Annotated in this window: 114 protein-coding genes, 1 pseudogene and 1 riboswitch (1 of these 116 cut by a window edge); of the genes and pseudogenes, 63 read left to right on the top strand and 52 right to left on the bottom strand. The window is 64.1% G+C overall.

The features are described from left to right. A protein-coding gene (locus ACZXDY_RS11985; RefSeq protein ID WP_464345632.1) for an alpha-hydroxy acid oxidase crosses the window boundary here: on the top strand, positions 1 to 991 show its 3' portion. 164 nt of this gene lie to the left of the window's left edge; the window shows 991 of its 1,155 coding nt (coding positions 165-1,155); the start codon falls outside the window, past its left edge; the stop codon is at positions 989 to 991. Positions 992 to 1,168: 177 nt separating this feature from the next. Here the strand turns inward: ACZXDY_RS11985 and ACZXDY_RS11980 are convergent, their stop codons facing one another. Then, a complete protein-coding gene (locus ACZXDY_RS11980) occupies positions 1,169 to 1,570 on the bottom strand; it encodes a DUF1330 domain-containing protein (RefSeq protein ID WP_464345615.1) in 402 nt (133 codons plus the stop codon). 137 nt (positions 1,571 to 1,707) lie between these two features. On the opposite strand from ACZXDY_RS11980, the gene ACZXDY_RS11975 reads away from it, so the two are divergent. Continuing rightward, on the top strand, positions 1,708 to 2,658 hold the full coding sequence (locus ACZXDY_RS11975; protein ID WP_464345614.1) for a DMT family transporter: 951 nt from the start codon (positions 1,708 to 1,710) through the stop codon (positions 2,656 to 2,658). Between the two features lie 91 nt (positions 2,659 to 2,749). Next, on the top strand, positions 2,750 to 3,733 hold the full coding sequence (locus tag ACZXDY_RS11970) for a Bug family tripartite tricarboxylate transporter substrate binding protein (protein ID WP_464345613.1): 984 nt from the start codon (positions 2,750 to 2,752) through the stop codon (positions 3,731 to 3,733). Between the two features lie 122 nt (positions 3,734 to 3,855). Here ACZXDY_RS11970 and ACZXDY_RS11965 read toward each other — a convergent pair whose 3' ends face one another. Further along, on the bottom strand, positions 3,856 to 5,541 hold the full coding sequence (locus ACZXDY_RS11965) for a methyl-accepting chemotaxis protein (RefSeq protein ID WP_028163832.1): 1,686 nt from the start codon (positions 5,539 to 5,541) through the stop codon (positions 3,856 to 3,858). Positions 5,542 to 5,780: 239 nt separating this feature from the next. Between ACZXDY_RS11965 and ACZXDY_RS11960 the strand changes: the two genes are divergently transcribed. The 4 genes from ACZXDY_RS11960 (at position 5,781) to ACZXDY_RS11945 (ending at position 10,372) form a co-directional block, all read left to right on the top strand. After that, positions 5,781 to 6,824 (top strand): C-terminal binding protein, encoded by a 1,044-nt coding sequence (locus tag ACZXDY_RS11960; RefSeq protein WP_464345612.1) that lies wholly within the window; start codon positions 5,781 to 5,783, stop codon positions 6,822 to 6,824. Between the two features lie 199 nt (positions 6,825 to 7,023). Next, positions 7,024 to 8,364, top strand: a complete 1,341-nt coding sequence (locus ACZXDY_RS11955; protein WP_464345611.1) for an ABC transporter substrate-binding protein — start codon at positions 7,024 to 7,026, stop codon at positions 8,362 to 8,364. 162 nt (positions 8,365 to 8,526) lie between these two features. Next, positions 8,527 to 9,483, top strand: a complete 957-nt coding sequence (locus ACZXDY_RS11950) for a carbohydrate ABC transporter permease (RefSeq protein ID WP_464345610.1) — start codon at positions 8,527 to 8,529, stop codon at positions 9,481 to 9,483. Then, the gene (locus ACZXDY_RS11945) at positions 9,476 to 10,372 is read left to right on the top strand and encodes a carbohydrate ABC transporter permease (protein WP_027581077.1); all 897 of its coding nucleotides are present in this window, start codon (positions 9,476 to 9,478) and stop codon (positions 10,370 to 10,372) included. The genes ACZXDY_RS11950 and ACZXDY_RS11945 overlap by 8 nt, the downstream gene beginning before the upstream one ends. A 164-nt stretch (positions 10,373 to 10,536) precedes the next feature. Here the strand turns inward: ACZXDY_RS11945 and ACZXDY_RS11940 are convergent, their stop codons facing one another. From ACZXDY_RS11940 to ACZXDY_RS11915, 6 genes are all read right to left on the bottom strand, one after another. Then, positions 10,537 to 11,367, bottom strand: a complete 831-nt coding sequence (locus ACZXDY_RS11940) for a TonB family protein (RefSeq protein WP_464345609.1) — start codon at positions 11,365 to 11,367, stop codon at positions 10,537 to 10,539. Positions 11,368 to 11,374: 7 nt separating this feature from the next. Further along, positions 11,375 to 11,821: a TonB system transport protein ExbD gene (gene exbD / locus ACZXDY_RS11935; protein WP_028163837.1), complete on the bottom strand. Its 447-nt coding sequence runs from the start codon at positions 11,819 to 11,821 to the stop codon at positions 11,375 to 11,377. Between the two features lie 3 nt (positions 11,822 to 11,824). Continuing rightward, positions 11,825 to 12,580 (bottom strand): tonB-system energizer ExbB, encoded by a 756-nt coding sequence (gene exbB, locus ACZXDY_RS11930; protein WP_464345631.1) that lies wholly within the window; start codon positions 12,578 to 12,580, stop codon positions 11,825 to 11,827. Between the two features lie 65 nt (positions 12,581 to 12,645). Continuing rightward, complete coding sequence (hutX, locus tag ACZXDY_RS11925) at positions 12,646 to 13,161, bottom strand: heme utilization cystosolic carrier protein HutX (protein ID WP_028163839.1); 516 nt, start codon at positions 13,159 to 13,161, stop codon at positions 12,646 to 12,648. 10 nt (positions 13,162 to 13,171) lie between these two features. Beyond that, a complete protein-coding gene (locus ACZXDY_RS11920; protein WP_130227408.1) occupies positions 13,172 to 13,507 on the bottom strand; it encodes an antibiotic biosynthesis monooxygenase family protein in 336 nt (111 codons plus the stop codon). A 168-nt stretch (positions 13,508 to 13,675) separates the two neighbouring features. Next, complete coding sequence (locus tag ACZXDY_RS11915) at positions 13,676 to 16,069, bottom strand: TonB-dependent hemoglobin/transferrin/lactoferrin family receptor (protein ID WP_464345608.1); 2,394 nt, start codon at positions 16,067 to 16,069, stop codon at positions 13,676 to 13,678. A gap of 262 nt (positions 16,070 to 16,331) precedes the next feature. Between ACZXDY_RS11915 and hemP the strand changes: the two genes are divergently transcribed. From hemP to ACZXDY_RS11890, 5 genes and pseudogenes are all read left to right on the top strand, one after another. Next, the gene (gene hemP, locus ACZXDY_RS11910; RefSeq protein ID WP_464345630.1) at positions 16,332 to 16,538 is read left to right on the top strand and encodes a hemin uptake protein HemP; all 207 of its coding nucleotides are present in this window, start codon (positions 16,332 to 16,334) and stop codon (positions 16,536 to 16,538) included. A 7-nt stretch (positions 16,539 to 16,545) separates the two neighbouring features. Further along, complete coding sequence (locus ACZXDY_RS11905) at positions 16,546 to 17,496, top strand: heme/hemin ABC transporter substrate-binding protein (protein ID WP_464345607.1); 951 nt, start codon at positions 16,546 to 16,548, stop codon at positions 17,494 to 17,496. Continuing rightward, positions 17,493 to 18,590, top strand: coding sequence for a FecCD family ABC transporter permease (locus ACZXDY_RS11900; protein WP_464345606.1), 1,098 nt, complete (start codon positions 17,493 to 17,495; stop codon positions 18,588 to 18,590). Before ACZXDY_RS11905 ends, ACZXDY_RS11900 begins: the two co-directional genes overlap by 4 nt. Beyond that, positions 18,587 to 19,381: a heme ABC transporter ATP-binding protein gene (locus ACZXDY_RS11895; RefSeq protein WP_464345605.1), complete on the top strand. Its 795-nt coding sequence runs from the start codon at positions 18,587 to 18,589 to the stop codon at positions 19,379 to 19,381. The genes ACZXDY_RS11900 and ACZXDY_RS11895 overlap by 4 nt, the downstream gene beginning before the upstream one ends. Before the next feature lie 119 nt (positions 19,382 to 19,500). Continuing rightward, positions 19,501 to 20,857: pseudogene (locus tag ACZXDY_RS11890) on the top strand (esterase-like activity of phytase family protein). A 155-nt stretch (positions 20,858 to 21,012) separates the two neighbouring features. Here the strand turns inward: ACZXDY_RS11890 and ACZXDY_RS11885 are convergent. The 12 genes from ACZXDY_RS11885 to ACZXDY_RS11830 form a co-directional block, all read right to left on the bottom strand. Then, positions 21,013 to 22,686, bottom strand: a complete 1,674-nt coding sequence (locus tag ACZXDY_RS11885) for a mucoidy inhibitor MuiA family protein (RefSeq protein WP_464345604.1) — start codon at positions 22,684 to 22,686, stop codon at positions 21,013 to 21,015. A 204-nt stretch (positions 22,687 to 22,890) separates the two neighbouring features. Then, positions 22,891 to 24,063 (bottom strand): thiolase family protein, encoded by a 1,173-nt coding sequence (locus tag ACZXDY_RS11880; RefSeq protein WP_464345603.1) that lies wholly within the window; start codon positions 24,061 to 24,063, stop codon positions 22,891 to 22,893. Between the two features lie 261 nt (positions 24,064 to 24,324). Further along, a complete protein-coding gene (serA, locus tag ACZXDY_RS11875; protein ID WP_464345602.1) occupies positions 24,325 to 25,914 on the bottom strand; it encodes a phosphoglycerate dehydrogenase in 1,590 nt (529 codons plus the stop codon). Positions 25,915 to 26,041: 127 nt separating this feature from the next. Beyond that, positions 26,042 to 27,214, bottom strand: coding sequence for a phosphoserine transaminase (locus ACZXDY_RS11870; protein ID WP_130227922.1), 1,173 nt, complete (start codon positions 27,212 to 27,214; stop codon positions 26,042 to 26,044). 78 nt (positions 27,215 to 27,292) lie between these two features. After that, positions 27,293 to 27,481: a hypothetical protein gene (locus tag ACZXDY_RS11865; RefSeq protein WP_028163851.1), complete on the bottom strand. Its 189-nt coding sequence runs from the start codon at positions 27,479 to 27,481 to the stop codon at positions 27,293 to 27,295. A 237-nt stretch (positions 27,482 to 27,718) separates the two neighbouring features. Beyond that, positions 27,719 to 28,189, bottom strand: coding sequence for a GNAT family N-acetyltransferase (locus ACZXDY_RS11860; protein WP_464345601.1), 471 nt, complete (start codon positions 28,187 to 28,189; stop codon positions 27,719 to 27,721). A gap of 17 nt (positions 28,190 to 28,206) precedes the next feature. Further along, positions 28,207 to 28,797, bottom strand: a complete 591-nt coding sequence (locus ACZXDY_RS11855) for a glutathione S-transferase family protein (protein WP_464345600.1) — start codon at positions 28,795 to 28,797, stop codon at positions 28,207 to 28,209. Between the two features lie 78 nt (positions 28,798 to 28,875). Further along, positions 28,876 to 29,700, bottom strand: coding sequence for an outer membrane protein (locus tag ACZXDY_RS11850; RefSeq protein ID WP_464345599.1), 825 nt, complete (start codon positions 29,698 to 29,700; stop codon positions 28,876 to 28,878). Between the two features lie 184 nt (positions 29,701 to 29,884). Beyond that, positions 29,885 to 30,739: an outer membrane protein gene (locus ACZXDY_RS11845; protein ID WP_130227924.1), complete on the bottom strand. Its 855-nt coding sequence runs from the start codon at positions 30,737 to 30,739 to the stop codon at positions 29,885 to 29,887. Between the two features lie 304 nt (positions 30,740 to 31,043). Continuing rightward, a complete protein-coding gene (locus ACZXDY_RS11840; protein ID WP_464345598.1) occupies positions 31,044 to 32,303 on the bottom strand; it encodes an MFS transporter in 1,260 nt (419 codons plus the stop codon). A gap of 268 nt (positions 32,304 to 32,571) precedes the next feature. Then, positions 32,572 to 33,924, bottom strand: a complete 1,353-nt coding sequence (gene glmM / locus ACZXDY_RS11835) for a phosphoglucosamine mutase (RefSeq protein ID WP_028163857.1) — start codon at positions 33,922 to 33,924, stop codon at positions 32,572 to 32,574. Between the two features lie 216 nt (positions 33,925 to 34,140). After that, positions 34,141 to 34,305, bottom strand: coding sequence for a hypothetical protein (locus ACZXDY_RS11830; protein ID WP_165435371.1), 165 nt, complete (start codon positions 34,303 to 34,305; stop codon positions 34,141 to 34,143). A gap of 105 nt (positions 34,306 to 34,410) precedes the next feature. Between ACZXDY_RS11830 and ACZXDY_RS11825 the strand changes: the two genes are divergently transcribed. After that, on the top strand, positions 34,411 to 35,547 hold the full coding sequence (locus tag ACZXDY_RS11825; protein ID WP_028163858.1) for an alpha-hydroxy acid oxidase: 1,137 nt from the start codon (positions 34,411 to 34,413) through the stop codon (positions 35,545 to 35,547). Positions 35,548 to 35,740: 193 nt separating this feature from the next. Here ACZXDY_RS11825 and ACZXDY_RS11820 read toward each other — a convergent pair whose 3' ends face one another. The 7 genes from ACZXDY_RS11820 to ACZXDY_RS11790 all read right to left on the bottom strand — a co-directional run bounded on the left by ACZXDY_RS11820 (position 35,741) and on the right by ACZXDY_RS11790 (position 43,144). Further along, a complete protein-coding gene (locus ACZXDY_RS11820; RefSeq protein ID WP_464345629.1) occupies positions 35,741 to 36,319 on the bottom strand; it encodes a hypothetical protein in 579 nt (192 codons plus the stop codon). 111 nt (positions 36,320 to 36,430) lie between these two features. Beyond that, entirely contained in the window at positions 36,431 to 37,273 is an 843-nt protein-coding gene (locus tag ACZXDY_RS11815) for a shikimate dehydrogenase (RefSeq protein ID WP_464345597.1), read from the bottom strand. 38 nt (positions 37,274 to 37,311) lie between these two features. Beyond that, positions 37,312 to 37,944, bottom strand: coding sequence for a YoaK family protein (locus ACZXDY_RS11810; RefSeq protein WP_028163861.1), 633 nt, complete (start codon positions 37,942 to 37,944; stop codon positions 37,312 to 37,314). A 3-nt stretch (positions 37,945 to 37,947) separates the two neighbouring features. Further along, positions 37,948 to 38,736 carry a GNAT family N-acetyltransferase gene (locus ACZXDY_RS11805; protein ID WP_028163862.1) on the bottom strand — a complete coding sequence of 263 codons (789 nt, stop codon included), beginning with the start codon at positions 38,734 to 38,736 and terminating at the stop codon, positions 37,948 to 37,950. Between the two features lie 51 nt (positions 38,737 to 38,787). Further along, complete coding sequence (locus ACZXDY_RS11800; protein WP_028163863.1) at positions 38,788 to 40,836, bottom strand: elongation factor G; 2,049 nt, start codon at positions 40,834 to 40,836, stop codon at positions 38,788 to 38,790. Positions 40,837 to 41,202: 366 nt separating this feature from the next. Beyond that, positions 41,203 to 41,685: a DUF992 domain-containing protein gene (locus ACZXDY_RS11795; protein WP_208829049.1), complete on the bottom strand. Its 483-nt coding sequence runs from the start codon at positions 41,683 to 41,685 to the stop codon at positions 41,203 to 41,205. A 256-nt stretch (positions 41,686 to 41,941) separates the two neighbouring features. Beyond that, a complete protein-coding gene (locus ACZXDY_RS11790) occupies positions 41,942 to 43,144 on the bottom strand; it encodes a pyridoxal phosphate-dependent aminotransferase (RefSeq protein WP_028163865.1) in 1,203 nt (400 codons plus the stop codon). A 167-nt stretch (positions 43,145 to 43,311) separates the two neighbouring features. On the opposite strand from ACZXDY_RS11790, the gene ACZXDY_RS11785 reads away from it, so the two are divergent. Next, positions 43,312 to 43,470 carry a hypothetical protein gene (locus ACZXDY_RS11785; RefSeq protein WP_464345596.1) on the top strand — a complete coding sequence of 53 codons (159 nt, stop codon included), beginning with the start codon at positions 43,312 to 43,314 and terminating at the stop codon, positions 43,468 to 43,470. 11 nt (positions 43,471 to 43,481) lie between these two features. Further along, positions 43,482 to 44,138, top strand: a complete 657-nt coding sequence (locus ACZXDY_RS11780) for a glutathione S-transferase family protein (protein WP_464345628.1) — start codon at positions 43,482 to 43,484, stop codon at positions 44,136 to 44,138. A 46-nt stretch (positions 44,139 to 44,184) separates the two neighbouring features. Here ACZXDY_RS11780 and ACZXDY_RS11775 read toward each other — a convergent pair whose 3' ends face one another. Together ACZXDY_RS11775 and ACZXDY_RS11770 are read right to left on the bottom strand one after the other, a co-directional pair. Next, entirely contained in the window at positions 44,185 to 44,646 is a 462-nt protein-coding gene (locus ACZXDY_RS11775) for a hypothetical protein (protein ID WP_464345595.1), read from the bottom strand. Positions 44,647 to 44,832: 186 nt separating this feature from the next. After that, positions 44,833 to 45,186: a DMT family protein gene (locus tag ACZXDY_RS11770; RefSeq protein WP_028163867.1), complete on the bottom strand. Its 354-nt coding sequence runs from the start codon at positions 45,184 to 45,186 to the stop codon at positions 44,833 to 44,835. A 226-nt stretch (positions 45,187 to 45,412) separates the two neighbouring features. Here ACZXDY_RS11770 and ACZXDY_RS11765 point away from each other — a divergent pair, with 226 nt between their 5' ends. Continuing rightward, complete coding sequence (locus tag ACZXDY_RS11765) at positions 45,413 to 46,237, top strand: PAS-domain containing protein (RefSeq protein ID WP_464345594.1); 825 nt, start codon at positions 45,413 to 45,415, stop codon at positions 46,235 to 46,237. A gap of 289 nt (positions 46,238 to 46,526) precedes the next feature. Beyond that, a complete protein-coding gene (locus ACZXDY_RS11760; RefSeq protein ID WP_464345593.1) occupies positions 46,527 to 47,468 on the top strand; it encodes an aldo/keto reductase in 942 nt (313 codons plus the stop codon). 158 nt (positions 47,469 to 47,626) lie between these two features. Here the strand turns inward: ACZXDY_RS11760 and ACZXDY_RS11755 are convergent, their stop codons facing one another. Together ACZXDY_RS11755 and ACZXDY_RS11750 are read right to left on the bottom strand one after the other, a co-directional pair. Next, on the bottom strand, positions 47,627 to 48,850 hold the full coding sequence (locus ACZXDY_RS11755; RefSeq protein ID WP_464345592.1) for a DUF1501 domain-containing protein: 1,224 nt from the start codon (positions 48,848 to 48,850) through the stop codon (positions 47,627 to 47,629). A gap of 2 nt (positions 48,851 to 48,852) precedes the next feature. Continuing rightward, a complete protein-coding gene (locus ACZXDY_RS11750) occupies positions 48,853 to 50,400 on the bottom strand; it encodes a DUF1800 domain-containing protein (RefSeq protein WP_464345591.1) in 1,548 nt (515 codons plus the stop codon). A 102-nt stretch (positions 50,401 to 50,502) separates the two neighbouring features. Here ACZXDY_RS11750 and ACZXDY_RS11745 point away from each other — a divergent pair, with 102 nt between their 5' ends. Together ACZXDY_RS11745 and ACZXDY_RS11740 are read left to right on the top strand one after the other, a co-directional pair. Then, entirely contained in the window at positions 50,503 to 50,706 is a 204-nt protein-coding gene (locus tag ACZXDY_RS11745; RefSeq protein ID WP_464345590.1) for a cysteine-rich CWC family protein, read from the top strand. Next, positions 50,703 to 51,377, top strand: coding sequence for an HAD family hydrolase (locus ACZXDY_RS11740; protein ID WP_464345589.1), 675 nt, complete (start codon positions 50,703 to 50,705; stop codon positions 51,375 to 51,377). The genes ACZXDY_RS11745 and ACZXDY_RS11740 overlap by 4 nt, the downstream gene beginning before the upstream one ends. A 95-nt stretch (positions 51,378 to 51,472) precedes the next feature. Here the strand turns inward: ACZXDY_RS11740 and ACZXDY_RS11735 are convergent, their stop codons facing one another. Both ACZXDY_RS11735 and ACZXDY_RS11730 read right to left on the bottom strand, forming a co-directional pair. Continuing rightward, positions 51,473 to 52,168, bottom strand: coding sequence for a glutathione S-transferase family protein (locus ACZXDY_RS11735; RefSeq protein WP_464345588.1), 696 nt, complete (start codon positions 52,166 to 52,168; stop codon positions 51,473 to 51,475). 168 nt (positions 52,169 to 52,336) lie between these two features. After that, a complete protein-coding gene (locus tag ACZXDY_RS11730; RefSeq protein ID WP_464345587.1) occupies positions 52,337 to 53,044 on the bottom strand; it encodes a glutathione binding-like protein in 708 nt (235 codons plus the stop codon). A gap of 209 nt (positions 53,045 to 53,253) precedes the next feature. Between ACZXDY_RS11730 and ACZXDY_RS11725 the strand changes: the two genes are divergently transcribed. After that, a complete protein-coding gene (locus tag ACZXDY_RS11725; RefSeq protein WP_464345586.1) occupies positions 53,254 to 54,369 on the top strand; it encodes an MBL fold metallo-hydrolase in 1,116 nt (371 codons plus the stop codon). Further along, positions 54,366 to 54,971, top strand: coding sequence for an SCO family protein (locus ACZXDY_RS11720; protein ID WP_028163876.1), 606 nt, complete (start codon positions 54,366 to 54,368; stop codon positions 54,969 to 54,971). The genes ACZXDY_RS11725 and ACZXDY_RS11720 overlap by 4 nt, the downstream gene beginning before the upstream one ends. 39 nt (positions 54,972 to 55,010) lie before the next feature. Here the strand turns inward: ACZXDY_RS11720 and ACZXDY_RS11715 are convergent, their stop codons facing one another. Beyond that, entirely contained in the window at positions 55,011 to 55,244 is a 234-nt protein-coding gene (locus ACZXDY_RS11715; protein ID WP_028163877.1) for a hypothetical protein, read from the bottom strand. Between the two features lie 13 nt (positions 55,245 to 55,257). Beyond that, on the bottom strand, positions 55,258 to 56,019 hold the full coding sequence (locus tag ACZXDY_RS11710; protein WP_464345585.1) for a TSUP family transporter: 762 nt from the start codon (positions 56,017 to 56,019) through the stop codon (positions 55,258 to 55,260). A gap of 337 nt (positions 56,020 to 56,356) precedes the next feature. Between ACZXDY_RS11710 and ACZXDY_RS11705 the strand changes: the two genes are divergently transcribed. The 6 genes from ACZXDY_RS11705 (at position 56,357) to ACZXDY_RS11680 (ending at position 62,595) form a co-directional block, all read left to right on the top strand. Next, the gene (locus ACZXDY_RS11705) at positions 56,357 to 57,286 is read left to right on the top strand and encodes a LysR substrate-binding domain-containing protein (RefSeq protein WP_464345584.1); all 930 of its coding nucleotides are present in this window, start codon (positions 56,357 to 56,359) and stop codon (positions 57,284 to 57,286) included. Between the two features lie 397 nt (positions 57,287 to 57,683). Next, on the top strand, positions 57,684 to 57,923 hold the full coding sequence (locus ACZXDY_RS11700) for a hypothetical protein (RefSeq protein ID WP_464345583.1): 240 nt from the start codon (positions 57,684 to 57,686) through the stop codon (positions 57,921 to 57,923). 11 nt (positions 57,924 to 57,934) lie between these two features. Further along, entirely contained in the window at positions 57,935 to 58,135 is a 201-nt protein-coding gene (locus ACZXDY_RS11695; RefSeq protein ID WP_035690098.1) for a hypothetical protein, read from the top strand. 333 nt (positions 58,136 to 58,468) lie between these two features. Further along, positions 58,469 to 61,393 (top strand): excinuclease ABC subunit UvrB, encoded by a 2,925-nt coding sequence (gene uvrB, locus ACZXDY_RS11690; protein ID WP_464345582.1) that lies wholly within the window; start codon positions 58,469 to 58,471, stop codon positions 61,391 to 61,393. Positions 61,394 to 61,533: 140 nt separating this feature from the next. Continuing rightward, on the top strand, positions 61,534 to 62,304 hold the full coding sequence (locus ACZXDY_RS11685; protein WP_464345627.1) for a DpnI domain-containing protein: 771 nt from the start codon (positions 61,534 to 61,536) through the stop codon (positions 62,302 to 62,304). A gap of 117 nt (positions 62,305 to 62,421) precedes the next feature. Continuing rightward, positions 62,422 to 62,595, top strand: a complete 174-nt coding sequence (locus ACZXDY_RS11680) for a hypothetical protein (protein ID WP_456643916.1) — start codon at positions 62,422 to 62,424, stop codon at positions 62,593 to 62,595. A gap of 102 nt (positions 62,596 to 62,697) precedes the next feature. Here the strand turns inward: ACZXDY_RS11680 and ACZXDY_RS11675 are convergent, their stop codons facing one another. Beyond that, positions 62,698 to 62,787, bottom strand: a complete 90-nt coding sequence (locus ACZXDY_RS11675; RefSeq protein ID WP_464345626.1) for an SEC-C metal-binding domain-containing protein — start codon at positions 62,785 to 62,787, stop codon at positions 62,698 to 62,700. Positions 62,788 to 64,031: 1,244 nt separating this feature from the next. Here ACZXDY_RS11675 and ACZXDY_RS11670 point away from each other — a divergent pair. The 5 genes from ACZXDY_RS11670 (at position 64,032) to ACZXDY_RS11650 (ending at position 67,123) form a co-directional block, all read left to right on the top strand. Beyond that, positions 64,032 to 64,298 carry a hypothetical protein gene (locus tag ACZXDY_RS11670; RefSeq protein ID WP_464345581.1) on the top strand — a complete coding sequence of 89 codons (267 nt, stop codon included), beginning with the start codon at positions 64,032 to 64,034 and terminating at the stop codon, positions 64,296 to 64,298. 196 nt (positions 64,299 to 64,494) lie between these two features. Next, positions 64,495 to 64,935 carry a nuclear transport factor 2 family protein gene (locus tag ACZXDY_RS11665; protein WP_028163883.1) on the top strand — a complete coding sequence of 147 codons (441 nt, stop codon included), beginning with the start codon at positions 64,495 to 64,497 and terminating at the stop codon, positions 64,933 to 64,935. 291 nt (positions 64,936 to 65,226) lie between these two features. Beyond that, entirely contained in the window at positions 65,227 to 66,159 is a 933-nt protein-coding gene (locus ACZXDY_RS11660; RefSeq protein ID WP_464345580.1) for a hypothetical protein, read from the top strand. 156 nt (positions 66,160 to 66,315) lie between these two features. Next, a complete protein-coding gene (locus ACZXDY_RS11655) occupies positions 66,316 to 66,744 on the top strand; it encodes a hypothetical protein (protein WP_028163885.1) in 429 nt (142 codons plus the stop codon). 241 nt (positions 66,745 to 66,985) lie between these two features. After that, on the top strand, positions 66,986 to 67,123 hold the full coding sequence (locus tag ACZXDY_RS11650) for a hypothetical protein (RefSeq protein WP_165435628.1): 138 nt from the start codon (positions 66,986 to 66,988) through the stop codon (positions 67,121 to 67,123). 40 nt (positions 67,124 to 67,163) lie between these two features. Here the strand turns inward: ACZXDY_RS11650 and ACZXDY_RS11645 are convergent, their stop codons facing one another. The 3 genes from ACZXDY_RS11645 to ACZXDY_RS11635 all read right to left on the bottom strand — a co-directional run bounded on the left by ACZXDY_RS11645 (position 67,164) and on the right by ACZXDY_RS11635 (position 68,395). Continuing rightward, a complete protein-coding gene (locus tag ACZXDY_RS11645; RefSeq protein ID WP_028163886.1) occupies positions 67,164 to 67,307 on the bottom strand; it encodes a hypothetical protein in 144 nt (47 codons plus the stop codon). A 141-nt stretch (positions 67,308 to 67,448) separates the two neighbouring features. Next, positions 67,449 to 67,928 (bottom strand): MaoC family dehydratase, encoded by a 480-nt coding sequence (locus ACZXDY_RS11640; RefSeq protein WP_464345579.1) that lies wholly within the window; start codon positions 67,926 to 67,928, stop codon positions 67,449 to 67,451. Between the two features lie 5 nt (positions 67,929 to 67,933). Continuing rightward, entirely contained in the window at positions 67,934 to 68,395 is a 462-nt protein-coding gene (locus ACZXDY_RS11635) for a MaoC family dehydratase (RefSeq protein ID WP_464345578.1), read from the bottom strand. Between the two features lie 208 nt (positions 68,396 to 68,603). Here ACZXDY_RS11635 and ACZXDY_RS11630 point away from each other — a divergent pair, with 208 nt between their 5' ends. Then, on the top strand, positions 68,604 to 68,903 hold the full coding sequence (locus ACZXDY_RS11630) for a DUF4282 domain-containing protein (protein WP_028163889.1): 300 nt from the start codon (positions 68,604 to 68,606) through the stop codon (positions 68,901 to 68,903). Here the strand turns inward: ACZXDY_RS11630 and ychF are convergent, their stop codons facing one another. The 4 genes from ychF to ACZXDY_RS11610 all read right to left on the bottom strand — a co-directional run bounded on the left by ychF (position 68,904) and on the right by ACZXDY_RS11610 (position 72,096). Then, on the bottom strand, positions 68,904 to 70,001 hold the full coding sequence (ychF, locus tag ACZXDY_RS11625) for a redox-regulated ATPase YchF (protein WP_130231215.1): 1,098 nt from the start codon (positions 69,999 to 70,001) through the stop codon (positions 68,904 to 68,906). It abuts the gene before it with no gap. A gap of 115 nt (positions 70,002 to 70,116) precedes the next feature. Then, positions 70,117 to 70,728: an aminoacyl-tRNA hydrolase gene (gene pth, locus ACZXDY_RS11620; protein WP_464345577.1), complete on the bottom strand. Its 612-nt coding sequence runs from the start codon at positions 70,726 to 70,728 to the stop codon at positions 70,117 to 70,119. 27 nt (positions 70,729 to 70,755) lie between these two features. Further along, positions 70,756 to 71,466: a 50S ribosomal protein L25/general stress protein Ctc gene (locus tag ACZXDY_RS11615; protein WP_028163892.1), complete on the bottom strand. Its 711-nt coding sequence runs from the start codon at positions 71,464 to 71,466 to the stop codon at positions 70,756 to 70,758. A 366-nt stretch (positions 71,467 to 71,832) separates the two neighbouring features. Beyond that, on the bottom strand, positions 71,833 to 72,096 hold the full coding sequence (locus ACZXDY_RS11610) for an accessory factor UbiK family protein (RefSeq protein ID WP_028163893.1): 264 nt from the start codon (positions 72,094 to 72,096) through the stop codon (positions 71,833 to 71,835). Positions 72,097 to 72,259: 163 nt separating this feature from the next. Between ACZXDY_RS11610 and ACZXDY_RS11605 the strand changes: the two genes are divergently transcribed. From ACZXDY_RS11605 to ACZXDY_RS11580, 6 genes are all read left to right on the top strand, one after another. Continuing rightward, on the top strand, positions 72,260 to 72,994 hold the full coding sequence (locus ACZXDY_RS11605; RefSeq protein ID WP_464345576.1) for a dienelactone hydrolase family protein: 735 nt from the start codon (positions 72,260 to 72,262) through the stop codon (positions 72,992 to 72,994). A gap of 11 nt (positions 72,995 to 73,005) precedes the next feature. Continuing rightward, a complete protein-coding gene (gene lgt / locus ACZXDY_RS11600) occupies positions 73,006 to 73,848 on the top strand; it encodes a prolipoprotein diacylglyceryl transferase (protein ID WP_464345575.1) in 843 nt (280 codons plus the stop codon). 8 nt (positions 73,849 to 73,856) lie between these two features. After that, positions 73,857 to 74,978, top strand: a complete 1,122-nt coding sequence (locus tag ACZXDY_RS11595) for a class I SAM-dependent methyltransferase (protein ID WP_464345574.1) — start codon at positions 73,857 to 73,859, stop codon at positions 74,976 to 74,978. Further along, positions 74,975 to 75,742 carry a peptidoglycan editing factor PgeF gene (pgeF, locus tag ACZXDY_RS11590; protein WP_464345573.1) on the top strand — a complete coding sequence of 256 codons (768 nt, stop codon included), beginning with the start codon at positions 74,975 to 74,977 and terminating at the stop codon, positions 75,740 to 75,742. The genes ACZXDY_RS11595 and pgeF overlap by 4 nt, the downstream gene beginning before the upstream one ends. A gap of 123 nt (positions 75,743 to 75,865) precedes the next feature. Then, positions 75,866 to 76,477 (top strand): hypothetical protein, encoded by a 612-nt coding sequence (locus ACZXDY_RS11585; protein WP_464345625.1) that lies wholly within the window; start codon positions 75,866 to 75,868, stop codon positions 76,475 to 76,477. A gap of 167 nt (positions 76,478 to 76,644) precedes the next feature. Continuing rightward, positions 76,645 to 77,598: a ribose-phosphate pyrophosphokinase gene (locus tag ACZXDY_RS11580; protein ID WP_464345572.1), complete on the top strand. Its 954-nt coding sequence runs from the start codon at positions 76,645 to 76,647 to the stop codon at positions 77,596 to 77,598. A 183-nt stretch (positions 77,599 to 77,781) separates the two neighbouring features. Here the strand turns inward: ACZXDY_RS11580 and ACZXDY_RS11575 are convergent, their stop codons facing one another. Further along, positions 77,782 to 78,369 carry a 6,7-dimethyl-8-ribityllumazine synthase gene (locus tag ACZXDY_RS11575; protein ID WP_464345571.1) on the bottom strand — a complete coding sequence of 196 codons (588 nt, stop codon included), beginning with the start codon at positions 78,367 to 78,369 and terminating at the stop codon, positions 77,782 to 77,784. Between the two features lie 75 nt (positions 78,370 to 78,444). Beyond that, a riboswitch (FMN riboswitch) is annotated at positions 78,445 to 78,596 on the bottom strand. Between the two features lie 430 nt (positions 78,597 to 79,026). Between ACZXDY_RS11575 and ACZXDY_RS11570 the strand changes: the two genes are divergently transcribed. Together ACZXDY_RS11570 and proC are read left to right on the top strand one after the other, a co-directional pair. Then, positions 79,027 to 79,524: a type III secretion system chaperone family protein gene (locus tag ACZXDY_RS11570; RefSeq protein ID WP_464345570.1), complete on the top strand. Its 498-nt coding sequence runs from the start codon at positions 79,027 to 79,029 to the stop codon at positions 79,522 to 79,524. 183 nt (positions 79,525 to 79,707) lie between these two features. Further along, on the top strand, positions 79,708 to 80,529 hold the full coding sequence (proC, locus tag ACZXDY_RS11565) for a pyrroline-5-carboxylate reductase (RefSeq protein WP_464345569.1): 822 nt from the start codon (positions 79,708 to 79,710) through the stop codon (positions 80,527 to 80,529). A gap of 141 nt (positions 80,530 to 80,670) precedes the next feature. Here proC and ACZXDY_RS11560 read toward each other — a convergent pair whose 3' ends face one another. From ACZXDY_RS11560 to ACZXDY_RS11550, 3 genes are all read right to left on the bottom strand, one after another. Then, complete coding sequence (locus ACZXDY_RS11560; RefSeq protein WP_028163903.1) at positions 80,671 to 80,874, bottom strand: tautomerase family protein; 204 nt, start codon at positions 80,872 to 80,874, stop codon at positions 80,671 to 80,673. Positions 80,875 to 80,990: 116 nt separating this feature from the next. Next, positions 80,991 to 82,505 (bottom strand): histidine--tRNA ligase, encoded by a 1,515-nt coding sequence (gene hisS / locus ACZXDY_RS11555; protein WP_464345568.1) that lies wholly within the window; start codon positions 82,503 to 82,505, stop codon positions 80,991 to 80,993. Between the two features lie 73 nt (positions 82,506 to 82,578). Further along, a complete protein-coding gene (locus ACZXDY_RS11550) occupies positions 82,579 to 83,658 on the bottom strand; it encodes a branched-chain amino acid aminotransferase (RefSeq protein WP_464345567.1) in 1,080 nt (359 codons plus the stop codon). 326 nt (positions 83,659 to 83,984) lie between these two features. Between ACZXDY_RS11550 and ACZXDY_RS11545 the strand changes: the two genes are divergently transcribed. From ACZXDY_RS11545 to ACZXDY_RS11535, 3 genes are read left to right on the top strand one after another with little or no spacing between them, the layout of a single operon-like run. Next, positions 83,985 to 84,539, top strand: a complete 555-nt coding sequence (locus ACZXDY_RS11545) for a MarR family winged helix-turn-helix transcriptional regulator (protein ID WP_028163906.1) — start codon at positions 83,985 to 83,987, stop codon at positions 84,537 to 84,539. Between the two features lie 41 nt (positions 84,540 to 84,580). Further along, entirely contained in the window at positions 84,581 to 85,276 is a 696-nt protein-coding gene (locus tag ACZXDY_RS11540) for a response regulator (protein ID WP_035690117.1), read from the top strand. 13 nt (positions 85,277 to 85,289) lie between these two features. Beyond that, positions 85,290 to 86,675: an ATP-binding protein gene (locus tag ACZXDY_RS11535; RefSeq protein ID WP_028163908.1), complete on the top strand. Its 1,386-nt coding sequence runs from the start codon at positions 85,290 to 85,292 to the stop codon at positions 86,673 to 86,675. A 220-nt stretch (positions 86,676 to 86,895) separates the two neighbouring features. On the opposite strand, the gene ACZXDY_RS11530 is transcribed toward ACZXDY_RS11535, so the two are convergent. Next, the gene (locus tag ACZXDY_RS11530; protein ID WP_456645915.1) at positions 86,896 to 87,435 is read right to left on the bottom strand and encodes a DUF3617 domain-containing protein; all 540 of its coding nucleotides are present in this window, start codon (positions 87,433 to 87,435) and stop codon (positions 86,896 to 86,898) included. Positions 87,436 to 87,460: 25 nt separating this feature from the next. After that, positions 87,461 to 87,751: a hypothetical protein gene (locus tag ACZXDY_RS11525; protein ID WP_028163910.1), complete on the bottom strand. Its 291-nt coding sequence runs from the start codon at positions 87,749 to 87,751 to the stop codon at positions 87,461 to 87,463. 170 nt (positions 87,752 to 87,921) lie between these two features. Here ACZXDY_RS11525 and ACZXDY_RS11520 point away from each other — a divergent pair, with 170 nt between their 5' ends. The 4 genes from ACZXDY_RS11520 (at position 87,922) to ACZXDY_RS11505 (ending at position 90,663) form a co-directional block, all read left to right on the top strand. Next, positions 87,922 to 88,392 (top strand): hypothetical protein, encoded by a 471-nt coding sequence (locus ACZXDY_RS11520; protein WP_464345566.1) that lies wholly within the window; start codon positions 87,922 to 87,924, stop codon positions 88,390 to 88,392. Between the two features lie 117 nt (positions 88,393 to 88,509). Beyond that, entirely contained in the window at positions 88,510 to 89,193 is a 684-nt protein-coding gene (locus tag ACZXDY_RS11515) for a ribonuclease T2 family protein (protein WP_464345565.1), read from the top strand. 134 nt (positions 89,194 to 89,327) lie between these two features. Next, entirely contained in the window at positions 89,328 to 90,188 is an 861-nt protein-coding gene (locus ACZXDY_RS11510) for a 23S rRNA (adenine(2030)-N(6))-methyltransferase RlmJ (RefSeq protein WP_464345564.1), read from the top strand. Between the two features lie 259 nt (positions 90,189 to 90,447). Continuing rightward, positions 90,448 to 90,663 carry a cold-shock protein gene (locus tag ACZXDY_RS11505; protein WP_027581161.1) on the top strand — a complete coding sequence of 72 codons (216 nt, stop codon included), beginning with the start codon at positions 90,448 to 90,450 and terminating at the stop codon, positions 90,661 to 90,663. 278 nt (positions 90,664 to 90,941) lie between these two features. Here the strand turns inward: ACZXDY_RS11505 and ACZXDY_RS11500 are convergent, their stop codons facing one another. Continuing rightward, entirely contained in the window at positions 90,942 to 91,556 is a 615-nt protein-coding gene (locus tag ACZXDY_RS11500) for an outer membrane protein (protein ID WP_028163914.1), read from the bottom strand. A 226-nt stretch (positions 91,557 to 91,782) separates the two neighbouring features. On the opposite strand from ACZXDY_RS11500, the gene uvrC reads away from it, so the two are divergent. The 9 genes from uvrC (at position 91,783) to ACZXDY_RS11455 (ending at position 102,783) form a co-directional block, all read left to right on the top strand. Beyond that, positions 91,783 to 93,864 (top strand): excinuclease ABC subunit UvrC, encoded by a 2,082-nt coding sequence (uvrC, locus tag ACZXDY_RS11495; RefSeq protein ID WP_464345563.1) that lies wholly within the window; start codon positions 91,783 to 91,785, stop codon positions 93,862 to 93,864. Between the two features lie 89 nt (positions 93,865 to 93,953). Next, positions 93,954 to 94,568, top strand: a complete 615-nt coding sequence (gene pgsA / locus ACZXDY_RS11490; protein ID WP_028163916.1) for a CDP-diacylglycerol--glycerol-3-phosphate 3-phosphatidyltransferase — start codon at positions 93,954 to 93,956, stop codon at positions 94,566 to 94,568. Beyond that, complete coding sequence (gene moaD / locus ACZXDY_RS11485) at positions 94,565 to 94,816, top strand: molybdopterin converting factor subunit 1 (RefSeq protein WP_028163917.1); 252 nt, start codon at positions 94,565 to 94,567, stop codon at positions 94,814 to 94,816. Before pgsA ends, moaD begins: the two co-directional genes overlap by 4 nt. Positions 94,817 to 94,824: 8 nt before the next feature. Continuing rightward, positions 94,825 to 95,292: a molybdenum cofactor biosynthesis protein MoaE gene (locus tag ACZXDY_RS11480; RefSeq protein WP_130229535.1), complete on the top strand. Its 468-nt coding sequence runs from the start codon at positions 94,825 to 94,827 to the stop codon at positions 95,290 to 95,292. Continuing rightward, positions 95,292 to 96,260 carry a 50S ribosomal protein L3 N(5)-glutamine methyltransferase gene (prmB, locus tag ACZXDY_RS11475; protein WP_464345562.1) on the top strand — a complete coding sequence of 323 codons (969 nt, stop codon included), beginning with the start codon at positions 95,292 to 95,294 and terminating at the stop codon, positions 96,258 to 96,260. The genes ACZXDY_RS11480 and prmB overlap by 1 nt, the downstream gene beginning before the upstream one ends. Before the next feature lie 152 nt (positions 96,261 to 96,412). Further along, positions 96,413 to 97,759 carry an omega-aminotransferase AptA gene (aptA, locus tag ACZXDY_RS11470; protein WP_464345624.1) on the top strand — a complete coding sequence of 449 codons (1,347 nt, stop codon included), beginning with the start codon at positions 96,413 to 96,415 and terminating at the stop codon, positions 97,757 to 97,759. Positions 97,760 to 98,927: 1,168 nt separating this feature from the next. Beyond that, positions 98,928 to 100,043: a YihY/virulence factor BrkB family protein gene (locus tag ACZXDY_RS11465; protein WP_464345561.1), complete on the top strand. Its 1,116-nt coding sequence runs from the start codon at positions 98,928 to 98,930 to the stop codon at positions 100,041 to 100,043. 153 nt (positions 100,044 to 100,196) lie between these two features. Next, complete coding sequence (locus ACZXDY_RS11460) at positions 100,197 to 101,678, top strand: EAL domain-containing protein (protein WP_464345560.1); 1,482 nt, start codon at positions 100,197 to 100,199, stop codon at positions 101,676 to 101,678. A gap of 250 nt (positions 101,679 to 101,928) precedes the next feature. Next, positions 101,929 to 102,783 (top strand): TIGR01459 family HAD-type hydrolase, encoded by an 855-nt coding sequence (locus tag ACZXDY_RS11455; RefSeq protein ID WP_464345559.1) that lies wholly within the window; start codon positions 101,929 to 101,931, stop codon positions 102,781 to 102,783. A gap of 143 nt (positions 102,784 to 102,926) precedes the next feature. Here the strand turns inward: ACZXDY_RS11455 and ACZXDY_RS11450 are convergent, their stop codons facing one another. Continuing rightward, positions 102,927 to 103,322, bottom strand: a complete 396-nt coding sequence (locus tag ACZXDY_RS11450) for a response regulator (protein ID WP_028163924.1) — start codon at positions 103,320 to 103,322, stop codon at positions 102,927 to 102,929. Between the two features lie 233 nt (positions 103,323 to 103,555). Between ACZXDY_RS11450 and ACZXDY_RS11445 the strand changes: the two genes are divergently transcribed. Then, the gene (locus tag ACZXDY_RS11445; RefSeq protein WP_028163925.1) at positions 103,556 to 104,527 is read left to right on the top strand and encodes a bifunctional riboflavin kinase/FAD synthetase; all 972 of its coding nucleotides are present in this window, start codon (positions 103,556 to 103,558) and stop codon (positions 104,525 to 104,527) included. Next, positions 104,524 to 105,075 (top strand): sugar O-acetyltransferase, encoded by a 552-nt coding sequence (locus ACZXDY_RS11440; protein WP_464345558.1) that lies wholly within the window; start codon positions 104,524 to 104,526, stop codon positions 105,073 to 105,075. The genes ACZXDY_RS11445 and ACZXDY_RS11440 overlap by 4 nt, the downstream gene beginning before the upstream one ends. Before the next feature lie 60 nt (positions 105,076 to 105,135). Here the strand turns inward: ACZXDY_RS11440 and ACZXDY_RS11435 are convergent, their stop codons facing one another. After that, the gene (locus tag ACZXDY_RS11435) at positions 105,136 to 105,348 is read right to left on the bottom strand and encodes an MbcA/ParS/Xre antitoxin family protein (RefSeq protein WP_028163927.1); all 213 of its coding nucleotides are present in this window, start codon (positions 105,346 to 105,348) and stop codon (positions 105,136 to 105,138) included. A gap of 251 nt (positions 105,349 to 105,599) precedes the next feature. Here ACZXDY_RS11435 and ileS point away from each other — a divergent pair, with 251 nt between their 5' ends. The 4 genes from ileS to ACZXDY_RS11415 all read left to right on the top strand — a co-directional run. Next, a complete protein-coding gene (gene ileS / locus ACZXDY_RS11430; protein WP_464345557.1) occupies positions 105,600 to 108,599 on the top strand; it encodes an isoleucine--tRNA ligase in 3,000 nt (999 codons plus the stop codon). Positions 108,600 to 108,607: 8 nt separating this feature from the next. Beyond that, a complete protein-coding gene (gene lspA, locus ACZXDY_RS11425; protein ID WP_208823715.1) occupies positions 108,608 to 109,105 on the top strand; it encodes a signal peptidase II in 498 nt (165 codons plus the stop codon). Positions 109,106 to 109,206: 101 nt separating this feature from the next. Then, on the top strand, positions 109,207 to 109,932 hold the full coding sequence (locus tag ACZXDY_RS11420) for a hypothetical protein (RefSeq protein WP_464345556.1): 726 nt from the start codon (positions 109,207 to 109,209) through the stop codon (positions 109,930 to 109,932). 103 nt (positions 109,933 to 110,035) lie between these two features. Beyond that, a partial coding sequence (locus ACZXDY_RS11415) for a M16 family metallopeptidase (protein WP_464345555.1) occupies positions 110,036 to 110,422 on the top strand: 387 nt, incomplete at its 3' end.

Genomic DNA, 110,422 nt, shown 5'->3' with positions numbered 1-110,422 from the left:
CGTGCTCAAGGACGTCTCCGGCCGCGACCAGACCACGACCTTGTTCGGCAAGACCTACGCCGCGCCCTTCGGGATTCCGCCGATGGGCTCGTCCGCGCTCTGCGCCTATCGCGGCGACATCGTGCTGGCGCGGGCGGCCGCCGCGATGAACGTGCCGATGATCCTGTCCGCCTCCTCGCTAATCACGCTGGAGGACGTCCGCCGCGAGAACGAGGCCGCATGGTACCAGGCCTATCTCGCCGGGGTCGACGCGCGCATCGAGCCTCTGGTCGACCGCGTGGCTGCGGCCGGCTACGACACCTTCGTCGTCACCGCCGACGTGCCGGTGGCGCCCAACCGCGAGAACAACATCCGCAACGGCTTCCAGGTGCCGCTTGCGATCACGCCGCGGGTGTTCTGGGACACGATCACGCATCCGGATTGGCTGCTCAACACCTGGGCGCGCACGGTTCTCAATCACGGCATGCCGCATTTCGAGAACATGGACGCGCAGCGCGGCCCGCCGGTGCTCTCAAAGAACCTGATCCGCAACATCGGCGCACGCGATCAGCTCGCCTGGAAGCATGTCGAGCTGATCCGCAAGCGCTGGAACGGCAAGCTGGTGGTCAAGGGCCTGGTGTCGCCGGAGGATGCGCGGATCGCGCGCGAAAGCGGCGTCGACGGAGTGATGCTGTCCAACCACGGCGGCCGCCAGCTCGACTACACGGTCTCCGCGCTGCGCACGCTGCCGGAGATCGCCGCGAAGGCAAACGGCATGACCGTGATGGTCGACGGCGGCATCCGCCGCGGCACCGACATCATCAAGGCCCTGGCGCTGGGCGCCGACTTCGTATGGGTCGGGCGACCGTTCCTGTATGCCGCGGTCGCCGCCGGCGAAGCCGGCGTGACACGCGCCATCACATTGTTACGCGACGAAATCGACCGCGATCTCGCGCTGCTCGGCATCCGTTCAATCGGCGAGATCACGCCGGACCTGGTGCGGAAGTTTTGAGATCGCTTCTCCCTCTCCCCGTTCTTACGGGGAGAGGGTTGGGGTGAGGGGCTCTCTCCGCAAGCACGGAAATAGACGAACTCGCGGAGGCTCCTCCTCACCCGGAATTCAAGCTGCGCTTGAATTCCGGCCTCTCCCCGCACGCGGGGCGAGGCAATCCGAGCTCGCCGCTCGGCCCTACCCCATCCTGAACTTGCTGTAGGCCTCGCTGGTCGCGACGATCACGTGCTCGGCGCAGGCGTTGCGGCGGTGAGGGTCGCAGAGAGTTTCGTACTCGGCCGAGGTCATCATGTCGATGAAGGCCGCGACGGCGGGGTAATGGACCAGCGCCAGGTAATCCCACTGGTTGCCGTCTGGCCGGCCGAGCGCGACCGTTTTGGCATTGCCGGTCCAGAGCAGCGTGCCGCCGCGCGCCTTGATCATCGGCACCGTGAGCGCGCTGTAGCGCAGATAGGCGTCCCAGCCCGAGCCCTCGCCATCGAGCGAGCGCTCGCGAAAGCGCATCAGGTTCACCATCACGACCGGCTCGTGCGGCTGCAGCGCCTTGAGGCCTTCGACGTTCAAGAGGTCCACGCCCATCCGTCTCTCCGATGATTCCTTGTGCAGTTCAGCATCGCATATGTCGCCTCCATGACGCGCCAGCGGCAGCGCGCATGGCTGCTCTCTTCCGGAGCGTCTTGTCGCACGCGGAGAATCCGGCAAAAAGGTCCCGCAGCATGACCGACCTCCGCGCCTTGCCGTCCGCATCCGCTCCCACACGCCGCTCCGCGATCGCCTGGCTCAACAACCAGCCCTATCTGCTGCTCAGCCTGACCTCGCTGTTCTGGGCCGGCAATATCGTGATCGCACGCTATGTCGGCAATCACGTGCCGCCACTGACGCTGTCCTGCCTGCGCTGGCTCGGCACCAGCCTGATCCTGCTGCCCTTTGCCTGGCCGCATCTGCGGCGTGACTGGCCGACGCTGCGTGCCCGCCTGCCGCTATTGCTGCTGCTCTCATTGACCGGCTTCGCCTTCAACAATGCGATCTCCTATTGGGGGCTGCAATACACCGAGGCCCTCAACGCGCTGTTGATCCAGTCGGCGGGGCCGCTGTTCGTTGCGCTGTGGGCGCTGGTGCTGTTCGGCGTGCGGCTGACCGGCGCGCAGCTCGCCGGCATCACCCTCTCGCTGGCCGGTGTGCTCACCATCATTCTGCGCGGCGACCTCGGCGCGCTCGCCTCCATCAGCTTCAATCGCGGCGATGTGATGCTCGCCTCCGCGCTATTGTCGTTCGGACTCTATTCCGCGCTGATGATGCGGCGCCCGGTGACGCATCAGCTCTCGCTGATCGCGTTCACCACCGGCTGCGGCGCCTTGATGCTGGTTCCCGGCTCGATCTGGGAATATATGACCGGCGCCACGCTCAAGTTCGACGCGCTCACGCTGGGAACGCTGGCCTATGTCCTGATCTTCCCGTCGGCAATGGCCTATCTGTTCTTCAACCGCGGTATCGCGCTGATCGGACCGAACCGGGCCGCGCCGTTCTTCCATTTGGTGCCGGTATTCGGCTCGGCGATGGCGATCTTCCTGCTCGGCGAGGCGCTGCAGCCGTTTCACCTGATCGGCTACGCGCTGGTGCTGGCCGGCGTCGTGATCGCCTCACGACGAGGCTCGGCCAAACGGTGAATGCGGCGCGGCAACGCCTTCCGCTTTCAGCCGCGACCGAGTAGTTTCCCCGGCAACCAACTGCCACAAACCCAGCGGAGGAAAGCACGATATGATCTCGGGACTGAAACACCATTGGCGCATCGCGGCAGCAGCATCCGCGGGGCTCGCGCTGCTATCCGGCGCGGCGACGGCGCAGGCGCCGGGCTACCCGAACCGCAACATCACGCTGGTGCTACCGTTTGCGGCCGGTAGCGGCACCGACACCACGACGCGCCTGATCTCGAAGGAGGTCGGCACTGCGCTCGGCGTCACCATGGTGATCGACAACAAGGCGGGCGCCAACGGCTCGATCGCGGCAAGTTACGTCGCCCGCTCCGCGCCTGACGGCTACACCCTGTTCGTGACGACCAACACGACGCATTCGGCCAATCCTTTCCTGCTCAAGACCATGAGCTACGACCCGGTCAAGGACTTCACGCCGATCGCGCGCACCGGCGACTTGCCATTCATGCTGGTGATCAATCCGGACATCCCGGCAAATTCGGTGGCCGAATTGATCGCGCTCGCCAAGAAGGAGCCCGGCAAATACTCCTACGCCAGCGGCAGTTCGTCAGCTATCGTGTCGGGCGCGACCTTTGCCCGCCTCGCCGGCATCGATCTCTTGCACGTCCCCTACAAGAGCTCGCCGCCCGCGCTCACCGACGTCATCGCCGGCCGCGTCTCCATGATGTTCGTCGACGTCCCGACCGGGCTGCCGCATGTCAACGCCAAGGCGCTGAAGGCGCTCGCCGTCACCACCAAGCGGCGCTCGGCGCTGCTGCCGGAGCTGCCGACCATGGATGACACGGTGAAGGGCTTCGACATCACCTCATGGCAGGGCTATCTCGGCCCGGCCAACATGCCCAAGGACATCGTGGTCAAGCTGAACGCCGAGATCCGCAAGGTCGTCGAGCGTCCGGACATCAAGAGCCAGCTCGCCGAACGCGGCATGGAAGCATTTTCGGGCACGCCCGAGGAATTCGACGCATTCCTGAAAGAACAGCTCGTGCTCTGGGAGCGGCTGATCACAGACGCCGGGATCGAGAAGCAGTGAGCTTTAAGCCGCGCTTCTGATGTTCTGCGTCATGGCCGGGCTTGTCCCGGCCATCCACGTACTTGCGGAGGCAGTCAAAGACGTGGATGCCCGGGACAAGCCCGGGCATGACGGTGAATGCGCTACGCCGCCCGCACCTTGGCCAGGAACTGGTCGACCGCGTTGCGGAGCATTCCGGACTGGGTGTCGAGCTCGCGGGCGTTCGACAGCACGTCGGAGGCCGCGGTGCCGGTGGCGGCGGCGGCCGTGGTGACGCCGCCGATATGGGTGGAGATCTCGCTGGAGCCTGTCGCGACCTGCTGGATATTGCGCGCGATCTCACGCGTCGCATCGCCCTGCTGGTCGACCGAGGTCGAAATGCTGGCGGTGATCTCGCTCATCTGGGCGATCGTCTCGCTGATGCCGCCGATCGAGGCGACCGCCTCCGTGGTCGAGGCCTGCATTGCGGCGACCTGGGCGGAGATCTCCTCGGTCGCTTTCGCGGTCTGATTGGCGAGCGCCTTCACTTCGGAAGCCACCACCGCAAAGCCGCGGCCGGATTCGCCGGCGCGCGCGGCTTCGATGGTGGCGTTGAGCGCGAGCAGGTTGGTCTGCGCGGCGATCGAGTGGATCAGCTTCACCACCTCGCCGATCTTTTCCGCGCCGGTGGAGAGCGCCTGCACGGTGGCGTTGGTGCGCTCGGCATCGCCCACCGCCTTGCTCGCGATCTCGCTGGACCGCGCGACCTGGCGCGAGATCTCGGTCACCGAGCTCGACAGTTCCTCGGCCGCGGCAGCCACGGTGCCGACATTGTTCGAGGCGCTTTCGGACGCCGCGCTGACGGTCGCAGCCCGCGCGCTGGCGTCGCTCGCGGTCGCCGTCATCGATTGCGCCGTGGTCTGCATGCCGGCCGCGGCGGTCGCGACCGAACGGACCACGCCGGTGATGCTGCGTTCGAAATCGTTGGCGATATTCTCCATCGCGGCACGGCGTTCGGCCGTAACGCGGGCCTGCGTCTCCGCCTCTGCCTGCTCGAGGCCGCGGATGCGAACCGCATTGTCCTTGAATATCTGCACGGTCGCCGCCATGGCGCCGACCTCGTCGCCCCGGCCGACGCCGGGAATATCGCCATCGAGCTTGCCGTCGGCGAGTTCCCGCATCCTTGTGCCGAGCTGGCCGAGCGGCCTGGTGATGCTGCGGCCGATCAGCCAGGCGATCGAGCCGGAGATGATGGCGATGCCGAGGATCGAAAGGCCGAGCAGCCACGCGATCGGCGCCAGCTTGGCATCGATATCGTCGATATAGGCCCCGGTGCCGAGATACATGTCGAAGCCGGGAACGGCGACGGCATAGCCGATCTTGCGGATCGGCTTCTGCTCGCCGGGCCGCACATATTCATAGGTGAGGAGGATTTCGCCCTTCGCCTTCACGCCATCCATCAATTCGCGGGACAACCTGCGGCCGTTGGTGACCACGTCCATACGGTTGGTGCCGATCTGCTTGGGATCGGGCGCAAGGACGGTGATGCCGTCATAGGACGTGCCGAACAAATAGCCGGAGCCGTTGTCATAGGTCATGGAATTGCCGCGCTTGCCGAGCTCGGCGAGCGCCGCCTCCTTGGTCATCCGCCCGGCATCGACCTCCTTCTTGAGGCCGGCTGCCATGTTCACGGCCATCTCGACCATCGCCTTGGTCTGATCGATGCGCGCGTTCATCATTTCGCGCTGCATCAGATGGCCCGCCAGCACGCCGGCGGCGCAGAGGCCGAGGATGGTCACCCCCACCAAAATGCCGAGTTTCGGGGTGATCTTTAGGTTGGTCAGCTTCACAGGGCGTCTCCGGGAATGGCGCGCTTGCATGTTTGGCGGATTGATTCGGTCCACCCTAATGTGAGAGCCTTTAGCGTCAGGTTACGAAGCTTCCCCGTAAAAGCCCGGGAACGCCGCGCTCAAGGCGACCTGGAACGGCGCGGGGCGCTTCGGCCCGCGAGGGCGCGGCAGCGACGACTTGTCGCGGCCGGGTGACGGCAGAACGACCAACAACCAAAGAAGAAAATCGGGAGCAGGAGATGTCGAAGTTCAGGGTGGTGACGCCGAAGGGCGCAAGCTTCACGGTGGCCGGCGGCGGCTACGACTATGAGAAGGAAGCGCTCGATCCGATCGGCGCTGAGATCATCGAGGCTCCCGCCAACGAGACCGAATTCATCGCCGCGGCCAAGACGGCCGACGCGATCTACGCCAAGGGCATGCCGATCACCAAGGCGGTCATCGATGCGCTCGAGAACTGCAAGGTGATCACGCTCGGCAGCGTCGGCGTCGACAGCGTCGACGTCAAGGCGGCAACCGCCCGCGGCATCCCCGTCACCAACATTCCCGACACCTTCATCGAGGAAGTCGCCGATCACGCCATGATGCTCTTGCTTGCCGGCTTCCGCCGCCTGGTCGAGCAGGACAAGATGGTGCGCGAAGGACGCTGGACCGAAGGACGCCCGGCGCTCCTGAAAATTCCGCGCCTGATGGGACAGACGCTCGGCTTCATCTCGTTCGGACGCGTGGCACGCGCGGTGGCGAAGCGCGCCGCGCCTTTCGGCCTGCGGATGATCGCCTACGATCCGTTCATCCAGGAAACGCTGATGTCGGAACACAACGTGCTGCCGGCGACGCTGTCGGAGGTGCTGTCGCAATCCGACTTCGTCTCGATGCACGCGCCGGCGCGGCCCGAGGTGCATCACATGCTCACCGAGAAGCATTTCCGGCAGATGAAGAAGAGCGCGATCTTCATCAACACCGGACGCGGCGCCACGGTGGACGAGGAAGGGCTGATCAAGGCGCTGCAGGAAGGCTGGATCGCGCATGCTGCGCTCGACGTGCTGGAGAAGGAGCCGCCGTCGCACAACAATCCCCTGCTCCGCATGGACAACGTCACGCTGACCGCCCATGTCGCCTCCGCATCTGCACGTTTCGATGAAGCGCGCAAGCGGCGCGTGGGCTACGAATTGTCACTGGTGCTTTCCGGGCTGTGGCCGGTAAGCTGCGTCAATCCGTCGGTGCTGCAGAACACCTCGCTCCGGCGCTGGCAGCCCGTCAGCATGGATCGCGGCCCGAACAGCTAGCCGGCGGGGAACGCACGTTTCCCGCGAAACGGAAATTGTGCGGGGCAAAAGTCTCTAGAGCATGATCCGGAAAAGTGTGAAGCGGCTTTTCGAAAAGATCATGCTCAAACAATATTAGGCGATCGCTTCGGCCCCATGAGGGCTGAAGCTCACGTTCACCGGCGAGTAACGCCGGGAACGATAAAACAGGGAGGAGACTATGGGGAACGACCTCACCCGTCGCGACGCGTTGGCGCTTGGCCTCTCGGCTGCGGCGCTGGCGGCAACCGGCGCTTCGGCACAATCAACGGAATCGCTGGTCAAGGCGGCCGACGTGGCGGCACCGTCGCTACCGATCGAGAAGGGCGCAAGCCTGCGGATGCTGCGCCCGGTCCGCTTCGTCAAGGCTGACGAGGACGTGTTCCGCGCCAACGCGGCCAAATTCACCGAGAAGATGGGCGTCGAGGTCAAGGTCGATTTCGTCGGCTGGGAGGACATCAACCAGCAGACCGCGGTGACCTCGAACTCTGGCGCTGGTCCCGACATCATCATCGGCTTCTCGGACGCGCCGCATATCTACGCCGACAAGCTGATCGAACTCACCGATGTCGCCGAATATCTCGGCAAGCGCTATGGCGGCTGGCAGACGCTGGCCCAGAAATACGGTAAGCGCGCCAAGGGCAACGCCTGGATCGGATTGCCGTTCGGCGCCAGCGGCGGCCCGCTGGTGTACCGCAAGTCGGTGCTGCAATCGATCGGCTACGACAAGATACCGGAGGATCATGCGGGCGTGCTGGACGTCTGCCGCAAGCTGCAGAAGGCCGGCAAGCCCGCAGGCTACGCACTCGGCAACGCCGTCGGCGACGGCAACGGCTTTGCCAACTGGATCCTGTGGTCGCACAATGCATCCCTGCTCGATGAAGAGGGCAAGGTCACCATCAACAGCAAGGAGACGGTGGCCGCGCTGAAATATCTGAAGGAGCTGTATCCGACCTTCATCGCCGGCACGCCGTCCTGGAATGACGTCTCCAACAACCGCGCCTACTCCTCGCAGGAAATCGCGCTGACGGCCAACGGCGTCTCGCTCTATTTCGCGCTGAAGAACGATCCGGCGACCGCTGCGATCGCCGAGGACACCGAGCATCAGTTCCTGCCCAAGGGCCTGGCGAGCTCTACGCCGATGTCGGGGCTGACGCTGAACGCGATGGTGTTCAAGCACAGCCCCTATCCGAACGCGGCGAAAGCCTTCCTGCAGTTCATGCTGGAGAAGGAGCAGTACGAGCAGTGGCTCAACGCCAACAGCGGGTACTGGTCGCAGCCGCTCGCGGCCTACGCGGATGCTGCCGTGTGGTCCGGCGATCCCAAGGTCAAGATCTTCAAGGACACCATGAAAAGCCAATACTACGCCGGCTACAAGGGCCCGATCTCGACCGCGACCGGCGCCGTCAATGCCGACTATGTGCTGGTGCAGATGTGTGCGTCTGTCGCGACCGATGCCGCAACGCCGGAGGCCGCCGCCGCCGAAGCCGAGCGGCGCTGCAAGCGATATTTCCGGCGCTAAATCGACAAACACCGTCATTGCGAGGAGCAACGCGACGAAGCAATCCATGTCTCCACAAGCGGTAAGATGGATTGCTTCCGCCTTCGCCCGTTGGGCTACGGCGGACAAGTCGCTACGCTCGCAATGACGGTCTGGGACTTCCACAGCACAGGACACACATTCATGTCCGTGACCACACTATCCCCCCGAGGCGTCGCGCTGCGACAGCCGAACTGGTTCGCGCGCCTGCTCGACTACAAGCCGTTCCTGATCGTCGTCTGCCTCGCGCCGGCGATCGGGCTGCTCGCCGTGTTCCTCACCTATCCGCTTGGGCTCGGCGTCTGGCTCGCCTTCACCGACACCACGATCGGGCGACGCGGCATCTATGTCGGACTGGAGAATTTCCAGTACCTCCTCAGCGATCCCCTGTGGTGGGGCGCGGTGTTCTACAGCGTGTTCTACACGGCGGTCGCGACCTTCGGAAAATTCGCGCTCGGCTTCTGGCTGGCGCTGCTGCTCAACAACCACTTCCCGTTCAAGAGCATCCTGCGCGCCATCGTGTTGCTGCCCTGGATCGTGCCGACCGTGCTGTCGGCGCTAGCGTTCTGGTGGATCTACGATCCGCAATTCTCGATCATCTCCTATCTGCTGGTCGACGTGCTGCACTGGCGCTCCACCAATATCGACTTCCTCGGCTCGGCCTGGCCGGCGCGATTCTCGCTGATCGCGGCCAATATCTGGCGCGGCATCCCGTTCGTGGCGATATCGCTCTTGGCGGGCCTGCAGACCATCTCGCCGTCACTGTACGAGGCGGCGATGCTGGACGGCGCCTCATCCTGGCAGCGCTTCCGCTACATCACCTTCCCGATGATGATGCCGATCCTCGCCATCGTGATGACGTTCTCGATCATCTTCACCTTCACCGATTTCCAGCTCGTCTATGCCATCACCCGCGGCGGGCCGGTGAACTCGACGCACCTGCTCGCGACGCTGGCGTTCCAGCGCGGCATTGCCGGCGGCGAGCTTGGCGAGGGCGCGGCGATCGCGGTATCGATGGTGCCGTTCCTGGTGTTCGCAACGCTGTTCAGCTATTTCGGCCTGGCCCGGCGCAAATGGCAGCAGGGAGAAAGCGATGACTGACGCGGTCGCGCAACCAACCAACGTCGCCAGCGCCGCCCCCGACACCATGGCGTGGGACTCCCGCGCGCGGCGAATGATGATGATCTATCTGCCGCTCGCCTGCTTCGTCATCATCCTGCTGTTCCCGTTCTACTGGATGGCGGTGACCGCGTTCAAACCGAACGCGGAGCTGTTGAACTACAAGGAGCACAACCCGTTCTGGATCTCCTCGCCGACTTTGGCGCATATCCAGCACCTCCTGTTCAACACCGCCTATCCGCGCTGGCTGAAGACGACAATGCTGGTGGCGATCGGCTCCACCTTCCTGTCGCTGCTCGCGAGCACGCTTGCGGCCTACGCAATCGAGCGGCTGCGCTTCCGCGGCAGTCCCTATGTGGGCCTCGGCATCTATCTCGCCTATCTGGTGCCGCCGTCGATCCTGTTCATTCCGCTCGCAACTGTCGTGGTGCAGTTCGGCCTGTTCGACAGCCCCTTGGCGCTGATCCTGGTCTATCCGACCTTCCTGGTGCCATTCTGCACTTGGCTCCTGATCGGCTATTTCAAGTCGATCCCCTATGAGCTCGAGGAATGCGCGCTGGTCGACGGCGCGACAAGGTTGCAGATCCTGCGGCGGATCACACTGCCGCTCGCTGTGCCCGGCCTGATCTCTGCCGGCATCTTCTCCTTCACGCTGTCATGGAATGAGTTCATCTACGCGCTCGCCTTCATCCAGAGCAGCGCCAACAAGACTGTGCCGGTCGCGATCCTGACCGAGCTCGTCTCCGGCGACGTCTATCAATGGGGCGCGCTCATGGCAGGCTCGCTGCTCGGCTCGTTGCCGGTTGCGATCTTCTACTCGCTGTTCGTGGACTATTACGTATCCTCGCTGACGGGCGCGGTGAAGGAGTAGAGGCCGCGGCGAGCGCGTGGCTCAAGCTCCTTCCCCCTGAAAGGGGGAAGGCTGGGATGGGGGTCAAGCCACGGGCGCAGGTGCGCGTGGTGAGACCGGATCCCCACCCGGTTTGCGCTAAGCGCAAACCGACCTCCCCTTTTCAAGGGGAGGTGGGAATACGGCTACCGCAGCGAGAACGAGATCGGGACGTTGAAGCCCATCGCTGCGTGCTTCATGTCGGCGGGAAACGGCGGAAATGGCTGGGCGCGGCGAACCATGGCCACCACTTCCGCATCCAGCGCAGGATTGCCCGAGGAACCGCCGAGCCGGCTCGACGTCACCTGTCCGCCGCGACTGAGCGTGAAAACCACGCTGGCGATGCCCTGCTGTCCGGCGGACTTGGCGCTCGGCGGATATTGCTTGAAGCGCAAGAGATGGGCGCGGACCATCTGATTGTAGGAGGCGACCGCGGCAGCAGATGCGCCGCTGCTGACGGCGGACATGGTCGGTCCCTGGCGCTCGGCGCGTGGTGACGCGGTGGTGCGCGGCGCCGGCGGTGCCTCCGTCGGCTTCTTGGCGTCGGGGCGAACCACCTTCGGCTTGGCCGGCGTGGGCTTGCGGTCGGGAATGGGCTTTGCCGGTTCGGGCGCCGGTGGTGCTGGCTGCACCTTCTGCTCCGGTGGCACCACGACCTCGGGCTTCTCCTGCGGCGGGGTCGGCGGGATCAGCTCTTCCACCGCCTGCTGCGGCACCGGCTCGGGCGGCGAAGCGTCAGCGGCCTGCATCTCGGGGCCCGGCGCGAGATCCAGCGGCGTCGATTGCGGCGCTGATGTCGCCTGCGCCATGTCGACCATGATCGCAGGCAGGGTGACACCGGGCAGCGGCTGCTCGCGATACCATTTCATGCCGGCCGCGATTAGCGCTGCATGCGTGGCGAGGATCACAAGCGCCGAGATGCCCCAGCGCCGCAACGCGGCCTGATCGGTGACGTCATGCAGCGCGAAGGCGTTCATTTGAGGATCAGCTTCGGCCGTCGAGGCCGACCAGCGCGATCTTGAGATAGCCGGCGTTGCGCAGCAGGTTCATCACCTCCATCAATTCGCCATAGCTCACCGCCTTGTCGGCGCGCACGAAGATGCGCTCGTCCTTGCGGCCCTTGGTGGCGCCGTCCAGCGTCGTGGCAAGCGCGTCACGCGCGACGATGTCCTCGCCGACAGCGACCGAGAGGTCGGGCTTCACCGTGACAAACACCGGCTTGTCGGGACGCGGCTGCGGCTCGGCGGTGCTCGCGGGCAGATCGACGCCGAGATCGACCGTGGCGAGCGGTGCCGCAACCATGAAGATGATGAGCAGCACCAGCATGACATCGATGAAGGGGGTGACGTTGATCTCATGCGCCTCGACGAGATCATCCTCGGCGCGAAACCGTCCGCCCCCTGCACTGCCCGCCCCGAGCCTGACGCCCATCATTCACTCCGCGGCGCGGGCGAGGCGAAACAGGCCGCGATCGCCCTCGCGGCTGACCAGGAGCAGCACCATCGCGCAGGCGTCTCCAAGCAGCGCGCGATGCGCCGCGATCGACCGTGTCAGGTGATTGTAGATCACAACCGCAGGGATCGCCGCGACCAGCCCCAGCGCGGTCGCAAGCAACGCTTCGGCAATGCCGGGCGCGACCACGGCGAGATTGGTCGTGTGCGCCTCGGAGATGCCGATGAAGGAATTCATGATGCCCCACACCGTGCCGAACAGGCCGACAAAGGGCGCAGTGGCGCCGATGGTCGCGAGCACACCGGTGCCGCGCGCGATCTGCCGCGCCATCGCGGCCTCGACCCGCTCCAACCTGAGCGCGGTGCGCTCCTTGAAGCCGTCATCGAACACGCCGCCGGAGAGGCTCGCCTCGCGCGCCGCGGACTGGATGATTTGCGCCACCGCGTCGTCGTCGCCGCGGCTCGCCTGCTCCGCCTCGGCCAGCACCGTATCCTGCTCGAGCAGCCGCAGGCGCTGTTTCGCGAGCGCCGTCTTGCGCCGGATCTCGATGGTTTTCGCCAGCCAGATCGTCCACGTCGCCAGCGAGGCGAATGCCAGGCCGATCATGACCGCCTTCACCACGATGTCCGCGCTTTGGAACATGCCCCAAGGCGAGAGGTTGCGCGGCAATAGCGCGTTGTCGTCGGCGGCGAAGCAGGCGGCCGGCCACAGCATTGCGTTGGAAGCGATCAGCGCCATGACGATCGGGCGCCGGCAAAATCCATCGAACCATGCTTGCATGATCGCCTCCCGACCTTGCTTCCTCAGGCCGCATCTCCCGGCGCGATCCGGTCCGCGAGTGCACGGAAGCGCTGGAGCTGGTCGCCGCGCAGCGCGCGGGTCTCGTCGCGACCGACGAACACCTTGAACATGATGCCGCCGTCGACATTGATGAAGGCGATGAAGGCTGACGACTTGCCCATGAAGGGGCGCTCGACAAAGGCGATCGCCGCGCAACGCTCGTGGCGGAGATGGCCGTGCAGGCCCTTCGGCTGCATCAGGTTGAAATAGCCGCGGCCGATCTCGCCCGCTGGTATCGCGCCGGTGAACTCGAAAATCGCATCGTCGGTGTGGACGATCAGCGTCACCTCGCCCCAACCGGCGATGTCCTGCATGGCGGCGGCGAATTCGCCGCCCGCACCGATCCGCGCCATCTCGCCCGGCAACGCCTCGATCACCGCGCGCGGCGAAATCTTTCGCTCGCGCGCGACGTCCTCGATCACGGCGCCGGGATTGTCGGCCATGTAGGCCCTGAGATCGGCGAGCTCCGTACTCGACATAACGGTCTCCTTACGCCGCGGCGCTCGCCTTGCGTTCGCTCTGGATCACCTCAAAGCCTTCGAACTTGGGATGACCGAGATAAAGGCTCTCGCCGGTCTTGTTATCGGCACGGGCATGCGCGCGGCGGAATTCTTCCGAGCGCGTCCAGGCCTCGAACGCCGCCTTGTCGACCCAGGTGGTGTGTGACGAATAGAGCGTGTGGTCCTCGGCCTCCGGCCCCTTGAGCAGATGGAATTCGACGAAGCCCGGCAGGTTGCCGAGATAGGACTCCCGGGTGGCCCAGACGGTCTCGAACGCCTGCTCCGAGCCCTTCTTCACCTGAAACCGGTTCATGGCGATAAACATTGTCGAATTCTCCTTCCTACGTTCGCGGCGTTGGCCGCTTGTCGGGTTTTCGGCGCTGCGCCGCTTGCGCAGCCTGCCGGTTAAGTTGGTTGAAAACAAGAACGCGCCAGGCCGCGCTGGAGCGTCAGCGCGGCCGCGACGCGGATGAAAGAGCTCCCGGTTCCTCGATCAGGTCCCTCCAAAGTGATATCTGAGGCCGCCCTTGAAGACGATCCCCGGCCCCGCGCTGGCCCATTTGACGTCGTTCTGGGTGTCACCGGTGGAGCCGACCGGAATGGCATAGGGACGGTAGTATTGATCCAGGAGGTTCTCGGCCGAGAAGTTGAGCACCAGATCGCGCGTCGGCGTATAGGCCACGTAGAGGTTCACGAGATCGTAGGACGTCGCCGGCGTGAAGGTCGGCGGGATATTGTTGTTGGCCAGCGCCGATGTCCACATCGCGGAGATCACCAGCGTGTTGTCAAGCAGGCGCACGCCGGCCGTCGTCGTGATCTTCTGCGGCGGGATGCTGTAGAGTCCGAGGCCGGTCTGGAGGTTCTTGCCCTGCATGTAGCTCCCGGCAATGCCGACGAACCAGGTTCTGGCATCATACATCGTCTCGGCTTCGAAACCCTCGATTCGGGCCTCGGCGATGTTCTGGTACTGCACGAAGGGCAATACGGTGATCCGCGGTGCGGGCGGCGGACCGGTCGGAACCACGAGCGGAGGTCCGTACGACACCAGATCGATGTAGTTCTCGATGTCGTTGCGGAAGAAGTTGAACTTGCCGCGGATGCTGTCGCCGGGCACGAACAGGTCGTTCTTCTTCAGGTTGAAGCCGATTTCCTTGTTCTTGCCGATCTCGGGCTTCAGGTTCGGGTTGGGGACGAAGCAGAATGTCGAGTCGGCGCCGGGCCCCGGCGTGCCCGACGGACAACGGAAGAACGAATCGTTGATGGTGGCGCCGGAATGCGGGCCGTTGACGAGCGTCTCGGTGATCGACGGCGCGCGGTAGCCTTCGGCGTAGCTGACATAGGGCGTCAGCATCGCGGCAGGCATCAGCCCGACCGTGATCTTCGGCGACAGGCGGTCGCCGCTGGAGGACGTCGTCCCCGATTCCAATTGGTAATTGTCGTAACGCAGCGCCGAGATGGTTTCGACCAGGTTCTGGTAATTGGCCTTCCACTGCACGAAGCCGCCGGACACCGTGCGACGGCCGCCTGGCGTCGTCACCTCGGACGTGCCGCTCCTGTCGTTCGTGCTCACCTCGTCCTGGAATGCATCGAGGCCGTAGGTGATGGCATTGTGCCAATCCAACAAATCGAAACGTGAGGTGTTGTGGATGTCGACGCCGTACGTATCGAGGAGATAGCCGCGATTGCTGCCGATACAGCCGGAGACCGCGTTGCCGGGCACGCCGCCGCAGAAGGCCGACGGTGTAGTGCTGGTATGCGCGGTCTTGATCTGGTCGTTCTCGGTGCGATTCCAATAGACCTTCGCATCCCAGTCGAACAACCGGTCATCGGGCTGCGAATAGGTCCAGCCGAGCGTCGTCGTGTAGTTCTTCACGTTGCTGGCGTAGATCGAGGTACCGGAGAGGTTGTTGGTTCCGTTCGCGTTGGTCGAGTTCGGATCGCCTGCGCGACGCGGCGGCTGACCGACGCTGTAGATGTCTTCCTGGAAGATGGTGCCGAGCTTGACCTCGTGTCCGTCGGCCGGGCGCACCGTCAGCTTGGCGATGCCGCTGGAGAGCCGGTTGCCGGTATTGGCGACTTCAAACCCGGTGCCGTCCTTGTAGTTCTCCTGCGTGCTGTAGGTGCCGCCGGCGAACACGTCGACATTGGGATTGACACGAACGCCGCCGAAAACCGAGGTGAGCCAGCGCCCCTCATTGCTGCCGAACACATTCTTGTAGTCGACGCCCCAGCGCTCGCCGGGGCGCACCACATCCTCGATGTCCTTGGTGCGGAACGAGGCCACGCCACCGATCGCGCCGGAGCCGTAGATGTTGGCCGTCGGACCGCGCACGATGTCGATGCTGCTGATCAATTCCGGATTGAGGAAGAAGGAGCCGTTCGCGAAGTGGCCGGTGCGCTGGTAGTTCTGCCGGGCGCCATCGACCACCACCGCAACGCGACCGAAGTCCTGCAGGCCGCGGATGTTGATCGACGTCGACGGCTCGTCGCCGCGATCCTGCACCCAGACGCCGGGCAGATTATAGAGGAGATCGCCGATCGTGCTGGGCTGGCGGCCTTGGACCTGCTCGAGCGTAACGACGCTGACGGGCGCTAGCGCGTCGATTGCGCGCTCCTCGATCTTCGATGCGGCAACGGTGATGGTGTCGAGCGATTGCACCGTCACGGCACCGATCTGCGCGCGCGCATTCATCACAGGCGCCGCCGCCTGCTGTTCGACTTTCGGCTTCGCCGGCTTGCGCTTGGCCTGCTTGGCGCGCTCCGACGCGCGACCGGCCGGCTGCGCGTCCGCAGTCTGGGCGAACCCGGACTCCGAAAGCAACAACCCGATTGAAACCACTGATGCGCCCAAAATAAAGGCGCGCGAAATCCTAGCCCCGTCAGCCATATTGCCCCAATCCAAAGGTCTGCTTTTTGGGTCTGGCTGGCGTGCGCTCGCGAAATGATGCGAGCGGCTTGCTGGCTACCAAAATACACAGTGCGGGTCACACGCCCGCGCTACGTTCACATTCGTTACGTCGCGGTAACAAAGTGGTCAACAACGGCACGGCGCAGTTTATATCGATTGTAAACTGCAGCGATTGGATTGCGGCGCGGGCGACCTGTACAAACAGCCATCCAGAGAACGTTCGGGGCGCAGCAAAGAGGATATGGCGGCAACTTCCGGAGACAATACCGAAGACGCCGGGGGGCGCACAGCAAATGCCTCACCTGCCGTGAGAAAGCTCTCGATGACCGGCAACCGGATCGACAGCCGCGAGCTGTTTCAGACCGAACGGGAGATCATGATCGCGCATGGCAACGAGATTTACCGGTTGCGTCTGACCTCGCAGAACAAGCTGATCCTGACCAAGTGATCCCTCAATGGCAATTTGTCGCACGCTCGCAATCCTGATGATCGCCAACCTCTTGCCCGTTGAGGCGGCACCGGCCGCAAACACCACCGTGCATGATGCGCGCGACCGCGACGTCATCATCGACAACCCCTCGCGAATCGTCTCGATCGGCGGGGCGATCACCGAAATCCTTTATGCGCTCGGCTTCGAGGACCGCGTCGCCGGCGTCGATGCGACCAGCCTCTATCCGGCCGCCGCGCTGCGCGACAAACCCAATGTCGGCTATATGCGCCAGCTCTCGCCCGAGGGCGTGCTCGGGCTCAACCCGTCGCTGGTGCTGGCGGTGCAGGGTTCGGGACCGAAGGAAACCATGGACGTGCTGGAAGCGGCCAAGGTGCCGCTGGTGCTGGTGCCCGAAACCTTCTCCGAGCAGGGATTGCTCGACAAGATCAAGCTGGTCGGCCACGCCATGGATGCCGATCCGCGCGCCGAATGCCTGACCACCGCCGTCGCGCATGATCTCGCGCAATTGCGGGAGCTGCGCGCCAAGGTGACGAAGCCGGTGCGGGTGATGTTCGTGATGTCGCTGCTCAACGGCCGCGCCATGGCGGCGGGCAACAAGACGGCGGCGAACGAGATCATCCAGCTCGCCGGCGGCGTCAATGCGGTCGAAGGCTATGACGGCTACAAAATCGTCAGCGACGAGGCGATCGTCGCCGCCAAGCCCGACGTCGTGCTGTCGATCCAGCGCGGCAAGGATTCGCTGGAGGCCGAGGCGATCTATGCGCATCCGGCCTTCGCGCTGACGCCGGTCGCGGCGAACAAGAGCTTCATCTCGATGGAAGGGCTCTATCTGCTCGGCTTCGGACCGCGCACGGCGGCTGCAGCGCGCGACCTTTCGGCGAAACTCTATCCGGCGCTGGTGCCGCAGGCGGAGAAGTTCGTGCCCGCGGCGCTCACGGCGAATTGCCGGCAATGAGCGCCTTGGCGGACGCGCGTGGCAATACTGCCGATCCTCGTACCAAGCGCTCGCGGCCGCCGGCAACGCTGACGCTGCTTTGCCTTTGCGCCGCGCTCGTCGGCACTGCGCTCATTGCGGTGACGCTGGGTGCGGCCGGAATCCCCCTCGCCCGCCTTCCCGCCGCGCTCGGCCTGTGGAGCGACAGTGCGGGTGGCCCGCTGGTTGCGCGCGACCAGCTAGTGCTGTGGTCGATCCGGATTCCGCGGATCGTCGCCGCCGCGATGGTTGGCGGCCTCCTGGCGGCATCTGGCGCGATCATGCAGGGGTTGTTCCGCAATCCCCTCGCCGATCCCGCGCTTGTCGGCGTCTCCAGCGGCGGCGCCTTCGCTGCAGCCGCCGCGATCGTCTTCACCGACAGCCATATCGGCGAGAGCGTCCGCTTTATGCAGCACCAATTGCTGCCGCTGTCGGCGTTCGTCGGCTCGCTGGTGACGACCATCCTCCTCTACAGCATCGCAAGCCGCGCCGGTCGGACGTCGATCGCGATCTTCCTGCTCGCGGGAATTGCGATCGCCGCGATCGCCAATGCCGGCATCGGGCTTCTGGTCTTTGTCGCCGACGACCGCCAACTCCGCGACATCACCTTCTGGATGCTGGGCTCGATGAGCGGCGCGACCTGGGGCAAGATCGCGACACTGGCGCCGGTGCTCACTGTTGCGCTGCTCGCGTGCCTGTCGATCGCGCGCGGGCTCGATGTGCTCGTGCTCGGCGAGGCCGAGGCTTTTCACAGCGGCGTCGACGTCGAGCGATTGAAACGGATTTCCATCATCCTGGTTTCAGCCATGACCGGGGTCGCGGTCTCCGTGTGCGGCGTCGTCGGCTTTGTCGGCATCGTGGTGCCGCATCTGCTCCGGCTCGCGATCGGACCGGCGCACCGGCTGCTGCTGCCGGCTTCCGTGCTGCTGGGCGCCGTGCTCCTGGTCGGCGCCGACACGATGGCCCGTACCATCGTGTCACCGGCGGAAATGCCAATCGGCATCCTGACGGCGGCGGTCGGCGCGCCGTTCTTCCTCGCCATCCTGTTGCGGCAGCGCAGCCTGGTTTCGCTATGATTCCGATGCTGCAGGCAAGCTCGGTCTCGGTCGTGGTCAGTGGCGCCACGCTGGTCGATGCCGTCGATCTGCGTGTCAATCCGGGCGAGATGATCGCGATCGTCGGGCCGAACGGCGCCGGCAAGTCGACGCTGCTGCGCATGCTGTCCGGCGACATCACACCGACGCGCGGCACGGTCGAATTGAAGCAGCGCACGCTCCGCGCCTATCCGCCGCGCGAATTGGCGCGGCATCGCGCCATGCTGTCGCAGCATGTCAACGTCACCTTCCCGTTCACGGTGGAGGAAATCGTCTACATGGGCGCGGGCGACAATTCGCGCGCGACGGCCGCGCCGCTGGTCGAGTCCGCACTGGATGAGGTCGGGCTGAGCGGCTTCCGCCATCGCCAATTGCCGACGCTGTCAGGCGGCGAGCAGCAGCGTGCGCATTTCGCCCGCGTGCTGGTGCAGCTCGCCTGCGGCGAAGCGCAGAACGGTGCGGGCCTGTTGCTGCTGGACGAGCCGACTTCGAGCCTCGACCTCAGGCACCAGATCGACCTGGTCGAGACCGCGCGCCGCCGCGCGCAGAACGGCACCGCTGTGATCGCGATCCTGCACGACCTCAACCTCGCGATGCGCTTTGCCGACCGCCTCGTTCTCCTGCATCGCGGCCGGCTCGCGGTCGACGGCGGCCGTAGTGAGGCGATGACCGCGGAGACGATCCGCACCATCTTCGAGATCGACGCCACGATCGACCATACTGAGAGCGGCATCCCCTTCCTGTTGCCGCAGACGATGCGACCGGTGACGTAACGTCGCAGGCATATCCGGCGGCATTTCCAACGGCATTCGCTGACCGTCACGAAACTGTCAGCGCCATGTAACACGCGCCTCCCAGAACTCCGCCACGTTCATCTTCAGGGGAGATCAACATGCGCAAATCACTGCTTTGCTCCGTCGCGTCCATCGTGCTGCTCTCGGGAGCCGCCTTCGCCCAAGGCGAAGGCGAATATCCGGCGAACCTCAAGGGCCACGCCGTGCTTCCGGTGGAAAGCTTCATCGACGCGCCTGCCGATGCACCGAACGATCTCAAGACCTCGGGCAAATACACCACCGGCCGCCGCGTCGACGCCACCGGCACCGTGATGGGCAAGTCCTACGAGCGGCCGACCGGCGTCTCGCTGCCGTTCAAGGGTCAGCCGCTGCAGGGCCATTCCGGCATCAAGGTGATGGCGGACGGCACTTTCTGGGTGCTCACCGACAACGGCATGGGCTCGCGCTACAACTCAGCCGATTCGATGCTGTACCTGAACCGGCACAAGATCGACTGGACAAGCGGCAAGATCGAGCGTCAGGAAACCGTGTTCCTGCACGACCCCGACAAGAAGGTGCCGTTCCGCATCGTGCATGAGGATACCGCCAAGCGCTATCTCACCGGCGCCGATTTCGACACCGAAGGCTTCCAGATCATCGGCGACACGTTCTGGATCGGCGACGAGTTCGGACCCTACGTGATCAAGGCCGACAAGACCGGCAAGGTGCTGGCCGTGTTCGACAGCGTCGCCGACGGCAAGCCGGTGCGCTCGCCCGATCACTGGTCGGTGCAGTCACCGGGCGCGCCGGGCGCCAGCTACACCACCGTCAACCTGCGCCGCTCCAAGGGCTACGAAGGCTTTGCCTCCTCGAAGGACGGCAAGTTCCTGTACGGCCTGCTCGAGGGCCCCCTGTGGGATGCCGAGAAGAAGGACTGGGAGAAGGTCGACGGCAAGGAAGCCTCGCGCATCCTCGAGTTCGACGTCGCGAACGAGAAGTTCACCGGCCGCTACTGGCACTATGTGTTCGAGCAGAACGGCAACGCCATCGGCGACTTCAACATGATCGACGCCACCAATGGTCTGATCATCGAGCGCGACAATGGCGAAGGCACCGCGGACAAGGCCTGCCCGCAAGGGCCAGCGCGGCGAGAACTGCTTCCCGGATCTCGCCAAGTTCAAGCGCGTCTACAAGGTCGAGCTCTCGGATGCCAATGTCGGCAAGCCCGTGCGCAAGGTCGCCTATATCGACCTGATGAAGATCCGCGATCCCGACAAGAAGGCGAAGAAGCCGCTCAATGACGGCGTGCTGACCTTCCCGTTCTTCACCATCGAGAACGTCGACAAGGTCGACGACACCCACATCATCGTCGGCAACGACAACAACCTGCCGTTCTCCTCGAGCCGCGATCCCAACAAGGCCGACGACAACGAGTTCGTTCTGCTGGAAGTGGGTGAGTTCCTGAAGGCGAAGTGAGTGACTCCCTCTCCCCGTTCTTCACGGGGAGAGGGTTGGGGTGAGGGGCTCTCTCCACGACTACGGTGGCAGATGTATTCGCGGAGAGAGCCCCTCACCCGGATTGCTTCGCAATCCGACCTCTCCCCGCAAGAGCGGGGCGAGGTAAGAACCACCTACCCCGCCGGCGTCATCACGACGCCCTTGTCCTTGGGCCAGCGGATGCGCCAGGCGAAGTTGATCTCCTTCAGCTCGCTTGGTTTCGCATCGAACGTCCATTGCAGCACGCCACGTCTGTCGCGCAGATTGGTCGCGGTCGGCGCCGTGGTCTGCGGCAGCATCTCCACCACGATCTCCTCGCTCTCGCTGACCGGAAGCTGATCCTCGATCGCGACGCGGATCGGGAAATCATGGCCGTTGCGGATGCTGGTCTTGAACGCGCGTTCGTCGGTCTTCGATGTCGTCACGATCAGACCCGCCGAACCCTCGTTGCGCTTGACCACCGAGCGCTCGACCTTGACCTTGTCGTCGGCGCCGAAGCCGAGCCGCACCGTTTCGTCCTTGCCGGCGGACGCGATCTTGCCGCGCCCGACGAAGACGCCATCACGATAGATCGCGACGCGGCCGGGCAGCAGCGGCGCGTCCTCGGCCTGCTTGAAGCTCGCCTCCAGGAACGCCGTCGGATCGAGCACCGGCACGGCACGGATCGTCAGCTCAGGCGCGATCACGTTGCTTCCGATGCGCAGGCTCTTGGCCCCCTCGCTGGCACCGAGGCTGACGCGGCCGGGGATTTTGAAGGTGGCCTGGAAGTCGCCGATCTCGGCCACGGCCTGCTGCTCGTCGGCGCGCTCGCCCGCATCGAACGCCTCGGCGGCCTTTGCGGCTGGCGCCGAGCGCAGTGCGGTCGCCGGCCGCGCCAGCTCCGGCACGGCGCTTGACAGCGGCACCGGGCGCGGAGGCTGCGGATACTGCACGAGCAGCGAATTCAATTCGGGCGCGCTGTCGCCACGGGCAATGCGCACGGTGGAGACGCCGAGCGCGACGTTCGACCAGTCCTCGCCGGTCGACTGCGTGATCTCGGCGCGGCGCACCAGCTCCAGCGAGGGCTTTCGGTCTTTCGCGCCGGTATCGAGACGCGCGTCGTAGATCGGCGCCCAGCGCGCATTGCGCACCGAATAGGTGACGCGCAGGGTGGCTTTCGCAGCAGTCGCGGCGGCGAGGTCGATACGGACCTCGAGCTTGCTTGGCGGCTTGGCGGCGCGGTCGGATTCCAGCCGCGCGATCTCGCGGTCGAGATCGCGCTGCTTGCGCTCGGCTTCGCGGATCGCGGTATCGGCGATCGCGATCTCCTCGGAAACGGCGGCAAAAGCGGCGCGCCATTCGGACAGCGGCCGCGCCTCGCCCTTCTCGCCGATGCCGACCGGAGCGGCTTCGGCAAAACGCTCGGCGAACTGGCGGCGGGCCTTGGCGGCGTCGATCGCCCCTTGCAGATTGGCGTGCTCGTCCTTCAGCGCCTCGATCCGCTTGTCGAGCTCGGGCAGGTTGACCGGCGGCGCCGCGCGCGGCTGGCGCGTGTCGATCGAGCCGATCGTCAGCTTGCCGTCGGCGTCGCCTTCAACGCGCAGCGAGGATGGATCGAGCGACAGCGGAAAATCCCTGGCGACCAGCGTGCTGTCGCCAGACGGCAGATCGAGCGTGATGACGCGGGTGACACTCGCACCATCGGGATAGACGGTCACCGCATCCACCGTCGAAGATGCATCGATGTCAGCCGCGCGCGCCGGTAAAGCGGCAAGCGCGGTGACCAGCACCAGACTGGTGGTGACAAGACAATTGGCAATCAAACGCATTGGATTCCTTTCCTGCATAGCGCGCAGACTTCAGCCTGTCGGCACTGCCGGACAGTGGCTGATGTCACACCCCCATCGGTGGTGAGACGCAGCGAGAAAGAAACCGGTTCGATTGCGGTTTGCGTGAGGCGTGGCCCGAAACAAAAAACACGGCGCGTAAACGCGCCGTGTTTTCCGTTCATGTGGCGTTCAGCCGAGCCAGGCTCAGCTATAGATCTCAAACAGCCCGGCGCCGCCCTGACCGCCGCCGATGCACATGGTGACGACGCCCCACTTGGCCTTGCGGCGGCGGCCTTCCTGCAGGAGGTGGCCGGTGAGGCGCGCGCCGGTCATGCCGAAGGGGTGGCCGATCGCGATCGAGCCGCCGTTGACGTTGTACTTCTCAGGATCGATGCCGAGCTGATCGCGACAATACAGGCACTGGCTGGCGAAGGCCTCGTTGAGCTCCCAGAGATCGATGTCGTCGATCTTCAGGCCGTGGCGCTTGAGCAGCTTCGGCACCGCGAACACCGGGCCGATGCCCATCTCATCCGGCTCGCAGCCGGCAGTCGCCCAGGCGACGAAGCGGCCCAGCGGCTCCAGGCCGCGCTTCTCGGCGTCCTTGGCTTCCATCAGCACCACGGCGGCGGCGCCGTCGGAGAGCTGGCTGGCATTGCCGGCAGTGATGAACTTGCCCGGACCCTTCACCGGCTCGAGCTTCGCCAGACCCTCGATCGTGGTGTCGGGACGGTTGCACTCGTCGCGGTCGACGACATAGTCCTTGATGCTCTCTTCCTTCGTCACCTTGTCGACCACCTTCATCTTGGTCTTCATCGGGACGATCTCGTCCTTGAACTTGTTCGCCTGCTGTGCGGCCGCCATGCGGCGCTGCGACTCCAGCGAGAACTCGTCCTGGTATTCGCGGCTCAGCTTGTAGCGCTCGGCGACGATGTCGGCGGTGTCGATCATCGCCATGAAGATGTCGGGCGCGGTCTTGAGCAGCTCCGGATCGACCGATTCCTTCGGCGTGCCGCCGCCGGGAATCGAGATGCTCTCGACGCCGCCGGCAACGATGCATTCGGCGCCGTCGGAACGGATCGAGTTGGCGGCCATGGCGATGGTCTGCAGCCCCGAGGAGCAGAAGCGGTTCACCGAGACACCCGCGGTCGACTTCGGCAGGCCGGCGAGCAGTGCGGCCTGACGGCCGATATTCGGCGCGCCGTGCGCGCAATTGCCGAGATAGCAGTCCTCGACATACTCCTTGTCGACACCGGCGCGCTCGACGGCATGCTTGATGGCGTGCGCCGCCAGCGACATCGGCGGAGTGATGTTGAACCCACCGCGGGCGGACTTCGCCAGGCCCGTGCGTGCATAGGAAACGATAACGGCTTCACGCATTGTGTTTTCTCCCTTGTTCGGACGGCCTGATATGACCGGTCTTGGCCCATTCGTACACGGATTTTGTCGGGTGCCAAACGACAAACGCCGCCTCCGATGCCGGAGGCGGCGTTGTTGTTCCGCAGGTCGGAATATGTGGTGTGTGCGAGTCCGTGTCCGCGCGCCGTCATGCCCGGGCTTGTCCCGGGCATCCACGTCTTTCGGCGAACGCGGACAAGCGTGGATGGCCGGGACAAGCCCGGCCATGACGAAAGATGGTAGCTAGAATACGAGCGCCTTGACCTGCTTGACCTGCGGCAGCGCCTGCACCTTGGCGAGCACGTCCGCCGGCACCGGGCCGTCGACCTCGACCAGCGCGATCGCGTCGCCGCCTTGCGCGACGCGGCCGAGATGGAAGGTCGCGATGTTGATCTTGGCGTCGCCGAGCAGACTTGCGAACTTGCCGATGAAGCCCGGCTTGTCCTCGTTGGTCACATAGATCATCGACTTGCCGAACTCGGCGTCGACCCGGATGCCCTTGATGTCGACCAGCCGCGGCTTGCCGTCGTGATAGACGGTGCCGGACACCGAGCGTTCCTGCCGCTCCGTCGTTACGGTCACGGTGATCAGGCTCTCATAGTCGCTCTGCGCGGCGCGCGTCACCTCGTCGACCACCATGCCACGCTCCTTGGCAACGACAGGCGCGGAGACGACGTTGACGTCGCCCAGCATCGGCCGCAGCAGCCCCGACAGCACCGCCGAGGTCAGCGCCTTGATCTTCATCTCGGCAACATGGCCCTCATAGGTGATCTGGGTCTTGACGATGCCGCTCTCGGTGAGCTGGCCGGCGAACGAGCCGAGCTTCTCGGCGAGCTCGATGAACGGCTTCAGCTTCGGCGCTTCCTCGGCCGTGATCGAGGGGAAGTTGATGGCGTTGGAGATCGCACCGGTGAGCAGATAATCCGACATCTGCTCGGCGACCTGCAGCGCGACATTCTCCTGCGCTTCCGTGGTGGAGGCGCCGAGATGCGGGGTGCAGATGACGTTGGGATGGCCGAACAGGACGTTCGAGGTCGCCGGCTCCTCGGAGAACACGTCGAAGGCGGCGCCCGCGACATGCTTGGAGTTGAGCGCGTCGACCAGCGCCTGCTCGTCGACGAGGCCGCCGCGGGCGCAATTGACGATGCGGACGCCCTGCTTCATCTTCGCAAGCGCCGCGGCATCGATGATGTTACGGGTCTTGTCGGTGAGCGGCGTGTGCAGGGTGATGAAATCGGCGCGCTTGAAGAGATCGTCGAGCTCGACCTTCTCGACCCCGATATCCTTGGCGCGCTCCGGCGACAGGAACGGATCGAAGGCGATCACCTTCATGCGCAGGCCGAGCGCGCGGTCGCAGACGATCGAGCCGATATTGCCGCAGCCGACCACGCCGAGCGTCTTGTTGGTGATCTCGACGCCCATGAAGCGGTTCTTCTCCCACTTGCCGGCCTGCGTCGAGGCATCGGCCTGCGGGATCTCGCGAGCGAGCGCCAGCATCAGCGTGATCGCGTGCTCGGCGGTCGTGATCGAATTGCCGAACGGCGTGTTCATCACGATGATGCCCTTCGCCGTCGCCGCCGGGATCTCGACGTTGTCAACGCCGATGCCGGCGCGGCCGATCACCTTCAGCCTGGTGGCCTTCTCGATGATCTTGGCGGTCGCCTTGGTCGCCGAGCGGATCGCGAGGCCGTCATAGTTGCCGATGATCTCGGCGAGCTTTTCCTTGTCCTTGCCGAGATTGGGCTGGAAGTCGACCTCGACGCCGCGATCCTTGAAGATCTGCACGGCCGCGGGCGACAGGGCGTCGGAAATGAGAACTTTGGGTTTGCTCATGGGAGTAGTTCCCTCGATGGACGATGCACTGATGGCGTCACCCGCGAACCTGCCTCGCGAGTCCATCTTCTTTTCGTGATGGATGGCCGGGTCAAGCCCGGCCATGACGATGATGAGGTGACGTTACTTACGCGGCCTTCGGCAGCGAGGCCTTGGTCTCAGCGAAGGCCCAGTCGATCCACTGCGTGAGCAGCTCGACGTCCTTGGCTTCCACGGTGGCGCCGCACCAGATACGCAGGCCGGCGGGCGCATCGCGGTAATGCGCGAAGTCGAAGCCGGCATTCTCCTTCTCGACCAGGGCAACCAGCTTCTTGCAGAAGTCGGCCTGCAGGTCCGGCGCGAGCGAGGTGATCGCGGGATCGGTGATCTTCAGGCACACCGAGGTGTTGGAACGGATCGCGGGATCCTTGGCCAGGAAATCGATCCACGGCGTCCGCGCCTTCCAGTCGGCGAGCACCTTGGTGCTGGCGTCGGCGCGGGCGATCAGCGCCTTCAGGCCGCCGATCGATTTCGCCCAGTCGAGCGCATCGAGATAGTCCTCGACGCAGAGCATCGACGGCGTGTTGATGGTCTCGCCTTCGAAGATGCCCTGGTTGAGCTTGCCGCCCTTGGTCATGCGGAAGATCTTCGGCAGCGGCCAGGCCGGCTTGTAGGTCTCGAGCCGCTCCACCGCGCGCGGCGAGAGGATCAGCATGCCATGCGCGGCCTCGCCGCCCAGCGCCTTCTGCCAGGAGAAGGTGATGACGTCGAGCTTCGGCCAGTCGAGCGGCTGCGCGAATGCCGCCGAGGTCGCGTCGCAGATGGTGAGGCCTTCGCGGGTCGCGCTGATCCAGTCGGCGTTCGGCACGCGGACACCAGAGGTGGTGCCGTTCCAGGTGAAGACGACGTCACTTGCCGGATCGACCTTGGAGAGATCCGGGATCTCGCCATAGCCGGCATTCAGCTTGGTGACGTCCTTCAGCTTCAATTCCTTGACGATGTCGCTGACCCAGCCCTCGCCGAAGGATTCCCAGGCCAGCGTCGTGACGGGCCGCGCACCGAGCAGCGACCACAGCGCCATCTCGACAGCGCCGGTGTCGGAGGCTGGCACGATGCCGATCTTGTAGTCGGCCGGCACCTCCAGCACTTCGCGCGTCAGCTCAATAGCTTGCTTGAGCTTGGCCTTGCCGATCTTCGCGCGATGCGAGCGGCCGAGCGCGGCGTCCTTGAGATTTTGGGGAGTCCAGCCGGGGCGCTTGGCGCAGGGGCCGGAGGAGAAATGCGGCACGTTCGGCCGCGAAGCGGGCTTCGCTGCAGTCATGATCTACCCTTCCAGATAGCTGCCTCTCGGTGGGGAGAGGTTTCCCGCCGTCGGAGATAGTGGAAGGGTAAAGACTCGTCAAGGAACTTCCTGATGATCACAGGCGATTGATGGCGCCTCGTCGGGCGATGGCGCCTGATCAAGCAGTCCGGCCGCATCGTTCACCAGCTTGACGGCCTTCCGCCGGCTGGAGACTCTCATGATGCTCTTTTCATCGGCCTGCACGATGTATTCGTTGCCCGCCCTGACGATTGAATATCGCTTCATCTGAAATATCCCCAAGCTGTCCCAGAACGCGAAGACTTTGGACCGCCATCGCGTTCGATCTTTGCTTGATCATGATCTCTTGCGGATCATGTTCTGCCGCTGGGAGACGCGTAACTAGCAGCAGCGTTCCCGGCCGTAAAATTACGGAGGCCGGCGTAGTTTATCGCTTGTTAACCGGAACGCAGAGCGACGACTACCACTGCGATCAGCGATCTTGCCCACGCAACTTGGCGCAAGTCAGAAGCGCATCGTCATGCCGATATGACTGCGTTGAAATCCAAGCCGTTCATAGAAGCGCTGCGCGTCGGTGCGGGTGTGATGCGTCAGCAGTTCGACGAGGATGCAACCGCTCGCGCGCGCTTCAGTGATCGCCCATTGCACCATCTGCTCGCCGATGCCGCGGCTGCGGCAGTGGGTTGCAACGCGCACATCCTCGATCAAGCCGCGCGAGGCGCCTTGCGAACTTATGCCCGGCAGGATGCATAGTTGCAGGCAGCCGACCACTGCACCGTCAGCGTCCTCGGCGACCACGAGCTTGAAATTCGGATCGCGATCGACCTTCTCGAACGCGGCGAAATAGGACTGAGGCAAGGAATCCTCGATCCGCTCGCGCGCGCTGCCAAGCCGATCGTCCGCAAGCATGCCGACGATGACGGGAACATCGTCGCGACGGGCGCGGCGGATCGTGATCGAGGACGCAGTTGCCATGATGTGTTCCAAAAAAATCAGCCTGCTGGCGCCAGGCCAAGTGAGCGCTCGGCCTCACCAATCCAGCGGCGAAGCGCGGGATGGCCGCCGAGATCGAAGCCGCCCTCATGCGCGAGCCGCGTGTAGGCAAGCAGGGCCACATCGGCGAGCGAGAGCGCCTTGCCGGCCAGGAACGGCGTCAGCGCAAGCTGCTGCTCCATCCGCGCCAGCGCCGCATGGCCGCGCTTGACCTTCTCCGGATCGAGCTCGGAAGCGGATTTGCCGAGATAGCGCATCTGGAACCGGCACACGGCGATATAGGGCTCGTGGCTGTATTGCTCCCAGAACAGCCACTCATCCATCTTCGCGGCGGCGAAATCATCTGACGGGATTAGGTCGCTGCCACGGGCGAGATAGCGGATGATGGCGTTGGACTGCGCCAAAGCGCGGCCGTCGTCGAGCACGATCGTCGGCACCTGTCCGGCGCTGTTCATGCTCAGGAAGTCCGCACTGCGCGTCTCCTGCTTGAGGATGTCGACGTCGATCCATGTGTAGGGCAGCGCGAGGTAATCGCACACCCATTTCACCTTCAGGCAATTGCCCGACTTGTCGTCACCGTAGATTTTCATGGCTGGCTGCTGTCCTGCTCCCGAATGACAGAGCACCAGTGGAAACAGAAGCTGTCAACACATGGGGCACAAACGCGCCTAGAATTTGTAGCCGAGACCGGCGCGCACTGTGTTGATGTTGGTATCGACCGTTGTGGTGAAGCGGATGTATTCCCATTCCGCGCGCATGAAGAGGCCCCCGACCAGATTGATGTCGATGCCAAGGCCGGCGGTGTAGCCGTAGATCAGGTGATTGTGCACGGCATCGGTCGCGCGCAATGGCATCAACGGCCTGAAAGGTCCAAACGGATCGGCACTCACCGCGTCCGTAACGATTGCACTATGCGAAATGTCGGCCTTGCCTAGCGCGAAGCCGCCGAACGCATAAGGTAGGAAGCATCCGAACGCATAGGCTGCGCGCCCCCGGAACGTCGCGATGTCCGAGATCGAGATCGAGGACGCCGAGGTGACTCCGACGTCATGGTAGCGGGTGTCGGTGAGAGGGGCGCCGCTCACAAGCTCCTTGCTGGCGCTGGCCGCGCCGCCGAAGCTGCCGTGCACGTAGCTCGCCTCCAGGCCGAGCACGACGTCACTCCATTGCCAGTTGTATCCGACAAAGGCTCCGTATGCGGACGAACGCGCCGTCTGCTTTCCGAGACCGAGATTCCATTGCGCAACGCCCATCTGCTGGACGATGTTGTCGGAAATCAGCGAGGAGATCAAAGATGACGGCTTGCTGTCGAAATTGGCATCGGATGATCCGTAGCCGGCTTGGCCACCAATGTAGAGACCTTCCCAGTAAGCTCTGGAGGTTGTCAGCCCATCGGTGAAGCTGCCGCGAAGCACCGGGAGATCGGGAAGATCGGCGGCCTCTGCGCTCGTCACCGCGCCACACATTGCCGCCGCCAGCAGAAACCTACGCATCGCCCACGCCCCCAAATCGACTTAACCAAACCCGGAGACGATCATCGCTCGTTAACCTTAACCAATGGTTGTCACGCGCCGCGTTTGCCACAATCTTCCGCGTGATGGCCGCGCTTTCCACAAAACGAAAACGGCGCGGGAGCATCCCGCGCCGTTTGCAATCGTTAACCGATGAAGGTTCGTATTAACCTTTGCGCACCAGCGGCGGTGGTGCGTAGACCGGCTGCGGGCTGTCCAGATTCCAGCGCACGCCGAGCTTGAGATCGTGCGAGGTGATATCCCTGAAGTTCATTGGATTGTTGGTCGTGAAGCCCTGGAACGTCGTCACGGGTCCGGTCAGTCCCGACCCGAGGTCGACGTAGCTATAGGCGACTTCGAGCGTCAGGTTTGGACTGACCTTGTAGGCAAGACCTGCATGCGCCGCCCATGCGAAATTCCACTTGGAAGCCGAAGCGGCGGTCGCAAAGCCCGGCGCAATCACGCCGGGAGAGAAATCGGCAAGACCTTGATCTGTGAAATTGGAGACCGTCACGCGCGCTGCGCCAACACCCGCGCCGATGAACGGCGTCACGCACCACCAGGTGCCGAGATCGACATAGGCGTTGGCAAGGACAAGCCATTCCGACTTGCTTGCGTTGTAGTTGTCGGACCCTGCGCCAATAACTCCGCCGCCAAGCGGATAGGTCACGAGATCCTGTCCGTGAAAATTCGTCCTTCCACGATACTGACCGGTGATGTCGGCGCGGAACCAGTTGTTGAACTGATAACCGACACCAAGACCGAAGATGCCGCCGGTATCGAAGCCGGTCTGCTGGTTCAAGGAGAGCAGCGGCGCGTACAAGGCGTTGTTGCCGTTGCGCACTTCCTTCACGCTCTGATTGCTGAAGCCGATATCGCCGCGCAGATACCAGCCGCCGAAATCCTCCACCGGCGGCGGTCCGTAGGCCGGTGGCGGCGCGATCGGCATATCGGCCGCGAATGCCACCGAGGAAATCAAGGAGACCGCACCAGCGGCAAAGAGAGATTTAACGCAACGCATTGGCTTCGTCCTTTTGGCCAGTGAGGCGAGCAGGGAAGCCTCACGTCTGAAAACCCACGGCCGGACGATGGCACTAAATGCTTAAGCGGCGCTTAACCCTAATTATTAAGGTTGACAACCTCTGATGATTTTCCCGAAAGCTCGCGGTATTGCGCTATTGCCGCTGTCGAACAGAAAGCGGTCGCGCCACAAATGCTAACGATGCGTTGACGAAATCTTGGCTCTTGTCTTGACGCGTTTTCTTCACGCGAACCGGAATCCACCCTCGGATCAAGTCCGAGGGCATGCTTCGCTCGAAAACGCTTTAATGCGCGTGGTTCGGCATTTTCGGGAGGAACACCGCAAGCAACCCGATCGCCGGCAGGAACGCGCAGAGCTGATAGATGAAGGCGATGTCGGTGTGATCGGCAAGCTTGCCGAGCACCGCCGCGCCCAAACCGCCGATGCCGAAGGCAAAGCCGAAGAACAGGCCGGAAATCATGCCGAAGCGATGCGGCATCAGTTCCTGCGCGAACACGATGATGGAGGGCGTCGCCGACGAGATGATCAGGCCGATGAACACGCTGAGCACGGCGCTGGTGACGAGACCGGCATAGGGCAGTGCCAGCGTGAACGGCAGCGCGCCGAGGATCGAAAACCAGATCACGTATTTGCGGCCGAAACGGTCGCCGAGCGGTCCGCCCACGAAGGCGCCAGCTGCGTTCGCTGCAAGGAAGATGAAGAGATAGAACTGCGCCGCTTGCGTCGAGACGTCGAACCTCTCGATCAGATAGAAGATGTAATAGCTCGAGAGGCTCGAGACATAGAGCTGCTTCGAGAACAACAGCGCGACCAGCACGGCGAGCGCGATCGTCACCCGCCGCCCGGTGGGTGCGTCCGGGTGCCGCTCGACGACCGCCGCCTTCTTGGTCACGATCTGCGGCTTGTACCAGGCACCGATGCGCCACAGGATCAGGATCGCAAGACTCGCAATCGAGGAGAACCACGCGATCGAGGGCTGCCCGAACGGCACCACGATCAGCGCCGCGAGCACCGGACCCATCGAGGTGCCGAAGCTGCCGCCAAGCTGGAACACCGATTGCGCAAAGCCGTAACGGCCGCCCGAAGCGAGCCGCGCGATCCGCGCCGATTCCGGATGGAACACCGCCGAACCGAGCCCGACCAGCGACGCCGCGATCAGGATGATGCCGTAGTGATGTGCGCCAGCGAGCAGCAGCAGGCCGAAGAAGGTGAAGCCCATGCCGATCGCAAGCGAGAACGGCTGCGCCTTCTTGTCGGTGAAATGCCCGACCAGCGGCTGCAGCAGCGACGCCGTGAATTGGAACGCCAGCGTGATCATGCCGATCTGCGTGTAGTCCAGCGCGTAGGCGTCCTTCAGGATCGGATAGACGGAGGCGATCAACGACTGCATGGTGTCGTTGAGGAAGTGCGAGAAGCTGATGCCCGCCAGTACGATGTAAGCCGGCCCCACCGCGGTCGCGCGGGCTGCCACGCGCGGAGTCACGTCTGATACCAGCACCGGTTCAGCCAGCGCTTCTTCTGAGACGGCAACGGGCTTGTTCAACGGAAATTCCTGGCAGGGAGCCGCGAAGCGGCATCGGTGCTGCTTACGCCGCACCAAACGCTGCGACTACCGACAATAGATGATGGCTGCGATGCTACCGGCGCGCGCTGGGCGGTCCCTTCGCGGCCCATCCTTCGAGACGCCCGCCTTTGGCGGGCTCCTCAGCATGAGGTCTGATTTCGCGGCGCAATCTCAGACCCTCATGATGAGGAGCGCCGCCTGCGGCGCGTCTCGAACCATGAGGCCCGCCTCGCGGGGGAAGAAAGAGCTACGCCGCAGCAGCCGCAGCATGGCCGAGTGCGGAGACGATGTGATCGACGACTTCCTCGACCAGGAGGCGGTCGTCGCCCTCGCCCATCACGCGGATCACCGGCTCGGTGCCGGAGGAGCGGACCAGGAGGCGACCGTGGCCGTTGAGCCGCTTCTCGGCGTCGACGATGGCGGACTTGACCTCGGCATCATCGAGCGGCCTGCCGCTGCGATAACGCACATTCTTCAGGATCTGCGGCAGCGGATCGAAACGGTGGCAGACTTCCGACACCGGGCGGCGGAGCTTTTGCACCACGGCAAGCACCTGCAGCGCGGCGACGAAGCCGTCGCCCGTGGTGGCGTAATCGGAAAGGATGATGTGGCCCGACGGCTCGCCGCCGAGATTGTAGCCATCACTCAGCATCCGCTCGAGCACATAGCGGTCGCCGACCGGCGTGCGCACCATGTCGAGGCCAATGCCCTGCAGGAAACGCTCGAGCCCGAGATTGGACATCACGGTGGTGACGATGCCGGGCTTGGCGAGCCGGCCCTCGTCCTTCCAGCTCTGCGCGATCACTGCGAGCAACTGATCGCCGTCGACCACATGACCGCGCTCGTCGACCAGGATCACGCGATCGGCGTCGCCATCGAGCGCAATGCCGATATCGGCGCGCATCTCGCGCACCTTCTTGGCCAGCGTTTCCGGCGCGGTGGAGCCGCATTCCTTGTTGATGTTGAAGCCGTCGGGCTCGACCCCGATCTGCACGACGTCGGCGCCGAGCTCCCACAGCGCTTCCGGCACCACCTTGTATGCGGCGCCATTGGCGCAATCGATCACGACGCGGAGGCCATCGAGGCTCAATTCGCGCGGCAACGTGCGCTTGGCGAATTCAATGTAGCGGTCATGGACGCCGTCGATGCGGCGGGCGCGGCCGAGGCTCGCGCTCTGAGCGAGCCGGCGCTCGATCGGCTCGTCGAGCAGTTGTTCGATCTGCTTCTCGACGTCGTCGGAGAGCTTGAAGCCTTGCGGCCCAAACAGCTTGATGCCGTTGTCCTCGAACAGATTGTGGGAGGCTGAGATCATCACGCCGAGATCGGCGCGCATCGACTTGGTGAGCATCGCGACCGCCGGCGTCGGCATCGGGCCGAGCAGCAGCACGTCCATGCCGACCGAGGTGAAGCCCGCGACCATGGCATATTCGATCATGTAGCCGGACAGCCGCGTGTCCTTGCCGATCACCACGCGATGGCGATGGTCGCCGCGCTGAAATACCAGGCCGGCGGCCTGCCCCACCTTGAGTGCAAGTTCCGGCGTAATCAGACCATTGGCACGGCCACGAATCCCGTCGGTCCCGAAATATTTACGGCTCATATCACCCCCAAGTAAGGCCTGGGCTTCTCCAGCCACCTCAGCGAGAAGCCCGAAACGCCACCATGCAGGCGTTATAATGCGTCAGCCACCAAGGCGGCTTCAAAATATATGATGAATCATTACCGTCGCCCGAAGGCAAGAGTTTAGGTTAATATATTGTAAAATAATGTATATTTCGGAGGCCGGGGTTCCTACGGACAGCGGCCGGCGGCGACTCTAGCGCTTGCGGAGGATGTGATGGTCGTCCTTGGACGGCGCCGGTTGCGTCACATTGACGGGGTCGGAGGCCGGAAAAGTCTCCTCCAACCCCTCCTCCAGGGACTCCTCGAGCGCACGCTTTTCGCTCTCGGCATCTTTCGGCTTGGGGGTCGATCCGGTCATGGTGGCCTCCTACTAGGTCGGATTTCGCGGGGGCGATTTGGCAGACGATCCAACCATGCTAGATGACGGCGCATTCGCGAAATACAAGACGGGCCGGGAGCGTCCATGAAGCACATCACCTGCATCGAAGATCTGCGCCAGCTACACAAGCGCCGCGTGCCGAAGGCATTTTTCGACTATGCCGACCGCGGCTCCTATACCGAGGACACGCTGCGCGCCAACAGCGAGGATCTTCAGCAGATCAAATTCCGCCAGCGCATCCTGGTCGACGTCTCCAAGCGTGACCTCAGGACCACGATCCTGGGCGAGCCGGCCGCGATGCCGCTGATCCTCGCCCCTGTCGGCCTGCTCGGCATGCAGCATGGCGATGGCGAGATCTATGCCTGCCGCGCCGCGCAGGCCGCCGGGATTCCGTTCACGCAGAGCACGATGTCGATCTGCTCGATCGAGGACATTGCGGCCGCCGTCGATAAGCCGTTCTGGTTCCAGCTCTACGTCATGAAGGACCGCGGCTTCATCAAGGCGCTGATCGAGCGCGCCATCGCCGCCAGGTGCAGCGCGCTGGTGCTGACCGTGGACCTGCAGGTGATCGGCCAGCGGCACCAGGACATCAAGAACGGCATGACTGTGCCGCCGGAATGGTCGCTGTCGAAACTGATCGATTTCGCCACCAAGCCGGCCTGGGTCTCGGGCGTGCTGCGCGGCAAGCGCCGCACCTTCGGCAATCTGGCGGGCCATCTCAAGATCGACCAGGACATCACGTCGCTGTCGACCTGGATCAATTCGCAGTTCGACACTTCGCTGAACTGGAAAGACATCGACTGGATCCGCAGCATCTGGCCGGGCAAGCTGATCCTCAAGGGCATCCTCGACGTCGAGGACGCGGAGATCGCGGCCAAGACCGGGGCGCAGGCGATCGTGGTCTCCAACCATGGCGGCCGCCAGCTCGACGGCGCCCCCTCCTCGATCGAGGTGCTGCCCGAGATCGTGGACGCCGTCGGTTCGCAGGTCGAAGTCATGTTTGACGGCGGCATCCGCACCGGCATGGACGTGATGCGCGCGCTCGCGCTCGGCGCGAAGTCCTGCATGATCGGCCGCGCCTATGCCTACGGCCTCGGCGCCGGCGGACAGGCCGGCGTCACCGAGGCGATCAACGTGCTGGCGAAGGAACTGCTGACGACCATGGGCCTGTGCGGCGTCAACACCATCGCCGAGATCGACGACAAGGTGCTGGCGGTTTAAGTCAACACGCGCGCGATGCCGATTGATGTGCCCTCGCCCCTTGTAGGAGAGGGCAGCTCCGGCATCGGCAACGAGCGCGTTTGGGTGAGGGGTTCTCTCCGCGAGTGGCGCCGCCCGCGGAGAGAACCCCGTCGCGCATTTCATGCGCGCCACCTTCTCCCAGAAGGGGAGAAGGGAAGACGGCAACCCGCACTTACATCGGCGGTGTGATGCCGTCGCGGCCGACGCTGATGCGGTCGGCCTCGAGCGAGCCGTCCGGCGACTTTTTCGTGAATGCGATGATCTTGGCGCCCGCCTTGAGCTCGGACTTGTCGCCGGGGACGTAGGTCACGACAGGCGTATCGGGCGAGACCAGCATCTTCTTCTCGCCGTCCTTGTATTTGACGAGCAGCGTGTGGCCGTCATTGCTGACAACGGATTCGGCGACCGTCGCATTGGTCATGCTGCTGTTGGGGCGCGTGTCCCAGGGCCGCGAGCCCTCGCCGGTGCCGCGCATGTCCTCCGGGAAGACGTGAACCTCCACCGCTTTCGGCGTGCCGTCGGAACCCGGCACGGTCGTAGCGCCGATGAAGGAACCGACCTTGATGTCGGACAGTGCGATCTTGACGATGCCGGCAACGCGCGCGTCGCTGGTCAAATGCAGCTTGACGTCTTCACCGCTGCGCGACTTGACCGTGACTGTGTCGCCGTCGACGCTTTCGATGGTGCCGCGCACCCGCGACGACACCGGCGGCTGCTGCGCGATCGCATAAAGGGTTGATGCCGCAACCATGGCGACGGCAAACAGCGGGCGGGCGAGCGTGGAACGGTAGGGAGGCATAGCGAGAGCTCCGGGTGGATCATCTCTACAGAGACCCCGCTTTCGCGGCGATATTTCCTGCCCTCAAGCCTTTGTGAGATCGTCCTCGACCAGCGCACGCAGTTCCGGCGTCACTTGCGGGCGCTGGCCGAACCACAGTTCGAAGCCGCGCACCGCCTGGTGCAGGAGCATGCCGAGCCCGTCGGCCGTCTTCAATCCGCGCCCCTCGGCGGCTGCAAGCAGCGGCGTCTTCAGTGGAACATAGACGAGGTCGGCAACAACAGCATTTGACGGCAGCAAGCCGACGTCGAGCGCGAGCGCCGGCTGGCCGTGCATGCCGAGTGAGGTGGTGTTCACGAGCAGCCCTGCGCGCGGCAACAGATCGGCAAGCGCATCCCAGCCGGCCGGCTCGACGCGAGAACCGAACTGATCGGCAAGCGCGCGGGCGCGCTCGATGCTGCGATTGACGAGGTGAATGCGCGTCATGCCGCGATCGAGCAATCCGAACACCACGGCGCGCGCCGAACCGCCGGCGCCGAGCACCAGCGCCTCCGTCGCCTGATCCCAGCCGGGCGCCGAGGCATCGAGATTGTTGATGAAGCCTTCGACGTCGGTATTGGTCGAACGCAGCTCGCCGCCTTCGTACCACAGCGTGTTGGCGGCGCCAACCGCGCGGGCGCGCTCGTCAGGCAGCGACAGCGCCAGCGCGCGCTCCTTGTGCGGGATCGTGACATTGGCGCCGACGAAGCCGTGGAACGCGAGATGCAACACGAACTCGGCAAAGCCTTCCGGCGGGATCGCTTCGATGTTGTAGCCGCCCTCGATGCCGAGCTTCCTCAGCCAGTAGTGATGGATCAGCGGCGAGCGCGAATGCGCGGCCGGCCATCCGATCAGGCATGCGGCGCGGGCTTTGGTCGGTGCGGTCATTGCAGTCCAATCGGACAAGCAATGCGGACTGTCAACATTCACTTATCCCGCACCGCGACGAACGCCGTAAGCACGACGGCGGCGCCAGCGGCGAACCAGACCGCGGACAGATTGAGGTGGAGATAAGCGAGCGCGCCGACGGTCGACCCCAGCACCAGTGCCGCCCATAGCAGGAGGTTCGGCAGCCAGGCCCAGCGCGGGCCGCCGGTCAGCGCCGCCCCAAGGAGTTGGCCAGCCTTGACCAGCGCGCCAGTGACATAGGTGAGGCCGAGGCCGGCGCCGCCGCGGATCTGGAACATCGCATTCTCCAGCCCCATCGCGAACACGATGCCGCCAACCGCGGCCGTCGGCCAGCCGAATGTGTAGGCGAGCGCGGCGCCGACGAGCAGCAGCGCTTCCGTCAGCAACAGCCAGGTCTGGCGACGGCCGCCGCGCGCGAGCACGATCAGGCTGCCCGCCGCCGCGCCGAACACGAAGGTCACGATGATGCCGATGGTTTGCGCCGCCGCGAACCAGTTCGCCTCGGTCAGGTTGACGCCGAGACGCGTCGAATTGCCGCTCATGAAGGAGACGAACAGGCCGCCGAGATGCAGATAACCGATGCCGTCAAGATAACCGGCGAGCGCGCTCAGCGCGCAGGCCAGCGTCATGTTACGGCGCGAGTCAAGCATGCGTCACGCCGTCCACTCGTAGACCTCTTTCTCGTAGGCTTCGGTGAAGCCGGCGCGCAGCAGATTACGGTACGAATGTTCCAGCATGTACATGGTCTCGGAGACCTGCACTCTGCAGCCCATCTGCTCGGCACGTTCGACCCGCTTCGCAATCAGCGCCTGCTGCGCGCCGCGCTTGCGATGGCTTTCGGCTGTGGTCGCGGCCAGGAGATAGCCGATGTCCTCGAACAGGCAGAGCGCGGCGATCGCCACCGGCTGATTGCCGTCGAACGCCATGTAGTGAACGAAGCCCCTGCGGCCGGCCGAGCGCGCATATTCCGGCCACAGCGTGTCGCCGAGCTGATCGCGCGCAGCGTCGATCTCGTCGGTGGTCACCTCGCGGATGCTGAGATCTGTGGCGAAATGAAGCGGCGAACAGGCCGTGCGCCACAAGGTCGGATATCCGGTGCGACGCGCGCGCGACAGGCCGCCCGCCTCGAGCCGCGCCCGCATCACGTCCATATCGGGACCCGGGCTCAACCAGACGAAGAAGCGCTTCACACCCTCAGCCGTGAACAGATCGATGAAGCGCGGGACCGCATCATCCGCCATCGCGGGATCAGCGCCGCAGAGATAGACGCGATTGAGATTGGCGGATGGAAACGGCGCCTGACGTTCGGGATCGATGGTCACGTAGCAGTGACCGAACGGCGGACCGTCGAACTGCCGGCGCACGAGGCGGTAGGGCTGACAACGGCCGTCCAGCCATTGCGTCAGCCGCCGCATTTTCAAGGAGAGATCGACAACGTCCATGGCGATGCGGGGATCATGACCCTAGATCCGGGGCCATGATCCTAGCAACACTTATGCCGCCACGCGATGCGCCGCAATAATTTGATCGGCGGTCCGGCCGGTCACTTCAGCCATGTGATCGAACTGCCGGGTGAAGCTGCCGGCGCCGGCGGTGGCCGAGCGGAGTTCCACGATCAGGTCGCCGATTTCGGCTTCCGGCATGGTGGCGCGGACGCAGTCCCAGCCCGCCCAGCCCTCGCGGGTGTCGAAACCGAGGATCTGGCCCCGCCGCGCCGACAGGATCGCGTTGATCTTGGCGGTGGCGTCGGTCGGGCAGACGATCTCGACCATGTGGATCGGTTCCAACAGCACCGGATGACAGTTCGGCAGCGCCTCGCTGACGCCGATCCGCGCTGCGGTGCGGAACGCGAGATCGGAGGAGTCGACGCTGTGGTAGGAACCGTCAGTCAGGCACACATGGACGTCGACCACGGGAAAGCCGAGCGGCCCCTTCTGCAGGCCGTCGACCACGCCTTCTTCGACCGCGCCGATATAGTTCCGCGGCACTGCACCGCCGACCACGGTCTCCTCGAAGCTGAAGCCGGAACCGCGCGGCAAGGGCTTTACCTCGAGCACCACGTCGCCGAACTGACCGTGGCCGCCGGACTGCTTCTTGTGCCGGCCGCGCTGGGTGATCGGTTTCCGGATGGTCTCCTGATACCCGATCGCTGGCGGGTGCGATTTGACGTTGACGCCGAAGCGGTCACGCAGCCGTTCCACCGCGACGCGCAGATGCATCTCGCCCTGCCCCCACAGCACGGTATCGTGCGTGCGTGCGTTCTGGATCTGGGTCAGCGACGGATCCTCCTCGTTCAGCCGCAGCAGCGCCTGCCCGAGCTTGACGTCGTCCTTGCGGTCGGTGGCCGCGACCGACATCGCGAGCACCGGCGAGGTCGGCTCGACCTTCACCAGCGAGGGCGGCGCGGTCTTGCCGCTCGCCACGGTGTCGCCGGTCTTGATCGCATCGAGCTTGCCGAGCGCAACCGTATCGCCGGCTTCCGCGGAGGCGCGCTTGGTGTCGAACGCGCCGCCAGCGGCGAGGATACCGGAAACGCGGCCGGTCTCGCCGGACGAGGAGGTCAGCGTCGCGCCATCGTCGAGACGGCCGGCGAGCAGCCGCGCCAGCGACAGTTTGCCACCGTGCTGCAAATGCACCGTCTTGAACACGTAGGCGAGCGCATCCTTGGTTTCGGGGGCGCCAAGGCGCTTGGCGGTGTCGGCGATACCGGGCGATTCATGGCGCAGCGCCTTCAGCAGGCGCAGCACGCCATTCTCGCGCAGCGCCGAGCCGAGCAGCACCGGGCAGATCACGCCTTCGCGCAGTTCGCGGGCGAGATCGTCGAACACGGCATCGCGCGGCGGCTGGATGTCCTCGAGCAACTGTTCCATCAGCGCGTCGTCATGGTCGGCGAGCTTCTCCAGCATCGAGAAGCGCGCTTCCTTCTCGCGATCGAGATTGCCGCCTTCGAGCGCGACCACCTCCGACGGCTTGTGCTCGCGATAAACGAAGGCGCGTTCCAGCGCCAGATCGACGAAACCCTCGATCAGATCGCCGTTCCATATCGGAATTTGCCTGAGCACCAGCGGCACGCGCGAGGCCGGCTGCAGCGTCGCGAGCGTCTCGCGGACGCGCTTGTTGGCGCGATCGATCTTGTTCAGGAACAGGAAACGGGGAATGGCGAGCTCTTCCAATTCGCGCAGGATGAGCTGCAATTGCGGCAGCTTCTTCTCGTCGGCCTCGCAGACCACGACCGCGGCATCGACCGCGGGAAGCGCCATGCGCATGTCGTGCGCGAATTCGACCGAGCCGGGACAATCGAGGAAGGTGTAACTGTCGCCCATGAAGGTCGTGGTGGCGGCGGTAAGACCGACGCTCATCTTGTGATTGCGCGCTTCCGCACTGGCATCGCCAACGGAAGTTCCGGCATCGACACTGCCGGCTGTCCGGATCGCACCGGTTCGCGCCAAGATCGCTTCGAGTAGTGTGGTCTTACCGCTTTGGAAAGGGCCCACCAGTGCGATGCACCGTGGACCTCGGGGACTTCTGACGTCTTGTCCCATATTGCCGTCTCCTCGTCTGGAGCTCGGCCCTTGATTGGGTCGGCAATCAACAATGCTCCGCCCGTCGCGGGCGTTTGGCAAGCGGGAACACGCGCGAAAACGTCGCTGCGTTGCGATGTAATGCAATGAAGCGTGCACGACTCCTTCCCTTCTCCCCTTGTAGGAGAAGGTGGCGCGCATGCAATGCGCGACGGATGAGGGGTTGTCTCCGCGGGCGACAGTGCTCGTGGAGAGGACCCCTCACCCAAACGTGTTGGTGGCCCGCGCCTGAGCTGCCCTCTCCCACAACAAGGGGAGAGGGCGCGTCAACTGGCACTGCGCACGCATGGCTTGGATGGTGGGCGCGACGCTTTGCCCATGCTTGTCTTAGCGTCCCGGCCGGAGTTCCAGGCTCGCTAGGCCGGCGGCGACGTTGAGGCCGACCTGGCCCTGCAGGCTCAGCGGCTGCAGCGCGATCGAATTGTTGGAGCCGCCGACCAGCACGTTACCGCCGACACCGACGCCGAGCGTCGCGCTGCCCTGCGCACCCGCATAATTGCCGGAGAGGTCACCGGGCCCGATGCGCGAGACTGGCGCGTAGACGCCCCAGGCCAGCGCCGTCTCCTCGGTGATGCCGATATCGAGGCCCACCTTCTGAATTGTCGCGATATAGCGGTCCTCCGGTACGCCCTCGGCGCGCAGCACGCAGCCGAGATGAGTGACCGACCCCACGATGAAGCCGACGCTGGCGCCGCCGCGGCATTCCAGAACGCCAACCCGCACGCGCTCTGGCTGCTGCGCGCTGGCGCCGGCGATGATGGATGCGAGCATGACGATGGCCGTGCCCGCGCGAAAGACGAAGCGACGCATGAAGATATCTCCGGCTGAAAAAATCTGACGTGAGGTGAGACGAAGGACCGCGCCCGCCCGCGGCGCGTGTCCGTCTATGCCACAAGCTTCAAGGCAGTACCAGATTGGCGACACAACCAAGTTGTACCGCGTCTTCATCTTCAGGACATACGGTGCGAAGCCAGATCGGCCTCTCCGTCATTGCGAGGAGAGAGAGCGTGCGAACACGAAAAAGGCCCGCTTGCGCGGGCCTCTCATTCTCGCTCGACCGATCGAACTATCGCAGATTGCCGCAGAAGCGCTGGATGCGCTTGCAGGCATCTTCGAGATCCGAGGTCTTGGTGGCGTAGGAGATGCGGAACGCCGGGCCGAGGCCGAAGGCAGAACCATGCACGACTGCGACGCCCTCGCTCTCCAGGAGCTCGGTGACGAAGTCCTCGTCGTTCTCGATCACCTTGCCGCCCGGCGATGTCTTGCCGATCGTGCCGGCGCAGGACGGATAGACGTAGAACGCGCCTTCCGGCCGCGGGCAGTCGATGCCAGCCGCCTGGTTCAGCATCGAGACCACGAGGTCGCGCCGTTCCTTGAACACCTTGTTGTTCACGGGAATGAACTCCTGCGGACCGTTGAGCGCTTCGACGGCGGCCCACTGCGAGATCGACGACGGGTTCGAGGTCGACTGCGACTGGATCGTCGCCATCGCCTTGATGAGCTGCGCAGGGCCGCCAGCATAGCCGATGCGCCAGCCGGTCATGCAATAGGCCTTGGAGACACCGTTCACCGTCAGCGTGCGGTCGTAGAGTTTCGGCTCAATCTGCGCCGGCGTGGTGAAGACGAAGTCGTCATAAACGAGGTGCTCGTACATGTCGTCGGTCATCACCCAGACATGCGGATGCTTCACCAGCACGTCGGTGATCGCCTTCAACTCGGCGCGCGTATAGGCGGCGCCGGTCGGGTTCGACGGCGAGTTGAGGATGATCCATTTGGTCTTCGGCGTGATCGCCTTTTCAAGATCCTCCGCGCTGAGCTTGAAGCCGCGCTCGGCCGTGCACACCACCGGCACCGATTCACCGCCCGCGAGTGCAACCATTTCCGGATAGCTCACCCAATAGGGCGCGGGAATGATGACCTCGTCGCCCGGATTGATGGTCGCCATCAGCGCGTTGTAGAGCACCTGCTTGCCGCCGGTGCCGACGATCACCTGGTTTGGCTTGTAGGTGAGGCCGTTCTCCCGCTCGAACTTGGCGATGATCGCCTCCTTCAGCTCGGGAATGCCGCCGACATCGGTGTACTTGGTCTTGCCGGCCTCGATCGCATGGATGGCCGCCAGCTTGATGTTGGCGGGCGTATCGAAATCCGGCTCACCGGCGCCCAGCCCGATGACATTGCGGCCCGCCGCTTTCAGCGCGCGTGCTTTATCCGTGACCGCGATCGTCGCGGACGGCTTCACACGGTCAAGCGCAGCGGACAGGAAGGGCATCATCGTCTCCGAATTTTGGTGGAAAGAACGCACAACGGCGCACAACTGTTTCTAGGACTGTTGCGGTGCAGCGGCAAGCGAAAAGCGGGGTTTCCTCGGCACTTTTGCCGCAGCTTCACTTCGCGCACCCTCGATCAGACCCGCTGCGATCACCGGATAGCAGAGGCGTGATCGTTGCTGTGCCAATGGAATCATTCTGCACGCGTGCGGTGCGGGAGCTGTTTTCGACTTTTTCCATCCCGCAGCTCTTGCGACGCACCCCCATCGGCATCATTGTGGGGTTGCGTTTGCGGCACCAACTGCCGCTCACGCGCTTCGATTGGTGAACTCGGGCAAGATGTACAAGCTCTATTCGATGCAGCGCTCCGGCAACAGCTACAAGGTTCGCCTTGCGCTGGCGCTGCTCAATACGCCCTATGAGGCGATCGAGGTCGACATCCTGCGCGGCGAGAGCCGCACGCCGGAGTTTCTGGCGAAGAACCCGAGCGGCCAGGTGCCGCTGCTCGAAGTCGAGAACGGCCGCTATCTCGCCGAATCCAACGCCATCCTCTGGTATGTCGCCGGCGGCACGCCGCTCGCGCCGGAGTCGGCGATCGACCAGGCCGAGGCGCTGCAATGGATGTTCTTCGAACAGCATGCGCTGGAGCCGAACATCGGCGCGGCCTATTTCTGGCTATCGCTGGTGAAGGGCGGCCGCGATCTCCAGACCCATGCGCTGGAGGATTGGATGGAGCGGGGCTATGCCGCGCTGCAGGTGATGGAAAACCATCTCAAGATCGCGCGCTTCTTCGCCGCCGACCAGCTCACGGTCGCCGACATCGCGCTCTACGGCTACACCCATCTCGCCGACCGCTGCGATTTCGACCTCGTCACCTTTCCAGCGATCCGCGCCTGGCTCAGGCGGGTCGAGCAGGTCCCCGGCTTCGTCGCGATGGACTGGCGGCCGGAGGCCGAATTCGACGACGCCACCGGCATCGCGGCAGGGGCTGAATAGCGGGAATTGCGGGCATAGCCCGTAGAATTACGGGTAAAACCTCGCGCTATGCCGTGGTTCTGCCATTTTTCTCACGGTCACCGCCGCAATATTGCCGGCGACGATTGCGAATCCTCGGGCCAGACAACGCGGGTGATTCGCCCGCGCATGCGAGGATTTTGACCATGACATGGTCGCCCGGCACGGCCGGCTCCAAGAGCCGCCCCGCGCCAGCAGTCCCGTCCCGACTGGCGAGCGCAATCGCCATTTCGGTCACGATCGGCGCGTTGTCACTGTGTGTCGAGGTCACGATGGCGATGCCGCTTTCGACCTGATCCGGTGGTCTTCTACAATCGTCACCAACGCAAGGCGCGATGACTGAGATCGCGACCAGAGCATGTTGAAGACACCTGTTGGACTGGTAACAGTTGGACTGACGGTTGCGATCCTGCTCGCGGCCTCGCTGCTGATCGTCACGGGCACCCGCGGCGAGGATCGCCCGCCCGTGCTCCGGGTCCTGCCATCTCATGGGAGGTGATATGCCGGTAGCTTGCGCCCCGCTGCGCTCCTTCCCCCTGAAAGGGGGAAGGTTGGGATGGGGGTCTGCCGCGGGCGAAGGTGCGGGTGGAGAGAGTTGATCCCCCCGGTTTGCGCTCGCGCGCAAACCGACCTCCCCTTTTCAAGGGGAGGTGAAGGGAGCGCAGGTCACCCGCGATCACGTGAACCTGTGGAAGATCAGGAACGCGCCGGCGGCGATTAGCGCAAAGCCGAGTGCGTGGTTCCAGCCGAGCGGCTCCTTGAGATAGAGCACCGAAAAGCCCGCGAACACGACCAGCGTGATCACCTCCTGCATGGTCTTGAGCTGCGCCGCCGAATAGACCGCGCTGCCCCAGCGGTTGGCTGGCACGGCGAGCCAATATTCAAAGAAGGCGATGCCCCAGCTCACCATGATCACCACCGGCAGCGGGCTCGCCTTGAACTTCAAATGCCCGTACCACGCAAAGGTCATGAAGACGTTGGAGGCAAACAGCATCAGGATCGGCAGGATGGTCGGCGAAATCGTGGGCATCGATATCCTCTTGCAATGGTCCGCTACAGCATGACCGAGCAGATCTTCTCGAGCGATCCATGCCACGGAACCGGTTTGACGCAATTCGCATAGCATTTGACTCCAACAATGCGAAAGCTTGGCGCGCGCCATCAAACCGCTCTTAAGCGTGACGCGCAAAATCCCGCCGCAAGCGAAATCCGTCGTCAAACTGCGCGCCTATCGTCGGTTGTAACGAGGCGCAAACATGCAGTTGAACTGCCGCACGATGCTGGGCCCTGCCCTGACGATGGCGACAGCGCTATCCGCCTTCGCCGTCGACCGTCATTTCGCGGCCGTGCCGAATCCGGCGCCCTTGTTCGTTTGCATCGTCGCGCTGGCAAGTTCCATCGGCGGCATCGCGTCGGGACTCGTGAGTGCGGCCATCGCGGTGGCGGGCTCGGCGATCTTCTTCCTCAACCATCGCGCCACGCCAGGCTACGACCTGTCGGACCTGGCGCGGATGGCGATGCTGGCGGCGACCGCCATTGTCACAGCCGTCATCACCGGTCTGCTCAGGCGAAAATGGATCGATGCCTTCGCCTGGGAGCAGAAGCATCATGCCACTGCCGAGCGCCTGAAGGCCGCGCTCGACCGGGTCGACATCGGCATCGTGCTGTTGGATTCGGACACGCGGGCGGAGTTCATCAATCGCGCCTTCCGCGATTATTTCGCGCTTACCGACGAGCAAGCCGAAAGCAAACCGCCGTTCATCGCGCTGATGTATCATGGCCGCGACACCGGCGCCTACGAATTGCCGAAGCACGAATTGAACGACTTCATCGCGCGACGCATCGAGATGATGCGGATCGGCGATTCCACCCCGATCAACATCAACCTCGCCGATGGCCAGGTGCTGCGCTTCAGTTGCACGGCGCTGCCGGACGGCGGCCGCATGCTGAGCTACACGCCGGTGACCGATCTGGTGCGCAGCACCGACGATCCGGCCAAGGCCGACTACTATCGCTCCCTGCGCGGCATCGGTCGCGCCCTTGATCGCGGGCTTGGCCCGGCTTTGCGCGCCGCCGAATAGCATGAATTAAGCGAGCCACGCCGCCGGCTGTGGATAACTTGCCTGTCACCCGCGCGTAACAAAGCACGGCTAGGCTTTCTTACGCGTCTGATCAGGCCCCCGTCCCAGATCACACGCCCCCCGAGCGGTCCCCGTCAGTCGCCGCGTCTGACCGGGGCCGCTTTTTTTCGCGACATTCGCTCATGGCTGCACTGCAGCCGACGATGATGTGCGAGCCCGCCGCCGCCTTGCGAGGAACTGGCGTGCGGGCCACAATACATTCTCTTTCCTCCAATTTTCGGATCGCTCCATGCAAATTCGCAATCTCGGCGGCTCGGGCTTACGCGTTTCCGCCGTCGGCCTCGGCTGCAACAATTTCGGCCAGCGCACCGACCTCGAAACCTCGCGCCAAGTGATCCACCGCGCGCTCGACCTCGGCATCACCCTGTTCGACACCGCCGACATCTATGCCGGCATGGGCGGCTCGGAGACGGTGCTCGGCACCGTGCTCGGCGATCGCCGCAAGGACATCGTGCTGGCGACAAAATATTCCAAGCCGATGGCGACTGACGGCACCAAGCAGGGTGCCTCGCGGCGCTACATCATGTCGGCGGTCGAAGCGAGCTTGAAGCGATTGAAGACCGACTACATCGATCTCTACCAGCAGCACGATTACGACCCGCTGACGCCGATCGAAGAAACCCTGCGCGCGCTCGAGGATCTCGTACGGCAGGGCAAGGTGCGTTACATCGGCAATTCGAACTTCCCGGCCTGGCGCATCGCGGAAGCCGAATATGTCGCGCGTGCGATGAACGTGAGCCGCTTCGTCTCCTGCCAGGACGAATACAGCCTTTTGGTGCGCGACATCGAAAAGGACCTGCTGCCGGCCGCGCAGGAATACAATCTCGGCCTGCTGCCGTTCTTCCCGCTCGCAAGCGGCCTGCTGACCGGCAAATACCAGCGTGGCGCCACTGCGCCGGCGGACACGCGCTTTGGCAAGGTGCCGATGCTGCGCGACCGCTACGTCACGCCGCGCAACGAGGACATCGTCGACAAGCTCCAGGCCTTCGCCAGGGAGCGCGGCCACACGTTGCTGGAGCTCGCCTTCTCCTGGCTCGCCGCCCGCCCGCAAGTCTCGAGCGTGATCGCCGGCGCCACCCGCGTCGAGCAGGTCGAGCAGAACGTCAAGGCGATCGACTGGACGCTGAGCGTGGAAGAACTCGCGCAGATCGACGCGATTACGAAGAGCTAACGACACACGACGCCGTCATCCCGGCCTTGACCCGGGACCCATAACCACAGGGAAGCGTTTTGGCGCGAGCAAGCGGTTGCAGCGTCACGCATCACTTAAGCCGGTGGTTATGGGTCCCGGCTCAAGGCCGGGACGACAGTGTGGCTGGGGTCTGCGTTTTACGATATCAACCCCTGCATCGGCTTGGCGGCGCGGCTGTCTGGAAACACGGTCTCCGCCAGCACGCGGTCGGCGAGGCCGAACTGGTCGTGCAGCACCCCCTTCATCACGGCGCGCAAATCGGTGGTCGGCGCGAGGTCGCGGCCCTGATAGAGATTGGCGGGCTTCAAGCCTGGCCAATCCGAGATCACGCGTCCGCCCTTCACCGCGCCGCCGGCGAGCAGCGCAATGGTGCCGGTGCCGTGGTCGGTACCTTCGGTGCCGTTGATGCGCGCGGTGCGGCCGAATTCGGTGGCAACCACGATCACGGTATCGCGCCAGCGGTCGCCAAGCCCGCCTTCGAATTCCGCCAGCGCGCCATCGAGGCCGCCGAGCAGTTGCGCGAGACGGCCGACCGGCCCGCCCTCCTTGGCGTGGGTATCCCAGCCATCGAAGGCGAGCGCGCCGATCCGCGGCCCGTCATCGGCCGCCATCAGTTTCGCCGCGCCGCGCGCCACCAGCCGCATCGCACCGATGCCATTGGTGCCGGGCTTCGGCTTCATCTCGTCGCCTTTCGCGACTTTCTCGAGCTGCAAGCCCTGCGTGAGCGCCAAGGCGAGCGCGGGATCGCGATGCTGATACAGCTCGAGCAGGCGCATCGCGGTGTCGTCATCGGCCTGCGGCAGCGCGACTGGCGCCCAGCCGACGGTCGGCGCCGCGCCGCGCAGCACCAGTGGCGTCGTCGGGCCGACAGCGAGCGCGCGCGTCACGCGCTCGCCTTTCGGCAGCGCTTCGAGAGCGCGGTTGAGCCAGCCCGATTGCACCCTGCCCGGACCGGCCAAGCCGCTTTCCAGCACGTCCTGGCCGTCGAAATGCGAACGCTCGCGGTAGGAGGTCGCGACCGCATGGATCACTGCAGCCTGTTTGGCGCGATACATTCGCGCGAATTCCGGCATCGCCGGATGCAGGCCGAAAAAGGAGTCGAGCATGACGGCTGCGTTCGGGCCATCCGGCCGGAGCGCGATCGAGCCATGCAGGCCGGCATAATCGGGATCGCCGATCGGCGCCACTGTCGCAAGGCCATCCAGCGCACCGCGCAGGATCACCACGACCAGCCGCGGATCGCCTCCGTCAGCCGCGCGCGCAAATTTCGGCAAGTACGCCCAGGCGGCGAACGCAGCGCCGCCAAGCAGCAGAGAGCGGCGCGAGGTGGCCTGTGATCGCAGCCCTTCACAGCATTGCATCCTCACCTCCTCTGGAATTCCGGCGACATCAACAGCAGCGCCAGCGCCTGCTGCCGCGATTCCGCGCGCTCGACGGTGCGCCGCGTGTCCGGCGAGGCGGCATCCGCGGCGACGAGGTCGAGCAGCTCGCGCGGGTCGATGCCGTCGCCAAGGCGCGAGGCGATCTGCGCCGAGATATCGAGCCGCAGCTTCATGCCTTCAGGCGCGGCCCATGCCGCGCTGGTGTCGGGAAAACCGTTCGGCCCGGCGGGCGACCACAATGGCTGACCAAGGACGTTGAGGCCGCCCAGATAGGGGGAGGGATCTTCGGGATTGCGCCCGAGCAGCCGGCCGGAGGCGATCAGGAATTCGTAAGGCGAGCGCATCTTGGTCAGCGGCGCGTCCCACGCCTCACTGGAATCCACCAGCGCGGTCGCGAGCGCCTTCAGATCGCCGTCGGTCCTTCCGAAGACATCCTGCAGCCGCGCCACCAGGGCCGGCGGCGGATCGTCGGCCACGAAGTGGCGCGCGAATTTGGTGGCGATGAATTTTGCCGTCGAAGGATGGCGGGCGATATCGGCGAGCACGGCCTCGCCCTGCGCCACGCCACTCTGCTCGTAAACCTTGCCCATTACGCGCTGCGCGCCGGGCTGATGCGCATTGGCGTTGAACACAAACGTACCGGGCGGACCGAGCTGGCCCTGCCGGCCGGCAAAGGTCCAGCCCGTGATGACGCGCGCGAGCGCGGTGACGTCGTCCTGCGTGTAGCCGCCGCCGACGCCGAGTGTGTGCAACTCCATGATCTCGCGCGCGAGGTTTTCGTTGAGGCCGCGGTTGCGGTTGATGCCGGCGCGCGAGTCCGGACCCAAGGATTGCTGGTTGTCGAGGAAGAACAGCATCGCCGGATGCTGTTCGACCGCCTTCAGCATGTCGGCGAAGCGGCCGAGCACATGCGGCCGGATCGCCTCGCGCTCGAACGAGCCGGCCCAGATCCGCGCCAGCCCGCCCTTATTGGCGGAGATGCAGAAATGGTTCGACCAGAACACAACCAGGCGCTCGACGAATCCGCAATCGGCGAAGCTCGCGCGCTGGATGCGCGCCAGCGCTTCCGTGCGAAACGTCTTCTGGATGACATTGGGCGGTTGCGGCGGAGGCTTCGGCGGATTGGGCTGCATCGCGCCCGCAGGCGCCATCGCGGCATTCGCATTATTGCCGTCGGCGGGTTGTGTCGGCGGCTCTTTGGCCGTCATGTCCTTTGCGATCGAGGAGAGCGAGGGATTGCGGCGCTGCGCTTTGGGGTCCGTCGATGGCGCTTCCGTCGCTGCGGATTTCGGGGCGGCGTCGCGCGCTTGCTGAATCTCGAACTGATAGTCGAACAGCGCCTTGCCGAGCGCCGGCGTCGAGGCAAGCCCGGGCATCTCCAGGAGCGCGGCGTTGGCGCGATTGAGTTCGGACTTCACAAAGCCGCGCGGATCGGATGCCGCATTGACGAAATCGCCGGAAGCGCCGCCGCGGGCGCCGAAGCCGAAGCGATTGAGCGCAACAAGGGCTGCTTGCGAATCGCGGGCCATCGGATTTCCCTTCGGGCGTCCTCGGTCTATGTTTGTGCAATATCTTAGCGCGCATCCGGATGAACCCTGGATTAATTCAGCGATGGGAAAACGGCCGCTTACATGACAAATCGGAAAGAAAGCACCCCGCGTCAGCTTTCCTGCAGACGCTGCGGCGGCGCCTTCACCTGCAGCCTGTCAGGCGAATGCTGGTGCGGGGCGGAACCCTACCGCCTGCCGATGCCGGCCCATGATGGCGGCGACTGCCTGTGCCCCGATTGCCTGCGCGCGCTCGCGAGCCAGCAAACCGATGCGGCCGCGACGTGACGAGCCGCTGGGACATCAGCGCCGTCCTGCTCGACATGGACGGAACGCTGCTCGATACCGAGAAGGTCTATTTCGACAGCCTGGTCGCGGCGCTGAACGCGCGTGGCTATACCGACGATGTCGTCACCCTCTGTCACGCCATGATCGGCCTTCCCGGACCGGAGTGCGAGCTGATGCTGGTGAGGCGCTACGGCGACGATTTCCCGCTCGCCGAGATCAACAGGGCTTTTGCCGCCAACCGTGACGAAATGTTTCGCGCAGGCCTGCCGCTGAAGGCCGGCGCCATCGAGCTGCTCGATGCGCTTCGGTCCGCGCAATGTCCGATGGCTATCGTGACCTCCTCCTCGCGCCGCTCTGCCGACCAGCACCTCACGCTCGCAGGAATCCGCGCGCGCTTTGACACTATCCTGACGCGGGACGACGTCACGCACTGCAAGCCGAGCCCGGATCTGTATCTGCTGGCTGCGCAACGGCTCCGCGTAAAGCCACAAGCCTGCGTCGCGATCGAGGATTCCAACCACGGCGTGGCCGCGGCCCACGCCGCCGGTGCGATCACGCTGATGGTGCCGGACATGATCCCGCCGACCGAGGAAACGCGCGCCAAATGCGCCGCGGTGCTGCCAGACCTCAACGCGGCGCTGGCGATGCTGCGGGAACGCGGCGCGCTGTAACACTCGTCATTGCGAGCGCAGCGAAGCAATCCATCTCTCCGCGCGTGAAGACATGGATTGCTTCGTCGCTTCGCTCCTCGCAATGACGGTGAACTCTAGACCTCGAAGCCCGGCGACTTCCGCGCCATGCCGTCGAAGGCGTCGAGCAGGCGCTCGCGCCAGGCGTAGACCGGATCACTCTCGACCAGCAGCTTGAACGGGCTCACGACGCGTGCCCACTGGAAGCCGCCGAACACGATGTAATCGGCGTAGTTCGGCCTGTCGCCGCCGAGATAGGCCTGGGTCCGCAGCGTCAGCCGCAGCGGATCGAGACTCCTACGGAAGCCTTCCACTGCCTGGTCGCGGGTCGCAGCGGCCTCTTCCAGCGACTTGCCGAGCCGCGCCTCGCGCGTCCTACGGAAATAGGCGACGTCGTCAGGCGCAAGATGCGCGGGGATATCGGCGACGATCAGCGGGAAGATGCCGCCGACCACGGTAACGTCGCCCCACCAGTTCAGCATCCGCCCCATGGCGCGGCCGCCCTCGCCGCCGAACAGCGAGGGACGGTCGGCATAGGTGTCCTCGAGATAATTGGCGATCGCCCAGGAATCGGTCACCGTGGTGTCACCGTCGAGCAGCACCGGCACCTTGTCGGACTTGTGCGGCGCGATCGCTTCTTTGTGCGTGAAGCACCAGGGGATCGACTCGGCGCCAAACCCCTTGTGCGCCAGCGCCATCCGTATGCGCCAGCAATACGGGCTGAACGGACGGGACGTATCAGTGCCGACGAGTTCGAACAGTTTCATGGCCATGGATCAATCCCGCTGATGTCGGCCGTCAGACTAGCCGTCATTGCGAGGAGCGCAAGCGACGAAGCAATCCACGCTTCCGCACGCGGCAACATGGATTGCTTCGCGGAGCCTGTCATCGGGCGGCGCTACGCGCCGACCCGGTGGCTCGCAATGACGGCGACAGCAGCGCTACCGCACCACCGCCGCGGTCTGGCCGAACAGGATCTTGCGCTCCTCCTCGGTGCGGATCGCGGGCTGGCCGAAATTCGGATTGACCTCTTTCGCCTTGGCATAGGCGCGCACCGTGGCGGGCCGCTCCCGGATCGTTTCCAGCCAGCGCTTCAGATGCGGGAAATCGTCGATGTTCTGGCCCTGGTTCTGGTAGCCGACAACCCAGGGATAGCTCGCCATATCCGCGATCGAATAGTCGCCGGCGACGAATTCGCGGTCCGCGAGGCGCTTGTTGAGCACGCCATAGAGCCGGTTGGTCTCGTTCACATAGCGGTCGATGGCATATTGCAGCTTCTCTTGCGCATAGTTGCGGAAGTGATGGTTCTGCCCCGCCATCGGCCCGAGGCCGGCCATCTGCCAGAACGTCCACTGGATCGCATCGTAGCGGCCATAGAGATCGGCGGGCAGGAACTTGCCGGTCTTCTCGGCGAGATAGAGCAGGATCGCGCCGGACTCGAACAGCGAGATCGGCTTGCTGCCGCCCTTCGGCGCATGGTCGACGATCGCAGGAATCCGGTTGTTGGGCGCGATCTCCAGGAATTCCGACGTGAACTGCTCGCCCTTGCCGATGTTGACCGGGATGATCTTGTAGTCGAGCCCAGTCTCCTCGAGGAACATCGTGATCTTGTGGCCGTTCGGCGTGGTCCAGTAATGGAGGTCGATCATGGGCATGATCCTGCGGCTGGGAGGGGAATGCGCATCCAAGAAAGATGCGAATGCATGAATCTCGCAGAACCCCTGGCAAGTCAATCCGCTTCTTGGCGCCATGCGCGCGAATTTGATCGGCGGGTGCACCGCCGCGCGATTGAGGCGGGCTCGCCTCGGTCCTACGCTTGAGCGCTCTTTGCAGCCAGAATGTCGTCTGGGAGGATTCGATGACGAGAGATTTGCCACGACGTGATTTTCTGAAAGGTTCAGCCGCGCTCGCCGGCATCGCGGCTGCCGGCGGATTTTCCTGCGTCGAGATCGCGAGTGCAGCGCCGATCGAGGTGCCGACCGTCGACAGACTGTCGATCCGCGTGCTGGTCGACAGCAGCTACGACATGTTCTTCCGCCCGAAACAGGCAAACGGCGTATCGATCGCGCCGCCGGCACGAAGCGCCGACTTCCGCAAGTCGCTGCACAATGAATGGGGCCTGTCGCTGTGGCTGGAATCTCAGGCCGCAGACACCCGGCGCACGCTGATGCTGGACTACGGCTACACGCCCGACGTGCTCATCAACAATATGGAGCTGGTGGGCGTCGAGCCGGCGAAGCTCGACGCGCTGATCGTCAGCCACGGGCACTACGATCATTTCGGCGGCCTGATCGGCTTCCTGGATAAATATCGCGGCAAGCTTCCGGCGGACGTGAAGCTCTACGCCGGCGGCGAGGACAATTTCTGCCATCGCGTCAACGCGACGCCGACCAAGGGCCAGTTCGCCGATTTCGGCACGCTCGACCGCCGCGAGCTTGCGGCGCATAAGGTCACGACCGTCCTCTGCGAAACGCCGACCGTGATCGCCGGCCATGCGTTCACGACGGGCAAGATCACGCGCCGCAGCATCGAGCGTATCCTGCCGCAGACCTGGGTCGAGTTCGGCATGAAGGATGGGCTCGGCTGCAACACCGGCCACTATTTGCCGGCCGAGATGGACGGCAGGATCGTCCCGGACGAGCACATCCACGAGCATGCGACCTGCTTCAACGTGAAAGACAAGGGGCTGGTGGTGATCAGCTCCTGCGGCCATGTCGGCATCGTCAATTCGGTGAAGCAGGCGCAGGAGGTCTCAGGGATCCAGAAGGTGCACGCCGTCGTCGGCGGCTTCCATCTCGGACCGGCTCCGAAGGACTACCTCACCGAGGTCGTGGCCGAGATGAAGAAACTCGAGCCCGATGTCGTGGTGCCCATGCATTGCAGCGGGCTGAACTTCGTCCAGGAGGCAAGCGCGCAGATGGGCGAAAAGGTGCTCGTCACCACGACGGGCAGCCGCCTGTCCTTCGGCGCATGATCCTGCGCGCCATCAGCAGCGTCGGCATCGGCCTGTGGCTGATGCTGGCACCTGCCTGCGCGGGCGATGCGCCGGCGCGATCGGCGGCTGAGATCATGGACATCCTGATGTGGAACCGGGAGCCGGTCGGCGGGCCGTTCGAGCTCGTCGACCACACCGGCCATATCCGCACCGAGCGCGATTTCCGCGGGAAACTGATGCTGGTCTATTTCGGCTTTACTTATTGCCCCGATGTCTGCCCCACCGATCTGCAGGCGATCGGGCTTGCGATGGACCGGCTCGGCAATGATGCCGACAAGGTGCAACCCCTGTTCATCACCGTCGATCCCGAACGCGACACGCCGCAGCATCTGGCGGAATACGTGCCGCTGTTTCATCCGCGCCTGATCGGATTGACCGGAAGCCTTGATGCGATACGCAAGGCAGCGGACGCCTACAAGGTCTACAGCGCCAAGGTGCCGCTTGGGAAAGACAACTACACTGTCGACCACACCGCGTTCATCTATCTGATGGATCGCGACGGCGGCTATCTCGGCTTCTTCCCGCCGGGCACCTCGGCCGACCGCATGATCGAGATCATCCGCCCGCACCTCGCCAGGTAGAGCGTTTGCCACTGCGCTGTCGTGCGGCACCAAGCCAGCTCAGCCAGCGCGGCCGTGCTCGCGCAGGAATCGTTCGCCAGTTTCGGTGACCACGACCCGCAAACCCTCGACTGTCGGGCGGCGCATGACATAGCCGCGGTCGACGGCGTCTTCCCAGATCGTCAGCCGTGGACACGAGGTGCGCCAGGTCTCGATCACCTCGGCATAAGGCCGCGGCTCACGCGCGATCCATTCGACGAGATCGAGCACCAACGCATCCGTCGCCTCCGCCATCGGACTTAATCCGTCAATGCGCCATCGCGCTGTTACGCGCGACGAGCAGCCAGCCGCCATAGAGGATGTAGTAGCTTGCAACCGTCGTGATCAGCCGGTTCGCCCAGGTGCGAAATTGCGCGTCGCTCATCGCTTCAAGGATTCGCCGCGCCAGCGTGGTGCCGAGCATCGAGGCCGCGACAGCCACGCCCGCCAACACCGGATCGAGCGTCGCGGCCTGGTCGATGATGCCGCCGAAATAGATCAGCTTGGTGAAATGGCTCGCCACCTGGCAGGTCGCCTTGGTCGCGACCACTTCGCGGCGGCCGAAATTGCCGCCGAGGAAGAAGGTGTCCATCAGCGGGCCGGAGACGCCGGTCATCAGCATCAGCCCCATGCAGACCGAGCCGTAGAACGTGCCCTGCCAGATGCTATCAGGGTTCGGCTTGATTCTCTTCGGCATCAGCCGGGCCATGAACGGCGTGATGCCGAGCAGCAGCAGCGCGATCGGCGCGTCCGGCACGTAGCGCGCCGCCGACCAGATCGCCAGCGCCACGCCGCAGCCGATCAGGTAGACCGCGACCGGCCGCCAGCGGATATGCGCCCGCCACAGCAAGGCGCGCCAACCGTTACTGGCCATCTGCGTGATCGCATGCAGCACCATCGCCGAGGGCAGCGGCAGGATGGTGAGCAGCACGCCGATCAGGATCAGCCCGCCGGCCATGCCGAACAGCCCCGACAGGAATGCCGTCGCGACCATCAGCACGCCAAGGGCTGCAATCACAAGCGGGCTCACGAAAATCTCCACTGAGGCGAACTCGGATCGATACGCGGCAAACTGTTTCCTCTCCCTCTCCCCGTTCTTACGGGGCCGAGACGAGCAGAGCTCGCTCTGAGAGGGTTGGCGTGAGGGGCTGTCTCGGCAAAGACGGTAAGAGACGGATTCGCGGAGACTCCCCCTCACCCGGATCGCATCTGCGATGCGATCCGACCTCTCCCCGCAAGCGGGGCGAGGTGGAGCGAGCCGCACCGACTCAACCTCAGATCTTATCTTCATTGTTGTGCCCCGCTTGGACACGCGGTGCAAACTGAGTTATCTCCTCCTGGCATCAGTTTTCCTGAGGGTAACAGGCTTGCGGCGGCTGCTCTTTCTCAACGGCATCAAGGCATTCGAGGCTGCGGCGCGCACCGGCAGCTTTGCCGCCGCGGGCGCCGAACTCAACGTCACGGCCGCCGCGATCAGCCGGATGGTGCATCTGTTGGAGGAACGGCTCGGGGTGGCGCTGTTCGAGCGCAAGGCAAACCGCCTCGTCACCACGACGGCCGGCCGCTTCTACCAGAGCGGATTGACGCCGATCTTCGATGCGCTGGCGAGCCTGACGGCGCAGGTCACCGCGCCCGCGAGCGTCCGTGTCCTGACTATCGGCGTCGGGCCGACGTTTGCGATGAAATGGCTGATCCCGCGGCTTGCCGATTTCCAGAAGGAAGAGCCCGAGATCGAGGTCCGCATCACCACCGGGGGCGCCGCGGCGCCGGAGCCGTTCAGCGACGACTGGAGCTGCGGCATCAAGCTCGGGGACGGCGACTGGCCTGGGCTGGTGGCCGAGCCGCTGTTCGCCGCCGATCTCCTCCCGGTGTGCGCGCCGCGGCTGGCGAGCCAGCTCAAGCGCGCGAGCGACCTGAAGGGGAGAAGCCTGCTCCGTGTCGCGCACTCGCCGGACGATTGGCCGAAATGGCTGAAGGCCGCCGGGGTCGCGCGGATCACGGCGCGCGGGCCCGAATTCGAGTTCTACGGCCAGGCGCTGCAGGCGACCGTCGACGGCCTCGGGGTGGCAATGGGAATCCGGCCCTATATCGACGACGACCTCGCTGCGGGACGGCTGGTGGCCCCGTTCGAGCTGAGCGTGCCGAAGGGCATGCGCTGGTACCTCGTCTATCACGGCTTCCGCACCGGTCAGCGCGACTTTGCCGCCTTCCGCCGCTGGATCATCCGCGCCGCGGCCGAGCCCGCCACGCGGGCCAAGGGGCAGCGATCCCTCGTGAGGGACGAGACGGGCAGGTAGTGATCACATTGTCGCAGCCCTGACGGCTGGACAGCGCGACCAAGACTGGCAATAATAAACAATTATTGGTTGCATTTATATTTGACGACCCCCTGGTCGCGTTGATGGAAAACGCCATGTCCAAGGTCAGAGTTCTCCTGGTCGCTCTCACACCGAAGATGATTGCGAACGAGTTGTTGCATGGCATTCACCAACCGCGCCGAGCTTTTCCCGAGTCTGCACATCAACGGAGCGATACATTTGCGCGCCTTACCGGAGGGAGTGAGCTCGTCACGCGACTTCCGCACCGGTCCGCGCGCCTGTAACGAAAGATTCTTGCGCAGTGTGATCCAGTTCACAAAGTTCGCCGCCCAGGGCGTGCTTTGGTCCCCCGCGGGAAAAACCTGGGATCGCAGGCATGATTTACGGAGCCTTTGAGATCAACTCATTCGAGGCAGGGAAGGGGCTATGGCACGCCAGGATTCAACGAGCCGATCGCGAGCCGGTCGTCATCGATGGCATCTCGTTTCCGACACTCGAGCTCGGCTTTGCGTGGTCCGATCGGGATGCGGCGATCGCCCACGCGAAAGCGCAGATCGACCGCTACGGCCGGCGCTATGGGGTGATCTCAACCGAATCGTCGCCGACTTCGCGATAATCGGCACCGCCGTGGTCGCGCCGCGCTGCGAAGCCGAGCCGGCGCCGTCACCTCCGCCCGCGCGGCCGTTCCTGAACAATTGCCCGGAATGCAAGGCCGAGCTCGCCCTGCTCCGCGTCATTCCCGGTAGGGCCGAATACTGGGCAATGCGCTGCACCGGCTGCGGCGGGATTCATCTCAACATCGTCGAGAAGACGTCGCCCGCCTGCTGAGCCGTTGGTGTCGCCGCGAGTCCACCTCGCCCCGCCCTTGCGGGGAGAGGTCGGCGCACAGCGCCGGGTGAGGGGCGCCTCCGCGAATGCGGTGACCGACAACGCGCGTTGACGCGGTCACACAACATGGGTCTGTACAAGCGGAGACAGCCCTCACCCGGATTTGTCGCTACGCTCCAAATCCGGCCTCTCCCGCAAGCGGGAGAGGCGAAGAGGCAACCGCCGCGCTGAAAAATCCCGAGCAGTTCCGCGGCTGCTGACACCTGCTGACAGAGCCACCGCGCACCCGCATTCGCCCTTTCATGGCGGCGGTTTCAGTCCCATATTCGCCCTATGGCGAAGAAACCTGATACCCCCAAAAAGCCCGGCAAATCCCCCAAGTCAAAAGCGCATCGGCCCGACGTTCTCCCGATCGCGCCGGCGCTCGCCGAACTCTTGAACCCCGCCATCAACCGCGGCGAAAGCGGCATCGGCTCGTCCACGGGCCTGCAGCCGCCGCCGGACAATTCACGCGACCGCCGCGCCGGCGGCGAGGCCGCAGCGCACCGCGCGCGCGCCTCGACGCCGAAGGAATTTCCGAGCGATCGCCTCGCTCCGGCGGACCAGCATGGAGGCGGCGGCTTCGACGAGGCGCCCCAGGCCAACTACGGCACCGCGGCGACGGTGCCCACGCTCGATCCGGAGCTGGCGCGACAGCTCGGCCTGCCCACCGCTGAGGACGATGAGGAGGCGCTGGCCCGCCCGCCGCGCAACAAGATGGAGGCGCTCGGGGTCAAGGCGACCGCCGAGGCGCTCGAGAACCTGATCCGCGACGGCCGTCCCGAGTTCCGGAAAGACGACGGCTCGATGCGGGTGTGGACCCCGCACCGTCCGCCGCGCCCGGAAAAGTCCGAGGGCGGCGTCCGCTTCGAGATTAAGTCCGACTATCAGCCGAAGGGCGACCAGCCGACCGCCATCGCGGAACTGGTCGAAGGCATCGGCCGCAACGACCGTACCCAGGTGCTGCTCGGCGTCACCGGCTCGGGCAAGACTTACACCATGGCCAAGGTGATCGAGGCGACGCAGCGCCCTGCCCTGATCCTGGCGCCGAACAAGACGCTTGCCGCGCAGCTCTATGGCGAGTTCAAGAACTTCTTCCCGGACAACGCGGTCGAATACTTCGTCTCCTACTACGACTACTACCAGCCCGAGGCCTATGTGCCGCGGACCGACACCTATATCGAGAAGGATTCCTCGATCAACGAGCAGATCGACCGCATGCGTCACGCCGCGACGCGCGCTCTGCTCGAGCGCGACGACGTCATCATCGTCGCCTCGGTCTCCTGCATCTACGGTATCGGCTCGGTCGAAACCTATACCGCGATGACGTTCGCGCTGAAGAAGGGCGAGCGCATCGACCAGCGCCAATTGATCGCCGACCTCGTCGCGCTGCAGTACAAGCGCACCTCGGCCGATTTCACCCGCGGCACCTTCCGCGTCCGCGGCGACGTCATCGACATCTTCCCGGCGCACTATGAGGACCGCGCCTGGCGCGTGAACCTGTTCGGCGATGTCGTCGAGAATATCGAGGAGTTCGATCCGCTCACCGGCCACAAGCAGGACGAGCTCGAATTCATCAAGATCTACGCCAACTCGCACTATGTGACGCCGCGCCCGACGCTGGTGCAGGCGATCAAGTCGATCAAGATGGAGCTGAAGCAGCGGCTCGACCAGCTCAACGACCAGGGGAGGCTGCTGGAAGCGCAGCGGCTTGAGCAGCGCACCACCTTCGATCTCGAGATGATGGAAGCGACCGGGAGCTGCGCCGGCATCGAGAACTATTCGCGCTATCTCACCGGACGCCGTCCCGGCGAGCCGCCGCCGACGCTGTTCGAATATGTGCCCGACAACGCGCTGGTGTTCGCCGACGAGAGCCACGTCTCGATCCCGCAGATCGGCGCCATGTTCCGCGGCGACTTCCGCCGCAAGGCAACGCTCGCCGAATACGGCTTCCGCCTGCCCTCCTGCATGGACAACCGTCCGCTGCGGTTCGAGGAGTGGGACATGATGCGGCCGCAGACGGTCGCGGTGTCGGCCACGCCCAGCGGCTGGGAGCTCAACGAGAGCGGTGGCGTGTTCGTCGAGCAGGTGATCCGCCCCACGGGCCTGATCGATCCGCCAGTCGACATCCGTCCCGCACGCACGCAAGTCGACGACCTCGTCGGCGAGGTTCGCGCAACGGCAGCGGCGGGCTATCGCTCGCTGATCACCGTGCTGACCAAGCGCATGGCGGAGGACCTCACCGAATATCTGCATGAGCAGGGCATACGCGTGCGCTACATGCATTCGGACATCGACACCATCGAGCGCATCGAGATCATCCGCGACCTCCGCCTCGGCGCGTTCGACGCGCTTGTCGGCATCAACCTGCTCCGCGAGGGTCTCGACATTCCCGAATGCGCGCTGGTCGCGATCCTCGATGCCGACAAGGAAGGCTTCCTGCGCAGCGAGACCTCGCTGATCCAGACCATCGGCCGCGCCGCGCGCAACGTCGACGGCAAGGTGATCCTCTATGCCGACAGCATGACCGGCTCGATGGAGCGCGCGATTGCGGAGACCAACCGCCGCCGCGAAAAGCAGATGGAATACAACGCCGCCAACGGCATTACGCCGGCGAGCGTGAAGAAGTCGATCGGCGACATCCTCAACTCCGTCTACGAGCGCGACCATGTGCTGGTCGATATCCGCGACGGCAGCGTCACCGAGGACGTGATCTCGATTGGCCACAATTTCGAGGCGGTGCTCGCCGATCTCGAGACAAGGATGCGCGAAGCCGCCGCCGACCTGAACTTCGAGGAAGCCGCGCGCCTGCGCGACGAGGTCAAGCGCCTGCGCGCCACCGAAATGGCCGTCGTCGACGATCCCACCGTCAAGCAGCGCACCGTGCAAGGCAAGGCCGGCGCCTACGCCGGCACCAGGAAATACGGCGACGCCGCCAATTTGCCGGTCAGCGCAATGAAGAAGAAAAGCGTGTCGTCGGCCATCAAGGCCGGCGGCAGCTCCGGATCAAAAGTCCACAAGCCCCATCTCGACGAAATGCACGGCCCGGAGTCCCTGCCCTTCCGCCCGAATCCTGGTGCGAAGCCAGCAAAGCCGTTCGGCAGTACCAGCCGGATCATCCAACCGACGGACTCGCGGCAGTCAGGGCCGGAGTTCGGACCGTCGCCACGGTCGAGCGGCGGGCTGCCGGGGCGACGGGGTGGATGGAAGAAGCGGTGAGCCGTGCCCATTTCCGCACCCGCCGCACTGGGTGTGGTACGGCGATTTCGCGGTGACGCCGCCGCGGATCGAGGAGATACGTATGGCGCGGTGGCTGCACTCAGGGCGCTGGCAATTCGTGCGGGTTTGAGTACGCTGGGCTGACGAAACTTGGCTTCGAAGAATCCCAATCCGCGTATAGTAGCGGCTCACAAAACGCCCGCAAATGGACCGAAGCCTGGGTCAGCGCATGGGCATATTGCCCCCACTGCGGCAGCGCGAAGATGTCGCAATTTCCAAACAACAGCCCACTTGCCGATTTCCTTTGCCAATCGTGCAACGAGGAATTCGAGCTCAAGAGCCAGAAAGGCAAGTTCGGGGAGAAAGTGGCGGATGGCGCCTACAAGACGAAATGCGAGCGTCTGGCAGCAAGCAACAACCCTAACCTCCTGCTGATGAACTACGACTTGAAGTCGCTCGCGGTCGTCAATCTCCTCATCGTGCCAAAGCATTTCTTTGTCCGCGACATCATCGAGGAGCGAAAGCCGTTGGCGGCTACCGCGCGGCGCGCTGGCTGGATCGGATCGAACATCTTGCTTGGGCGCGTCCCAGAGTCCGGCAAAATCCATATCGTGCAGAATGGCGTCATCCGCGATAAAGAACTGGTCCTTCAGGAATGGCAGAAGACGCTATTCCTGAGAAACGAATCGCTGGAAGCGCGGGGCTGGCTGCTTGATGTTATGAAATGTGTCGAGTCCCTCGGCAAACGTGAATTCACGCTCGATGAGGTCTACGCTTTTGACCGACATCTCGGCGACCTCTATCCCGGAAACCAGAACGTCAGACCGAAGATACGCCAACAGCTTCAATACCTGCGTGATCGTGGATTTATCGAATTCGTCTCCCGCGGCAACTACCGCCTGACGTCGTGAAGGTTCTCCATGGCCTGGTTCCTTAACTTCTACCGATGCGACCGTTGCAGCAGAAGATGGAGCGACGAATGGTCGTGCACATGCGACAACGAGTGTCCACACTGCGGCGCGCGAGATATGTCGCCTCTTAAAAGCGAGGACCTGACCGAATTGGTCGAGCAGGAAGGCAACGAATTCGTTGTGCTTCGCTCTCCGGATACGGCGGAACACGATCCCGACTATCGCGAACTCGGTCGGTTTCCAACGCGGGCGAAAGCTGAGGAATTCCTGGCTTCGGTCGAATCCACGTGATCCATCATTCCGGAAGCCGCGCAAGCGGCTGTCCGGAACGACGAGAGAGATCACCGCCAATCGGCGGCTACTCTCTGAAAGTAATAGCTTCGGTTTGCGCCGTCATACGCACCGGACTTCATGCAGCAGGCTTTGAAATCTGCGTCCGGAGCCGCAAGGGCAGAGATCGTTGCGGCCAAGCTTTTCGACCAGCTCGACGTCGCTGTGGATGACGCGCTGCCCGCGTTTGACATGGGTTTCCGAGGGGAATGAATTCCGCCGCTTACGCGTGACGCTGAAAGCTGGGGAGGTTTTCGAGATCGCGATCTTTGCGCATGACGCCCTCCATTGGTTTGAAGTCGCGGCCTGTTGCCGCGGCCGGTGGTTAGCATAGTGCTCATCATTCCGAAAGCCGCATTAGCGGCTATCCGGAATCCATGCATCCGCTGGCGCGCGCTGTGAACTGCTTCGCTGCGCACGCAAGGGCAATCTGCATCGAGTAGGCGCGACAAAGTAACTCGACGGGCAAATCACCTAAAGTCTGTCCAGCCCTCGTGGAAAAAACATTCCGCTTTCGCCGTCGGGCAAATCAGTGATTTAACTCCGCGCGTCTCACCCGAGAGAGGGGCGGCTCGCGATCGTCACGAACGTTGCGGTGAGATGCGGTGGACGAGGGTGTCACGACTGACGAGCGTGGCACTCGCGGACGGCGAAGTCGTGTGGTCCTGGCGCCCCGACGCTGGCGCTAAGTTTTTTGCGCGGACTTTTTTCGCGTGAGAGGCGACGGTGGCAAGAAAGCCCGGTCACCGGGGAGAGCGCGAAGGAAACCGTTAAAACCACTGCGCAGGGAAAGCCGGAATGCTTCGGTTGAACCTGTGGTCCTACCCCCGTGCTTTTTGTTGCACGGGACCCATGGGTGCAACCAGCACCCGGCTTTCCCTGCGCCCTCTGATTCGAGGAGGGTGGAAAGTGAAGCAAAGCTCGGGCAATCCATGCCGCGAGAACGCGGACTCACATCCTCTCCTCACACTCCACCGTCATGCCCGCGCAGGCGGGCATCCAGTACCCCGCGGCGTCTCGGCTCAAGTACGACCGCCTCTGGAATACTGGATCGTCCGGTCAAGCCGGCCGATGACAGCGGAGAGCTGTTTGACAATTGAATCAGAGCCTCTCCCCCGTCGTCCTGGCGAAGGCCAGGACCCATAACCACAGGCCGTTGTCGTGTGCTCCGCCGCAACCGCTTGCTCCCGCCACAACACCTCCCTGTGGTTATGGGTCCCGTCTTTCGACAGGACGACAGCGGAGTGAGACGTGAGAGCGCCGAGCAACTCGGCGAGCGGGCGAGTGACAAACGACGGAACAACGTTCTCCATCAATTCCCCGTCAGGTTGAACCTCGCCGGCGCTTGCGTGACCAACTACTCGGCATGCTGCGGACAACGGGGCTGACAAGACATCATGAAAATCACGTTGCTGGCGCTGTTGGGTCTGGCATTCGGGGCGCTCAGCGGCGCCGCGCTCGGCATCAGTGCCGGGCTTGCCTGGATCGGAATCTTCAGAACCTCGAATTTTGAAGGCGATGGCGGCGCGCTGGTGTTCTTCACCTTCATGCCGCTGGGCGCTGTGATCGGCGGCATTGGCGGCGCGCTGCTGTTCGCCGTGCTCGCGATCCGCGACGCCGAGGTCGCAATCGAGCACGAGCATGTCGCCCGTCGCGACCGCTGACGCGCCGCGGACGGCGGTTTCAGGCAAAATCCCGCAAAAAAGTCTGCATTTGTGCAATGCAAAAATAACAATTGCGTTCTGGCACGGTCGCTCTATTTGAGACGGTGAAATTTGAGGTGCAGCAATCTGGCGCGGCGTCGGTGCGGACGCCCTTTTGCCGTTGCTGATTTGCAATCCAGATTCGGGAAGACGATGAATGACAGAGCATAGTCTCTGGCGTTTTTCGCGCGCGTTTCACCGCGCGATCAACGAACGCCAATTCGCGGATATTGCCGCCCTGCTCGACGAGGACGTCGAATGGGCGATCTATGGACCGATCGATCTATTTTCTTTCTTCGGTGCGCGCCACGGCAAGCCCGCCGCGCTCGAGGTGATCAGGCAGATCGGCGAGAACTTCCGCGTCCGCCGCTTCGAGCGCGAGTCCATCATGCTTGGAGTCGATTCCGCGGCATCGATGATGCGCTATTCGCTGACTGCGCAGGATTCGAACAAGCCGATCGCGGTGCGAATCGCGCATTTCGCGCAGTTCCGTGGCGGCCTGCTGACCCGCTTGCGCGTGCTGGTCGACAGCTTCGACCTGGTCGAGCAGACCGTCGGCTATCCGATCCACCTGCCGCGGATCGCAGCGGCGCAATAGCAAAGCGTTTTCGAGCGAAGTGGACACCGGTTCGCGTGAAGAAAACGCGCCAGAACAAGCATCATCACTCCAGTTTCGTCGTACCCGGGCGCTCTCGGGTATCCAAATGCCTTCCTTCGCCAGCCCCGGGAAGGCGTGGATGGCCGGGACATCAGCTGACACCTTCACGCTCTTGTGCCCGGCCACGACGATCCGATCCGTGCTACATGCTGTCGCGCCGACAACAACGTCGTCGTCATAAATTTGCGCTACGCTATACGTACTACTCTGCCTGGAATGCGGGCTGCGGGAATGACTTCCAAACAACGATCTGGCTGGGCGTGGTTGCCGATGCTGGCCGCGGGCCTTGGCATCGCGATGGTGCTGCCGGCGATGGCGCAGACGTCGCCGCAAATTTCCCCTTGGAGCGGTATCCACGATGAGACGCCGGCCGCCGAGGAGGCTGCGTCCGAGCCCGAGGCAAATAACGCCGGCGTGATGAAGGACGTCGACGTGGACAAGCTCGACTGGAGCCTGCTCGGCGCCGACGCCTCGCCTTCCGACACCGTGTTGACGCCGAAGAAGGCCACCGCGCCGAAGAAGGCGGATGGCAGTGATGCCGCATGGTCGTCGAACAACAACGCGAACGGCACGTCCGCGGTCTCGGTCAAGCAATCGATCTCGCCATTCTGGGACACGCGGATCGGCGCCGACATGACGGTCGCGCGCCAGGGCACGCTGACCAATTCCGAGTTGCTGTCGGAACGGCTCGCCAATGGCGGCAGCCTGCCGCAATCCTCCGGCACCGCCTGGGCCGCGATCACCGCGCCGGGCGTTGCCTCGATCTGGGACAAGACCTCGGTCGAGGCCCGAGTCGATCCCGGCAGCGACCAGACCCGGTTCGGGACCTCAATCAGCAAATCGGTGCCGCTCGCCGACCAGTATTCGCTGACGCTGCAGAACGGCTACAACCTGATCCAGCAGGGCGTGGTGCCGGTACCCGGCATCGTCAGCCATCCCTCGCGGAGCTATGAGGCCGATCAATCGGCCAGGCTGAGCATCAACAGCAGTGGAACCAGCTTCATCGCCGGCCAGACGCTCGCGACCGGCGACGACAAATGGCTGCACCGGATCGGCGCGGAGCAGAAGCTGTTCGACGGCGTCACCATCTCCGGCTCGATCGGCGAAAGCGCCCAGGGCCCGGTTAACAAGAGCCTAACGGCCGGGTTCAAGCGGAGCTGGTGAGGCCGGCGGCGGTCGCAATCCCTTAAGGAATGATCGAACCATTGCCGCAACTTGGCCTAGATGCGGTCAAAATCGGGCGCCTATGGTTGCCCTTCACGTCGTCGTGCGGCGGGGGGACTTCCGCGCTCGCGTCATTGCGTAACAGAGGAATAGCCGATGAACGCCACCAATCGTTCCGAGCAAGTTGAAACAGAAGTAGAAGGGACGGAAGTCGACAACAACCTCGCCGCCGTCTCGGACGTCGAGGCCGGCATCCGCGAATTCGTGCGCAACGATATCGCCTATCTGCGCCGGTCGCCGCAGCCGCAGGTGAACACGGAACCACTCGAGCCCAACACCGAGGCCACCGTGAACAATGTCAACTCGCTGATCCAGCGCGTCGCCGGCACGTCGCTCGCGGAGATCGAGAAGTTGATCTCCGAGCTCGAAAGCCTGCGCGACCTCCTGCATGCCGAAGGCCAACGCGTCCAGCGCGAGATCTCGGGCTATGCCCAGCTCAGCCAGGCCGCGATGAAGTCGACCCGCATGATCGCCGACAACGTCACGCAGTGGAAACGCGCTGCCGACGGGCTGCGCAACAGCTAGTCTCGGCGATTGCTTGGGAGTTCATGACCGCCGCATCACCCATGCGGAGGATGCGGCGGTTTCTATTTGACTAAAATGATTTGAAAGATAAAAGCGCAACGCGCGCCAGAGCATGATGGGGAAACGATCATGCTCAAACCTGAAGCGTGAGATTTCTTGACTTGCGCGTGATCGTTTCGATGCGGGTCACGCCGTGACGGATGCCGCTTTGGCACGCCGTTTCTTGGGGAAAACAGCACTGATGCAAAGCGTTCGGCCCGACAACACCGATCCCATCCCGCTGCGGCAATCGCCGCACAGTGTCGGCACCATCATGCTCCGCTTCGTCGGACTATTGATCGCGGCGACCGTGGTGATGGTGTTGATCTGGAGCCGCTGACGCCGCGCGATGGCCGCTGATGGTTAGCAGAAGCTGAAGATCAGCGTCGGACGATCGCGCTGCCCTCGAGCGTGAACGCGCCGTCGGCGTAGCCCTTCACCACCATGCCGGTGGTCAGCATCACCGCAACCGTGATGGTCGCGAAAATTGCGCCCAGAACTTTCAGTCCGACACGATCTGCCATAGTCGTCCCCACGGTGCTTACCCTTGCGTCTGATATGGCCGGCAGAAAGTTCAAAATGGGTTAGCAAATAGATCGTATCCGGAATTCGTCGAATACGGTTAAAGAGCGCGGCAAGGTTCCCGTAACCACGCCGGCTGTGTTTCAGCCCGCCTTGCGGCGCGGAACGAAGGCGGTGGCGAGGAACGAGAACACGAGCTCGCCGCGCTGGTTGGTGCCGGTGTTGCGGCCCTGCAGGATGCCCCATTCGGGACGCTTCTCGGAGGCGCGCTTGGTCTCGACCACATTGGCGTAGCTGATGGTGTCCCCGGCCAGGACCGGCTTGATCCAGCGCAGTTCGCGAAAGCCGGGCGAAGGTCCCCATACCGCGACCTCGTCCCCGCGCGCGGCCATCTCCTGCGCCAGCCGCTTGCCGTCGGCGACCAGGAGCTTCATGCAGACGGAGGCGACGTGCCAGCCCGACGCTGCCAGTCCGCCGAACAGCGACTTTCGCCCTTCCTCCTCGTCGAGGTGAAAGCGCTGCGGATCGAACTGCGCCGCGAAGCGCTTGATGTCCTCGGCGGTGAAGGTGAACGAGCCGAGCTCACGCCGCGCGCCGATCTCAATGTCCTCGAAGAAGCGCATCGATGCTACCCCGTCACCGCTTCCGCGCGCCGACCGATGATGATCGGCGACTCCATCTCGCACAACATCACGCCGGCCGCATTGCGCACCGTGCACTTGAACGTCACGATGCCGGTCGAAGGTCGGCTCTGCGAGACCCGCGCTTCCACCACCTCGACATCCAGCGTCAAATCGTCGCCCGGGCGCAATGGCGACAGCCAGCGCATCTCGTTGACGCCGGGTGAGCCGAACGAGGCCGTGCGGCAGATGAAGCCATCGGCCAGCATCCGCATCGTGAGCGAGCCGAGATGCCAGCCCGAGCCGGACAGGCCCTTGAGCATCGATCGTTTCGCCGCCTCTTCGTCGAGATGCATCGGCTGTGGATCGAACTCGGCGGCAAAGGCCAGTATCTCCTCGCGCGTGACGTGGCGCGGCCCGAAGGTGCCGAAATGGCCGATGTTGAAGTCTTCGAAAGTGAGCGTGGTCATGTTGGGGATTTCAGGAGAGACGGGCCTGATTGTGGCCGTTATTTACGGCAATCTCAACCCGCCCGCCCGCATGGCTTGCTTTCAAGGGGGACCACCATAGCGGGGGAGCATCGTCCTTGCGTACCGCTCCCCGACTTGCCCGGACTGAGGTTCGGAGCTAGCCCTGCTTGCGCGCGACTCAAGATCGATTGGCCGGGAGAATCCACCGATGTTCGATTTTCAAGACCTGTTTCAGTGGGACCGCTTCATCACCCCCACGATCATCAAGACGTTCTACTGGCTGGTCATCGGCGTGATCGTGCTGTTCGGCATTTACGGAATCCTCTGGAGCCTGGCCGCAATGGCGATCAGCCCGTTCGGCGGCTTCATCCTACTGCTCGCCTCGCTCACCAGCATCGTGGTCGGCATCGTGCTCTCGCGCATCGTCGCCGAATTCATCCTGATCGTGTTCCGCATCAACGAGCATCTTGGCGCGATCCGCGATCAGGGCCAGGGCGGAATGCGGTGATCAGGTATTGAACCTGAAATGCATCACGTCGCCGTCGGCGACGACGTAGTCCTTGCCTTCCAGGCGCAGCTTGCCGGCGTCGCGGGCGCCGGCTTCGCCGCCGAGCGCGACGTAGTCGTCATAGGCGATGGTCTCGGCGCGGATAAAGCCCTTCTCGAAATCGGTATGGATCACGCCGGCCGCCTGCGGCGCCTTAGTGCCGCGGTCGATGGTCCAGGCGCGCGCTTCCTTCGGACCCACCGTGAAATAGGTGATGAGATGGAGCAACTCGTAGCCGGCGCGGATCAGGCGGTCCAGGCCGGCTTCCTCGAGCCCGAGCGTGTCCAGGAATTCCGTGCGCTCCTCGCGTGACAGCGTCGCGATCTCGGATTCGATCTTGGCGGAGATCACGACGGCGACCGCGCCCTCCTGCTTCGCGTGCGCGAACACCTGCTTTGAGAAGCTGTTGCCATCCTTGGCCGAGCTCTCCTCGACATTGCAGACATAGAGCACCGGCTTGGAACTCAGAAGCCCGAGCATGCGGAAGGCGCGCTCCTCTTCCACCTTGCGCTCGAGCGCACGCGCGGGCCTGCCCTCACGGAGCAGCACCAGCGTACGGTTGACGAGGTCGAGCTGTTCCTTGGCGTCCTTGTCGTTGCCCTTGGCCTTCTTAGTGAGATTATCGACGCGCTTCTCGAGGCTGTCGAGATCGGCGAGCATCAATTCGGTTTCGATGGTCTCGATATCGGCCAGCGGTGCGATCTTGCCTTCGACATGCGTGATGTCGGAATCCTCGAAGCAGCGCACCACATGCGCGATCGCATCGACCTCACGGATGTTGGCGAGGAACTGGTTGCCGAGCCCTTCCCCCTTGGAAGCGCCGCGGACGAGACCGGCGATGTCGACAAAGGTCAGCCGGGTCGGAATGATCTGCGCCGACTTTGCCACGGCCGCGAGCTTGTCGAGCCGCGGATCGGGGACGGCGACCTCGCCGACATTCGGCTCGATGGTGCAGAACGGATAGTTGGCCGCCTGTGCAGCGGCCGTCTCCGTCAGCGCATTGAACAGCGTCGACTTGCCGACATTGGGCAGCCCGACGATCCCGCATTTGAATCCCATTTCGTCCTCTGTGTCCGTATTCGTCATGCCCGGGCTTGTCCCGGGCATCCACGGCCTTTCTTGCAGCCTCAAGACGTGGATGGCCGGGACGAGCCCGGCCATGACAGGAGAAACCTCAGGCGGGCTTCTCTCCGTTCTCGTCCTTCGCGAAAAACCCCTTTGCCTGCATCGTCAGATGCACCTTGTTCTGGAACGACGAGTCCTGTCCCGCCGCCAGCAGGCCGGCATTGTCGGCGACCGCCTCGCAGAGCGCATCGACCCACGGCCAGTCACTCTTGGCGAAATCCGACAGCACGTGACTGTGCACGAGTTCCTTGATCCCGGGATGACCGATCCCGAGCCGGACCCGGCGATAGTCGTTGCCGATATGCGCGGAGATCGAGCGCAAGCCGTTGTGCCCGGCGATGCCGCCGCCGACCTTGACGCGCACCTTCGCCGCCGGCAGCTCGAGCTCGTCCTGGAACACAGTGATGTCGCCCGCCGGAAGCTTGAAGAAATTCTGCGCTTCCTGCACCGCGCGCCCGGACTCGTTCATGTAGGTGGTCGGCTTCAGCAGCACCACCTTCTCGTGGCCGAGCAGGCCTTCGGATGTCTCGCCCTGAAAGCGGCGGCGCCATGGTGCGAAACCATGACGCCGCGCAATCTCTTCGACGGCCATGAAGCCGATGTTGTGCCGGTTATCAGCGTATTTCGCGCCGGGATTACCGAGACCAACAAAGAGTCGCATGACGCGGCATCCCGCGCTGGCGCGCTATCACTTCTTCTTGTCGCCACCGGCCGGTGCCTTGGCACCCGCCGCTGGAGCCGCAGCACCCGCCGCCGGAGCAGCCGCACCTGCAGCCGGAGCCGCAGCGCCTGCCGCCGGGGCCGCACCTGCCGCCGCCTTCTGCTCTTCGGCGTAGCCGGACGGCGGCACGATGGTCACCAGCGTGGCGTCCTCGCGCGACAGCGCCTTCACGCCCTTCGGCAGCTTGATGTCGGACAGATGCAGCGAATAGCTGATTTCCAGCGCGCCGACATCGGCATCGATGTACTGCGGAATGTTTTCGACCGAGCATTCGAGGTCGATCGTGTGGGTGACGATGTTGACGGTTCCACCGCGCTTCACGCCGGGCGCCGTTTCCGCGTTGATGACATGCAGCGGAACGCTGACGCGGATGGTCGCACCTTCACCGAGCCGCATGAAGTCGACATGGAGCGGGAAGTCCTTCACCGGGTCGAGGTGATAGTCGCGCGGAATCACGCGGTGCTTCTTGCCGTCGAGATCGATGTCGAACAGCGTCGTCAGGAAGCGGCCTGCGAGGATGCGCTGGCGCAGCTCGCGGTCGTCGACCGAGATGGTCAGCGGGGGCTTGTTGTCACCATAGATCACTCCGGGAACTTTCCCGGCGCGACGCTCAGCCCGGGCGGCCCCCTTGCCGCTCTTCGGACGTGCGGTCGCCTTCAATTCCTTGACGGTCGCCATCAGTCTAAGTCCTTGTTTTGCAAAAAGTTAAAGGCCGCATCGCGGCCCCGTTTCGCGTCCCGCAGCAAGCCTCCAGGGGTGCGGGGGCTGCGGACGTGGCGGGCTTTTAGCCCCAAAGGGCCGAAATGACAAGGAAAATGGCCGGCGATCTGGGAAGCGATACGCCTCCTAGCTCGTCATGGCCGGGCTTGTCCCGACCATCCACGGCCCTTCGGTCGACAGGAAGAAAGAACGTTGATGCCCGGGACCCGACTCCGCCGAGGCTTCGCCGGGCACTCTAATGTCAGTCCGGCGAAGCGATAGCGAAGACGGGCAAGCCCGGGCATGACGGTAGAGTGCGTGGGAAACGGCCCTACCCGTCCGCCTTCACGTGCTCGGCGCGATCCCGAGCTTGGCCTCCAGCGCTGCGATCCGCGCCTTCAGCGCCTCGTTTTCCTCGCGCGCCAGGCGGGCCATGTCCTTCACCGCCTCGAATTCCTCGCGCCGGACGACATCGAGGTCGCGCAGGACGCGTTCGGCCTGGTTGCGCATGACCGAGTCGACTTCGCGCTTGACGCCCTGGGCGGCGCCGGCGGCGTCGTTCATGAGGCGGCCGATCTCGTCAAAAAAACGGTTCGTGGTCTGGGTCATCTAGCTCTCCGCACTCCCTTGGGCGACCAAGACAATGGCAATCAAAGGCGCGGGGTTCAAGGCCGCAAATGACCCATGATGCCGCTCGCCTTGTCATGCTCCGTTTTCCTTGCAATCGTATTCAGCGCGCAGGAGTAGAGAATCGCGAACCGAAGAAGCGCCCATGATTGACCAGCAGATCGATATTCCGACCAAAGACGGCAAGATCACCACTTTCATCACCCATCCCGAGCGCGGCGGACCGTTTCCGGTGATCATCTTCTACATGGATGCGCCGGCGATCCGCGAGGAGCTGCGCGACATGGCGCGCCGGCTCGGGACGTCCGGTTACTATGTGATGCTGCCGAACCTCTATTACCGCGCCGGCGTCATGGAGCTCGGGCCGATCAATCCCGACCCGGAATCGCCCGAGCGCAAACGCATGTTCGAATTGATGCACTCGATCAACATCCCCATGGTGATGGAAGACACCAAGGCCCTGCTCGCCTATGCCGAGGGCGAGGCCGCCGCGAATAAGCGCCTCGTCGGCACCGTCGGCTATTGCATGAGCGGGCGCTACGCGATCAACGCAGCGACGCATTTCCCCGATCGCGTGAAAGCCGCCGCCTCGGTCTACGGCACGCATCTGGCGACCGACCAGCCCGACAGCCCGCATCTGGCAGCCGAGAAGACCAAGGCCGAGCTCTATTTCGCCTGTGCCGAGACCGACATCTACGCGCCGATGGAGATCATCGAAAAAGTGCAGGCCGGCATGAAGGGATCGAACAACGAGGTCGAGATCTATCCCGCCACCCATCACGGCTTCGCCTTCCCGAAGCGCCCGGTCTATCACCGCGACGCCGCCGAGCGGCACTGGGAGCGTCTGCTGGCGCTCTATCGCCGCAATCTTTCCGCATAGCCCGAGGCGCGATGCCCTTCCTCTTGATCGATTTCCCCGTGTTCAATCCGATCGCCATCTCGATCGGACCGATCGCGATCCGCTGGTACGCACTCGCCTACATCTGCGGCATCGTGATCGGCTGGATCTACGCGCGGCAGATGATCAAGAACAAAAAATTGTGGGGCGGCCCCGCGCCGATCACGCTGACCCAGATGGACGACTTCATCCTCTGGGTCACGCTCGGCATCATCGTCGGCGGCCGCACCGGCTATGTGCTGTTCTACAACCTGCCGTTCTTCATCCAGCATCCCGCTGAGATCTTCGAGCTTTGGAAGGGCGGCATGTCGTTCCATGGCGGCTTTCTCGGCTGCGTCGTCGCAGTGATGTGGTTTGCGCGCCGGAATCGCATCCCGATCCTATCGCTCGGCGACTTAACCACCGCGGTCGCGCCGATTGGCTTGTTCCTCGGCCGGCTCGCCAATTTCATCAACAGCGAATTGTGGGGCCGGCCCGCCGATCCGAGCCTGCCCTGGGCGATGGTGTTTCCCAACGGCGGACCGCTGCCGCGGCATCCGAGCCAGCTTTATGAAGCCGGGCTCGAGGGCATCCTCCTGTTCACGATCCTGGCGGTGATGATCCGGATGGGTGCGTTGAAGCGGCCCGGCCTCGTGCTCGGCAGCTTCATTTTGATCTACGGCATCGCCCGCATCATCGGCGAACACTTCCGCGAGCCCGACCCGCAGCTCGGATTCCTGTGGGGCGGTCCAACCATGGGAATGCTGTTGTCGGTGCCGATGGTTATTGTCGGCAGTATCATGGTTGTGATGGCTTGGCGCCGCAGGGCGCCACAGCCGGTGCCGAATTCGATTTAAGGCTGGATGTGACCGAAGTTTCGCCGCTGCTGTCCGAGATCAAGAAACTGATCAAATCATCCGGCCCGATGCCGGTCTGGCGCTACATGGAACTATGCCTGATGCATCCCCAGCACGGCTATTACGTGTCGCGCGATCCGCTGGGCCGTGAGGGCGATTTCACCACCGCGCCCGAAGTCAGCCAGATGTTCGGCGAGCTGCTGGGCCTGTGGTCAGCGTCGATCTGGCGCGCGATCGGCTCGCCTGACTCGCTGCGGCTCATCGAGATCGGCCCCGGCCGCGGCACCATGATGGCGGACGCGTTGCGGGCGCTGCGGGTGCTGCCGCCGCTCTATCAGTCGCTCAGCGTCCATCTGGTCGAGATCAATCCGGTGCTGCGCGAGAGGCAGCGCGCAACCTTGGGCAATGTCCGCGACATCACCTGGCACGAGAGCATCGACGACGTGCCCGAGGGTCCGGCGGTGATCCTCACCAACGAATATTTCGACGTGCTGCCGATCCACCAGGTGGTGCGGCACGAGAACGGCTGGCACGAACGCGTGATCGAGCTCGACAGCAATGGCAAGCTCGCATTCGGCACCGCGCCGGAGCCGATGCCGCGCTTCGACGTGCTGCTGCCGCCGCTGGTGCGCGCGGCTCCCTTAGGTGCCGTGTTCGAATGGCGGCCCGATACCGAGATCATGAAGCTCGCCCGCCGCGTGCGCGACCAGGACGGCGCGGCGCTGATCATCGATTATGGCCACATGCGCAGCGACGCCGGCGACACCTTCCAGGCCATCGCCCGCCACAGCTTTTCCGATCCGCTGAAGAATCCGGGCCAGGCCGACGTCACTGCCCATGTCGACTTCCAGGCGCTGGCACGCGCCGCCGAAGACGTCGGCGCACGCGTCCACGGCCCGGTGACGCAAGGTGAATTCCTGAAGCGCCTCGGCATCGAGGCGCGCGCCGCGGGATTGATGGCAAAGGCCACGCCCGAGATCGGCGCCGAGATCGCCGGCGCACTGAAACGATTGACCGACAGCGGCCGCGGCGGCATGGGGTCGATGTTCAAGGCAATGGCGATCTCCCACCCGGAGCTCACCTCGATCGCGGGCCTGAGCGATCACCCAAACGACGCGGAACGTTCATGACCCTGGCCTCCCCGCTGCTCTCAGCCATTCCCGGCCTGCGCCACGCCTTTTTCTCGCGCGAAGGCGGCGTGTCCGAGGGCATCTATGCCGGCCTCAATGGCGGCATCGGCTCCAATGACGCTGCCGATAATGTCACGGAAAACCGCCGGCGCATGGCGGAGCGCTTGGGGGTCGGGCCCGACCGCCTGCTGACGCTCTATCAGGTGCATTCCCCCGACGTCGTGGTCGCCACCACACCGTGGGCGAGCGATGCGCGGCCGAAAGCCGACGCCATTGTCACCCGCACGGAGAACCTTGCGATCGGCGTCACCGCGGCCGATTGCGGCCCGATCCTGTTTGTCGATCCCAATGCGCGCGTGATCGGCGCGGCGCATGCCGGCTGGAAAGGCGCGCTGACCGGCGTGCTGGAATCGACCGTCGAGGCGATGGAGAAGCTCGGCGCCGACCGCAGCGGCATCGTCACCGCGATCGGGCCTTTGATCCGCCAGCACTCCTATGAAGTGGGGCCTGAATTCGTGGCGCGTTTTCTGGAGGCCGATGCGGACAACGCACTGTTCTTCCTGCCCGGTGAACGCGAAGGGCACGCGATGTTCGACCTCGGCGGCTACATCCGGATGCGGCTGGAGAACGCCGGTATCCTGATGATCGACGACATCGGGATCGATACCTATTCCGACGAACGCTTTTATAGTTACCGACGCTCGGTGCATCGGAAAGAGGGCGATTATGGCCGGCACGTTCACGGCATCGCCCTGGAGAAATAACCGCTTCCAGGGGAAGTGCTTAAACTTCAAAGAAAATTTCGATCGCCGCCCGGAATCTATCGAACCGGCGCCGTGGCCTCACTGCCCTAGACCTTAACGTATTTTAACGATATCGGGGTGATGATGAGCGACACCATCGTCACCCTTTCCCGAATTGCGCGCGCCGCGGTGGCCGCAACGTTGCTGATGGCAGCCTGTGCGCTCGGCGGCTGCGCCAATGGTGGCGCGGCGAGCAACGCCTATGCCATGGCCGGAAACAGCGCCAGTGGACCGACAATCGCATTCGAATCGATCGACGGCCCGCCGCCGCAGGTGTTCGACCGCATGGTGGGTGTGCTCGACAGCGAAGCCAAACTCCGCGACATCGCAATCGTCTCGCGCGAGGGCGCGGCCGCCTACCGCGTGCGCGGCTATCTCTCGGCGCAGGTCGTGCGCGGCAAGACCGTCATCGCCTGGGTCTGGGACGTCTATGACGCCAACCAGCAGCGCGCCCTGCGCCTCTCCGGCGAAGAACCAGCCGGCAAGACCGGCCGTGACGCCTGGGCGGCCGCCGACGACCTGGTCCTGCGCAAGATCGCGCAAGCGGGCCTGAGCGGCCTCGGCAACATGATCAATGGCGGCCCGACTGGTGCGCCTGCGCCGGCCTCCACGCCCAGCCGGCAGGGCCCCGCGGTCGCGAGCGCGCCTGAACCGGAAGAATCCGGCGTCGTCGCGCTCGGCTACAGCGCTAACTAAACGTTCGGGATAGTCAAAAACCTGTCATTTTTTCGCCGGGATAACGGGTGTGACGGGTTGCCGCTGCCTGCCTCGCCTGATATCTCGTCGCGCATCGAAACCCGCCGGTTCTGTAGGTACTTGAGATGTTGGACATGGTATCGAGCAAACCTCGGGGAGAACCGTCCATGTCGGCCAAGAACGGCGCGATCAAGCTGGTAGCTGGCAATTCCAATCCCGTGCTGGCGCAAGAGATCGCCGAAGGGCTCGGGATATCCTTGACCAAAGCGGTGGTCCGGCGCTTCGCCGATATGGAGATCTTCGTCGAGATCCAGGAAAACGTCCGCGGCTCCGACGTCTTCATCCTGCAGTCGACGTCGTTTCCGGCCAACGACCACCTGATGGAACTTCTGATCATCACCGACGCGCTGCGCCGGGCTTCCGCCCGCCGCATCACGGCGGTCGTGCCCTATTTCGGCTATGCGCGGCAGGATCGCAAATCGGGCTCGCGCACCCCGATCTCGGCGAAGCTGGTCGCCAACCTGATCACCCATGCCGGCGCCGACCGCGTCATGACACTCGACCTGCATGCCATGCAGATCCAGGGCTTCTTCGATATCCCGACCGACAATCTCTTCGCCTCGCCGGTGATGGTGCGCGACATCCGCGAACGCTTCGCGCTGAGCAACGTGATGGTGGTGTCGCCGGATGTCGGCGGCGTGGTCCGCGCGCGCGGTCTCGCCAAGCGCATCAACACGCCACTAGCCATCATCGACAAGCGCCGTGAGCGACCGGGCGAATCCGAAGTGATGAACGTGATCGGCGATGTCGCCGGCTACACCTGCATCCTCGTCGACGACATCGTGGATTCCGGCGGCACGCTGGTGAATGCGGCCGATGCCCTGATCGCCAACGGCGCCAAGGAAGTGTTCGCCTATATCACCCACGGCGTCTTGTCCGGCGGCGCTGCGGCCCGCATCGCCTCGTCCAAGCTGAAAGAGCTCGTTATCACCGACTCGATCCTGCCGACCGAGGCCGTGAGAAACTCCGCCAACATCCGCACCCTCTCGATCGCCGGCCTGATCTCCGAGGCCATCGCCCGCACCGCCGCCGAAGAGTCGGTGTCGAGCCTGTTCGACTGACACTGTCGTCCCGGGCTTGACCCGGGACCCATAACCACAGGCGTGTGTTGTGGCATGCGCAAGCGGTTGCGGCGGAGCACACGACAAACGCCTGTGGTTATGGGTCCCGGCCTTCGCCGGGACGACGTGATTGGTGCATCACTGCAAGATAACGGGCCGCGCGAAGCGGCCCGCGTTTTCTCTCTACCCCACGATCCCCGCGGCGACCTGGCCGCGCAGACGCTCGAGGCTGTGCAGGGTATTGGCGCAGGCTTCCGCGACCTCGACGCCCTTGATGGCGAAATGCTTGCGGAAGAAATCGAAATGCACCTCCGTCTCGTGGAACTGCTGCGGCGTCAGCACCGCCGAGAACACCGGCACCTCAGTGCGCAACTGCACGTCCATCAGCGCCTTGATCACGGTGTCGGCGACGAACTCGTGGCGATAGATGCCACCGTCGACGACAAGGCCCGCGGCAACGATCGCCGTGTAGCGGCGCGTCTTGGCCAGGATTTGCGCATGCAGCGGGATCTCGAACGAGCCCGGCACCTCGAACACGTCGATGTTCGTGACATGCCGCGCCTCCATCTCGGCGAGGAAGGCGATGCGGCATTCCTCCACGACGTCGCGGTGCCAGGACGATTGCACGAATGCAACCCGCTGCGGCTTGGCGAACCGCGGATGCGTGGGCGCCGGCGGAGGCTCTGGCGTTGCCGGCCTGGCATCCGCGGGCGACTGGACTTCCTCGGCTTCGGGAGTTTGGACTTCGGCTTCTTGCAACATCTGATTCATGGCTTTCCTCTTTCAGGACCAGAATCAGGGCACACGGAAAACGACTGTAGCCACGCGCGATGGCGAGGCTGCCGCAACCGTTCTCTTTCATCCGGACTTTGACCGTCGGCTTCGGAATTGCACCGAATCTGCTGACCCTTCCTCCTGGGAGGAGAAAGGCGCTCGCGGGCTTGGACCATCGGGCCCTTACCGCCGGTGGGGACTTTCACCCCGCCCTGAGAACATCGGCCGCCCGGAATGGACGACCTATCCCAAAACTATTGCCAAACCGAGGGACGCGGCAAGCGCCTTGGCATGGCGAATCGGCATGTTCCCCATGTGCCCGACGCGAGCCTTGACGACCTGGCGACCGCTTCGCTGAGCCGAAACGCGCGGCGCGCGCGTTAACGATTGCGACGATCGCGCAAATCCGATTCCGGTTTGTTCTCGCGTTAATAATTGTGGCGGAGATGAGCTGTGGACGAGCGCGCCTTTGGCTGTGGACGGACTCGGGGCCCGGTTGCGCGGATTCCGCAAATCACATCACTTCATCCTGGCAAGCCTCGGAGCGATCGGGAAGGCCACGGGGGCCTGCAGTCGGCAACCACGCGTTATCTGGTGCAGGCCGGCCTTCCGGATGCGTACCAAGAAAGTCAGAAGAACAAGGGTCGAGACGGCATGTCCCTCCTCGAAGGCATAATCGATTCCGAAAACCATCCGCTTGCGGTGGTCGAAGACATTGCGGCCGATAACAACTGGGCGTTCGAGCGCGCTGGCGACGAGGTCACGATCGTCTCCAAAGGCGACTGGACCGACTATCAGCTCTCCTTCACCTGGATGAGCGAGATCGAGGCTCTGCATCTGGCCTGCGCCTTCGACATGAAGATTCCGCCGGCGCGCCGCCCCGAAGCGCAGCGGGTGATCGCCGCCATCAACGAGCAATTGTGGATCGGCCATTTCGATCTGTGGACCCACACCGGCATGATCATGCATCGTCAGGCGCTGGTGCTGCCCGGCGGATTGAACGCATCGACCGCGCAATGCGAGAGCATGCTGGTCGGCGCCATCCACGCCTGCGAGCGCTACTACCCGGCATTGCAGTTCGTGGTGTGGGCCGGCAAGACCGCCCAGGAGGCGATGAACGCCGCGATGTTCGACACCGAGGGCGAGGCTTAGGCTCCCCACTCGTCATGCCCGGGCTTGACCCGGGCATCCATCCGCAAAGGATCTTTGGCTGATGGATTGCCGGGTCAAGCCCGGGCATGACGGTTCGTGCTTGTCGCGCGTTCTGCACCTCACTAGAACCGACTGTGGTTATGGGTCCCGGCCTTCGCCGGGACGACGATCATGGTGGCTCCCTTGAGTAACAGCAACGCTTTGCAAGACATCACCGGCACCATCGCGCTGGCCGGCGCAGGCAAGATGGGCGGGGCGATGCTGACCGGCTGGCTCGCCGGAGGCCTCGATGCCTCGCGCGTCGCCGTGATCGACCCGCAGCCTTCGGCCGAGATCAGTGCGCTGGCCGCCAAGGGCGTCCGTCTCAATCCCAAAGACGCGGGCAAGGTCGATACGCTGGTGGTCGCGGTCAAGCCGCAATTGTTCCGGGATGCCGGCGTCGCCCTCAAGTCGCTGGTCGCGCCATCGACGCTTGTCGTCTCGATCATGGCCGGAACCACCATCGCCTCGCTTGAAGAAGTCTGCGGCGGCGCGGCGGTGCGGGCGATGCCGAACACGCCGGCCTCGATCGGCCGCGGCATCACGGTCGCAGTCGCCGCGAACAACGTCGGTGCCGCGCAGCGCGCGATAGCGGATGCGCTGCTACGCGCGACCGGCGCGGTGGAATGGGTCGAGGACGAGGGCCTGATAGACGCCGTGACCGCGGTCTCCGGCTCCGGCCCGGCCTATGTGTTCCTGCTAGCCGAAGAGCTCGCGCGTGCCGGTGTCGAGGCCGGATTGCCGGAAGACCTCGCCACCAAGCTCGCGCGCGCGACCGTCGCAGGCTCCGGCGAATTGTTGCATCGCTCGGACTTGCCGGCGGCAACGCTGCGTCAGAACGTCACCTCGCCCGGCGGCACCACCGCCGCCGCACTGGACGTGCTGATGGCTAGTGACGGACTGCGTCCACTGATGATCCGCGCGATCGGAGCCGCAACCAAGCGCTCGAGGGAGCTGGCGAAGTAGCCAAGCTCTGCAGGGTGGGCAAAGCCAACGGGTCGCGCGAACGCGCGCCCGATGACAGGCTCCGCGTGCCCACCATTACGAGCGGAATGCTTGATGGTGGGCACGGCGCAAGTGCGCCTTTGCCCACCCTACTTTTCTTGACTACTTCTTCGCCGCGGCGGCGCGCTCAACAAAGGTCTTGCCGCCCTTCATCTTGTGGGTGAGCGGCGCCTCATTGATCTGGATCACGACGGCTTCGGCGTCGACGCCGAGATTCTTGACCAGCGCCTGGGTGATGTCGAGCATCATGCCCTTCTTCTGCTCTTCGGTGCGGCCGGCAGCCATATTCACGGTGATCTCAGGCATTCTTAGCGCTCCCTTTGTTGTCGTTCACTCGCCCGACCGTCATTGCCGGGCTTGACCCGGCAATCCATCATTTTGAAGATGGATACGCGGGTCAAGCCCGCGTATGACGAATTCACCTATCCCCACCTCACGTCATGCCGCGCCAGCACTTCGCGGACCTTCGCGACGAGGTCAGCTTCCGCGCAGGAGAACTGCGCCGGCCGGGTCTCGCGCCATTCCTGGTTCGAAGCGATCGCCGCGGCGGCCTTGGCGCCTTCGATGAGGTCCTTGATCTGCACCTCGCCACGCGCCTTTTCATCGGAGCCCTGGATGATGACGCAAGGCGAATTGCGGCGGTCGGCATATTTGAGCTGGTTGCCCATATTCTTGGGATTGCCAAGATAGAGCTCGGCGCGGATGTCGGCGCTACGCAACTGCGCGACCATCTTTTGATAATCCGCGACCCGCTCGCGATCGAACACCGTCACCACGACAGGCCCGAATTGCGGCCGCGTGTCGAGCTTGCCAAGCAGCGTCAGCGCCGCCTGCAGCCGCGACACGCCAATGGAAAATCCCGTCGCCGGCACGGGTTCGCCACGGAAGCGCGAGACGAGGCCATCGTAACGACCGCCGCCGCCGACGGAGCCAAAGCGAACAGGACGGCCTTTCTCGTCCTTCGTTTCGAGGAGCAGTTCTACTTCGTAAACGGGACCCGTGTAATATTCGAGGCCGCGCACGACGGAGGGATCGATGCGGATGCGATCCGATCCGTAGCCAGATGCCGTGACTAACTTGGCGATCTCTTCGAGTTCACTGACGCCAGCTTGGCCGATCTCACTTTTGGCCAAATAGATGTCCGCCGCTGCAATCGATTCTTTCCAATCTTCGCGTTTTTCCGTGACGCTCAGGACAACATGGGCATCCGCCGAGTTGAGGTCGGCGCCTTTCGTGAAGTCGCCCTTGCCTTCCTCACCGCCATCCCAGCGTCCGGGACCGAGCAACTTGCGCACTTCGTCGGCAGAAAACTTGTCGAGTTTGTCGATCGCGCGCAGCACCGTGAGCCGTCGGCCCGCATTGTCTTCGCCGCCGAGGCCAATTGCTTCCAGCACTCCATCAAGCACCTTGCGGTTGTTCACCTTCACCACATAGCTGCCACGCGGAACGCCCAGCGCCTCCATCGTATCCGCCGCCATCATGCACATTTCGGCATCCGCGGCCGGCGAGCCCGAGCCTACCGTATCGGCATCGAACTGCATGAACTGCCGGAAGCGGCCGGGGCCCGGCTTCTCGTTGCGGAAGACGTAGCCGGCGCGGTAGCTGCGATACGGCTTCGGCAGGTGATCGAAATTCTCGGCGACGTAGCGGGCAAGCGGCGCGGTCAGGTCGTAGCGCAGCGAGATCCACTGCTCGTCGTCGTCCTGGAACGAGAACACGCCCTCGTTGGGGCGATCCTGATCCGGCAGGAATTTTCCGAGCGCGTCGGTATATTCCATCGCCGGCGTTTCCACCGGCTCGAACCCGTAGCGCTCGAACACTTCGCGGATGGTCTCGGTCATGCGGCGCGTCGCGGCGATCGCGGTCGGGCCGCGATCTTCCAGTCCGCGCGGCAAGCGCGCCTTCAGCTTCTGCGGTTTTTTGGGTTTGTCGGCCATGGGCGCGCGTTTACCAGCGGATGGAGAATGCGGCAACCGTCACGCCGAAGCGGCGGAATAATTCCGCCGCCGGTCACAGCACCTTTCTGATCCAGTTGTGCGGATCGGCCGCGCGACCATACTGGATGTCGACCAGTTGCTTGCGCAGCCCCATGGCGACAGGGCCGGCCGCACCGCCATTGATGAGAAACTCACCCTTCGTGGAACACACCTTGCCGATCGGCGAGATGACGGCGGCCGTGCCGCAGGCGAAGGCCTCTTTCAGCTTTCCGCTGGCGGCATCCGCGCGCCACTGGTCGATCGTGTAGGTCTCCTCGCGCACGGGCGTACCGGCATCCTTCGCGAGCGCGATGATCGAATCCCTGGTGATGCCCGGCAGGATCGTGCCGAGCGGCGGCGTCAGCAGCGAACCGTCGTCGAACACGAAGAAAACGTTCATGCCGCCGAGTTCCTCGATATAGCGGCGCTCGACCGCATCGAGGAAAACCACCTGATCGCAGCCGTGCTCGATGGCCTCGGCCTGCGCCCGCAGGCTCGCGGCGTAATTGCCGCCGCACTTGACGGCACCGGTGCCGCCGATCGCAGCGCGCGTGTAGTGCTCCGACACCCAGATCGACACCGGCGCGGGTCCGCCCTTGAAATAGGAGCCGACCGGCGAGGCGATGACGGCGAAAATGTACTCCGCTGATGGCTTCACGCCGAGGAAGACCTCGCTCGCGATCATGAAGGGCCGCAGATAGAGACTACCCTCGCCGCCTGGAATCCAGGCTCGGTCGATGCGCACGAGCTGTTCAACCGCTTCGATGAACACGGGCTCGGGCAGCGGCGCCATGGCCATGCGCTCAGCCGAATTCCAGAAGCGGCGGGCATTGGCGTCGGGGCGGAACAGGTTCACCCCGCCATCGTCGCGCTTGTAGGCCTTGAGGCCTTCGAAAATCTCCTGCGCGTAATGCATGACGGCGGCGGCCGGATCGAGCGGGAAATTCGCGCGGGATTCGACGCGCGCGCCATGCCAGCCCTTCGCCTGATTGTAGCGAACGATAGCCATGTGATCGGTGAAAATCCGGCCGAAGCCCGGGTCCACGAGCCTTGCCGCGCGCTCCTTGTCGGAGGTCGCATTCGCCGCAGGCTGGATTTCGAATTTCAAACTCATACCCTTGCTTCCCGCTGTCGGAATCCGCGCGATTGCTGGCGCCGGTCTCGCCGGGCCTAACTGGCTTGGTCGGCCTGGACTTCACCGCCAGCCTTACGGCCGGTTTCCATGGCCCTCATGTCCGAAAGGACATGCTTTTGCCGGATGCTGAAGTCCAGTATGTTTTGTCGAAATGCCGCTCGACAATCACACGGTAGTCCCAATTTGCGGCCCAAGCCTCCATCACTGGTCTGCTCGTGGCCGATCTAAACTTTGCCAGGGACGAAACGATTTAAAATTTCGTCGTGACTGGCAGTTTTGTAACATTGAACCCAAGATACGTCAATATGGCTGACATAAATTTCTCAACGGCAGCAGCGCAGCCCGATTCTCCGGGAACGGACGTATCCGCCCCCGGGCCGCGGACGGGCGATTTGCGCTGGGACATCATCGAGCTCCTGTTCTTCGCCTATCGCGACTTCGTCGGCGATGCCGATCAGGAGCTGGAGGCGTTCGGCTTCGGCCGCGCCCACCACCGGGTGATGCACTTCGTCACGCGCTATCCCGGGCTCAAGGTCGCCGACCTTCTCGACGTCCTGCGCATCACCAAGCAATCGCTCGGCCGCGTGCTGAAGCAATTGCTCGACGAAGGCTACATCCTGCAGAAGACCGGCAGCAATGACCGGCGGCAGCGGCTGCTTTACGCCACCGCCAAGGGCGAAGCGCTGGTGGCCAAGCTGGCGGGACTGCAGACCGACCGCATCAACCGTGCGGTCGCCGGCCTCGATCCGGGCGGCGTCGAGACCGTACGGGCGTTCCTCCGTGCGATGATCGACCGCGACGACCCCGACAAGGTGCTGGAGACGATCTTCGGCGGCGCGGCCAAGAAGACGAGGGAGTGAACGTGACGCAGGGAGCAACCATCGCCGCGGCGACGGCACGCATGCCGATGAAACCGGCCGACGACGCGCCGCACCTGCTGCTGGTCGATGACGACCGCCGCATCCGCGATCTTCTCTCGCGCTTCCTCTGCGGCGAAGGCTACCGCGTCACGACCGCCATGAGCGCCAGCGACGCGCGTGCCAAACTGCTCGGGCTCAATTTCGACCTGCTGATCCTTGATGTGATGATGCCCGGCGAGAACGGCTTCGATCTCGCGCGCTTCATCCGCTCATCCTCGTCGGTGCCGATCATCATGCTCACCGCGCGCCACGAGGCGGAAGCCCGCATCGAGGGCCTGCAGATCGGCGCCGACGACTATGTGGCAAAGCCGTTCGAGCCGCGCGAACTGGTGCTGCGGATCGGCAACATCCTCAAGCGCACCGCGCCGCCGCCGGCGCAGACGCTGGAGCAGATCGCCTTCGGCCCCTACGTCTTCCATCTGGACCGCGGCGAATTGCGCCAGGGCGAGGAGATCATCCATCTGACCGACCGCGAGCGGGACATGCTGCGCATCCTCGCCGCGAGCCCCGGCGAAACCGTGCCGCGCGGCGCGCTGACCGGCGGCGGCACCGTCAACGAGCGCGCCGTCGACGTGCAGATCAACCGCCTGCGGCGCAAGATCGAGCGCGATCCCGCCAATCCCTTGTTCCTGCAGGCGGTGCGCGGCATCGGCTATCGCCTGGTGGCCTCGCCTTAAGCCCTTATCCGCCATGAGCACGATCGACACGGGCCTGAGCCTGATCCGCAACGCCTCGCAGCGCGTCTCCAGAGCCAATGGCCGGATGGGAAACGCGTTCAAGAGCTGGATGCCGACCGGCCTCTATGCCCGCGCCCTGCTGATCATGATCGTGCCGATGGTGGTGCTGCAGACCGTGGTGGCCTTCGTGTTCATGGAACGGCACTGGAACACGGTGACGCGCCGCCTCTCCACCGCTGTGGTGCAGGACATCGCCGCCCTCATCGACGTCTACAAGACCTATCCGCAGGACAAGGACCGCGCGCAGGTGCGCCGGATCGCTCAGCGGCTCCAGCTCGTGGTCGATTTCCTGCCTCCCGGCGATATGCCGCCACCCGGGCCAAAGCCGTTCTTTTCGCTGCTCGACCAGTCGCTGTCGGTGCAGCTCGGCCGCCAGATCGGCCGTCCGTTCTGGATCGACACCGTCGGCAGGTCCAACCTGGTCGAGATCCGCGTGCAACTCGACGACGCGATCATGCGCATCTTCGCGCTGCGCAGCGCCGCCTACGCATCGAATTCGGAAATCTTCATCTTCTGGATGCTCGGCACCTCCACGATCCTTTTGATCGTCGCGGTGCTGTTCCTGCGCAACCAGATCAAGCCGATCCTGCGTTTGGCGGACGCCGCCGAAAGCTTCGGCAAGGGCCGGGAGGCACCGAATTTCCGGCCGCGCGGCGCGCGCGAGGTGCGGCGTGCGGCGCACGCCTTCCTGGAGATGAAGGCGCGCATAGAGCGCACGATCGAGCAGCGCACCGCGATGCTCGCCGGCGTCTCGCACGATCTGCGTACCATCCTGACCCGCTTCAAGCTGGAGCTCGCGCTGCTCGGTGAAGGCCCCGAGATCGACGCCATGCGCAAGGACGTCGACGAGATGTCGATGATGCTGGAGGACTATCTCGCCTTCGCCCGCGGCGACTCCGGCGAGGTCGCACAGCCGACCGACATGACGATGGCGCTGGAGGAATTGCGCAACGACGCCGAACGCCACGGCCATACCGCGACCGTCGCCTTCCACGGATTGCCTGTCGTGACGGTGAAGCCGGCCTCGTTCAAGCGCTGCCTCGGCAATCTCGTCTCCAATGCGGCGCGGCACGCCAACGCGATCTCGATCACCGGCCACCGCGACCACCGCTATCTCACGGTCACCGTCGATGACGACGGCCCGGGCATTCCGGCTGATATGCGCGAGGAGGTGTTCAAGCCGTTCCTGCGGCTCGACGACGCCCGCAATCAGGACGAGGGCGGCACCGGCCTCGGACTGGCCATCGCCCGCGACATCGCCCGCTCGCATGGCGGCGACATCATGCTTGGCGACAGCCCGATGGGCGGCCTCCGCGCGACGGTGAGAGTGCCGGTGTAACAATTCTTCCCTTCTCCCCTTGTGGGAGAAGGTGGCGCGAAGCGCCGGATGAGGGGTTCTTTCCACGGGCTGTGGTGTTCGTGGAGAGAACCCCTCACCCAAGCGAGCCCGCTGCGAGTAGCTAAGCAGCCCTCTCCCACAAGGGGAGAGGGCACGACAATTGGCATCACAAGGCTGAGCTAGCTCGGACGCTTGAAGCGCATGCGGCTACGAAAAGAACTTACTTCGGCAGCTTGGGAATCATGCCCTTCAGCTTTTCCATGTCCTTGATGTTCATCTTCATGCCGCCGGCCATGATGATGTCACCGGGCTTCTGGTCCGCCTTGCAGGGGCCGAGCCATTTAGCTTCGATCGTGCCGGTGGTATCGTGCGCCGCACCGGTCGAGCCGCGATCGGCGTGCGAGGTTGTCTTGACCGTGTAGGCGGAGTTGAAGTCGCCGGTGATCTCGGCATGCGAGGTCACCGTGACGCCGGCGACGCCGCACACGGAATCGCTGACATAGCCGGTCGCGGTCTTCTGGATATCCTGCTTGGAGCAGATATCCTTCGCCATCGGCGAGACTGCCGTGCTCATGTCCTTGTCGGTGGTCTCGTCGGTGCAATGCTGCATCGTCATTTCGGGCGTGGTCGAGCCCGTGCGCGCGATCTTCATCTCCCACAGGCCCGCCTTGCGGACCGGCAGATCGACGGCGCCGGCCGCCCCGGGCAGCAGCGCAGCCAGGCCGATGGCCGATCCGAGCAGAACGAAATATCGCGTCATGCGGCGATGCCGGTACCGGTGCCGATCAATAAAGCGTGCGCAGCGGCCGCTCGGCGGCGCCCCAAGGCACCCAGCGGCAGGAGAAGGAGACGTAGCCACCCTCATAGGGCTGCACCGCGAGGAATTTCACCACCTTGCCGTAGGAAGCGCAGTGATCGACCGCGAGCTGGCGGGCGTCCGCCTGCTGGGCCAGCGAATAGGCAATGATGCCGCCGGTATCGTTGCCCTTGAACGGGGGCACCCAGTCGGCCTGGGCCGGTGCAACGGCCAGCATTGCGCCTGCGGCAACCATGCCAGCGGCCAGAATTTTTCGCATCTGCAGACTCTCCTCAAATCCTTGGGCGGCACCATAAAGTGCGCGGGCGACCGTGAAAAGAATCGTGGGCCGGAGATTTGCGGAGTTCTCCGCCAGTGTTGCCGCGTTGCACTTGACCTCGCCCGGCCTTCGCGGCACCGTCCGGCGCATTGGATGTCCGGCGGATTCTCATGCGCAACTCTGTTCGTTCCTCGACCAAAACTGGCCTCCGCGCCGCATTCGGCCTGCTGGTTGGCCTGTTGGCGTCCGCCCAGACCGCCCACGCCGCCAATCCGCTCGAGCTGAATTTCTGGCTGTCCGGACCGAAGTACGAAGGACGGGTGGCCCCCTGCGAGGCAGCGCTGCAGACCATCGCGTCTCAGTTCCAGGAAAAAGAGAGCCAGTTCTGGAATTCGCCGCTGGTGATCACCGGCTATTCGCGCATCCATGAGACTGCTTTCCGTCCCTGGCAGTCCGACAATATCCCGCGCCGCTACTGTTCGGGCGACGCGGTGTTGAGCGACGGCAAGGTACGCACCGTGCATTTCTCGATCATCGAGGATGGCGGATTTGCCAGCATCGGCCAGGGCGTCGAATGGTGCGTGGTCGGACTGGACCGCAACTGGGCCTATAATCCCGCCTGCAAGTCGGCCCGGCCCTGATCCTTAGGGCTGGTGTGGCGACGCTTGTTCTCAAGCAATGCGTCGCATCACACTTTGTTCTTGAAATGTTCCATCTCCCTGCTAGGCTCGCCCGCGGTCGAGTGTGAGGGGTGCTTGATGTTTCGATTGGCCTTGGTTGCCCGCCTGCTGATTTCCGTCCTTGCCTTTTTTGCCGCGATTGGCCCGGTCAGCGCCCAGGACCGCCGACAAAACGCGCCGGGCGAGTTCGATTTCTACGTGCTTGCGCTGTCCTGGTCGCCGTCGTTCTGCGAAGCCGCCTCCGAGCGCGGCGATGGCAGGCGGGCGCAGGTCCAATGCGGCGGACGCCCCTACTCCTTCGTGGTGCATGGGCTCTGGCCGCAATATGAGCGCGGCTTTCCGGAATATTGCCAGCGGCCCGCGCCACGCCTTGCCCGCAATGTCATGAGCTCGATGCTGGACCTGATGCCGGCGCCCGGGCTGATCTACAATGAATGGGACAAGCACGGCACCTGCTCGGGCCTCCCCGCACGCGCCTATTTCGAGAGCATCCGCAAGGCCCGCGCCGCGGTGAAGATCCCTGAGGAATTCCTGCAATTGTCGGAGCCGAAGACGGTCGCACCCGGCGAAATCGAGGAAGCCTTCATCAAGGCCAATCCGGGCCTCAGCAGCTCGGCAATCTCGGTCACCTGCGACAGCAAGCGACTCAGCGAGGTCAGGATCTGCATGAGCAAGGACATGCAGTTCCGTGCCTGCGAGGAAACCGATCGCCGCGCCTGCCGCCGAGACCAGGTGGTGATGCCGCCGATCCGGGGCGGTTAGACAGTCTCTCCATCGTCATGGCCGGGCTTGCCCCAGGCATCCAGGCCCCTCTTGACAGCGGCGACCGGGTGGATGGCCGGGACAAGCCCGGCCATGACGAGTAGAAGTGCGGTGTACAGACCAGCAGATAGCTCATGAACTACCGTCACGCCTTTCACGCCGGCGGCTTTGCCGACGTCATCAAGCACATCGTGCTGGTGCGAATCCTGCTCTATCTGCAGGAAAAGCCGGCGGCGCTCCGCCTCATCGACACCCATGCCGGCGCCGGCCTCTATGATCTCACCTCCGACGAGGCACGGCGCGGCGGCGAATGGCTGACCGGAATCGCGCGCGTGATGCAGGCGCGATTCTCGAACGAAGCGCTGCCGCTGGTACTGCCTTATCTCGACATTGTGAGAGCCTTCAGCCCGCCGGGCGAACTGAAGGCCTACCCGGGCTCGCCCTTGATCGCACGGGCGCTGCTCCGGCCTCAGGATCGCCTCACCGCTTGCGAGCTCGAGCCGGAGGCGCGCAAACGCCTGATCGACGCGCTGCGCCGCGACGCCCAGGCGCGGGTGGTCGACCTTGATGGCTGGACCGCGCTGCCGGCCTTCGTCCCGCCGAAAGAAAGGCGCGGCCTGGTCCTGATCGACCCGCCCTTTGAAGCCAAGGACGAGTTCGAGCGGCTGGCGCAAGGCTTTTCGGAGGCGTTCGCCAAATGGCCGACCGGCAGCTATCTGCTGTGGTACCCGGTGAAAAGCCGTCGCGTGACCGACGATCTCGCACGGTATGTCGCTTTCGAGACAGGCAACAGCAAGCCGGCTGGCAAATGCCTGCGACTCGAATTCAGCGTCGCGCCTCGCGAAGCCGAGAGCGGACTGGTCTCGACCGGGCTCTTGATCGTCAATCCGCCCTGGACGCTTGCCGGCGAACTCAGAATGATCCTGCCCGAGCTGGAAAAGCCCTTGGGCCAAGGCGGCGCCGGCCGATTCAGGCTGGAGACGCCCAAACCTTAACCAACACCGTTGCTGAAAACTCCCACTCGACCATAGGCAACTTGCCCGGAACCGTATTATGCTTGTCACGTTAGGACTGGCTTTACGTTCCGCTTCCGCGAATGGTTGCGGCGGAGTGACGAGGCCGAAGAAAAATCCAGGCGGGTCGGTGGCGTGACACAGGTCCGCTGAGGTGGCCAAGCTTCCGGCAGCGAATGTCCGGTCACCCGCTACGTGAGTTGCGCGTAGCGGCGGTGCAATGCGGGGGAGGAGTTTCCCGATGGCCATGACTGGGACAGTCAAATTCTTCAATGGAGAGCGCGGCTACGGCTTCATCAAGCCTGACGACGGCGGCCGCGATGTGTTCGTTCACATCACCGCAGTCGAACGCGCAGGACTAAAGGATTTGACCGAAGGACAGCGTATTACGTTCGACGTCGAACCAGACAAGAAGGGCAAAGGCCCCAAGGCGGTCAATCTGGTGATTTCATCGTGAGCCCTTGCGCTCACGCTGAAGCGGACTGAAGTCTCGGGTAACGATTTGCCGGGCGGCGCCCCGCGCGCACAGGCATGTGCGCGATCTCGCGCGTCAGCTCGGCATAAAAAAATTCCGGCCGCCTGCGACGGCCGGAAGGTTGTCGTAGATCGTTTTCTTATTCTTCGAAGTGATTGGTTAGAGCGTTTTCGAGCGAAGTGGACACCGGTTCGCGTGAAGAAAACGCGTCAAAACTAGAATCTAGAGCTTCGGTTCTGATTCAATCAGAACCGAAAACTCTAGAAGTGATAGTTCACGCCGGCACGGATGACGCCGAAATGGTAGCCGTTCGACGCGCCGGTGATGATGAAGTTGCTGCTGGCGAGATCGACATAGAGATATTCGAGCTTGGCGCTCCAGTTCGGTGCAAAGGCCATCTCGGCGCCAAGGCCGGCGGTCCAGCCGACATTGGTCTGGGACTCCGACAGGCCGAAAGTCTCGGCCCGCAGTTCGCCGAACGCCAGGCCGGCGGTGGCGTAGAAGAGCACGTTCTGGAATGCGTAGCCGCCGCGGCCGCGGATGGTGCCGAACCAGGGATTCGAGAACTTCCACGGCGCAAAGGTTTCTTCCGCGCCGGTGGCCTGGATGTCGCCTTCGGCGCCGAACACCCACGGGCCGTTGGTCCAGTTGTAGCCGATCTGCGCGCCGCCCGCGAAACCCGACGGCTTGGTCGGGTTGTTATTTACGCCACCCCAGGCATAGCCGAAATTGCCGCCGAGATAGGGCCCTGCCCAGCTCATGGCGTTGAGCGGCTGGTTGACGGTATAGGGCCCGCGATAATCGGCCGCTGCTGACGACGTCGTCCATCCCCCGACCAACAGCGCCAGCAGGCGCAAGACGACAAACCGCTTCATCGCAACCACTCCAGAACGCAACAGCCGCGACCCGCCGGTTGCGAAGGCCGGCGTGGTTACGGAATTCACTGTTTTTTCGGGAAGATTTATCGAAAGTTTTAAGTTAAAGCCTTGTTAAGGGCGGTTACCGCCCCCTCATCAATCTTAATGAAGCGTTACCGGCGCAAGGCTTTCCACTCGGAGCCCGATGCTGGCGATGGCGGCCGGCAGCGCCTAGTTTAGGCCCATGGATCACGATTCTACCGACCATTCGAAGGCGTCCGTGCCCAAGGGAGTGCGCCACGGCGGAAACCCAGACTTGCCGCCGCAGGACCTCGCGCTCGTCACCGGCGACGTCGATCCGGCGACGTCGGCCGCGGAGGAGGACGAGGACGCGCGGCTGCCCGAGGTTCCCGAGGAACCGGCGGAGGCCGTCGCCGAAGGTACGCTCGCGGTCGGCCATGCAGCGATCGAGAATGCAGTGCGGCTCGCCCCGACCTCGCCGGGCGTCTACCGCATGCTCAACGCGGCCAACGACGTGCTGTATGTCGGCAAAGCGAAGAACGTCCGCAAACGGCTTTCGTCCTATGCCCGGCCCAACGCGCCGCTGCCGGCGCGCATCCTGCGCATGATCGCGGCGACGGTGAATGTCGAGATCGTCTCGACCACCACCGAGACCGAGGCGCTGCTGCTGGAGGCCAACCTCATCAAGCAGCTCCGGCCGCGCTTCAACGTGCAGCTACGCGACGACAAATCGTTTCCCTACATCCTGATCACGGGCGACCATTGGGCGCCGCAGATCCTCAAGCATCGCGGCGCGCAGACGCGGCCCGGGCGCTATTTCGGCCCGTTCGCCTCCGCCGGCGCCGTCAACCGCACCATCACGGCGCTGCAGCGCGCGTTCCTGATCCGCTCCTGCACCGACGGCTTCTTCGAGAGCCGCACCCGCCCCTGCCTGCTCTACCAGATCCGCCGCTGCTCCGGTCCCTGCACCGGCGAGATCGATTTCCCCGGCTATGGCGAATTGGTGCGCGAGGCGACCGAGTTTCTGTCGGGCCGCAGCCATGCGGTGAAGCAGGAGCTTGCCGGTGAAATGGAGAAGGCTTCCGCCGAGCTCGAATTCGAGACCGCCGCGCTCTACCGCGATCGCCTCGCCGCGCTGTCGGCGATCCAGTCGCAGCAGGGCATCAACCCGCGCACGGTGGAGGAAGCCGACGTGTTCGCCATCCATCAGGAGGGCGGCTATTCCTGCGTCGAGGTATTTTTCTTTCGCACCGGCCAGAATTGGGGCAACCGCGCCTATTTCCCGCGCGCGGAAAAATCGTTCACGCCGGAGGAGGTGCTCTCCTCCTTCCTCGCGCAGTTCTACGACGACAAGCCGCCGCCGAAGCTCATTTTGCTCTCGCACGAGGTCGAGGACGCCGAGCTGCTCGCCGACGCGCTGTCGGTCAAGGCGGGTCGCAAGGTGGAGGTTTCAGTTCCCAAGCGCGGCGAGAAGAAAGAGCTGGTCACCCATGCGCTGACCAATGCCCGCGAGGCGCTCGGCCGCAAGCTCGCGGACACCGCGACCCAAGGCCGGCTGCTCGAAGGCATGGCCACGACGCTCGGCCTGCCCCAGGCGCCGAAGCGCATCGAGGTCTACGACAACAGCCACATCCAGGGCACCAACGCGGTCGGCGCCATGATCGTGGCGGGTCCCGACGGGTTCATGAAGAACCAGTACCGCAAGTTCAACATCAAGTCGGAAGGGCTGACGCCTGGCGACGACTACGCGATGATGCGCGAGGTGCTGGAACGGCGCTTCAAGCGGCTGCTGAAGCCCGCCGAGGGCGAGGAGGCCAAGGTCAAGGCTGACGACGATTCCTTCCCGCAATGGCCGGACCTCGTCATCATCGACGGCGGCCGTGGGCAGTTGAACGCGGTGAAGGAGATTTTCGACCAGCTCGGGCTGACCCAGGTATCGCTGATGGCGGTGGCCAAGGGGCCGGACCGCGACGCCGGCCGCGAAACGCTGTTCATGCCCGATCGCGAGGCCATCAAGCTGGAGCCGCGCGATCCCGTGCTGTATTTCATCCAGCGGCTGCGCGACGAGGCGCACCGGTTCGTGATCGGCTCGCACCGCAAGCTGCGCAAGAAGGACATCCGTGAGGCCGGCTTACAGGAAATTCCCGGTATCGGCCCCTCGCGCAAGCGCGCGCTGCTGCATCATTTCGGAACGCTGAAGGAGATCGAGCGCGCCTCGATCGCCGACCTTGGCAAGGTTCCCGGTGTCAGCGCCGAGAGTGCGCGGAAGATCTTCGAGTTTTTCCACTCCCAGCCGGGGGGCTAGAGAGATGGAGTCATCAAGGCGTCGCCTGCAGCGGACCATCTTATGCGCCCACGGTTGACCTCGACGCTTCAGCGGTATTGGTAAGACGGATGAACATGGCGACCACAAGGGGACAGCCCAAGACCCTGTCCCTCCCGAATATCCTGACCTACGCCCGCATCGCCGCCATCCCGGTGGTGGTCGGCTGCATCTATGTGCAGGCGATCATGGACGGCCCGCTATGGCTGCGCTGGGTGGCGGTCGCGATCTTTATTGCCGCCGGGATCACCGATTACCTCGACGGCTATTATGCCCGGATCTGGAACCAGCAGTCGGCGTTCGGCCGGATGCTGGATCCGATCGCCGACAAGCTCCTGGTTGCCTCCTGCCTGCTGATGCTGGCTGCGGACGGCATCATCCACGGCTGGACGCTGTGGGCGGCGATCGTGATCCTCTGCCGCGAGATCCTGGTGTCGGGCCTGCGCGAATACCTCGCCGGCCTGCGCGTCAGCGTTCCCGTGACCAAGCTCGCCAAATGGAAGACCACGGTGCAGCTCGTCGCGATCGGCTTCCTGCTGGCGGGCGAGGCCGGCGATCAGGTAGTCCCGGTAGTGACGCTGATCGGGCTGGCGCTGCTGTGGATCTCCGCGATCGTCACGATCTACACCGGCTACGATTATTTCCGCGCCGGCATCCATCATCTCATCAAGGAGGATGAAGGATGAAGGTGAAATATTTCGCTTGGGTCCGCGAGCGCATCGGCAGGGCCGAGGAGACCATCGAGCCGCCGGCCGATATCCGCACCATTGGCGAGCTGATCGATTGGCTTGCCGGGCGCGACGAGGCCTCCGCCTATGCCTTCGAGAAGCCGAAGGTGATCCGCGCCGCGATCGACCACGCCCATGTCCAGCAGGACGCCGCGATATCGGGCGCGCGCGAGATCGCGTTCTTTCCGCCGATGACAGGCGGCTGAGCCACAGCATGACCGCGATTGCGACCATCCGCATCCAGGACGCCGATTTCGACATCGCGCAGGAGATTGCCGCGCTCGGCAAGGGCCGCACCGATATCGGCGCCGTTGTCAGCTTCAGTGGCATCTGCCGCGGCAGCGAGAACGGCGAGCCGATCGCGGCGCTGACGCTGGAGCATTATCCCGGCATGGCGGAAGCCGAGATCAGGCGCCATGCCGAGGAGGCGATGTCGCGCTGGCCACTGTCCGGTCTTACCGTCATTCACCGCGTCGGCCGCATCACGCCGGGCGAGAACATCGTGCTGGTGGTGACGGCATCGCAGCACCGGCAGGCCGCGTTCCAGGCCGCCGAATTCCTGATGGACTACCTGAAAACCAGCGCGCCGTTCTGGAAGCGCGAGGAAAGCGCGCGGGGATCGAGCTGGATCGAGGCGCGCGACCATGATGACGCGGCAGCCGCGCGCTGGACCAAGTCCTGATGGCCAAACGTACCACGCCGGCCGCCAAGGGTGGCCGATCTGCAGCGAAGTCCCCCAAGGTTGCCGCGGGCGAGCTCAAGACGCTGCTCGATTTCGTCCGCTATGCGGTGAGCCGCTTCACCGAGTCAAAGCTCGTGTTCGCGCACGGCACCACCGATCCGGTGGCGGAGGCCGCTTTCCTGGTCTGCGAAACCCTGCACCTGCATCCCGATCAGTTCGACCAGTTCGCCGGCGCACGCGTCACTGCGCATGAGGGTAAGCGGATCCTCGATCTGATCGAGCGCCGCATCGCGACGCGGAAGCCGGCCGCCTATCTCGTCAACAAGATCTACATGCGCGGCCTGCCCTTCTATGTCGACGAGCGCACCATCGTGCCGCGCTCCTTCATCGGCGAACTGCTGGATTCGCATTTCGGCGGCGACGAGGAAGGCGGCTCGCTGATCGACGATCCCTCGTCCGTCGTGACCGTGCTCGACCTCTGCACCGGCTCCGGATGCCTTGCGATCCTCGCCAGCCAAAGCTTCCCGAATGCCGATATCGACGCCGTCGATATCTCCAAGGACGCGCTGGCGGTCGCCGCGCGCAACGTCCGGGATTATGGACTCGAGGATCGGCTGACGCTGCACCAGGGCGACCTGTTCAAACCGCTCGTGGGCAGGCGTTACGATCTCATCATCTCCAATCCGCCCTATGTCGATGCGCTCGGCATGGCCTCGCTGCCGCGCGAATGCCGAGCCGAGCCGAAACTTGCCTTCGACGGCGGCGCCGACGGGCTCGACATCGTCAGGCGCATCCTCGACGAGGCGCCGCAGCATCTGACTCCGGAAGGTGGGCTGCTCTGCGAGATCGGCCGCGGGCGCGAGGTCCTGGAAGCCGCCTATCCGCAATTGCCGCTGCTCTGGCTCGATACCGAGGATTCCGAAGGCGAAGTGTTCTGGATCAGTGCATCCGATCTCTCGTCGGTTTGACGCTTTTCTTCGCAACGAGTGTCCGCTTCGCGCGATGACGCCGCGTGACGCAGTGCAACGCGGCTGAAATATCGCAGCTCGCGCCGTTCACCTCGCCCAGCGAAGCTGATACTTTCAAGGCAAATCAGCTCACCGCCATCAACGAGGCCCCCATGCTGGACAAGAGCCCCCGCCCCGCCGCCGTCAACGTTCCCAACGACCTCGCCGCGCATTGGATGCCGTTCACCGCCAACCGCGCCTTCAAGAAGCAACCACGGCTGCTCGCCGGCTCCAAGGACATGCACTATTTCACCGTCGACGGCCGCCAGATCATCGACGCAGCCGCCGGCATGTGGTGCTGCAATGCCGGCCATGGCCGCACCCAGATTGCCGAAGCGATCGCCAAGCAGGCGGCGGCGATGGACTACGCGCCACCGTTCCAGTTCGGCATCCCGCAAGCCTTCGAGCTTGCCAGCCGCATCGCCGACCTGGCGCCCGAAGGACTCGACAACGTGTTCTTCTGCAATTCGGGCTCGGAAGCGGCGGACACCGCGCTGAAGATCGCGCTGGCCTATCACCAGATCAGCGGCCAGGGCAGCCGCATCCGCCTGATCGGCCGCGAACGCGGCTATCACGGCGTCGGCTTCGGCGGCACCTCCGTCGGCGGCATCGTCGGCAACCGCAAGCTGTTCGGCTCGCTGCTCACCGGCGTCGATCATCTGCCGGCGACCTATGACCGCGAGAAGCAGGCCTTCACCAAGGGCGAGCCGGACTATGGCGTGCATTTCGCCGATGAGCTGGAGCGCCTCGTCAACCTGCACGGCGCCAACACGATTGCCGCCGTGATCGTCGAGCCGATGGCCGGCTCGACCGGCGTGCTGCCGGCGCCGAAGGATTATCTGAAGCGGCTGCGCGAGATCACCGAGAAACATGGCATTCTCCTGATCTTCGACGAGGTCATCACCGGCTATGGCCGGCTCGGCTTTGCCTTCGCTGCGGAGCGCTATGGCGTGACGCCCGACATGATCACCTTCGCCAAGGGCATCACCAATGGCGCGGCTCCAATGGGCGGCGTGATCGTGCGCGGCGCCATCCACGACGCCTTCATGAATGGCCCTGAGCATGTGGTCGAGCTGACCCATGGCTACACCTATTCGGCCCATCCGCTGGCCTGTGCCGCCGGCCTTGCGACGCTCGACATCTATCGCGAGGAGAAGCTGTTCGAACGCGCAAGCAAGCTCGAGCCGAAATTCGCCGACGCCGTGATGTCGCTGCGCGACCAGCCGAACGTGGTCGATATCCGCACCGTCGGCCTCACCGCCGGCATCGATCTCGCCCCGATCGCGGATGGCCCCGGCAAGCGCGGCTTCGCCGCACTCAACAGCGCCTTCCACGACAACGACCTGATGCTGCGGATCGCCGGCGACTCGCTGTGCCTGACGCCGCCCTTGATCGTCAGCGAGGACCAGATCGGCGAGATCGTCGACAAGGTCGGCAAGATCATCCGCGCGGTGGCGTAGCGTTCGATTTTGCTGGACCCTCATCCTGAGAGTCTGACTCTGAGGAGCGCGGAACGCGCGTCTCGAAGGATGAGGCCCCGACAGTGACCTCGCCCTTCGAGACGACCGCTGCGCGTCTCCTCAGGGTGAGGCGATAGGTTGGAATGCGCTTTGCTCGCAATGAAGCAGGCGAGTTCCGATTCAAATGTCAAACAACTCTCCGCTGTCATCGTCCGGCTTGACCGGACGATCCAGTATTCCAGAGACGGCAGTGCTTGAGCCGAGAGGCCGCCGGATACTGGATGCCCCGCCTTCGCGGGGCATGACGGTGGCGTTGGGGATGCGCGTTCGCATTCTCGCGGCGAGTCACGCCCGAGCTTTGCTTCACTTTTCCACCCTCATTGAACAGAGGGCGCAGGGAAAGCCGGGTGCTGGTTGCACCCGCGGGTCCCGTGCAACAAAAGCACGGGGGTAGGACCACAGGTTCAACCGAAGCATTCCGGCTTTCCCTGCGCGATGGTGTTACGGTTTCCTTCGTGCTCTCCTTGGTGACCGGGCTTTCTTGCCACCATCACCTCTCGCGCGGATTTCTTCGCGCAAAAAAACTTAGCGCCAGCGTCGGGGCGCCAGGACCACACGACTTCGCCGTCCGTGAATGCCACGCTCGTCAGTCGTGACACTCCCGTCCACCGCATCTCACCGCAACGTTCGTGACGATCGCGACCCGCCCCTCATTCGCGTGAGACGCGCGGAGTTAAATCACTGATTTGCCCGACGGTGGAAGCGGAATGTTTTTCGCGCGAGGGCTGGACGGGGCAAATCTGGTTGATTGACTTAAGGAAATTCGCGCGAACTGTACGACGCCGTCATGCCCGGGCAAAAGCGCGAAGCGCGTCTTCGCGCAGATGTCCCGGGCATCCACGACCTTTGCTAAGGGCGGAGAGGAACGTGGATGGCCGGGACAAGCCCGGCCATGACGGAGGAGAGGATTGCGCAATGCGTCCCTCCGTCATTCCGGGGCGTCCAAAGGACGAGCCCGGAATCCATCCAACCGCATAGCACGCGGCGAAATGGATTCCGGGTTCGCGCTATGCGAGCTCGGAATGACGACGGAGCGGCGCCTTCCGGAACATTCAAATCCGGCTCACGTTCATCCGAACCAGGGACAACTCCTTGCTGGAGGAATCCGATGTCCGACGCGCGCCCCGGACAGGGCGAGAATTGGCTCTTGATCGCGGCGACGACGATCCTGCTCCTTCTCGTCCATCGCTTTCTTCAGCCCGATCCGAAGCCCGCGCCCGCCCACAACGCTATAGACCCGGCGAGAGCGCCGGGCCGTTTCGCCCGCGAACTGGCCGAACCCGGCAGGGGACGCCGCGCGGAGAGCCCGCTCCAGATCCCGCTCGCGGGCTGGAAGGACATCCTGTGGCGCTGCTATCAGCGCATCAATGACGACCGCCTGCTCGCCACCGCCGCAGGCGTCGTGTTCTACGGCCTCTTGGCGGTGTTCCCGACCATCACCGCGCTGGTCTCGTTTTACGGGCTCTATGCCGATCCTTCGACCATCACCAGGAATCTTCAGACATTGGCGCTGATGCTGCCGGAAGGCTCGTTCCAGATCGTGCAGGATCAGATCGGCCGGGTGCTCGCGAAGGGCACCGGAGAATTGGGGGCGACCTTCCTGTTCGGGCTGGCGCTCGCGGTCTGGAGCGCCAATGCCGGAATGAAGGCCGTGATCGATGCGCTCAATGTCGCCTATGACGAGCGCGAGACACGCGGCTTCATTCGATTGAACCTGATCTCGCTCGCCCTCACCCTCAGCGCGATCGCAGCCCTCCTGGTGATGGTGAGCGCGGTGGTCGTACTTCCCCTGCTGCTCGATCGTCTTGGGCTGAAGCCCGAGAGCCAGCTTCTCGTCAGCCTTGGGCGATGGCCGCTGCTGTTCCTGATCCTGGCGGCCGGGCTTGCGGTGCTCTACCGCTATGGACCGAGCCGCCGCGCGCCGCGTTGGGAATGGCTCAGCATCGGGACGCTGGCTTCCGCGCTGTTCTGGATCGCCGGCTCAGCGGCGCTGTCCTGGTATCTATCGAATTTCGGAAACTACACGGCTACCTACGGATCGCTTGGCGCGGCCATCGGGCTGATGATGTGGATGTGGATGTCGACCAGCATCATGTTGCTGGGTGCGGAGTTGAATGCGGAGATCGAGCACCAGACCGCGGTGGACACAACCATAGGCCGCCCGAAGCCGCTTGGCACCCGCAAGGCCGAGGTCGCCGACACGGTTGGACCGGCGGTTTCGTAAGCCTCCCAAAGAACGCTAGCCTGCCGAATCAAACTTGATGGTACAGTAGTCCCGCTTGGGGGAACGCAGACAAGACCGCGCCTAAGAGGCCCGTGTTTTCCCGGGTGGGACAGCCGAGGTGGACAGCCAAACTTGAGAGCGTAACGCGCGGACATGATTCGCATTTCGACGATCTTCATCGCCATCTGCATGGTTCTGGTCGCGGCCTCGCTTGGCCTTGTGCTCTATTCGGTCGCTGGCATCAGCGGAACCGAATCGGCCATCGTGGCGCTGACCGCGTTGACCTTCATGATCCTCTACAATGCCGTGTCGCTGCGGCTACGCGACCGCTCCGATGTCGGCGGCCAGATCGCGGACCTCTCCCGCGGCACCGCCGATCTCGCCCGCCAGGTTGCCGAATTCGGCCGGCGGCTCGCCGCCGTGGAGGGCCGCGTGGTGTCGGCCAATTCCGCCAGCGCGGACCGCCTGCAGGCGGTGGTCGGCGAAATCAACGAGCTCGGCAATCTGGTGAAGCAGCTTGCGACCTCCGTCGCCAGCCATGAAGACATGCTGGCAACCGCTGCGGGCGCGCCTTCGAGTGGGCGCGCGGCAGAGCCGGCACCGGAGCCACGCGCTACCGATCCAGCTCCGGTAGCTGGCACCGTGTGGAGGGCCGCAGCTCTGACGACGGCCCCACAGGTTTTCTCAGCGGCGCCGGCACCGGCGGTATCCGCTCCGGCCGAGGCCATCGAGGCCTCGCGCAGCCAGGGGCAGTTGCTCACCACCATCAAGAATGCGATCGAGGCCAACCGGCTCGACCTGTACCTGCAGCCGATGGTGACGCTGCCGCAGCGCAAGGTGCGCTACTATGAAGCGGTGACGCGGCTGCGCGACGAGCGCGACCAGATCATCGCCGCTGACGATTTCATCGGCGCAGCGGAATCCGGCGGCCTGATCGGGCGCATCGACCACATGGTGATGCTGCGCTGTGTGCAGGTGCTGCGCCGGCTGATGGTCCGCAACAAGGATGTCGGCGTGTTCTGCAACGTCTCCGCAGCGACGCTCGGCAACGCCGTCAATTTCACCCAGTGCCTGGATTTTCTCGAAGCCAATCGGGCGCTGGCCCCATCCTTCGTGCTCGAATTCAAGCAGTCGACCTTCCGCAATCTCGGCCCGACCGAGAGCGAGCATCTCGCCGCGCTGTCGCAGCGCGGCTATCGCTTCTCGATCGACAACGTCGGCGACCTCCGTTTCGAGCCGCGCGAGCTCGCCGACCGCGGCGTGCGCTTCATCAAGGTGCCGGCGGCATTGCTGCTCGATCCCAGGCAGAGCTCGACCTCGGATATTCACCCCTCAGATCTGTCCGACCTGCTCGGCCGCTACGGCATCGATCTGATCGCGGAGAAGATCGAAGGCGAGCGCGCCGTCGTCGACCTGCTCGACTACGACGTACGGTTCGGCCAGGGGTTCCTGTTCGCGCCGCCGCGGCCGTTGCGGCCCGAAGGCGCATCTGCTACCGCCGGGGCCTCGCCGCCCAACCCGCAGGAAGCCAATGGCGCCAATACTCCCGTTCCCCAGAATAGCCCGACCATCGACCCGCCACAGCGGGTTACCGGCAATGCCGCGCTGGCGCGCCGCGTCGTGGGCCCGGGCTAGGGTATGATGCGGTTAGAGCAACGTGTTGCCGCCTCGGAGGTGCCCACCTCTCCCACAGGGAGAGGTCGCGCCGAAGGCGCGGGTGAGGGGTTACGCTCTCTCGTGGGACCTGTACCCCCTCACCGGATTTGCGCTGGACGATGCTTCGCATCGCCAGGAGCAAATCGACCTCTCCCCGCTGGGGAGAGGTGGGAGCCCGCGGCCACGGCACTCGACGCAACAATCACTTCACTCTAGGCAACGCGCGATCGTGACCTCACTTCACTTTGTCGAGCGGCTGCGCGATGTCGTTGGCGACGTCGACGTGGTGCTCTCCGACGTCTGGGGCGTGGTGCATAACGGGCTCGAGTCGTTTCCCGAGGCCTGCGAGGCGCTGCACACGTTCCGCCAGCGGGGCGGCACCGTCATCCTGATCACCAACGCGCCGCGGCCGGCCGACTCGGTGCAGCGCCAATTGCGCAAATTGGGCGTGGCCGACGAGACTTATGATGCGATCGTCTCGTCCGGGGACCTGACCCGGCATTTCGTCGCCGAGCATCCCGGCAAGAAGATCCACTGGGTCGGCCCGGAGCGCGACTCCTCGATCCACCGCGGCCTCGATGCTCCGCTGACGCCGCTGGAACAGGCCGATTACATCATCTGCACCGGCCTGTTCGATGACGAGACCGAGACTCCGGAAGACTATCGCGCGATGCTCCTGAAGGCGCGCGAACGCAAACTTTCACTGATTTGCGCCAATCCCGATATCGTGGTCGAGCGCGGCGACCGGCTGATTTATTGCGCGGGCGCGATCGCCGAGCTCTATCGCGAGCTTGGCGGCGAAGCGATCTTCTACGGCAAGCCGCACCAGCCGATCTACGAGCGCGCGATGCAGCTGGCGGCCGAACGGGCTGCCCATCCGGTCGAACTCAATCGCGTGCTGGCGATCGGCGATTCCGTGCGCACCGACATTGCGGGCGCCAAGGGCTTTGGCATCGACTGCCTGTTCGTGACCCGCGGCATCCATTCCGAAGAGTTCGAAGGCGTCGACCAGCTCGATCCGGCCTCGGTGACGGAGCTGTTCGGCCACCCGCCGAAGGCGCTGATCCGGGAGTTGAGGTGGTAGTGAGTTGAGAGGGCGCGCCCTCTCTCCGCCGTCGTGGCCGGGCTTGTCCCGGCCATCCACGCGTCTCCGCGCACGCGGCCCAAGAACGTGGATGCCCGGGACAAGCCCGGGCATGACGAAACTGATAAAGCGGAGGCTTGGACTTACGCCGTTGCCATGTCCGGGAAGACCGCCTCGATCTTGGTCTTCAGCGTCGCCGCGTTGAACGGCTTGACGATGTAATTGTTCACGCCAGCCTTCTTGGCCGCGATCACGTTCTCGGTCTTGGATTCCGCCGTGATCATGATGAAGGGCGTGGTGGCGAGGTTGGGATCGGCGCGGACTTCCTTGAGCAGATCGTAGCCGGTCATCGGCTCCATATTCCAGTCGGAGATCACGAGACCATATTTCTTGGCGCGCATCTTGTTCAGCGCCGCGGAACCATCGGACGCGTCGTCGATGTTCTCGAAACCGAGCTGTTTCAGAAGATTCCGGATGATGCGGATCATGGTGCTGTAGTCATCAACCACCAGGACCGACATGGATAAATCAACCGCCATCTTCTCTCCCCCAAAACACGCGACTGACGCTTGCAAGAAAAACCGACAGGCCTGCGCGGCCCGCATTCCTCACCCCAAGCAGTAGCATCAGGCGTTAAACAGCGCGTTAACCGGCCGGGGACGGATTGCATCCGTTTTGACGCGATTTCGCCCGCTTGACTTCTGTGGGGCCAACAAGCCACCGTCCGCCGGCATCAATCGACCTTAAGAATTCCTGAAGAACGCAAGAAAAAATGACGACCGGTTTTACCGTTATTCGCGACAATACCCCGCAGAGCGCGATCCCGAGGGGGGCCGTGGTGGCGATGGGCAATTTTGACGGCGTCCATCTCGGCCACCGCGCCGTGATCGAGGCCGCCCTGCGAATGGGCGAGGCGCATGGGAAACCTGCGCTGGCGCTGACCTTCGAGCCGCATCCGCGCAGCTTTTTCAGCCCGAACACGCCACAGTTCCGCCTGACCAATGAGACCAACAAGCTACGCCTGCTCGCAGGCACCGGGCTTGCCGGCGCCGTGGTGATGACCTTCGACAAGGGCCGCGCCGGCACCAGCGCGCAGGATTTCATCCACCATGACCTGATCGAACGGCTCGGCATCAGCGGGATCGCGGTCGGCTACGACTTCCATTTCGGCAAGGGCCGTGTCGGCTCGCCGAGCCTCCTGGTTGCCGAGGCGCCGCGGCTCGGCATCGAGATCGATGTCCAGGCGCATGTCGATATCGAGGAGCGGCCGGTTTCCTCCAGCGCCATCCGCATGGCGCTCGCGGAAGGCCAGATCGCGGACGCCAACGCCATGCTGGGCGGTCCCTGGTTCGTCACCGGCGAGGTGATCCATGGCGAGAAACGTGGCCGCGATCTCGGCTATCCCACCGCCAACATCCGCCTCGACAAGAATTGCGGCCTGAAGCACGGCATCTATGCGGTGCGCGTCGGCCGCGGTTCGGAGCGCATCGACGGCGTCGCCAGCTTCGGCCGCCGCCCGACTTTCGACAATGGCGCGCCATTGCTTGAAGTGTTCCTGTTCGACTTCAAGGGCGATCTCTACGGCAATGTGCTCGACGTCGCCTTCATCGGCTTCATCCGCGATGAGCTGAAATTCGACAACATTGAAGCGTTGATCCGGCAGATGGACGACGACAGCGCCCGCGCCAGGGCGCAACTCGCCGCCGCCCCTGAGGCGTTCCCGAAACTCGGAGCGATCGATTGAGCAAGACCGAAAAACAGAAGATGCTGGCGGGCGAATTGTATCGTCCGGGCGATCCGGAATTGCAGGCTGATGCGGCCGCCAACAAGGCCTGGCTCGCGCGCTACAACGCCGCCCTGGCCGCGCCGGCATCTGAACGGCACGCGCTGCTGTCGGAACATTTCGGCCATGTCGGCAAGGGCGCCGTGATCCGTCCGCCGTTCTTCTGCGACTATGGCTACAACATCCACGTGGGCGAGGAGGTCTTCCTCAATTTCAACTGCGTCATTCTCGACATCGTCGAGGTCGTTATCGGCGACCGCACCCAGATCGGGCCCGCCGTGCAGATCTATGCCGCCGACCATCCGCGCGATGCCGAGACCCGGCGCACCGGCCTCGAATTCGGCCGACCGGTGGGGATCGGCCGCGACGTCTGGATCGGAGGCGGTGCCATCATCCTGCCCGGCGTCTCGATCGGCGACGACGCCGTAATCGGCGCCGGCAGCGTAGTCACGCGGGACGTCGCCGCAGGCCAGATTGTCACCGGAAACCCGGCCCGGCCGCGTCCGTGATGAGTTGAAGTTCGGCAACGTCGGTGCGCTGATCCACGAGTCTAGACGAACGCCACAGGCTCACGCGAAGATTCCGTGATCAATTCGCTCGAGCATTTCGCGGACGACCATCGCGCCCGCTTCATCGTTTAGGAGGTCAGCAGGTTTTCGGCCTGACAGATACATATTGGGCCGTTGCAACCAAACTTCACCCTTTTTTGCTTCGCCGAAGACCCGATCGACGAGCATTTGGATTTCGAGGGCGGCAACCTTGGCCGGTGGCTCGGTACTCATGAATTCTCTCCAATAATCAATACATTAGTATCCTCAAAAAAATCCGCAATGATGTCGGCATGGTCCACTCGCCGGCCTTTGCGATTTCCTCCTCCGGCTGCTATGGAAGGCGCCATGTTGATACGGCGCATCATCGGCATTAGCGGCCCGGCTTCCGCCTGAGCTCTTAAAGGCTCGGCGCGAGACCGGGATTTTCATGTTCCTCCCGCGATAGATCGCTAAACGCGCCCATCCTAGTCAAACCTGGTCCGATGTCCGAAAAGCCGCAAAAGTCCGACGCCAAAGACTATTCCAAGACCCTGTTCCTGCCGCAGACCGAATTCCCGATGCGCGCCGGCCTGCCCCAGCGCGAGCCGGAAATCCTCAAATATTGGAACGAGATCGATCTCTACGACAGGCTGCGCCAATCTGCCAAAGGACGCGCCAAATTCGTGCTGCATGACGGCCCGCCCTATGCCAACGGCAACATCCATATCGGGCACGCGCTGAACAAGATCCTGAAGGACGTGGTGACCAAGAGCCAGCAGATGCTGGGTTTCGATTCCAACTACGTGCCGGGCTGGGACTGCCACGGCCTGCCGATCGAGTGGAAAATCGAGGAGGAGAACTACCGCCGCAAGGGCAAGCAGAAGCCGGATTTCCGCGACTCCGCGGCGATGGTGGCGTTCCGGAAAGAGTGCCGCGCCTATGCGACGCACTGGATCAACGTGCAGCGCGAGGAGTTCAAGCGGCTAGGTGTGATCGGCGACTGGGATCATCCCTATGAGACCATGACCTATCCCGCCGAGGCGCAGATCGCGCGCGAATTGATGAAGTTCGCGGCCAACGGCACGCTCTACCGCGGCTCCAAGCCGGTGATGTGGAGTGTGGTGGAGAAAACCGCGCTGGCGGAAGCCGAAGTCGAGTACGAGGACTACACCTCAGACACGGTGTGGGTGAAGTTTCCGGTCACCTCGCCCGCGCATGGCGTGCTCGCGAAAGCGAATATCGTGATCTGGACCACGACGCCATGGACCTTGCCCGGCAACCGCGCCATCAGCTTCTCGCCGAAGATCGCCTATGGCCTCTATGAGGTCACCGATGCGCCTGCCGACAACTGGGCGAAGGCGGGTGATCTCCTGATCCTGGCGGATGCGCTTGCGGAAAGCGTGTTCAAGCAGGCGCGCGTTACCGCTTACGAGAAGGTGCGTGAGCTGCCGGGCGATACGCTCGACGCGGTAGAAACCGCGCATCCTCTCAACGGCCTCGCCGGCGGCTACGAATTCACGGTCCCGCTGCTCGCGGGCGATCACGTCACCGACGACACCGGCACCGGCTTCGTGCACACCGCGCCCGGCCATGGCCGCGAGGACTTCGACGTCTGGACCGCGAATGCGCGCGAACTGGAAAGCCGCGGCATCAACCCCACGATCCCCTATACCGTCGACGAGAACGGCGCCTTCACGCATCAGGCCCCGGGCTTCGAGGGCAAGCGCGTGATCAACGACAAGGGCGAGAAGGGCGACGCCAACGAGGCCGTGATCAAGGCCCTGATCGAGCGCGGCATGCTGCTCGCGCGCGGGCGGCTGAAGCATCAGTATCCGCATTCCTGGCGCTCGAAGAAGCCGGTGATATTCCGCAATACGCCGCAATGGTTCATCGCGATGGATAAGGACATCGCAACGGACGGCAAGGCGAAGCCAGGGGATACGTTGCGCGCCCGCGCGCTGCAGGCGATCTCGGTGACGCAATGGGTGCCGCCGGCGGGCCAGAACCGCATCAACGGCATGATCGCAAACCGTCCCGACTGGGTGATCTCGCGCCAGCGCGCCTGGGGCGTGCCGATCGCCGTGTTCGTGCGCGAGAAAGGCGATGGCTCGGCCGAGATCCTGCGGGACGAGGCGGTCAACCAGCGCATTGCAGAAGCATTCGAGCAGGAAGGCGCCGACGCCTGGTACGCCAATGGCGCGCGCGAGCGCTTTCTCGGCTCGCTCGCCAATGAGGATTGGAAGAAGGTCGACGACATCCTGGACGTCTGGTTCGACTCCGGCTCGACGCACGCCTTCGTGCTGGAAGACCCCGTGCACTTCCCGGGCCTTGCCGGCATCAAGCGCAAGATCGAGGGCGGCGACGACACCGTGATGTATCTGGAAGGAAGCGACCAGCATCGCGGCTGGTTTCATTCCTCGCTGCTGGAGAGCTGTGGCACCCGCGGCCGTGCGCCGTATGACGTGGTGCTGACCCACGGCTTCACGCTGGACGAGAACGGCCGCAAGATGTCGAAATCGCTCGGCAACACCGTCGAGCCGCAGAAGGTGATCAAGGATTCCGGCGCCGACATCCTGCGGCTCTGGGTCTGCGCGACCGACTATTCCGACGACCAGCGCATCGGCCCGGAAATCCTGAAAAACACCATCGAGACCTATCGCAAGCTGCGCAACACGGTGCGCTGGATGCTCGGCACGCTGCATCACTTCAAGCCGAGCGAGAAGGTCGCCTATGGCGAGATGCCCGAGCTCGAGCGGCTGATGCTGCATGAGCTGGCCGGCCAGGCCGCGATCATCCGCAAGGCCTACGCCGAATTCGACTACAAGACCGTGGTCGCGAGCCTTGCGACGTTCATGAACACGGAATTGTCGGCTTTCTATTTCGACATCCGCAAGGACACGCTCTATTGCGATCCGCCGTCCTCGGTCGCGCGCAAGGCGGCGCTGACCGTGATCGATATGATCTGCGATGCGGTCCTGAAATGGCTGGCGCCGGTGCTGAGTTTCACCGCCGACGAGGCGTGGCGGATGTACCGGCCGGAGGCGGAACCTTCCGTGCACCTGACGCTGTTTCCCGAGGGGCTGGAGAAATTCCGCGACGAGCGGCTGGCCACCAAATGGGAGACCGTCCGCGACATCAGACGCGTCGTCACCGGCGCGCTCGAGATCGAGCGTGCGGCCAAGAACATCGGCTCCTCGCTGGAAGCCTCGCCGCTGGTCTACGTCTCCGACCAGGAGATGCTCGACACGCTGTTCAACGTCGATCTTGCGGAAGTCTGCATCACATCGAACGCGATGGTGACCAACCAGGACGCGCCGGAGCATGCATTCCGCCTCAACGAGGTGCCGGGCGTTGCGGTGGTGGTGGAGAAAGCGGTCGGCCGCAAATGCGCGCGCTCGTGGAAGATCCTGCCCACCGTCGGCGAGGATGCCGAATATCCCGACGTCTCCCCGCGCGACGCGCAGGCGTTGCGGGAGTGGAAGGCGCTCGGGGTAGCCGTGTAACTGCCCGCATGACCCCTCCCGTGCGCGCCGGCATCATCGCGGCGGTCATCACGCTGATCCTCGACCAGGCATCGAAGCTCTGGCTGCTGTTCGTGTTCGACCTCCCCGGGCGCGGCGTGGTGAAGGTGACGCCGTTCTTCGATCTGGTGCTGGCCTGGAACGTCGGGATCAGCTTCGGCTGGTTCCAGAGCAACAGCCCGACGGCCCAGCTCGTGCTGATGGCGGTCAAGGCGATCGCGGTGGTGGCGCTGGCGATCTGGATGGCGTACTCGCGGACCCTGCTTGCGACAATTGCGCTCGGGCTGATCATCGGCGGCGCGATCGGCAACGCCATCGACCGCTTCGCCTATGGCGCGGTGGTCGATTTCGCCCTGTTCCACATCCAGATCGGGGAAAAAACCCTCAATTGGTACGTCTTTAACCTCGCGGACGTGGCGATCGTTGTCGGGGTAGCCGCACTATTGTATGATTCCTTCCTGGGGGTCCCCGCCGCAAAAGCGCCCTGATCGCGGCCGATACGGCTCTGCTAGCGGGTAAGATTTCAAGGGCGGAACCGTGCCTAAGCCGGTGATCACCCTAGCGAATTTAAAGAGTGGGGAAGAGCGCGATGCGCCACACTGAAGCCAACGCTCCACAAGCCGATAGCTCGACTTCCTGGAAAGCGCTGATGCATGGATTGCGGCTCTCCGCGGTCGCCCTCGGCATCGGCCTCGTGATGGCCGCAGGTCCCGTGCGGGCCGGCGATGACGGGGACGACGAGGATGACAAGACCTTCGAAGAGAAGGTCATCGAAGGCATCATGAAGGGCCTCGGCGGCACCAACATGGAAAACCGCGGCATCGACTACCGCGAGCGCTCGCCGCTGGTCGTGCCCCCGAGCCTCAACCTGCCCGCACCTGCCTCGTCCGCCGAGGCCAAGGTGCCGAACTGGCCCAAGGACCCCGACGAGCAGCGCCGCAAGGCGGCGATCGCGGCGCGGAAGAACACGAACAAGGATCCGCGCGAAGCCAGCCGCGTCCTGACGCCGAGCGAGCTCGCTCAGAAGAGCGACAAGAAGTCCACCGGCGGCGAGTCGGTCGACCAGCCCGGCGGCAATCCCGGCGCTAACGCGATCCTCTCGCCGGACCAGCTCGGCTATAAGGGCGGCTTCAGCGGGCTGTTCGGCGGCGCCAAGACGGAGACCGCCCCCTTCAAGGGCGAGCCGAACCGGGAATCCCTGACCCAGCCGCCGCCCGGCTACCAGACGCCATCGCCGAACTATGCCTATGGCACCGGGCCGAAGGAATCGCTCAACAAGGAATACAACCCGTCGCAAGGCAAGTATGGCGATTAATTAATCTCGTCTCTCGCCTTCGTGACGATAACAGATTTGAGCGCAGCCTATGATGCCGTCGTACCCGGAGCAATCTTGCTCCGGGTTTTTTAGATAGGTCCTGATGTCCCAGCACCGCCTTGTGGTTTCGCTTCTTGCCGGATTGCTTTCGACGGCCTCCCTTTCCGCCTCCAGCGCCATTGCCCAGACCACGGTCACCTCGGAACGCCCTGCGAGCTTCACGCTGAACAACGGCCTGCAGGTGGTGGTGATCCCCGATCACCGCACTCCGGTCGTGACGCAGATGATGTGGTACAGGGTCGGTTCCGCCGACGAGACGCCTGGCAAATCGGGATTGGCGCATTTCCTCGAACACCTGATGTTTAAGGGAACCGCCAAGCATCCGGCCGGCGAATTCTCCCAGACGGTGCTGCGGGTCGGCGGCAATGAGAACGCCTTCACCTCCACCGACTACACCGGCTATTTCCAGCGCGTGCCGCGCGAGCAGCTC

Source organism: Bradyrhizobium sp. LeoB3 (assembly GCF_055456055.1).
This window is presented reverse-complemented; position numbering and strand designations above follow the sequence as displayed.

Excerpts from the sequence above, each read along its gene's own strand:
- ACZXDY_RS11980 (WP_464345615.1), bottom strand. The coding sequence starts at position 1,570 with ATGGGCGTGGACCTCTTGAACGTCGAAGGCCTCAAGGCGCTGCAGCCG.
- ACZXDY_RS11975 (WP_464345614.1), top strand. The coding sequence starts at position 1,708 with ATGACCGACCTCCGCGCCTTGCCGTCCGCATCCGCTCCCACACGCCGC.
- ACZXDY_RS11970 (WP_464345613.1), top strand. The coding sequence starts at position 2,750 with ATGATCTCGGGACTGAAACACCATTGGCGCATCGCGGCAGCAGCATCC.
- ACZXDY_RS11960 (WP_464345612.1), top strand. The coding sequence starts at position 5,781 with ATGTCGAAGTTCAGGGTGGTGACGCCGAAGGGCGCAAGCTTCACGGTG.
- ACZXDY_RS11955 (WP_464345611.1), top strand. The coding sequence starts at position 7,024 with ATGGGGAACGACCTCACCCGTCGCGACGCGTTGGCGCTTGGCCTCTCG.
- ACZXDY_RS11950 (WP_464345610.1), top strand. The coding sequence starts at position 8,527 with ATGTCCGTGACCACACTATCCCCCCGAGGCGTCGCGCTGCGACAGCCG.
- ACZXDY_RS11945 (WP_027581077.1), top strand. The coding sequence starts at position 9,476 with ATGACTGACGCGGTCGCGCAACCAACCAACGTCGCCAGCGCCGCCCCC.
- ACZXDY_RS11940 (WP_464345609.1), bottom strand. The coding sequence starts at position 11,367 with ATGAACGCCTTCGCGCTGCATGACGTCACCGATCAGGCCGCGTTGCGG.
- exbD (WP_028163837.1), bottom strand. The coding sequence starts at position 11,821 with ATGGGCGTCAGGCTCGGGGCGGGCAGTGCAGGGGGCGGACGGTTTCGC.
- exbB (WP_464345631.1), bottom strand. The coding sequence starts at position 12,580 with ATGGCGCTGATCGCTTCCAACGCAATGCTGTGGCCGGCCGCCTGCTTC.
- hutX (WP_028163839.1), bottom strand. The coding sequence starts at position 13,161 with ATGTCGAGTACGGAGCTCGCCGATCTCAGGGCCTACATGGCCGACAAT.
- ACZXDY_RS11920 (WP_130227408.1), bottom strand. The coding sequence starts at position 13,507 with ATGTTTATCGCCATGAACCGGTTTCAGGTGAAGAAGGGCTCGGAGCAG.
- ACZXDY_RS11915 (WP_464345608.1), bottom strand. The coding sequence starts at position 16,069 with ATGGCTGACGGGGCTAGGATTTCGCGCGCCTTTATTTTGGGCGCATCA.
- hemP (WP_464345630.1), top strand. The coding sequence starts at position 16,332 with ATGGCGGCAACTTCCGGAGACAATACCGAAGACGCCGGGGGGCGCACA.
- ACZXDY_RS11905 (WP_464345607.1), top strand. The coding sequence starts at position 16,546 with ATGGCAATTTGTCGCACGCTCGCAATCCTGATGATCGCCAACCTCTTG.
- ACZXDY_RS11900 (WP_464345606.1), top strand. The coding sequence starts at position 17,493 with ATGAGCGCCTTGGCGGACGCGCGTGGCAATACTGCCGATCCTCGTACC.
- ACZXDY_RS11895 (WP_464345605.1), top strand. The coding sequence starts at position 18,587 with ATGATTCCGATGCTGCAGGCAAGCTCGGTCTCGGTCGTGGTCAGTGGC.
- ACZXDY_RS11885 (WP_464345604.1), bottom strand. The coding sequence starts at position 22,686 with ATGCGTTTGATTGCCAATTGTCTTGTCACCACCAGTCTGGTGCTGGTC.
- ACZXDY_RS11880 (WP_464345603.1), bottom strand. The coding sequence starts at position 24,063 with ATGCGTGAAGCCGTTATCGTTTCCTATGCACGCACGGGCCTGGCGAAG.
- serA (WP_464345602.1), bottom strand. The coding sequence starts at position 25,914 with ATGAGCAAACCCAAAGTTCTCATTTCCGACGCCCTGTCGCCCGCGGCC.
- ACZXDY_RS11870 (WP_130227922.1), bottom strand. The coding sequence starts at position 27,214 with ATGACTGCAGCGAAGCCCGCTTCGCGGCCGAACGTGCCGCATTTCTCC.
- ACZXDY_RS11865 (WP_028163851.1), bottom strand. The coding sequence starts at position 27,481 with ATGAAGCGATATTCAATCGTCAGGGCGGGCAACGAATACATCGTGCAG.
- ACZXDY_RS11860 (WP_464345601.1), bottom strand. The coding sequence starts at position 28,189 with ATGGCAACTGCGTCCTCGATCACGATCCGCCGCGCCCGTCGCGACGAT.
- ACZXDY_RS11855 (WP_464345600.1), bottom strand. The coding sequence starts at position 28,797 with ATGAAAATCTACGGTGACGACAAGTCGGGCAATTGCCTGAAGGTGAAA.
- ACZXDY_RS11850 (WP_464345599.1), bottom strand. The coding sequence starts at position 29,700 with ATGCGTAGGTTTCTGCTGGCGGCGGCAATGTGTGGCGCGGTGACGAGC.
- ACZXDY_RS11845 (WP_130227924.1), bottom strand. The coding sequence starts at position 30,739 with ATGCGTTGCGTTAAATCTCTCTTTGCCGCTGGTGCGGTCTCCTTGATT.
- glmM (WP_028163857.1), bottom strand. The coding sequence starts at position 33,924 with ATGAGCCGTAAATATTTCGGGACCGACGGGATTCGTGGCCGTGCCAAT.
- ACZXDY_RS11830 (WP_165435371.1), bottom strand. The coding sequence starts at position 34,305 with ATGACCGGATCGACCCCCAAGCCGAAAGATGCCGAGAGCGAAAAGCGT.
- ACZXDY_RS11825 (WP_028163858.1), top strand. The coding sequence starts at position 34,411 with ATGAAGCACATCACCTGCATCGAAGATCTGCGCCAGCTACACAAGCGC.
- ACZXDY_RS11820 (WP_464345629.1), bottom strand. The coding sequence starts at position 36,319 with ATGGTTGCGGCATCAACCCTTTATGCGATCGCGCAGCAGCCGCCGGTG.
- ACZXDY_RS11815 (WP_464345597.1), bottom strand. The coding sequence starts at position 37,273 with ATGACCGCACCGACCAAAGCCCGCGCCGCATGCCTGATCGGATGGCCG.
- ACZXDY_RS11810 (WP_028163861.1), bottom strand. The coding sequence starts at position 37,944 with ATGCTTGACTCGCGCCGTAACATGACGCTGGCCTGCGCGCTGAGCGCG.
- ACZXDY_RS11805 (WP_028163862.1), bottom strand. The coding sequence starts at position 38,736 with ATGGACGTTGTCGATCTCTCCTTGAAAATGCGGCGGCTGACGCAATGG.
- ACZXDY_RS11800 (WP_028163863.1), bottom strand. The coding sequence starts at position 40,836 with ATGGGACAAGACGTCAGAAGTCCCCGAGGTCCACGGTGCATCGCACTG.
- ACZXDY_RS11795 (WP_208829049.1), bottom strand. The coding sequence starts at position 41,685 with ATGCGTCGCTTCGTCTTTCGCGCGGGCACGGCCATCGTCATGCTCGCA.
- ACZXDY_RS11790 (WP_028163865.1), bottom strand. The coding sequence starts at position 43,144 with ATGCCCTTCCTGTCCGCTGCGCTTGACCGTGTGAAGCCGTCCGCGACG.
- ACZXDY_RS11780 (WP_464345628.1), top strand. The coding sequence starts at position 43,482 with ATGTACAAGCTCTATTCGATGCAGCGCTCCGGCAACAGCTACAAGGTT.
- ACZXDY_RS11775 (WP_464345595.1), bottom strand. The coding sequence starts at position 44,646 with ATGAGATGGCAGGACCCGGAGCACGGGCGGGCGATCCTCGCCGCGGGT.
- ACZXDY_RS11770 (WP_028163867.1), bottom strand. The coding sequence starts at position 45,186 with ATGCCCACGATTTCGCCGACCATCCTGCCGATCCTGATGCTGTTTGCC.
- ACZXDY_RS11765 (WP_464345594.1), top strand. The coding sequence starts at position 45,413 with ATGCAGTTGAACTGCCGCACGATGCTGGGCCCTGCCCTGACGATGGCG.
- ACZXDY_RS11760 (WP_464345593.1), top strand. The coding sequence starts at position 46,527 with ATGCAAATTCGCAATCTCGGCGGCTCGGGCTTACGCGTTTCCGCCGTC.
- ACZXDY_RS11755 (WP_464345592.1), bottom strand. The coding sequence starts at position 48,850 with ATGCAATGCTGTGAAGGGCTGCGATCACAGGCCACCTCGCGCCGCTCT.
- ACZXDY_RS11750 (WP_464345591.1), bottom strand. The coding sequence starts at position 50,400 with ATGGCCCGCGATTCGCAAGCAGCCCTTGTTGCGCTCAATCGCTTCGGC.
- ACZXDY_RS11745 (WP_464345590.1), top strand. The coding sequence starts at position 50,503 with ATGACAAATCGGAAAGAAAGCACCCCGCGTCAGCTTTCCTGCAGACGC.
- ACZXDY_RS11735 (WP_464345588.1), bottom strand. The coding sequence starts at position 52,168 with ATGGCCATGAAACTGTTCGAACTCGTCGGCACTGATACGTCCCGTCCG.
- ACZXDY_RS11730 (WP_464345587.1), bottom strand. The coding sequence starts at position 53,044 with ATGATCGACCTCCATTACTGGACCACGCCGAACGGCCACAAGATCACG.
- ACZXDY_RS11725 (WP_464345586.1), top strand. The coding sequence starts at position 53,254 with ATGACGAGAGATTTGCCACGACGTGATTTTCTGAAAGGTTCAGCCGCG.
- ACZXDY_RS11720 (WP_028163876.1), top strand. The coding sequence starts at position 54,366 with ATGATCCTGCGCGCCATCAGCAGCGTCGGCATCGGCCTGTGGCTGATG.
- ACZXDY_RS11715 (WP_028163877.1), bottom strand. The coding sequence starts at position 55,244 with ATGGCGGAGGCGACGGATGCGTTGGTGCTCGATCTCGTCGAATGGATC.
- ACZXDY_RS11700 (WP_464345583.1), top strand. The coding sequence starts at position 57,684 with ATGATTTACGGAGCCTTTGAGATCAACTCATTCGAGGCAGGGAAGGGG.
- uvrB (WP_464345582.1), top strand. The coding sequence starts at position 58,469 with ATGGCGAAGAAACCTGATACCCCCAAAAAGCCCGGCAAATCCCCCAAG.
- ACZXDY_RS11680 (WP_456643916.1), top strand. The coding sequence starts at position 62,422 with ATGTCGCCTCTTAAAAGCGAGGACCTGACCGAATTGGTCGAGCAGGAA.
- ACZXDY_RS11670 (WP_464345581.1), top strand. The coding sequence starts at position 64,032 with ATGAAAATCACGTTGCTGGCGCTGTTGGGTCTGGCATTCGGGGCGCTC.
- ACZXDY_RS11665 (WP_028163883.1), top strand. The coding sequence starts at position 64,495 with ATGACAGAGCATAGTCTCTGGCGTTTTTCGCGCGCGTTTCACCGCGCG.
- ACZXDY_RS11660 (WP_464345580.1), top strand. The coding sequence starts at position 65,227 with ATGACTTCCAAACAACGATCTGGCTGGGCGTGGTTGCCGATGCTGGCC.
- ACZXDY_RS11655 (WP_028163885.1), top strand. The coding sequence starts at position 66,316 with ATGAACGCCACCAATCGTTCCGAGCAAGTTGAAACAGAAGTAGAAGGG.
- ACZXDY_RS11650 (WP_165435628.1), top strand. The coding sequence starts at position 66,986 with ATGCAAAGCGTTCGGCCCGACAACACCGATCCCATCCCGCTGCGGCAA.
- ACZXDY_RS11645 (WP_028163886.1), bottom strand. The coding sequence starts at position 67,307 with ATGGCAGATCGTGTCGGACTGAAAGTTCTGGGCGCAATTTTCGCGACC.
- ACZXDY_RS11640 (WP_464345579.1), bottom strand. The coding sequence starts at position 67,928 with ATGCGCTTCTTCGAGGACATTGAGATCGGCGCGCGGCGTGAGCTCGGC.
- ACZXDY_RS11635 (WP_464345578.1), bottom strand. The coding sequence starts at position 68,395 with ATGACCACGCTCACTTTCGAAGACTTCAACATCGGCCATTTCGGCACC.
- ACZXDY_RS11630 (WP_028163889.1), top strand. The coding sequence starts at position 68,604 with ATGTTCGATTTTCAAGACCTGTTTCAGTGGGACCGCTTCATCACCCCC.
- ychF (WP_130231215.1), bottom strand. The coding sequence starts at position 70,001 with ATGGGATTCAAATGCGGGATCGTCGGGCTGCCCAATGTCGGCAAGTCG.
- pth (WP_464345577.1), bottom strand. The coding sequence starts at position 70,728 with ATGCGACTCTTTGTTGGTCTCGGTAATCCCGGCGCGAAATACGCTGAT.
- ACZXDY_RS11615 (WP_028163892.1), bottom strand. The coding sequence starts at position 71,466 with ATGGCGACCGTCAAGGAATTGAAGGCGACCGCACGTCCGAAGAGCGGC.
- ACZXDY_RS11610 (WP_028163893.1), bottom strand. The coding sequence starts at position 72,096 with ATGACCCAGACCACGAACCGTTTTTTTGACGAGATCGGCCGCCTCATG.
- ACZXDY_RS11605 (WP_464345576.1), top strand. The coding sequence starts at position 72,260 with ATGATTGACCAGCAGATCGATATTCCGACCAAAGACGGCAAGATCACC.
- lgt (WP_464345575.1), top strand. The coding sequence starts at position 73,006 with ATGCCCTTCCTCTTGATCGATTTCCCCGTGTTCAATCCGATCGCCATC.
- pgeF (WP_464345573.1), top strand. The coding sequence starts at position 74,975 with ATGACCCTGGCCTCCCCGCTGCTCTCAGCCATTCCCGGCCTGCGCCAC.
- ACZXDY_RS11585 (WP_464345625.1), top strand. The coding sequence starts at position 75,866 with ATGAGCGACACCATCGTCACCCTTTCCCGAATTGCGCGCGCCGCGGTG.
- ACZXDY_RS11580 (WP_464345572.1), top strand. The coding sequence starts at position 76,645 with ATGTCGGCCAAGAACGGCGCGATCAAGCTGGTAGCTGGCAATTCCAAT.
- ACZXDY_RS11575 (WP_464345571.1), bottom strand. The coding sequence starts at position 78,369 with ATGAATCAGATGTTGCAAGAAGCCGAAGTCCAAACTCCCGAAGCCGAG.
- ACZXDY_RS11570 (WP_464345570.1), top strand. The coding sequence starts at position 79,027 with ATGTCCCTCCTCGAAGGCATAATCGATTCCGAAAACCATCCGCTTGCG.
- ACZXDY_RS11560 (WP_028163903.1), bottom strand. The coding sequence starts at position 80,874 with ATGCCTGAGATCACCGTGAATATGGCTGCCGGCCGCACCGAAGAGCAG.
- hisS (WP_464345568.1), bottom strand. The coding sequence starts at position 82,505 with ATGGCCGACAAACCCAAAAAACCGCAGAAGCTGAAGGCGCGCTTGCCG.
- ACZXDY_RS11550 (WP_464345567.1), bottom strand. The coding sequence starts at position 83,658 with ATGAGTTTGAAATTCGAAATCCAGCCTGCGGCGAATGCGACCTCCGAC.
- ACZXDY_RS11545 (WP_028163906.1), top strand. The coding sequence starts at position 83,985 with ATGGCTGACATAAATTTCTCAACGGCAGCAGCGCAGCCCGATTCTCCG.
- ACZXDY_RS11540 (WP_035690117.1), top strand. The coding sequence starts at position 84,581 with ATGCCGATGAAACCGGCCGACGACGCGCCGCACCTGCTGCTGGTCGAT.
- ACZXDY_RS11535 (WP_028163908.1), top strand. The coding sequence starts at position 85,290 with ATGAGCACGATCGACACGGGCCTGAGCCTGATCCGCAACGCCTCGCAG.
- ACZXDY_RS11530 (WP_456645915.1), bottom strand. The coding sequence starts at position 87,435 with ATGACGCGATATTTCGTTCTGCTCGGATCGGCCATCGGCCTGGCTGCG.
- ACZXDY_RS11525 (WP_028163910.1), bottom strand. The coding sequence starts at position 87,751 with ATGCGAAAAATTCTGGCCGCTGGCATGGTTGCCGCAGGCGCAATGCTG.
- ACZXDY_RS11520 (WP_464345566.1), top strand. The coding sequence starts at position 87,922 with ATGCGCAACTCTGTTCGTTCCTCGACCAAAACTGGCCTCCGCGCCGCA.
- ACZXDY_RS11515 (WP_464345565.1), top strand. The coding sequence starts at position 88,510 with ATGTTTCGATTGGCCTTGGTTGCCCGCCTGCTGATTTCCGTCCTTGCC.
- ACZXDY_RS11510 (WP_464345564.1), top strand. The coding sequence starts at position 89,328 with ATGAACTACCGTCACGCCTTTCACGCCGGCGGCTTTGCCGACGTCATC.
- ACZXDY_RS11505 (WP_027581161.1), top strand. The coding sequence starts at position 90,448 with ATGGCCATGACTGGGACAGTCAAATTCTTCAATGGAGAGCGCGGCTAC.
- ACZXDY_RS11500 (WP_028163914.1), bottom strand. The coding sequence starts at position 91,556 with ATGAAGCGGTTTGTCGTCTTGCGCCTGCTGGCGCTGTTGGTCGGGGGA.
- uvrC (WP_464345563.1), top strand. The coding sequence starts at position 91,783 with ATGGATCACGATTCTACCGACCATTCGAAGGCGTCCGTGCCCAAGGGA.
- pgsA (WP_028163916.1), top strand. The coding sequence starts at position 93,954 with ATGAACATGGCGACCACAAGGGGACAGCCCAAGACCCTGTCCCTCCCG.
- moaD (WP_028163917.1), top strand. The coding sequence starts at position 94,565 with ATGAAGGTGAAATATTTCGCTTGGGTCCGCGAGCGCATCGGCAGGGCC.
- ACZXDY_RS11480 (WP_130229535.1), top strand. The coding sequence starts at position 94,825 with ATGACCGCGATTGCGACCATCCGCATCCAGGACGCCGATTTCGACATC.
- prmB (WP_464345562.1), top strand. The coding sequence starts at position 95,292 with ATGGCCAAACGTACCACGCCGGCCGCCAAGGGTGGCCGATCTGCAGCG.
- aptA (WP_464345624.1), top strand. The coding sequence starts at position 96,413 with ATGCTGGACAAGAGCCCCCGCCCCGCCGCCGTCAACGTTCCCAACGAC.
- ACZXDY_RS11465 (WP_464345561.1), top strand. The coding sequence starts at position 98,928 with ATGTCCGACGCGCGCCCCGGACAGGGCGAGAATTGGCTCTTGATCGCG.
- ACZXDY_RS11460 (WP_464345560.1), top strand. The coding sequence starts at position 100,197 with ATGATTCGCATTTCGACGATCTTCATCGCCATCTGCATGGTTCTGGTC.
- ACZXDY_RS11450 (WP_028163924.1), bottom strand. The coding sequence starts at position 103,322 with ATGGCGGTTGATTTATCCATGTCGGTCCTGGTGGTTGATGACTACAGC.
- ACZXDY_RS11445 (WP_028163925.1), top strand. The coding sequence starts at position 103,556 with ATGACGACCGGTTTTACCGTTATTCGCGACAATACCCCGCAGAGCGCG.
- ACZXDY_RS11435 (WP_028163927.1), bottom strand. The coding sequence starts at position 105,348 with ATGAGTACCGAGCCACCGGCCAAGGTTGCCGCCCTCGAAATCCAAATG.
- ileS (WP_464345557.1), top strand. The coding sequence starts at position 105,600 with ATGTCCGAAAAGCCGCAAAAGTCCGACGCCAAAGACTATTCCAAGACC.
- lspA (WP_208823715.1), top strand. The coding sequence starts at position 108,608 with ATGACCCCTCCCGTGCGCGCCGGCATCATCGCGGCGGTCATCACGCTG.
- ACZXDY_RS11420 (WP_464345556.1), top strand. The coding sequence starts at position 109,207 with ATGCGCCACACTGAAGCCAACGCTCCACAAGCCGATAGCTCGACTTCC.